Source organism: Streptomyces scopuliridis RB72 (genome assembly GCF_000718095.1).
GTDB classification, from domain to species: Bacteria; Actinomycetota; Actinomycetes; order Streptomycetales; family Streptomycetaceae; genus Streptomyces; species Streptomyces scopuliridis.
This window is the reverse complement of sequence record NZ_JOEI01000005.1, coordinates 114187-229529: the sequence shown is the minus strand read 5'-3', so window position 1 is coordinate 229529 and position 115343 is coordinate 114187. Positions and strand designations below refer to the sequence as shown.

The window sequence follows — 115343 nt, the reverse complement described above, 5'->3', positions numbered from 1 at the left end:
GGACCGGATCTTCGCCTCCCCGCAGGCGTACCGCTGCTGGATCGGCGGCGACAACTACGGCATGGGCCTCAACGCCGGCAACTACATCGGCGAGAAGCTCAAGGACAAGCCCGACGCGAAGGTCATCGAGCTGTCCGGGCCCGACAGCCTGGAGCTGACCCAGCAGCGCACCAAGGGCTTCGACGACGCCCTCAAGAACTACCCGAACATCAAGAAGGTCGCGCGCCAGGCCGCCGACTTCACCGTCGAGTCCGGCCAGGCCAAGATGGCCCAGCTGCTCCAGGCGCAGTCCAGCTTCGACGCCCTCTGGAACCACGACGACGACCAGGGCGTGGGCGCCCTGCGCGCCATCGACCAGGCGGGCCGGGACGGCTTCCTGATGGTCGGCGGGGCCGGTGCCAAGGCCGCGATGGACGCGATCAAGGCGGACAACGGGGTGCTCAAGGCCACCGTTCTCTACCCGCCGATCATGGCCGCGTCCGCCATCGACCTGGCCCGAGCACTCGGACAGAGCAAGGGCGTCAGCGGTCTGTCCGGGCTGGAGATCCCGGCGCAGGTCACGCTCTTCTCGGCGGTGGTCGACAAGACGAACATCGACGACTACCTGCCTCAGGGCTTCAGCTGACCGGTCCTGCCACGGCCGCCCCCACCAGCGAGAGACGAGGAGTACTCCGTATGACCCCCAGGGAAGCGTCGGAGAAAGAAGCCGGTGCACCACCGACACTCGGCATCGGCATGGTCGGATACGCGTTCATGGGCGCCGCGCACTCACAGGGGTGGCGCACGGCGGGGCACGTGTTCGATCTGCCGATGCGCCCCGTGCTCGCCGCGATCTGCGGCCGTGACGCGGACGCGGTCCGCGCGGCGGCGGACAGACACGGCTGGGCCGCGGCGGAGACCGACTGGCGGCGGCTCATCGCGCGCGACGACGTGCAGGTGGTGGATATCTGCACCCCCGGGGACAGCCACGCGGAGATCGCCATCGCCGCGCTGGAGGCGGGCAAACACGTCCTGTGCGAGAAGCCACTCGCCAACTCGGTGGCCGAGGCCGAGGCCATGGTCAGGGCCGCGGCCGACGCCAGGTCACGCGGTCAGCTGGCCATGGTCGGCTTCAACTACCGCAGGGTGCCCGCCATCTCGTACGCGAGGAAGCTGATCGCGGAGGGCAGGCTCGGCACCCTGCGGCACGTCCGGGTCACCTATCTCCAGGACTGGCTGGCCGATCCGGCGGCCCCGCTCACCTGGCGGCTCAAGCGCGAGCACGCGGGGTCCGGGGCGCTCGGCGACCTGGGAGCGCACATCGTCGACCTGGCGCAGTTCCTGACGGGGGAGCGGCTGGTCGGCGTCTCGGCGCTCGCGGAGACCTTCGTCAAGGAACGGCCCGTACTGAGCGGGGCGAGCGCCGGCCTTTCGGGGACGGCGGGCACCGAGACGGGCCCGGTGACCGTGGACGACGCGGCGCTGTTCACCGGACGGCTCGCCTCGGGCGCGCTGGCCTCCTTCGAGGCCACCCGGATGGCCTCGGGGCGCAAGAACGCGCTCCATCTGGAGATCAACGGCGAGCGCGGCTCGCTCGCCTTCGATCTGGAGCGCCTCAACGAGCTGTCGTTCCACGACCACACCGAGCCCGCACCCTCCTCCGGCTTCCGCCGGATCCTGGTCACGGAGCCGGAGCATCCCTATCTGGAGGCGTGGTGGCCGCCCGGCCACGCGCTCGGCTACGAGCACACCTTCGTCCACCAGGCCCGCGATCTGGTCGAGGCGGTCGCCGCCGGGACCGATCCGGTGCCGTCCTTCGCGGACGGGCTCCAGGTGCAGCGGGTGCTCGCCGCGGTGGAGGACAGCGCGGCGAAGAACGCCGTGTACACGCCCGTGCCGCAGCCTTAGGTCATCACATCGAGGAGGAGGTCCGAATGCCACGTCCGTTCACGCTGTTCACCGGCCAGTGGGCCGATCTGCCCCTGGAGGAGGTGTGCCGGCTCGCCCGTGACTTCGGTTACGACGGGCTGGAACTCGCCTGCTGGGGAGATCACTTCGAAGTCGACAAAGCACTCGCGGATCCGGGTTATCTGGACGGCCGCCACCAGCTGCTCGACAAGTACGGTCTCAAGTGCTGGGCCATCTCCAACCACTTGGTGAGCCAGGCCGTCTGCGACAGCATCATCGACGAACGCCACCAGGGCATCCTGCCGTCCCGGATCTTCGGCGACGGCGATCCCGAGGGCGTCAGGCAGCGCGCCGCCGCCGAGATCAAGGACACCGCGCGGGCCGCGGCGGCCTTCGGGGTCAATACGGTCATCGGCTTCACCGGCTCGTCCATCTGGCATCTGCTGGCGATGTTCCCGCCGGTGCCGCCCGGCATGATCGAGCGGGGGTACGAGGACTTCGCGGAGCGCTGGAACCCGATCCTCGACGTCTTCGACGCCGAGGGCGTGCGCTACGCCCACGAGGTGCACCCCGGCGAGATCGCGTACGACTACTGGACCACGCACCAGGCGCTGGAGGCGGTCGGCCACCGGGCCGCGTTCGGGCTGAACTTCGACCCGAGCCACTTCGTCTGGCAGGACCTGGACCCGGTCAACTTCCTCTATGACTTCCGGGACCGGATCTACCACGTGGACTGCAAGGAGGCCCGTAAGCGCCTCGACGGCCGCAACGGCCGGCTCGGCTCGCATCTGCCCTGGGGCGACCCGCGGCGCGGCTGGGACTTCGTCTCGGCGGGCCACGGCGATGTCCCGTGGGAGGACGTCTTCCGGATGCTGCGGTCGATCCAGTACGAGGGCCCCATCTCGGTCGAGTGGGAGGACGCGGGCATGGACCGGCTGGCCGGCGCCCCCGAGGCCCTCGCGGACCTGAAGCGCTTCGACTTCGACCCGCCGACCGCGTCCTTCGACGCGGCTTTCGGGGGCGGCGAGTAGCAGCCTCTTCCCGGATCGGGCTCCGGGGAGAAGGCGGACAGCCCGGTGGCGGAAAGCGCCGCCGGGCGGTCCGGCCTGCCCGGAAAGGGCTTTGTCCTGAGGGAGGAAAAAGGCAACTTCTCCTCTGCGCAAGGTCTTTCGGTCCCGGACGAACACAGCTACGGTCCACTGAGATGTACAGGACATAGGTACACGGCATAAGTACAGGACACAGGTGGTCTCCGGTGTGACGGCGCACGTCGGGGACAGAGCCACCTCCCCCCGGGGATCCGGTGCAGGACGAGCACCGCCCCCGGGAGGCGAGAGCGCTCCTCCGCGCTCCCTTGGCAACCCGCACGTACGAACAGCCCATTGTGGAGGACTTTCGTGCACAGAAAACGCCCCAGAGCCAGAACCTTCCTCGCACTCCTGACGGGCGCTCTGCTCGCAGGGTCGAGCCTCAGCGCCGTACCCGCCGCCGCGCACCCGGACGAGCCGGCCGCGGAGGAGAGCTTCCAGCAGGTGACCCTCGCGAAGGGCGCCGACGCGGTCGGCGAGCCCATGTCGCTCGCCGTGCTGCCCGACCGGCGGGTGCTGCACACCTCGCGTGACGGCACGCTGCGCATCACCGACGCCGGCGGCGACACCATGGTCTCCGGCACGCTGGATGTCTACAGCCATGACGAGGAGGGTCTCCAGGGCGTCGGGGTCGACCCCGACTTCGCCGAGAACCGGGCCATCTACCTCTTCTACGCGCCCAAGCTGGACACCCCGGCGGGCGACGCCCCGGAGAACGGCACGGCGGCCGACTTCGCCCCGTTCGACGGATACAACCGCCTCTCCCGGTTCACCCTGAACGAGGACGGCACGCTCGACAAGGCGAGCGAGAAGAAGGTCCTCGACGTCACCACCTCCCGCGGCACCTGCTGCCATGTGGGCGGCGACATCGCCTTCGACGCGGACGGCAACCTGTATCTGTCGACCGGCGACGACACCAACCCGTTCTCCTCCGACGGCTACACGCCGATCGACGAGCGGCCCGACCGCAACCCGGCGTTCGACGCCCAGCGTTCCTCCGGCAACACCAATGACCTGCGCGGCAAGGTGCTGCGTATCAAGGTCGCCGAGGACGGCTCTTACACCATCCCCGAGGGCAACCTCTTCGCCCCGGGAACCGAGAAGACCCGGCCCGAGATCTACGCCATGGGGTTCCGCAACCCCTTCCGTATCTCCGTCGACAAGAAGACGGGCATCGTCTACGTCGGTGACTACGGCCCCGACGCCGGCGCCGCGTCCCCGACCCGCGGTCCGGCCGGCCAGGTGGAGTTCGCCCGGGTCACCGAGGCGGGCAACTTCGGATGGCCGTACTGCACGGGTGACAACGACCCGTTCATCGACTACGACTTCGCCACCAAGGCGTCCGGCGCGGCCTTCGACTGCGACGCGCCCAAGAACACCTCGCCGCACAACACGGGTCTGACGGACCTGCCGCCGGCCCAGCCGGCCTGGATCCCGTACGACGGCGGCAGCCTGCCCGAGTTCGGCAGCGGCTCCGAGTCCCCGATGGCGGGACCGGTCTACCGCTACGACGCCGCGCTCGACTCCCCGGTCAAGTTCCCCGAGGCGTACGACGGGGACTTCTTCGCCGGTGAGTTCGGCCGCAAGTGGATCAAGCGGATCGAGCAGGGCGAGGACGGCACCGTCAGCAAGATCAACCCGTTCCCGTGGACCGGTACCCAGCCCATGGACATGGAGTTCGGCCCCGACGGCGCGCTCTATGTGCTCGACTACGGTCTGTCCTGGTTCGGCGGTGACGAGCACTCCGCGCTCTACCGGATCGAGAACTCCACCGGCGGCAAGTCACCGATCGCCGAGGCCGCCGCGACCAAGACGTCCGGCAAGTCCCCGCTGAAGGTCACCTTCTCCTCCGCGGGCACCCAGGACCCCGACGGCGACGCCCTCACCTACGCGTGGGACTTCGGCGACGGCGGCACCTCGACCGAGGCCAACCCCTCGTACACGTACAAGAAGAACGGCACCTACACCGCGCGGCTCACCGTCACCGACCCGACCGAGCGCACCGCGACCGCGTCCGTACGGATCGTCGTCGGCAACACCGCGCCCAAGGTGACGCTCGAACTCCCCAACGACGGGCACCTCTTCAACTTCGGGGACACCATCCCCTTCAAGGTGAAGGTCACCGACCCGGAGGACGGGACGATCGACTGCTCCAAGGTCGTCGTCCGCTACATCCTCGGCCACGACAGCCACGGCCACCCAATCACCTCGGCCAACGGCTGTGAGGGCACCATCACCGCGCCCGCCGACACCGAGCACGACCCCAACGCCAATATCTTCGGTGTGATCGACGCCGAGTACACCGACGGCGGAGGCGGCGGCCAGGCGGCGCTCACCACGCACGACCAGGCGCAGCTCCAGCCGCGCCACCGGCAGGCCGAGCACTTCAACAACTCCTCCGGCATCAAGATCTACGACAAGGCGCCCGCCAACGGCGGCAAGACCGTCGGCGACATCGACAACGGCGACTGGATCTCCTTCAAGCCCTACAACCTGACCGGATCCAAGACGCTCACCGCCCGGATCTCCTCCGGGGGCGCCGGCGGATTCCTTGAGGTACGGACCGGCTCGGCCAACGGCAACCTGCTCGGCTCCGCGCCGATCCCGGTCACCGGCGGCTGGGAGACCTTCCAGGACATCGACGTACCGCTGCGTTCCGTACCGAAGCAGACCACCGAACTGTTCCTGGTCTTCAAGGGCGGCGCCGGCGCGCTGTTCGACCTGGACGACTTCCAGCTCTCCACGGCCGTGCCCGGCAAGACCGAGAAGCGGGTGCTGGTCTTCTCCAAGACCGGCGGCTTCCGCCACGACTCGATCCCCGCGGGCATCGCCGCGCTCAAGGAGCTCGGCAAGACCACCGGGATCACCGTCGACGCCACCGAGACGGCCGGCCAGTTCACCACCAACAACCTGGCCCGGTACGACGCGGTGGTCTTCCTCTCCACCACCGGTGACGTCCTCAACGCCGACCAGCAGAAGGCGTTCGAGAACTATGTCGCCACCGGCGGCGGCTACATGGGCGTGCACGCCGCGGCCGACACCGAGTACGACTGGGCCTTCTACGGCGGTCTGGTGGGGGCCTACTTCGACTCCCACCCGCAGATCCAGCCGGCCACCGTACGCGTCGAGGACCACGACCACCCGTCGACCGCCCACCTGGACGACGAGTGGCAGCGCACCGACGAGTGGTACAACTACCGCACCAACCCCCGGGATCAGGCCCGCGTCCTCGCCACCCTGGACGAGACCACCTACCAGGGCGGCAACATGAAGGGCGACCACCCGATCGCCTGGTGCCAGACGTACGAGGGCGGCCGCTCCTTCTACACCGGCGGCGGCCACACCAAGGAGTCGTACGCGGACGACGCCTTCCGGCAGCACCTGCTCGGCGGACTGCGGTACGCGGCCGGCCAGGTGAAGGCGGACTGCAAGCCGAAGACCGGCTACCGGGATCTCTTCAACGGCAAGACGCTGGAGGGCTGGAAGCAGGCCGGACCGGGCAAGTTCAACGTCGTGGACGGAGAACTGCGCACCGAGGGCGGCATGGGTCTGCTGTGGTACCAGGCCAAGGAGCTGAAGTCCTACTCCCTGAAGCTGGACTGGAAGATGGACGGGGACGACAACTCCGGTGTCTTCGTGGGCTTCCCGGCCTCCGACGACCCGTGGTCCGCGGTCAACAAGGGGTACGAGATACAGATCGACGCCACCGACTCGGCCGACCGCACCACCGGCGCCGTCTACGGCTTCAAGTCGGCCGACATCAAGGCCAGGGACCAGGTTCTGCGGCCCCCGGGCCAGTGGAACAACTACGAGATCAAGGTCCAGGGTGAGCGTCTGCAGATCTTCCTCAACGGCGTGAAGATCAACGACTTCACCAACACCGACCCGGAGCGCAGTCTCAAGAACGGCTACATCGGCCTCCAGAACCACGGGGCCGACGACCAGGTGTCCTTCCGGGACATCCAGCTCAAGGAGCTGCCCGCCGCCTAGAGACCTCTCGTAGCCAGAGGCCTCTGGGACGGGGCGGCCCGTCAGCCGGCGGCGGGCGGGGAGGCGCCGTACCCCCCGCCCGCCGTCCACCAACCACCACACCACCGGCAGGGAGGCAGCCCCGTGACGACGACCAGTCCCGCGACGACGACCCGTACGGAATCGACTGCAGTACGCACCGGAGTCTGGTTCGTCGGAGCGCGCGGCTCCGTCGCCACGACGGCCGTCGCTGGATGCGCGGCGGTCACCGCCGGGCTCCATCCCGCGACGGGCATGGTCACCGAGACCCCGCCCTTCGCGGACACGGGCCTCCCCGCACTCTCCACGCTCGTCTTCGGCGGACACGACACGGCGAGCTGCCCGCTGCCCAAACGCGCCGAGGCGCTGACCGCGGCGGGCGTGCTGCCGCACGGACTGCCCACCGCGATCCACGCCGAACTGGCCGCCGCCGACCAGGAGATACGGGCCGGCGGCCCCCAGCCGGGCGACACCAGGAGCGACGAGGAACTCATCGACTCCTTCGCCGACGACCTCAGGGACTTCGCGCGCCGCACCGGCGTCGCCCGCACCGTCGTCGTCAATCTCTCCTCCACCGAACCCCAGCCCGCACCGGACGACCCACGGCTCCCCGCCAGCTCGCTCTACGCGGCGGCCGCGATCCGGGCCGGCTGCTCGTACGTCAACTTCACGCCCTCCACCGGGCTGCGCACCGAAGCCCTCACGGCGGCCGCCGAGGCCGGCGGACTTCCCCACGCCGGCCGCGACGGCAAGACAGGCCAGACGCTGCTCCGTTCCGTGCTCGCCCCCATGTTCGTCCAGCGCGCCCTGACCGTACGGGCCTGGTCGGGCACGAACCTGCTGGGCGGCGGGGACGGAGCGGCGCTGGCCGACCCGGCCGCCGCGGCGGCCAAGAACGCGGGCAAGGAACGCGTACTGGCCGACACGCTCGGCACGGCCCCCGAGGGCGAGGTCCATATCGACGACGTCCCGGCGCTCGGCGACTGGAAGACCGCCTGGGACCACATCGCCTTCGACGGCTTCCTCGGCTCGCGGATGATCCTCCAGACCATCTGGCAGGGGTGCGACTCGGCGCTCGCCGCGCCGCTCGTCCTCGACCTCGTCCGGCTGGTGGCCCGTGCGCACGAGGCCGGGCTGAGCGGGCCCCTGCCCGGACTCGGCTTCTACTTCAAGGATCCGGACGGCGGCCCCGCCGCGCTCGCCGAACAGTTCGAAGCGCTGCTCGCCTTCGCCGAGCGGCTGAAGGAGACCAGGTGAGCCTGCGCGGACGGATGCGGGCCTGGGCCGAACTGCTCCGCGTCTCGGCCCTGTTCACGGTCCCCGGCGACGCGCTGGCCGGGGCCGCGGCCCTCGGCGTACGTCCCAACCGCTCCACCGCGCTCGCCGTGGGCGCCTCGCTCTGCCTGTACGAGGCGGGCATGGCGCTCAACGACTGGGCGGACCGCGAGGAGGACGCGATCGACCGCCCGCACCGCCCCATCCCGTCGGGCCGCGTCTCCCCACCGGCTGCCCTCGCGGCGGCGGGCGTCCTGACGGCCGCGGGCCTCGCCCTCGCGGCCCGCGCGGGCCGTCCGGCCCTGGCGGTGGGCACGGCCCTGGCGGCCACCGTCTGGTCGTACGACCTGCACCTGAAGCACACGGCGGCGGGCCCGGCGGCGATGGGCGCGGCCAGGGCGCTGGACCTGCTGCTGGGCGCGACGGCGACTGCGGGCGGGGGCGGCGGTGCCGCCGGGCCCAAGCCGGCCGGCACGGGCGTCCGTTCACTGACCGCGGGCGCGGGTGATCGCGCCTCGTCGGCGCCGGACGCGCCGAGCCGTGCGGCCCGGGGGCTTGGCGGCGGTGTCGCCGCGTCCGGGACGTCGCGTACCGCCGGGCGGCCGAAGCCCCATGCCGGCGGTGTCACGGGGCGCACGTCTCCCGGTACGGGCGGTCGTGCGGTGGTGCCGGGCCGGGGGCCCGCGTACACCCCGTCGTCGGTGGCACCTCGTGGTACCGCCGGGCGTAGCGCGCCCAAGTCGCCACGTACAGGCGGCCGTTCGCTGACCGGCGGCGCGGGCCCCGGAGCCATGCGCGCCACCGGCCCCTGGGACAGCCTCCGTACCGCGCTGCCCTCGGCCACACTCCTCGGCGCGCATACCGTCGCCGTCACCACCGTCTCGCGCCGCGAGGCGCAGGGCGGTTCGACGGCCGCGCCGCTCGCCGCGCTCGTTGCCACCGGCGTGCTGGGCGCCGCGGCCGGGGGCGTGTCGCGCGGCGGTTGGGGCGACGCCCCGCGTCGTGCCACCGACGCGGGCCGGCGGACAGACCCCGCCTCCGCCGGCCTCGCCGGGGCGCTCGCCCTCGTCTACGCCGGGACCGCAGGGCGGCCCCTGCTGCACGCCGCCCTCAATCCGTCGCCGCCGCTCACCCAGCGCGCCGTCGGCGGCGGCATCCGGGCGATGATCCCGCTCCAGGCCGCGCTGGCCGCGCGCGGCGGGGCCGCCGGGGTCGCGCTCGGTGTCATGGGGCTCGTACCGCTGGCCCGCACGTTCGCACGGAAAGTGAGCCCCACATGAGTCTGCGTTTCGGTTACGGCACCAACGGGCTCACCGATCTGCGCCTCGACGACGCTCTCGGGCTGCTCGCCGATCTCGGCTACGACGGCGTCGGGCTGACCCTCGACCATATGCATCTCGACCCCATGGCCGCCGATCTCACCGCCCGTACCCAGCGGGTCGCCCGGCGGCTGGCGGAGCTGGGCCTCGGGGTCACCGTCGAGACCGGCGCACGTTACGTACTCGACCCGCGCCGCAAGCACGGCCCCACGCTGCTCGACCCGGACCCCGAGGACCGGGCAGCCCGAACTCGCCTGCTGGTCAAGGCCGTTCAGGTCGCCGCCGACCTCGGCGCGCACGCCGTCCACTGCTTCAGCGGCATCGTCCCGGGACCCACGGACACCGACACCGCGTGGAAGCGGCTCGAAGAGGCGATGGGCCCGGTCCTCGACGCGGCGGAGGCCGCCGACATCCCCCTCGCCGTCGAGCCCGAACCCGGCCATCTCGTCTCCGACATCGCCGGATTCCACCGGCTCAGACATCTGCTCGGCGACCCGGATCAGCTCGGGCTCACCCTCGACATCGGCCACTGCCAGTGCCTGGAACCCGCGTCGCCCGCCGACTGCGTCCGGGACGCCGCGCCCTGGCTGCGGCATGTGCAGATCGAGGACATGCGGCGCGGTGTTCATGAGCATCTCCCGTTCGGGGAGGGCGAGATCGACTTCCCGCCCGTGCTCGCCGCGCTGGCCGCGACCGGGTACGAGGGCCTGACCGTCGTGGAGTTGCCCCGCCACTCCCACGCCGGGCCCGAACTGGCCCGTACCTCCCTCGGCTTCCTCCGCGCCCAGGGGGTGTCCTGATGACCCCGACCCGCGAGGAACTGCTCCTCAGGCTCGACGCGCCCGCCCGATCCTGGCTCGGCGACGCCCTCGCCGAAGCCACCGCCGCCCATGACGACGACAACGTTGCCGCTTCCCCCTGGGAGTTGCGCTTCGCCGCCGCCGGCCGGCACTGCGGCCAGGAGCACGCCGACGCCGTACGTACCCTCCTGCTCCAGGAAGCCGGGGCCGGACTCGCCACCCTGACCCGGCTCTACCAGCGGGGCAGCGCCGCCGAGCGGCGCGCCGTCCTGCTCGCCCTGCCCCACCGCGTCACGGGACCCGGCGCGCTGCCGCTGGTCGAGGACGCCCTGCGGACCAATGACACCCGGCTGGTCGCCGCCGCCGTCGGTCCGTACGCCGCCGCCCATCTCGACCCCCACGCCTGGCGGCATGCCGTCCTCAAGTGCCTCTTCACCGGGGTGCCGGTCGACGCCGTCGACGGCCTGGAGAGGCGTGCCCACGGAGACACCGAACTGGCCAGGATGCTCGCCGACTTCGCGGCAGAGCGCACCGCCGCCGGCCGTCCCGTACCCGCCGACCTGCACCGTGCGTTGACCTTGACCGGCGAGGAGTCCTGATGCGCATCTTCGACCCCCACATCCATATGACCTCCCGCACCACGGACGACTACCGGGCGATGTACGACTCCGGCGTCCGCGCCCTGGTCGAGCCGTCCTTCTGGCTCGGCCAGCCCCGCACCTCACCCGAGAGCTTCTTCGACTACTTCGACGCGCTCCTCGGCTGGGAGCCCTTCCGCGCCGCCCAGTACGGCATCGCCCACCACTGCACACTCGCCCTCAACCCCAAGGAGGCGAACGACCCGCGCTGCACCCCCGTCCTGGACGAACTGCCGCGCTATCTGGTCAAGGACGGTGTCGTCGCCGTCGGCGAGATCGGTTACGACTCGATGACCCCGGCCGAGGACACCGCCCTGGCCGCGCAGCTGCAACTCGCCGCCGACCACGGGCTGCCCGCACTCGTCCACACGCCGCACCGCGACAAGCTGTCGGGGCTGCGCCGCACCATCGACGTCGTACGGGAGTCCGCGCTCGCCCCCGACCGGGTGCTGCTCGACCATCTCAACGAGACGACCGTCAAGGACGCGGCAGAGAGCGGCAGTTGGCTCGGCTTCTCGATCTATCCGGACACCAAGATGGACGAGGACCGGATGGTCGCCGTCCTCAAGGAGCACGGCACGGAGAAGGTGCTCGTCAACTCGGCGGCGGACTGGGGCAACAGCGACCCGCTCAAGACCCGCAAGGTCGGCGACGCGATGCTCGCCGCCGGGTTCGGCGCGGACGACGTCGATCAGGTCCTGTGGCGCAACCCCGTCGCCTTCTACGGGCTCAGCGGCCGGCTCCAGCTGGACGTCCCCGAGCCCGAGGCACTGCACGAGGGCAACTCCATTCTGCGCGGAGGGGAGTGAGTCCATGCGCTTCCGCCACCCCGACGGCTCCACCGTCCACCTCTCGTACTGCACCAACGTCCACCCCGCCGAGAACCTCGAAGGCGTACTGGCCCAACTGCGCGACCACTCCGAGCCGGTACGCAAACGCCTCGGCCGGGACCGGCTCGGCATCGGCCTCTGGCTCGCCAAGGACGCCGCCCAGGCGCTGATCAACGACCCGGCGGTGCTGCGCGGGCTCCGCGCCGAACTGGACCGGCGCGGCCTGGAGGTCGTCACGCTCAACGGCTTCCCGTACGAGGGCTTCGGCGCCGAAGAGGTCAAGTACCGTGTGTACAAGCCGGACTGGACCGACCCGGAGCGGCTCGCCCACACCAGCGACCTCGCCCGGCTGCTGGCCGCGCTGCTGCCTGACGATGTCACCGAGGGCTCCGTCTCCACGCTCCCGCTCGCCTGGCGCACCCCCTGGGACGCCGCCGCGGCCCGTACCGCGCACCAGGCGCTGTCCGCGCTCGCGGAGCGGCTGGACGCGCTGGAGGAGCTGACCGGCAAGTCCATCAGGATCGCGCTGGAACCGGAGCCCGGCTGCACCGTCGAGACCACCGCCGACGCGATCGGCCCGCTCACCGACATCGCCAGTGACCGGATCGGCATCTGTATCGACACCTGCCATCTCGCCACCTCCTTCGAGGACCCGGCCGGCGCGCTCGGCGCGCTGGAGGCGGCGCACATCGCCATCCCCAAGGCCCAGCTCTCCGCCGCCCTGCATGCCGAGCACCCGCATCTGCCGGAGGTACGGGACGCGCTCGCCTCCTTCGCCGAGCCCCGCTTCCTGCACCAGACCCGTACCCGCACGGCCGCCGGGCTGCGGGGCACGGACGATCTGGACGAGGCGCTGGCCGGCGATGTGCTGCCCGACGGAGCCCCCTGGCGCGCACACTTCCATGTCCCCCTGCACGCGCCGCCCGCCCCGCCGCTCACCTCCACCCTCCCGGTGCTCCGGGACACCCTGGCCCGGCTCGTCGGCGGACCGCACCCGCGCACCCGCCATCTGGAGGTCGAGACCTACACCTGGCAGGCGCTCCCGCCGGAGCTGCGTCCCCGTTCGCGCGGACAGCTCGCCGACGGGATCGCCGCCGAACTCACCCTGGCCCGCGACCTGTTGACCGACCTCGGCCTGAAGGAGCTGCCATGACCGAGACCCCGGCCGGGACCCCGGCGCCGACCCCGCTGCTGGTTCTCGATGTCGTCGGGCTCACGCCCCAGCTGCTGGCCCATATGCCGAACCTGCGCAAGCTGGCGGCGTCGGGCTCGCAGGCCCCGCTCTCCACGGTGCTGCCCGCCGTCACCTGCAGCGCGCAGTCCACCTTCCTCACCGGTACGCTCCCCGCCGAGCACGGCATCGTCGGCAACGGCTGGTACTTCCGGGAGCTCGGGGATGTGCTGCTCTGGCGCCAGCACAACGGCCTCGTCTCCGGCGACAAGCTCTGGGACGCCGCCCGCCGCGTGCACCCCGGCTATACGGTCGCCAACATCTGCTGGTGGTACGCGATGGGCGCGGACACCGACTACACGGTCACCCCGCGCCCCGTCTACTACGCGGACGGCCGCAAGGAACCCGACTGTTACACCCGTCCGCCCGCGCTGCACGACGAACTCACCGAGAAACTCGGCACGTTCCCCCTGTTCCACTTCTGGGGCCCCGGCGCCGACCTCGTCTCGTCGCAGTGGATCGTGGACGCCACCCGCCATATCGTCCGTACCCGGCGGCCCGATCTGGCGCTCTGCTATCTGCCGCATCTCGACTACGACCTCCAGCGCTACGGCCCCGACGACCCGCGCTCGCACCGGGCGGCGACCGAGCTCGACGCCGCCATGGCCCCGCTGCTGGACGACGCCAGGGCGGAGGGCCGTACGGTCGTCGCGCTCTCCGAGTACGGCATCACCCGCGTCTCGCGGCCCGTCGACATCAACCGGGCGCTGCGCAGGGCCGGGCTCCTGGAGGTGCACACCCAGGACGGCATGGAGTATCTCGACCCGATGGCCTCCCGCGCCTTCGCCGTCTCGGACCATCAGCTCGCCCATGTCTACGTACGCCGCCCCGAGGACCTTGACGCCACGCGCGAGGCCCTGAAAGATCTCCCCGGGATCGACGAACTCCTGGACGACGAGGGCAAGAAGGCGCACGGCCTGGACCATCCCCGCTCGGGTGAGCTGGTGGCCATCGCCGAGCCCGACGCGTGGTTCACGTACTACTACTGGCTCGACGACGACCGGGCTCCCGACTTCGCCCAGCTGGTCGAGATCCACCGCAAGCCGGGCTATGACCCCGTCGAACTGTTCATGGACCCCCTCGATCCGTACGTACGCCTCAAGGCGGCCAAGGCGATCGCCCGCAAGAAGCTCGGCATGCGCTACCGCCTCGCGGTCGTCCCGCTGGACGCCTCGCCCATCCGCGGCAGCCACGGCCGGCTGCCGCGGAGCGACGAGGAAGGTCCGCTCATCCTGTGCTCCACCCCCCGCGCTGTCGGTGACCGGGTCGCGGCCACCGACGTCAAATCCCTGCTCCTCCAGCTTGCCGGACTGCACTGAAAGAAGGAGTTCCGCAATGAGCCGCAAGAAGTCAGCCGACCCAGAGCTCGCCCAGAAGCTGAGCAGACGCAATATGCTCGGCGTCGCCGCGGGCGCGACCGCCGCCGCCGTCCTCGGCGCCTCGGCGACCCCCGCCGCCGCCCAGGGCACGGGAACCGGGAACGGCCACGGCCATGGACACGGCCAGCCCGTCCTGCCCCCCGGCCGGCTCGGCATCCAGCTCTACTCACTGCGTGACAAGGTCTCCACGATCGGCTTCGCCAAGGTCTTCGAGGAGCTTGAGCGCTTCGGCTACGACGAGGTCGAGTTCGCCGGATACACCCAGGGGTCCGCGGGCCCGATCACGCTGCCCCAGCTCAAGCGGCTGGCCAAGGACCACGGTCTCAAGGGCATCGGCAGCCATGTCAACTACTACGACAACAACAACCCCAACGCCTACAGCTTCGCCCAGAACCTCACCAAGGTCCTGGACGACGCCCAGGAACTGGGCCTGGACCACATCGGAACCGCCTCGGGCCCGTTCCGTTACGGATCGACCGTGGACGCCTGGAAGCGGGCCGCCGCGGACTTCAACGCCTATGGCGCCGCGGCCAAGCGGCGCGGCATGAAGTTCTACCAGCACAACCACGCGGAGGAGTTCTCCTTCGCCACCGACCAGCCGAACGTCCGGCTCTACGATGTCCTGCTGGCCGAGACCGATCCCAGCCTGGTCTATCTGGAGATGGACATCTACTGGGCGTTCGCGGGGCAGTTCCGCTTCAGCAAGACCCCCGAGGGCAAGCCCGCGCCCTTCGACCCGCTGCGCTATGTGCTCAAGCAGCCCCACCGTTACCCGCTCTTCCATGTGAAGGACGGCGTCGAGGACATCGCCGCCCGCGACGGCTACCGCATGGTGGACGTCGGTGACGGTGACATCGACTACAAGCACTTCATATCGGCGGTGAACAAGACCCGCGGCGGTCGCCGTGACCACCACTGGCAGGTGGAGCACGACCAGCCGGTGGACTCCATCCTCTTCGCCGAGAAGTCGTCCGCGCATCTGCACTCGCTGCGCGAACGCCGGTAGTTCACAGGAACGCATGTCGATGTGACCACACGACGAAGGCCCTCCCCACGGCTCGGTATGAGCCGCGGGGAGGGCCTTCCGTCTGTGACCGGTCACCCGCCGGCCGGCTGTGGAACGGGGGGAGCGCTCTTGTCCCGCGACTCTCCGGGATTGCGCAACAGCATGGCCATGGCCGCGGCTACGAGGGAGAGTCCACCGGCGAGGATGTACGCCCCGTCGTATCCCCAGGAGTTGACCGCCATCGCCCCGAGCCCGCCGCCGAACAGCCCGCTGATCAGCTTGCCGCTGTAGGCGAGACCGTAGTTGGTGGCGTTGTAGTTCTCCCCGAAGTAGTCCGGCGTGAGCGCCGCGAACAACGGGAAGAACGCGCCGCCGCCGAAACCGGAGATGAAGGCGAACACCAGGAACAGGATCTCGTTCTTCGTGTTGCCCGCCCACAGGACGCCGAACTGTGCCAGTCCCAGCACCGTGATCACGAAGATCAGTGTGATCTTGCGGCCCCACAGGTCCGACAGCCAGCCGACGACTCCCCGGCCGACGCCGTTGACGACGGACAGCACACCGGCCGAAGAGGCGGCGACGAGTGGTCCGAACCCGACGTCCTTGGCGAACGGCACCTGGAAGGAGATACCGAAGATGGACACACCGGCGGTGATCACCAGCAGTACCCAGATCAGCGGGAGCATGCCCGTCCTGATGGCCTCCATGGGCCGGTACTGCTTGGATGCCGGAGGGTTCTTGGCCAGGGCCGTCGCGCTCTTGCCGCTCGCCGCGATCTTCAGCGGGTCGACATCCGCCGGCCACCAGTTCTTCGGGGGATCCCTGAAGAACAGGGCGCAGACGGCGACGATGGCCAGGACATAGACGCCGATCAGGTCCAGCACCGTCTGGTAGTTACCGATGTTGAACGCGTAGTTGAAGATGAAGATGAACGGCACCGCGCCATAGGCGAATCCGCCGTTGACGAATCCCGTCTTTCCACCACGGCGTTCCGGGAACCACTTGCCCACCATATTGATACAGGTGGCGTAGATGAGACCGGCGCCGACACCTCCGAGCAGACCGAATCCGAGGACCGCGGCCGACACGTTGTTGAAGTGCGAGATGGAGAGGAACCCCACGAAGGAGAGAGCGGCGCCGATCAGCGTGGCGGCGCGAGCCGTCAGAATCCCCTTCTCCCGCAGCCAGCCTGCCGGGAAGGCCACACCCGCCTGGAAGAACACCCAGATACTGAGGATCCAGAAGGTGTTGCTCTGGGACCAGCCATGCGCGGCCGAGAGGACGCTTTCGGCTGATCCGAAGGCGTACTCGAAGACGCTGATGGCCATCATGGCCGCCCATGGCAGATACACCATGAACTTTCGGGAGTGACCCAGTATCTGTCGGTCGGTCTCGCCGATGCGGTAGATACGGCCACGTTCGTCTGTGATTTCGCGGTAGCCCGCGTCGGCCGTAGCCGACGCGGACCTACCGGAAAGAGGTTCTGCTGACATTAAGCGATTTCACGGCCAATCGGGTTGGGGTTTGGTTCGATTTTCTTCCCGTCCGGCCTTCCCGGCGCCTTGAGGAACAGCGCCAGCACGGCCGAGGCGATTCCGATGCTTCCGGCGATGATGAACGCGCCCTCGTAATCCCAGGCGGCCACCACGACGGCTCCCATACCGGAGCCGACCAGGCCGGATATGAGCTTGGAGCTGTAGACCATTCCGTAGTTGGAAGCGTTGTTGTTCTCCCCGAAGTAGTCCGCCGTCATCGCCGCGAACAGCGGGAAGATCGCGCCGCCGCCGAAGCCGGAGACCATCGAGCAGAAGAGGAAGAACGGCATGCTGCCCATGGATCCGGAGACGAGCACACCGAACTGCGCGCTGCCCAGGACCAGACAGACGAAGATCAGGGTGTTACGGCGTCCGTACCGGTCGGAGATCCAGCCGATGACACCGCGTCCCGTACCGTTCACGATCGCCTTGAGCGACATCGCGGTGGCCACGATCCCGCCCGCGAACCCCATGTCCTTGCCGAAGGGCACCTGGAACGCGATTCCGAAGATATTGATGCCGGCCGTGCAGAGCAGGCAGAACCACATCATCCACAGCACGGGTGTGCGCGCCGCTTCCTTCGGTGTGTACTGCTTCACCGCCGGCGGGTTCTTCGCCAGAGCGCGTCGGATCCTCGGGTCCTCCGACGTCTTCAGCGGGTCGGCGCCGGTGGGCCACCAGTACTTCGGCGGGTCCTTGAAGAACCAGCCGGCGACCGCGACCACGGCACAGCAGATGACACCGACGATCACCAGCACCGTCTGGTAGTTGCTCAGGTCCATGTACGAGGTGAAGAGGAAGACGAAGGGCACCGAGCCGTAGGCGAAACCGCCGTTGACGAGGCCGGTCTTGCCGCCCTTGCGCTCCGGATACCACTTGCCGACCATGTTCACACAGGTGGCATAGACCAGACCCGCGCCGATGCCGCTGAACATACCGAAGCCGATGTACGCCACGATCACATGTGGCGCGTAGGCCAGTGAGAGATAGCCGAGGAGCGTACCCAGCGCGCCGAGCATCATGGCGTACCGGGCGGGCAGCTTGCCGCTCTCACGGAGCTGCCCCGCGGGGAAGGCCACGGCCGCCTGGAAGAATATCCAGACGCCCATCAGCCAGAATATGTGCCCGCTGTTCCATAGATGGGCCTCGTGCAGAGTGTCCTCCGCCGAGGTGAACGCGTACTCCGACGAACTGATGCCCATCATCCCGATCCACGGGAAGAGCACCATCGTCCATCGTGGACGGCCCATGATGTCCCGGTCGGTCTCGCCGATCCGGTACACACGGCCGTTACCATCCGTCACCTCCTTGAAGGGGACGGTGCTGGAGAGCTGAGTGGTAGTCATGCGGTGTAGACACCCCTTGCATCGAAAGAACTGGCCAGCGCCCCCTGTCCGAACTTTCGTGCCACCCGACTTGGTCAGGTCATCGACTTCCTCCCAACGGGGTTAACGCCGCCTTGTTCTGACGGTGCGTCATGAATGTCCTCCGAGCGGCGGCCGGGAACCCCGCGGCTCGTGTCCACACGGCCATGCCGCTTCCGGGGTGCAGCCCCCGGACCGGCCGGTGGAAGTCTGGTGAGTGGGTCACAGCAGCCCCGCCGCCCGTGCCCACGCGTACTTCGCGCCGAGCGCCGCGACCGGCTTCTCGGTGGTGTACGGATAGGCCACCACTCCGCGCTCGAAGAGGTACCGACACGCCTCCTCGACCTCGATGTCGCCCGCGAGGGACGCCACCACCGGCTTCTGGACGCCCTTGGCCCGGAACTCCGCGACGACCCGGGCCGTCAGTTCCGCGAAGGCCATCGGCGGGGTGACGATCGTGTGCCAGTAGCCCAGCACCAGCGCGTGAATCCGCGGGTCCTCAAGGCCGAGCCTGATCGTCGCCTCGTACGTGGCCGGCGGCTCGCCCCCGGTGATGTCCACCGGATTGCCCGCCGCGCCGAAGGGCGGGATGAACGCGCGGAACGCCCTGTCCAGGTCCGGCGGGATCTCCATCAGCGACATGCCGTTGTCGACGACGGCGTCGGAGAGCAGTACGCCCGAGCCGCCCGCGCCCGTGATGATGACGACGTTGTCGCCCCGCGGAGTGGGGAGCACGGGCAGCGCCCGCGCGTACTCCAGCATCTCGTTCAGGCCCGGCGCCCGGATGACGCCCGCCTGCCGCAGCACATCGTCGTATACGGCGTCGTCACCGGCGAGCGCGCCGGTGTGCGAGCCCGCCGCCCTGGCGCCGGCCGCCGTACGCCCGGCCTTGAGGACCACGACCGGCTTCTTCGGTACGGTCGCGCGCGCCGCCGCCACGAAGGCCCGGCCGTCCTTGAGGTCCTCCAGATGCATGGCGACGCACTCGGTGTTGGGGTCCTCGCCGAACCAGGTCAGCAGATCGTCCTCGTCGAGGTCCGACTTGTTGCCGAGGCCGACGATCGCCGAGACACCCGTCCCGGTACTTCTGGCGAAGCCGAGGATCGCCATCCCGATGCCGCCGGACTGCGAGGTCAGCGCCACGCCGCCGCGGACGTCGTACGGGGTGCAGAAGGTGGCGCAGAGGTCCTGCCAGGTGGAGTAGTAGCCGTAGATGTTCGGCCCCAGCAGCCGTACGCCGTACTCCTCGCCGATCGCCACGATCCGCGCCTGGAGCGCGTGTTCGCCCGTCTCGGCGAAGCCGGAGGGGATCAGGACGGCGTTCGGGATGCCCCGGCGGCCGACTTCTTCGAGGGCCGCGGGGACGGAGGCCGCGGGAATCGCGAAGACCGCCACATCGGGCTGGCCCGGAACGTCCATCACGCTCTTGTACGCCTTGCGGCCGAGTATGTCATCGGCCTTGGGGTTCACCGGATGGATCTCTCCCGGAAACCCCCCGTCGATCAGGTTCCGCATGACCGAGTTGCCGATCTTTCCCGGCTCGCCGGAGGCCCCGATCACCGCGACCGAGGCCGGCTTCATCAGCCGCCGCATCGAGACGAGGATCTCCTCGCGGGTGTACGTACGACGCCTGGCCGGCGCCTCCGTGGCGAGCAGGATCCGCACGTCCGCGGCCATCACCCCGCTCGCCGAGGCGAACACCGGATTGAGGTCGACCTCGGCGATCTCCGGGAAGTCGGCCGCGAGCCGCGACACCTTGACCACCAGATCGGCGAGCGCGTCCCGGTCGACGGCCGCGCCGCCGCGCACCCCGCGCAGGATCTCCGCCGCGCGGATCCCGTCGAGCATCGACAGCGCGTCGTCCCTGGACGCCGGCGCGAGCCGGAACGTGACGTCCTTGAGGACCTCCACCAGGATGCCGCCGAGACCGAACGCCACGATCGGGCCGAAGGTGGGGTCGGTGACCGTACCGACGAGCACTTCGGTGCCGGACGGAACCATCTGCTGCACCTGCACACCGAGGATCCGCGCTTGCGGGTCGTACGCCCGCGCGTTGGTGACGATCCCGGTGAACGCCCCGCGCACCTCCGCGGTCGAGCGCAGACCGGTCCGTACGCCGCCCGCCTCCGTCTTGTGCGTGATCTGCGGCGAGACGATCTTCAACGCGACCGGGAAACCGATCCGGTCGGCGAGGGCCACCGCCTCGTCGGCGCACTCGGCGAGACCCTCCGCCGGGGTGGGGATGGCGTACGCGTCGGTGATGGTCTTGCCCTCGGGCGCGGTCAGGGCCGTACGTCCCTCGGCCAGCGCGGCGTCCAGGACGGCGCGTACGGCTTTCTGATGCTCCTCAGTGGTGTCCACCGCTAGATGACTCCGTTCGTTTTGAGCAGTCGCAGTTCCTCGTCGCCGAGCCCGAGTTCGCCGGCGTACACCTCCTCGTTGTGCTCACCGAGCAGAGGTGAGGTGACCACGTCAACGGGAGAGTCGGAGAGCTTCAGCGGGTTGCCGACCGTGGTGAACGAGCCGCGCTGGGGGTGCGGGACCTCGACGACCATCTCGTTGGCCGCCAGGGAGGCGTCCTCGATGATCTCCTTGGTGGAGAGGATCGGGCCGCACGGGATGTTGCGGGCGTTGAGCTTCTCCAGCACCTCCCACTTGGGCAGTGTGCTCGTCCACTCCTCGATGAGCTGGAACATCTTGCCGAGCTTGGGCAGCCGGGCCTCCGGGGTCGACCACTCGGGGTCGTCCGCCAGCTCGGGCCGGCCCATCAGCTCGGTGACGGGCCGCCAGCCGACCGGCTGGACGATCACATACACATAGTCGTTGGGGCCGCCCGGCGCGCATCTGACGGCCCAGCCGGGCTGTCCGCCGCCGCTCGCGTTGCCGCTGCGCGGCACGTCGTCGCCGAAGTCCTCGTTGGGGTACTCGGCGAGCGGCCCGTACGCCAGCCGCTGCTGATCGCGGAGCTTGACCCGGCAGAGGTTGAGCACGGCGTGCTGCATCGCGACATTGACACGCTGGCCGCGTCCGGTGTGTTCACGCTGGAAGAGTGCGGCGAGTATGCCGGCGACGGCGTGGATGCCGGTGCCGGAGTCGCCTATCTGCGCGCCGGTGGCGAGCGGGGGCCCGTCCTCGAAGCCGGTCGTGGACATCGAGCCGCCCATGGCCTGCGCGACGACCTCGTACGCCTTGAAGTTGGTGTACGGGCCCTCGCCGAAGCCCTTGATGGAGGCGTAGACGATCCGCGGGTTGATCTCCCGGATGCGTTCCCAGGTGAACCCCATCCGGTCCACGGCGCCGGGGCCGAAGTTCTCGACCATGACATCGGAGCGGCGGATCAGCTCGGTGAGGATCTCCTTGCCGCGCTCGGTCTTGGTGTTGAGGGTGATGGACCGCTTGTTGCAGTTGAGCATCGTGAAGTACAGCGAGTCGACATCGGGGATGTCGCGCAGCTGCTTACGGGTGATGTCGCCGGTCGGAGCCTCCAGCTTCAGCACGTCCGCGCCGAGCCAGCCGAGCAACTGGGTCGCGGAGGGGCCGGACTGAACATGCGTCATGTCCAGTACCCGCACGCCGGACAGCGCCTTGGCGGACGCGGTTGTCTGGGGGGTCTCAAGAGCCTGGGGCATGGAGGGGCTCCTCTACTTGTACCTGGTCTGGTCCATGGGTACGGGGGCGTGCGCTTCGGTCCGGCATGAGGAGGCCCCTGTCCCTTCGCATAGGGGAGGGCTGTCGCCCTCGCGGTACATTGCATACAGTCGACGAATACTGTATGAAGCTTGTTATCCCGCATCCAGCGGATGGTGTCCAGGGGGCGTGCGGCACTTTCGTCAAAAAGGGAGCCGGCATGGATCTGTACGAGCACCAAGCAAGGGAACTGTTCGCGGACCATGGCATCGCGGTGCCGGAGGCCGAGGTGGTGGAGCTGGCGCGGGAGGCCCGGTTCGCCGCCGACCGGCTCGGTGGCCGGGTGGTCGTCAAGGCGCAGGTGAAGACCGGAGGTCGGGGCAAAGCGGGCGGAGTGAAGCTCGCGATCGACCCGGCCGCAGCCGAACTGACAGCCCGTCAGATCCTCGGCATGGATATCAAGGGCCACACCGTCAGGAAGGTGATGCTCGCTCAACCAGTGGAAATCGAAGCGGAGTTCTACGTCTCCTACGTCCTCGACCGGGCCGCGGGAACCTTCCTCGCGATCGCCTCCGCCGAGGGCGGCATGGAGATCGAGGAGATCGCGGCGAGCCGCCCGGAGGCGGTGGCGCGGGTCGCCGTCGACCCCGCGGAAGGGGTCACGGAAGCAAAGGCGGCGGAGATCGCGAAAGCCGCCCAGCTGCCGCCCGAGACCGTCCCCGTACTCCAGGCGCTCTGGCAGGTGGTGGTCCGGGAGGATGCCCTTCTGGTCGAAGTCAACCCATTGGTCCGTACCGAAGAAGGGCTGATTCTCGCCCTCGACGGCAAAATTACTCTTGACGACAACGCACGCTTCCGGCAAGCGCGTTGGGGCGACCGTGTGAGCGAGGAGCACGGCGACCCGCTGGAAGCGGCCGCGGCGGCCAAGGGGCTCAACTACGTGAAGCTCGACGGCGAGGTCGGCATCATCGGCAACGGCGCGGGCCTCGTCATGTCCACCCTCGACGTGGTCGCCGGCTGCGGCGCCCGCCCCGCCAACTTCCTCGACATCGGGGGAGGGGCGTCCGCCCAGGTGATGGCGGACGGGCTCGCCGTCATCCTCTCCGACCCGGCGGTCAAGTCCGTCTTCGTGAACGTCTTCGGCGGCATCACGGCGTGCGACGCCGTCGCCGAGGGCATCGTCCAGGCCCTGGAGTCGGTGCGGCTGACCAAGCCGCTCGTGGTGCGCCTCGACGGCAACAACGCGGCACGTGGCCGCGCGATCCTCGCGGACCGCGCGCATCCACTCGTGGAACAGGCCACCACCATGGACGGCGCGGCCAGGCAGGCCGCCGTACTCGCGAACGTCGGATAGACGTCGGACAAGAGGAGCGACAGACCATGGCGATCTTCCTCACCAAGGAGAGCAAGGTCCTCGTCCAGGGCATGACCGGCGCCGAGGGCATGAAACACACCCGGCGGATGCTCGCCGCCGGGACCGGCATCGTCGGCGGTGTCAACCCGCGCAAGGCGGGCCGCACCGTCGACTTCGACGTCCCCCACGGCCCTGAGGGCCGGGGAGGTGCCCCCGGAGCCGTGCGCGTCTTCGGCTCGGTGAGCGAGGGCATGGCGGCGACGGGCGCGGACGTCACCGTCGTCTTCGTACCGCCGCCGTTCGCCAAGGCCGCGGTCATCGAGGCCGCGGACGCGGGGATCGGGCTCGCGGTCGTGATCACCGAGGGCATCCCCGTCCATGACGCCGTCGCCTTCCAGGCGTACGCCAGAGAGCGGGGCACGCGAATCGTCGGCCCCAACTGTCCCGGACTGATCAGCCCCGGGCAGTCCAACGCCGGCATCATCCCGGCGGACATCGCCGCCAAGCCCGGCCGGATCGGACTCGTCTCCAAGTCCGGCACCCTGACCTACCAGCTCATGTACGAGCTGCGGGAGACCGGCTTCTCCTCGGCCGTCGGCATCGGCGGCGATCCCGTCGTGGGCACCACCCATATCGACTGCCTCGCCGCCTTCGAGAACGACCCCGAAACAGAACTGATCGTTCTCATCGGGGAGATCGGCGGCGACGCGGAGGAACGCGCGGCGGCCTACATAGCGGAGCGCGTCACCAAGCCGGTCATCGGCTACATCGCCGGATTCACCGCGCCTGAAGGCAAGACGATGGGGCACGCCGGCGCGATCGTCTCCGGTTCCTCCGGCACCGCGGAGGCCAAGAAGAAAGCCCTGGAGGCGGTCGGCGTGCGGGTCGGCTCAACCCCCTCGGAGACCGCGCGGCTGGTACTCGACCGTCTCGCGGCGTCACGTGACGTCACTCATAATTAAGGGAGTGTGTGCCTCCCCCCATCCGGTTCACGATTCACTACGGACGAGAGCCGAGCCATGCAACTCCCGCCCCTCTAGAGCGGAGACCCTCAATGGCACCCACCCTCACAACGACCCAACTGATACTCAAGCCGGGCACAGCCTGGTCGGACGCCTGGGACCGCTGCCTCGCCGTGGCACCCGAGGCGTTCCAGGACGACCGTGTGCGTAACCTCTGGGCCGCGTCCTGGAAGTCCGACGGCCGCGCGGTGCCCGCCACCAGCCCGGTCGACGGGGGCCCCATCGCCGGCCCGCCCCGGCTGGACGCCGAAACCGCCCAGCAGGCGGTGCGCGCCTCCCTGGACGCACACCGCGTCTGGCGCGATGTCCCGCTGTCCGAACGCAAGGCCCGCGTCGCGGCCACGCTCGACGCGCTCACCGAACACCGCGAACTGCTCGCCCTCCTCCTCGTCTGGGAGATCGGCAAGCCGTGGCGGCTCGCCCAGGCCGACGTCGACCGTGCGATCGACGGCGTGCGCTGGTACGTGGACGGTGTCGAACCGATGCTGGCGGACCGGACCCCGCTGGCGGGCCCCGTCTCCAACATCGCCAGCTGGAACTATCCGATGTCCGTCCTGATCCACGCGATGCTGGTGCAGGCCCTGGCCGGCAACGCGGTGATCGCCAAGGCGCCGACCGACGGGGGAGTGGCATGTCTGACCCTGGCCTGCGCGCTCGCCGTCCGTGAGGGCATCCCCCTCACCCTGGTCAGCGGCAGCGGCGGCGAACTCTCCGAGGCGCTCGTGCGCGCGCCCGAGATCGGCTGTGTCTCCTTCGTCGGAGGCCGCGACACCGGCGCCAGAATCGCCACGGCAGTCGCTGACCTGGGCAAACGGCATATCCTCGAACAGGAGGGCCTGAACACCTGGGGCATCTGGAACTTCAGCGACTGGTCCTCACTGACCGCGGTCATCCCCAAACTCTTCGACTACGGCAAGCAGCGCTGCACGGCGTACCCACGCTTCGTGGTCCAGCGCTCGCTCTTCGCGGACTTCCTGGCCGCCTATCTCCCCGCCGTACGCTCCATCCGCCTGGGCCACCCCCTCGCGGTCGAGCACCCCGGCGACCCGCTGCCGGAACTGGACTTCGGGCCGCTCATCAACGCGGCCAAGGCCAAGGAACTGAACGACCAGGTGTCCGAGGCGATCAGCCGCGGCGCCGTCCCGCTGCACCAGGGAGCACTGGACGAGGGACTGTTCCTGCCCGGCCAGGACACCAGCGCCTACCTCCCGCCCGTCACCCTGCTCAACCCGCCCCCGTCCTCCCCGCTGCACCACGCGGAACCCTTCGGCCCGGTCGACACGATCGTCCTGGTCGATACGGAGGCGGAACTGCTGGCCGCGATGAACGCCTCGAACGGCGCCCTCGTCGCGACCCTCTCCACCGACGACCCGGCCACCTACGCCCGGCTCTCCCCCCAGATCCGCGCCTTCAAGACCGGCCACGGCAAACCCCGCTCCCGCGGGGACCGCGACGAGCTCTTCGGCGGCTTCGGCCACTCCTGGCGCGGCGCTTTCGTCGGCGGCGAACTCCTCGTACGAGCCGTGACGGACGGCCCCCCGGGAGAGCGCCCGCCGGGCAACTTCCCGGACTACCACCTGATGCCATAACCCCTCCACCGCCGAGCGCTCCCCGCCACCCGTACGGGGAGCGCTCGGCACGGTCTGTGCCGGGGCGGCGACGTTCCGTACCAGGCGCCTTGCGCGAGGGCTCCGGGACCTCGAAGCCGGCCGGCCACGGACCCCTGACCACCGGATATACGGGTGAGAGCCACCTCGTTCCCCTGGTATCGTTGTCCCTGTCGCCGCGGGGACACACCGCGGTTCGACCACTCGTCCGGGTGGCGGAATGGCAGACGCGCTAGCTTGAGGTGCTAGTGCCCTTTATCGGGCGTGGGGGTTCAAGTCCCCCCTCGGACACGTTGGGTAGTTCACGTAGTTACCCTGTTTGGCTTCACAGAACTCCCAGCACGGATTCGTCCGGGCTGGGAGTTCTTCGTTGTGCTCGGGATCTTGTTGTTGGAGATGATCGGCCGCACCCCTGGGGGGGGGCGGTCACACGACCCACCGGTCAAACCCTAGGTCGTGCGTGGTCAGCTCTGACCGCCCTGACCGGCGCTACCGATCGGACCGACCTTCACCGGGGAGCCCGACCCGTCCGAGGCGGGCAGCGTCGGGGAGCCCGGCCACTCAAGCGAGAACGACTTCGTCTGGGCCGCCGCCGCGCGGGCGCGGCGGTCGAACTCTGCCCCCAGGTCCTGGGTATCGGCTGGGTTCTTCACATCGCACCAGGACCGCCGTCGAGGAAGGCCGGGAGTTCGACCAGACGCGTGGCCACCTCACCGGTGAGCCTCCGCGCGATCGGCCAACAGGACGCTGATCGAGTGCGACGTCGCCGTATTCCGGCAGCCCGCGGTGACGGCGCGGGAACTCGCGGGCTCCCGCGCCGTCAAGGGTCACCTCCAGTCCACCGGTTGCCCGGCCCGCTCATCGCTTTGCGGCAGGCGGCTCAGAGCAAGCCCCAGAAGCATCACCGCGTACGCACACAGCACAGCGATCCCGGCCCACCACGGAAGTGGGAAGTATCCGGCGGAGGGTGCGTAGTGGGCGACGACCTGTGGGTATTCGATGAGGGTCTGCTGGGCGGCGAAACCGGCGGCCGGAGTGACCCGCAGCAGCCACTGCGACAGGCCGTCAGCCAGCAGTGGGAAGGAGGTCACCACGTACGGGACCGCGATCGTCAGGACGGCGACGAGGGTCGCGAGCCAGGCGCGCCGAAGCAGGGCGCCGAGCGCGAGCGCGAGCACGGCGGCGAGGGCGAGCACGGCGGCCGTACCGACGACGACCCGCACTCCGGTGAGCGCGGACACCCCGATGACGGGGATCCCGTTGCCCTTCAGGATCGCCACGCTGACCGGGATCACGATGCCCACGGCGAGGAGGCCGGTCACGAACGTGACGGCTCCGACGACGACCGACTTCGCCGCGAGCACCCGGCGGGTGACCGGCGCGCCGCGTGCGGGCTCGCGGCCGTACTCGGAGGTGACGAACCGCACGGCGACCACAAGCACGATGAGCAGCCCGACGGTCAGGCCGCCGAGGGTACGTTCCAGTGAGCGGCCGCCGCCCTCGGTACCTCCCGGCCCGATGTCGCCGGTGCCGGTGACGGTGATCGTGCCGCTCTCCTCCACCGCCCCGGATGCCTTGTGGTACTTCTCCCAATCAGTCCGGTTCATCTCGCCGACGGCGTCTCCGCTCCAGCCCTCCGCGGAGGGCGCGCCCTTGAGAACGACGTTGTCGAAGGCACCACTGGCCTGCGTGAAGCGCACCTGTTCCGTGGCGCCGCCGAGGCCGACGGGCCGCAGCGTCAGGTCGCCGGGAGATGTGGCGAACAGGCCGACCTGCACCGTCCTGGGCAGCCCGGACAACCGCGCCGTGCTGACCTTCGCCCACCGCTCGCCGTCGGCGGACTCGTAGCCGGTGATGGTGTCGCCCGACCGCGTCAGCCGCAGCCAGCGCGGCGACTTGGCCGAGACCCCACCGTCGCTGCCTGCGGTGTCATGGCGGTAGTCGTGCTGCATCCGCACGCCGTGGCTGCCGGTGAGCATCAGCGCCGCGTAGGAGGATCCCTGGCGGATACCGTCCTTGATGATGATCCCGGCCTTCGCCCACGGCGCCAGGCCTGGGACGATCTGGTCATGGTCCGGCGGCGGGTAGGTGATCGTGCCCGTCATGGACGTCATCCGGACCGTGATGCTGCCGTTCTCACCCAGATCGCGATGCAGGAAGTAGAACTGGTCGTTGACGAGGGAGCCGTCCGGTCCGGTTGGTTCGGCCGGGCACGGGCCGTCGCAGGACGATTGGTTGCCGAACGCGTAGAGCAGGCCGAAGGTGACGACGGCCAGAGCCGCCGCCGCCATGGCGATCAGCCGTCCCGGACGTCGGAATCTGGTCCACTCCCGCCGGAGTGGTTCATTGGTTGTGAGCATGGATCCGGTTCTACGGATGGGGCCATAACGCGGTCCGAACCGACCCTGTCATGTCGCTGTTAGGTGCGGCGGTCCATCCTGGGTCCGGCCGGACCTGAGCGGGAAGAAGGAACATGGGCAAACTGCGGAGCGGGACCATCGGACGACGATTCACGATCTTGTACGCTGCGGGGTTCCTCGGGTCCGGAGTGCTGTTGCTCGCCCTGACCTACCTGATGTCCGGTACGCGGGTGACCAGCATCGCTCCTGAACAGCCCCGGCCCGGCCAGTCGGGTCTCGCCGCCGCCGAGCAGCAGATCCGGGATCTGGAGAGGCAACTCTCGGACGTGCATGGGCAGCAGGACCACCAGCTGCTGGTCGGCTCGCTGATCGCGCTGGTGGTGATGGTGGGCGTCTCACTCCTGCTCGGCCGGGTCCTCGCCGGCCGAGTCCTGCGCCCGCTGCGGCTGATCACCGCGGCGACACGGCGGATCTCCGCGGAGAACCTGCACCAGCGGCTCGCCGTGGCCGGACCCGTCGACGAGGTCAAGGAACTCGCCGACACGGTCGACGGTCTTCTGGAACGCCTCGAAGCCTCGTTCGCCGCGCAGCGCCGGTTTGTCGGCAACGCTTCGCACGAACTGCGTACGCCGCTGGCGACGATGCGGGCGTCGCTGGACGTTGCCGTCGCCAAACCGGAGCCCGCGGCGCAGACCGTCGCGCTCGCCGGCCGGTTGCGGACCGAACTCGACCGGGTGGATCACCTGCTGGACGGTTTCCTCGTCCTCGCACGGGCGCAGTACGGCACCCTCGCAGACCGCACCCCCGTGTCGCTCGGCGAGCTGGCGCGGCAGGCGCTGACCGCCCGGGCCGCCGACATCGCCGCGAAGACGCTGACCGTCGACGACGAAGTGCGGCCGAACGCCTGGACGCGGGGTAGTCCGGCGCTGCTGTCCCGGATGGTGGAGAACATGGTCGACAACGCGATCGTGCACAACCAGGAGAGCGGCTGGATCCGGATCTCCACCGAACACGACCACACCGAGGCACGCCTCGTCGTCGAGACCGGCGGGCGCGTCCTCGACCAGGGCCAGGTAGACCGGCTGACGCAGCCGTTCGAGCGGCTCGGCGCCGACCGGACGGGGTCGGAGGGGAGTTCCGGCCTGGGGCTGTCGATCGTCGCGGCGATCGTCGCGGCGCACGGCGGCCGCCTCGCCCTCCTGGCCCGGCCGGAGGGCGGCCTGTGCGTTGCGGCGGCGCTGCCGTCGGCGGCCGGTTCGGAAGGGGTGACACGGTGAGGGTTCTGGTCGTGGAGGACGCGCGGTCGCTCGCCGAGGTCGTCGCCGAGGGACTACGGGATCAGGGGATGGCCGTCGACGTCGCGCACGACGGTCTGGCCGCCGCCGCCAAGCTCGACCTGAACACGTACGACGTGGTGGTCCTCGACCGCGACCTGCCCGGCATCCACGGCGACACGCTCTGCCAGATGATCACCGAGCGGGACGATCGCGCGATGGTGCTGATGCTGACCGCGGCCGGGGCACCCGGCGACCGGGTCAGCGGTCTCACCCTCGGCGCCGACGACTACCTCGCCAAGCCCTTCCACTTCCCGGAGCTGATCCTGCGCATCCGGTCCCTGGCCCGCCGCAGGCCGGCCGCCCGGGCCCGCACGCTGCGCGCCGCCGGCCTGGAACTCGACCCGGTACGCCGGACCGCCCTCCGCGACGGCCGTCCGCTGGAGCTGTCCGTCAAGGAGTTCGCCGTCCTGGAGGCGCTGCTGCGCGCCGGCCCAGGCTTCCTGAGCGCCGAGGACCTCCTGGAACAAGTGTGGGACGAGAACGCCGACCCGTTCACCAACACCGTGACCGTCACCATCGGCCGGTTGCGCCGCAAGCTGGGCAGCCCGCCGGTCATCACGACGACGCCCGGGGTGGGCTACCGCATCGCCGACGCTCCGACCGTCTGACAGGGCGTGGGGCACCGCGCAAGGAGCGATGGACTTCGGGTGATCGTCGGCTTCCGGTTCAACTACGACCGCCCCGACGGTGAGTGTCACCGGGCCAACGGCGCGGGAGCGGCCGGCTGCTGCAACTACGACATGCGCGAGGACGGCAAGATCCAGTTCCGGGTGGTCACCCGGAACGGCGCGACCGGGCCGAAGGTGCACGAGAGCGGCTGGACTCCCTGGCTCGCGATCGGTTGACCGGACGCGCGTCCTCGGCGCGGATCGTCCTGCGACGGGGACGCGGTCCCGCACTGACCAGCGGTCGGCCAGGTCCGCCACGAGCGCCCGACACGCCTCGGCGAAGGTCACGCCCTGTTCCACCTCCGGCTGTGTCAGGCCGATCTCGATGATCTCGCTCACCGAACCGGGCGGCGGCTCCCCCCCCAGCAGGTGGCTTCCGACCGGCTCAGGTGCAATCGGTCGCCGCTCCCTGGCGACGATCGAACCGGGGCGGGTGATGAGCTGAACCGCTGGGGTCCGGCCCTGGGTGACCTGCGACTTGCTGAGGGCGCAGGCTACTTCGATGTACCGCTGGTGCCACTCAGTCATGCTCGCGCGACTCCGACAACGCGGCGAGGTCCCCCTCGGCCCTGGGGGCCGGGGAGGTACCCCGGGTGCGGGCGTCGCGGGCCCGCGAAGATCGGCCGGACAGGGCCTAGCAGTTGCCGTTCGACACCTGCAGCCCCTTGCCGGCGCCTGCCGTCCGGCTCACGATGTCGGGCACGCAGCCGGCCCCGTCGAGGCTGTAGGAGTAAGGAATACTGACAGTGGTGTTGGACTGCGGGTCGGGCCCGGCGGGGTTGTTCTCGCCACTGGGGCTGGACCAGGTCACGTTGTCGAACGTGTTGCCGCTGACCTGCCAGTACCCGGCCGCGTCGGTGTAGAAGGTGCCCAGGACGTCCTTGGAGTCCTTGAAGTAGTTGTTGTCCACCTTGGCCCGGGCCCCGGCACGGGAGTTGATGCCGGACTCGTTGAGCTTCACGTAGTAGTTGTTGTAGATGTGGGCTATGCCACCACGCAGCAAGGGCGTGCGGGAGTCGATGTTCTCGTACAGGTTGTGGTGGTACGTGATGAAGCCGTTCGAGAGCTCGCTCTCACTGGACCCGACGAGACCCCCACGGCCGGAGTTGCGCAGGATGCTGTAGGAGAGGGTGACGTACTGGGTGTTGTCCTTCATGTCGAAGAGGCCGTCGAACCCTTCCGACTCCCCACCCGACGCCTCCAGGGTGGTGTGATCGACCCAGACGTTGCGGACGTTCCGCTCCATGCCGATGGCGTCACCCCCGTTCGACGTGGGCGAGCCGGACTTCTTGACGTTCCGAACAGTCACGTTCTGGATGATGATGTTGCTGGACTCGCGGATGTGGATGCCCAGTTGATCGAAGACGGCTCCGCTGCCGACGCCTAAGATCGTGACGTTGCTGATCTGCTTGAGCTCGATCACGCCGGCGGCGGTGTTGCAGCTGTCGCCCGACACCTTGGCGGTGTTGCCGTGGTTGATGGTCCCCTCGACCTCGATGGTGATCGGCGTGCTGCTACTGGCCCGGCCGCACAGGGCCTGATGGATCGCGGTCCCTGTAGTGGCCCGCACGGTCTGCCCGCCCGCCCCGCCGGTGGTCCCACCGTTCTGGGTCGCGTAGCCGGTGGCGCTACCGGATGCGGCCGATGCCGAGGGCATCGACACAACCGCACCGGTCGCGGCCGCGAGGGCCGCCGTGGCCAGCGCCGCATAGAGTCGCAGTGCGACTGGTTTCTTCATGTCCGTCTCTCCTTATTCGTCGTCGAGTACCGAGTTGCAGCATGGCGTGAACATGTCAGTTCTTCGGGGGAAGCCGTCGCCGTTGAAACAGTGCTCCATGGCGTGTCGGCGTCCTGGGTGCGGCCCCGCGTCGGATCGGTGGCAGCTCATATGTGAAGTCGCGGCAAATCGCCGTGACTTCACCTTCACCGGAACGAGGATCACAAAGAGGGAAAGCGCTTTCTGCTGGTGAGGATAGGGTGGCTTCTGCTGGCCTGGCAAGGTCTCGGAAAGAGAACAAGGTCGAGCTGTGCTTCACCCCGGCCAACGCCTCCTGGGCCAAACCGATCGAGGCCCACTTCGGACCGCTACGGCGGTCCGTTACGGCAGTTCACCCTGGCGCATTCGAACCACCGAAGCCACCCCGTACAGTCACCGCTGCCGCTCTGGCGCTGGTGTATCAAGCCCTTCAGCTTTGCGCTCTCTTGACTTGATGGACAGGTGCCAGGGGTGCCGTATCACACCGTGGAACGTCACTGCCTGGCACAACGCGGCCTGCCACGCGGCACGCGAAACCAGCAGGCTGAACGCAGGATGGAGACCATGACGGCAACCGATCGGTCACGCCCCCTTGTCGGCTGACGCTGCCCCGCGCTGATCGAGCCGATGGAAGGACGACGAGAGACATGGCAGCTCTGCGCAAGAAGATCGCGACGGCGACGATGGTGGGAATCTCCGTAACCATGTCCGCCGCCGCATGCTCGGCGACGGATCCGGAGGGGCAGGGGGCGGCGCCCGAACGGAGCGGTGGTGTCACCGACTCCAGATCGTCGTTGAGCGAAGGCCCAACGTACGAGAACGGTGACTACAGCGCGGCAGGGGAGTACGGGAGTGGTCCATCGAGTATCAGGGTGTCCTTGACTCTCGACGACGATGCGATCACTTCGGTCGAGGTGACCCCGCAGGCGACGGATCCGACGTCGCGTGACTTTCAGGAGCGTTTCGCCGATGCGGTCCCGCGTCTTGTCGTTGGCAAGGTCATCGATGAGGTGAGGCTGGACCACGTCGCGGGTTCGAGTCTTACGCCCGACGGGTTCAATGCCGCACTCCGGCGGATCGAGGCGGAGGCGGCCGGCTGACGCACTATCTCCGCCCATGAGTGGAACCCGTCTTTTGTCCCCGGACAGTGAGATCGAGAGAGTGGGCATGTCTACCGAACTTCCCGAGTCAACTGTTTCTCCCCCCACCAGGGCCCCGTTCACCACGTCCCGACGGACATTCATCGCGACGACCACCCTGGCCGGTGGTGCCGTGGTGGCCGGCGGCCTGTTCGTGGGACCGAACGCTCTCGGTGATGAGTCCGCTGCCGAACCACCCAGTGGCCGTGTGTCGTTGACGGTCAACGGTGTGCGGCACACCGTCATGGTCGACAACCGGACCTCGTTGCTGGATCTGCTGCGTGAGCACCTGGACCTTACGGGATCAAAGAAGGGCTGCAACGCCGGCGCGTGCGGCGCCTGTACGGTCCTGGTCGACGGGCAGCGGGTCAACTCCTGCCTCACGCTGGCAGTACGGCTGGACGGGGCCGAGGTCACCACGATCGAGGGGCTCGCCGACGGCGAGGACCTGCACGCGTTGCAGCAGGCCTTCATCGACCAGGACGCCTTCCAGTGTGGGTTCTGCACGTCAGGGCAGATCATGTCCGGCGTCGGTTGCATCAAGGAAGGCCACACCGGCTCCGCCGAGGAGATCCGGGAGTGGATGAGCGGCAACATCTGCCGCTGCGGCTGCTACACCAAGATCGTCCGCGCGGTCGACCACGCCGCACGCGGGAAATGAGGGCCCACCGTCATGCATCCCTTCTCCTACACCAAGGTCTCCACCACCCGCGAAGCCCTCAACGCGGGCCGCAGCGGAGGGCGTTACATCGCCGGCGGCACCACGCTCGTCGACCTGATGCGTGAGACCGTCGAACGTCCGGACACCCTCGTCGACATCAGCGGTCTGCCGCTGCGCGGGATCACGGTCACCGGGCGCGGCGGCCTGCGCATCGGTGCCCTGGTGCGGATGGCCGAGGCCGCCGCCGACTCCAAGGTGCGCACCACCTTCCCGGTGATCTCGCAGGCGCTGGAGCTGAGCGCCTCGGCGCAGCTGCGGAATATGGCGACCATCGGCGGCAACATCATGCAGCGCACTCGCTGCGCGTACTTCCGTGATGTGACGGCCGCCTGCAACAAGCGTGAGCCCGGCTCGGGGTGCGCCGCGCTGAAGGGCGTCAACCGTACCCACGCGATCCTCGGCACCTCCGGTGACTGTGTGGCCACGCATCCCTCCGATGCCGCGGTGGCCTTCGCGGCGCTGGAGGCGCGAGTCCATGTGCTGGGCTCGGACGGGCGGGAGCGGAGTATCGGCTTCGCGGACTTCCTGCTGCGACCCGGCAGCACCCCACACCGCGAACAGGCCATCCACAGAGGCGAGTTGATTACCGCGGTGGAGATTCCGGTCCACCCTCGCCCCCTCGTGTCCGGGTACCTGAAGGTGCGTGACCGGCAGTCGTACGAGTTCGCCCTCACCTCCGCCGCCGTAGCCCTGCATGTCCGCGGCGGCGTTATCCGCGAGGCGAGGGTCGCCGCCGGCGGTGTCGGTACCGTGCCGTGGAAGCTGTCCGCCGTCGAGCGCCACCTCATCGGTGAACGCCCCTCCGAGGCCCTGTGGACGGCGGCCGCCGCGCGGGCGGCTGACGGCGCCCGCCCGCTGGAACACAACCGGTTCAAGGTCGACCTGCTCAAACGTACCGTCGAGCGCCAGCTGCGCATCGTAGGAGGAAGCCGATGAGCCCCCAGCCGCAAGCCAGCGTTGGCGCCCCGCTGTCCCGCGTCGACGGACGCCTGAAAGTGACCGGCGGGGCCGACTACGCCGCCGACCACCACCCCGAGGGTGTGGTCCACGCCGTCATCGTCGACAGTGGCATCGGCCGCGGACGGATCTCCGGCATCGACACCGGCGCCGCCGAGGCGCAGCCCGGAGTCATCAGGGTCATCACCCACCGCAACGCCCCCACACTGCCGTACCGCGACAACGCGGGCTCGAACAACCCGGCGGGCGGGCGACGCCTGCGGGTCTTCCAGGACGACCAGATCCTCTTCCACGGACAGCCGGTCGCGGTCGCGGTCGCCACTACGCTGGAGGCCGCTCAGCACGCGGCGAGCCTGGTCAAGGTCGTCTATGACGCCCAGCCGCCGTCGACCGACCTGAGTGACCCTGACGTCCCGACGAACACCCCCACGACCTACGCGCGCGGCGACGCACAGGCGGCCCTGGACTCCGCGGCCGTACGCATGGAGATGACGTACCGGCTCGCCCGCAACCATCACAACCCGATGGAGCCGCACGCCACCGTCGCTCGCTGGGACGGCGACCGGCTCACAGTGTGGGACAAGACCCAGTGGGTGATCGGCGGCACCCAGACGGAACTCGCCGCCGTGTTCGGGATCCCGCTGGAGTCCGTACGGGTCATCTCGCCGTTCGTCGGCGGCGCCTTCGGCAGCGGTCTGCGGACCTGGCCGCACACCACGATCGCCGCCCTCGCCGCCCGCGAGACGCGGCGGCCGGTCAAACTCGTACTGAGCCGCAGGCAGCAGTACTTCGGGACGGGCTTCCGGCCCGCGTGCGAGTACCAGCTGAGCCTGGGCAGCGACCGCAGCGGGCGCGTGAGTGCCATGGTCCACGACATGCGGACCGAGACCTCGACGTACGAGCCGTTCGGCGAGCGCGGGATCCTGCCGCTGGGGCAGGTGCTCTACGACACACCCAACGTCAGCCAGACGTACCGGACGGCGCGGCTGGACGTGAACACCCCGGTTGCCATGCGCGGCCCCGGCTTCGCCACCGCCGCCTACGCCATCGAGTCGGCGATGGACGAACTCTCCTACGAACTCGGCATCGACCCCATCGAACTGCGCGTGCGCAATGAACCGGAGGCGGACCCGTCGAACGGCAACGCGTTCTCCACACGCAGGCTGCGTGAGTGCTACACCACCGGCGCCCGCGAGTTCGGCTGGGACCGGCGCGACCCGAAGCCCCGCGCCACCCGCGACGGCGACTGGCTGATCGGCACCGGCGTGGCCACCGGCGTCTACCACACCCTGCGAAATCCTGCCCAGGCCAGGGTCCGGCTCGACGCCGACGGCAGCGCGCTGGTCGAGTCCGCCACCAGCGACATGGGACCGGGCACCTACACCTCCATGACTCAGGTCGCCGCCGACGCCCTCGGCCTGCCCATGCGCAGGGTGACCTTCCGGCTCGGCGACTCCCTCATGCCCAACGCCCCCCTGCACGGTGGCTCCCTGACCATGGCCAGCGTCGGATCCGCCGTCCTGAACGGCGCCGACCAGCTACGACAACAGGCGATCCGACTCGCCGTCGAGGATGAACGATCGCCGCTGTACGGCGCCGACGCCGGCACCGTGGTCGTGCGGAACGGCCGGCTGCACGTGCCGGACAACCCGTCCCGCGGGGAGACCTATCAGCAGCTCCTGGCCCGCAACGACCGCGCCGGTCTGGAGGTTCTCGGCACCTACACCCCGGTGCAGAACCGGTTCACCATCGAGGCCTACGCCGCGGTGTTCGCCGAGGTCGCCGTCGACGCCCGGCTCGGTCTGGTCCGGGTACGGCGGATGCTCGGCGTCTACGACGCCGGCCGGATCATCAGCCCGAAGCTTGCCGAGAGCCAGGCCATCGGCGGCATGGTCGGCGGCATCGGACAGGCACTGCTGGAACACACCGTCACCGACCACCGCGACGGCCGCATCGTCAACGCCAACCTCGCCGACTACCTCGTCCCCGTCAACGCCGACATCATCGACCTCAAAGCGATCTACCTCCAGGGCGAGGACATGGACGCCGACCCGCTCGGCGTCAAGGGCCTGGGCGAAGTCGTCCTGGTCGGCGTGGCACCGGCCATCGCCAACGCCGTCTTCCACGCCACGGGGCACCGCGTACGCGAACTTCCCATCACCGCCGACGCCCTGCTCTGAGCAGCCGGGTAATCCCCTTGAACCGTCCGGCGGCCCGCGATGCCACCGCCCGACGCCTGCCTCCCCGTCCGACGGAGGTGATCGCATGATTCACACCGGCCGCGACGCAGACCCCGGCACGTTCAGGTGTGGCAGCCGCCCGGCGTTCACCTTCGACGCCATCGGAACGCGCTGGAGCATCGAGACGGACACCCCCCTCGACACCGATCTGTGCCGTCAGCTGCGCCGCCGCATCGACGACTTCGACGCTGTGTACTCCCGGTTCCGGCCCGACTCGCTCATCTCACGCATCGCCGCAGCCCCCGTTGGTGGCCGTTTCACCTTCCCGGAGGACAGTTGTCTCCTCTTCGAGCTCTACGACCGGCTCGCCGTCCTCACCGAAGGGGCCGTCGACCCACTCGTCGGCCGTGACCTCGAACTCCTCGGCTACGACAGGACCTACACCCTCACGCCGGCACCCGCTCCCGTCCGGGCACGGCACGCCCGCGTTCGGCCCTCATGGAGCACTGACGTCATCCGGGATGGTGCCCTGCTCACCACCCACCGACCTCTCGTGATCGACGTCGGTGCCGCGGGCAAGGGCCACTTGGTCGACCTCGTTGCCGCGCTGCTGCGCGATGCCGCCATCAGCCGGTTCGTCGTCGACGCCGGCGGCGACCTGCGCCATGACGGCGAGGAAACCCTGCGGGTCGGTCTGGAGCATCCGTTGGACCCCACCCGCGTGATCGGCATCGCGCATCTGCACCAGCAGGCTCTGTGCGCCTCCGCCACCAACAGGCGCGCATGGGGAACCGACCTGCATCACATCCTCGACGGCCGCACCGGCCTTCCGGCCGGCGAAACCCTCGCCACCTGGGTCATCGCCGACGACGCGGCCGTCGCCGACGCCCTGGCGACCGCCCTGTTCTTCACCGCACCCCACCAGCTCGCCACCGCGTATCACTTCACCTATGTCCGCGTCGGATCGGACGGCCGTGTCGACACGTCCCCGGACTTCGTCGGAGAGCTCTTCGGCTGACCGGCGGACCTTGCAGGTCAGCCGACGCAAGGGGCAGGGGCGAGTCAGTCGCAGCCGCCCTCACAGCAGTCCACCAGCCGAACGCCGCGGAGCGGTGTTACGTGGTGCGACAGAGCACTCCACGTGCCCCGGGGCCCGTTAGCCGAGGCCGTCGAGCCAGTTCACCACCTCCGCCTCGGCATCGTCCATGTCATCTCGCGATATCGTCAACGCATTACTTATCACCGTGGAGTCGGAAAGCGTGTCGGTGATGGTTTCAACGGTTCCCGACAGACGGTTTCCGCCATGGGTGCTGAACAGCATGATGTTCTTTCCGCTGAAGTCATGTTCCTCAAGGAACGTGTACATCGGCATCGGCAGGTCGTACCACCAGATCGGGTAGCCGATGAACACGGTGTCATATTCTTCAAGGTTCGGGATCAGAGCTTTGAGTTTCGGCCTTTCGTTTGCCTCCTGTTGTTCGAGTGCGAGATTTTCGAGCGTTTCGTGATCAAGGGGCAGCTCTTCTGCTGTCTCGATGCGGAACACCTCGGCGCCAGTGCGCTCTTCAATGATCTGTGCGACGTACTGAGTATTTCCGAGAACTTTTCCGTCAACTACGTGCGTGCTGTTCTCCTCGTCGTCGGACATGTTGTTCGGGTCATCGGTTTCTGGTACCGAAAAATAGGCGATCAAAATGCGTGAGTCGTCCAGTGGAGGGAGAAGTTTCGAAGGTGTCGAATTGCTGGAGGTGTTCCCTGCCCCTCCTGTCGAACAGCCCGCGACGGCTGCCCCCGCCAATGTGGCGGTGGCCAGTGCAAGAAATTTGCGGCGTTTTGTGGTTTCCATCTCGGTGAACTCCGTATGCTCGGGGTGTGGAAGGTCTCGTTTTTTCTGGGGCCACGTGGCTACATGGTGAGTCGTTCCTGATGTATTCGCCGTGCGGAGACTCCCATTCGTCGCAGCAGGCGCTGGTTGGCCAATACGGCGGGGTTCGGGCCCACGATGAAGAATGCGCCCTTCGCGATTTCCTCTGCGGACAGTGTGCTGGCAAGATCTTCGCGGCGGAACCGGCCAATACTGGTGGTGACCTGCAAACGGTCACCGGACGCCGCCTGGTACTCCAGGAGCGCGTCACGGTAATAGGCATCTTCTGGGCTACGCACGGCCCACAGCAGGTGAATCTTTCGCGTGGTGTGGTGGGCTGCTGTCAGGCTGAGCAGTGGCGCCACGCCCGCGCCCATCCCGAGGAGGACGAGCGGAGCTTCATGGTCTCGATCCTGGATGATCGATTCGAAGCGGCCGAATGGCCCCTCCAGGCGCACGCGGGTTCCCACCTCGACATTGCCGACGCGGCGAGTGAAGTCTCCGTGCTGACGAATCGTGAAGGTCAAGGTTTCCGGGTTTTCGTCGGTCACCGAGAAGGGATGCCATTCTCTGCTCACAGAAGGGGATCCCTCGAAACTGAGGAAGAAGAAGTCGCCCGGCTGCAAGGTTGCCGCTTTGCCATCGAGGTCCACCGACATCTTGCGCGTCGCCCCACCGAGCGCTTCATTGCTTATGACGGTACCCATCGGATAGGTGTCGGGCGCGATCCACTTCTTCCATGCGTAGATGCCCAATACCATGACTGTGTACAAATCAAAGAGAACCATGAACGCAAAGTGCTGGTTCACTCTCACGAGCAGGTGAACGTGCAGCCAGATCATCGCCACGATCACCAGATTGAGTCGATGAATCCACACGGAGAGCCGGCGACGGAAGACAACCTCCAGAAGTCGCTTGGCCGCCAGTAGCAGTCTCGATCTGTCGACCAACCACCCGCTCATGAAGAACACCGAGAAACACAGCACTGCGAGCGCCCCGTAGAACCCCCAATCCCCCAGGTCTCGCGCCAGACGGCTCGGCGAGTAGCCGTAATCACGGTGCACATAGGCCGCGACGATCGCCAGCACGCCGAGCATCCCATGCAGGCCATAAATGGACGGCAGCCCCACGAAACGGTCCAGCCAGGACGGTCTCACACTGAGCACGATGGACAGCAGCCACCATGTATAGGCAATCAGACCGAGGAAGATGTAGAACTTCAGGGGGCCAGGTTCAGTGGCCAGGAAGTCGTAGGTGAGCACCAACGGGAGCGGAAACACAACCGCGAGGCTCCAGAACAGCAGCTTACGTAGCATCGCTAGAACTCCACCCGGGCTATCCGGTTCAGTGCGCTCGACCGGTGCCCGTCCTCAGGCGTTCTGCCTTCGCTCGCCGAGGAAACTCCTCGCCGCCCCGTGTCCCGCACGTTCTGCAGGTTGACGTAGATGAGTGCCGCCATGGCCAACAAGGCACCAGAAATCAGGACGATCCCCTTGTATTTCGGCTTCACGCGCAAGCCCCTGTCAGTGAGGACTGGTCGCCTGCCCAGCCGGCGGGCATTTCGTCGCCGGCCGACTTCGAGGTCTTACTCATGGAGTGTTCTTCCTGTTGTGTCGCGTGTATTGCCTGGCTGTACGTCGGTTGTGAGGTCGATGACCGTCCTCAAGTCATGGCGTAGGCGAGGGACCTTCGTCCGGTGGTCCATGGCGCCGCTCGCAGAACCAGCCGTGCGGGGTCGGTCAGTTCGCGCTCAGACGCGCCTCGGCACTCGGGTACGCGCGCAGTCTCAGCCACTGCGCCGGACACTGTTCCGTACTCCTTCGGCGACGACCGGGTCGTCGACGTCCCCTTCGCAGCGCGAAGCAGCATGCGTGAGCCAGTCGCGCGCCGCGGGCACACAGTGAGGTCGTCATCGCGTACCAGCGCGCCGACGGCGCGGCAGAGCGAGTGCCGCACACCACGGGGAGGTATACGGGGGAGCATGTTGCCCGCGGTCCGCAGTTCGGAGAGTTCACGAGGACGGACGCCGGTCATCAGTGAGGGGACGACCGGGGGATCGGCGCGGGTGCTGAACAGATCAGCAGCGGAACACCTGAAGTGACGTGAGTGAGTGGGGAGCCGAGGATCTCGCCGCGAGGTGCGACACCGTGAGGCCGCCGGGGGGCAGCGCGGTGAACTCGTCTCCCCTGACACCGCCGGCGCAGGGCCTGGTGTCGGGCTCCGGGGCGGAGCGGTGGCGGTCACGGCCCCCCAGCCAGGAGGCTGGGTCCACGATCTGCTCGCCGTCGCCACAGGTGGCGAACTCGTCCCCGAGGTCGGCGGTGACCACGCTCGTGGACCACTCCATTGGTGCCGGGGCAGGGCTGTAGATGGCGTGCCCGGTCGCGCCGGGCACCATCACGCCGATGAACTGAAGGGCCACCAGGAGAGCGGCCAGAGCGAGCACGAATCGGGTTGTCTTGTCGCGCGGCATGAGCCTCCTTCCGGCCTTTCCCATTCAGTTCGACTTTCGTCCCGGGGGCGCGGAAAGAAGGCCCTCCACCTTTGCGGCGCCCTGGAAATCCCCGGTGGCCGAAGGCTGTACGCCCGTTGAGTGGCCGTATCGGCCTCGCTCGTTCCTCCTGCGACCGACGGCGGGCCTGCCACGAACAGCGCGCCAACCACGACCGCGCGGATCTTCCGCGTTCCCGACTCACCTTGCTGGAAGGACTCGCCATGTGGCAGGCCGTGTTGTGCCAGGGAGCGCTGATCGACGGAGTGACAGGGCCCCCAACATTTCGCCCGAGCTGATCACTTCTCTGCTATAGGCGGGACCATCTGTCGGAGGCTTGGCCCACGAGCCGTAGAGCACCGCGGGTGCGGGCGAGGCACGTTGGTGCCGGCCCCGGAAGCGAGTCGGCGGACGACCAGTTCGATCGGTATTCCACGTATGAGCATGAGATCACCCGCTGGGGATCAGGCTGGGGCTGTCATATGGAAGGCCGTGCTGTGCCAGGGACTGGTGTTCCGTGCTGTGGCAGGGCTCCCCACGCACCTGGATCTTCTCCTCCCAGGATGGAATTCTCCTCTCTGCGGGCCCGCGAGATGGTGGACCGGGCGGCAGGATCGATCGGAAGGGCGCGGTCAGCCGGCTGAGCACGCGTCATGAACCTGCCGGGAAGACGCTGTGCTCCTGGGGCATCCGCACCCTCGGGGGCTGTGTGCCGTAACGCCGAGCAGACCGAATTGTCGCGTCAAGACCGTTGCCGCGCCGAGCGCCGTCGACGTCACGAGCCTGTTGGGTGACCGCTGGGCGGCATGGAGGACCCGGGCCACCTTCCAGGACATGTTCGCAGCCAGGCAGGCCGGCAAGCCCGCGCACCCAAGACCGCGGTGCGCATCCGAAGGAGAAAGGACGACAGCCATGTCGGCACTGAGCAGCAACTGGGACCGCCGATCCGTACTACGTGCCTCCGCAGGCGTCTCCGTACCCGCGGCGCTGACCGGACTCACCTTCAGCGGCCACTCCGCCTACGCCGGCGAGGCCGGGTCCGGCGCGCGTCCCACAACGGAGAAGCTGCCGAAGCAGCCGTCTGCCAAGGGACCGGCCGAGCGGTTCACCGGTGACGTCTGGGTCGACAACATCACGGCTGGTGTGGAGCTCTCGCGGCTGCGCGCCAGCATGGTGCGTTTCTCGCCCTGTGCCCGCACCGCCTGGCACCGGCACGTCCTCGGGCAGACCCTGCACGTCACAGAGGGCATCGGGCTCGTCCGGGCACGCGGCGGCAAGTTGATCGTCATGCGCCCGGGCGACACCATCTATACGCCGCCCGGGGAGTGGCACTGGCATGGTGCCACCCGCGAGCACTTCATGATCCACCTTGCCATGGTGGACACCGATGGTGAGGGGGACGGCGCGACCGAATGGGGCGACCTCGTCACCGACGAAGAATACGACCGCAGGTAGTACACCCCCTTCGGTATCTGGCCCTGAGGTCTCGCGCCTCAGGGCTGCCGTGCTGCCATGGCGCGGGCACGGCGACACAGCAGCGGTAGAGAACGAGCGCGGCCTTCCAGTACTCGCCGCTGAAACCAGAACAACTGGGGCCACCGAGGCTCTCGGAGACGTGCGCAACGACGTCATCGAGCACCACGCGGTCCCCGGCTGCCTCGCCTGCCATACTGAACCGCATGGCACGCGAGCAGCGCAACGTCGGCGGCAGCGGGCTGGGGATCTTCCTGCGAACCCGCCGGGCCCAGGTGGCTCCCGAGGATGTCGGTCTTGTGCCGGGCGCCGGGCTGCGCCGAACTCCTGGGCTGCGCCGTGAGGAGCTGGCCACCCTGGCCGGTATCAGCATCGACTATTACGCGCGCCTGGAACGCGGCCAGGAGGCCAACCCCAGTCCATCCGTTGTCGACGCCCTCGCCCGGGCCCTCCGGCTGGACGCGCACGACCATGACCACCTGCGCGAACTTGCCGTGCGTGCCGGTAGGAGGGCGGAGCCCGAACCGTCGGCCTCGGCCGACCGGACGGTACGGCCCGACATCGAGCTGATGCTGGAGAGGCTGCGCCCCAACCCCGCATACGTGATAAGCCCCACGATGGACATTCTCGCCACCAACCCTGGCGGGCTCCGGCTGTTCGCGGGGATGGAGGAGCGCCCGCCCGAGGAACGCAATGCCTTGCGTTATCTCTTCCTCGACCCGCATGCGCCGAAGCTGTTCGCGGACTGGGACGAGCAGGTCCGCACCTGTGTCGGCCGTATGCGCGTACTGGCCGGTACCGAACCCGACACCGCCGGCCTTGCCGAGCTCATCGACGGACTCCTGCTCGAAAGCCCGGAGTTCGCACGTCGATGGAAGCACTACGACGTGCAGCCGCACCCCGGCGGTGACAAGTCCTTCCACCATCCGCAGGTCGGTGACCTCACCCTCGGGTACCAGTCCATGCAACTGGAAGGCACCCCCGGCCACCGCCTCGTTGTGTTCTACGCCGAACCCGGCACCCCCGAGCACGACAAGATCGTCCTCCTCGACGCAACGGTCACCGAGCCCGCTTCGAAAGCCACCGGGAAGAAGCGCAGCTGACGACGGACGACAGTCCCCTCCGAAGGCGGACGTGGGGATGCCGGCCGCCGCTGTTGGAGGTACGGGTGGGGTCAGGGCTCGATGAGGACCTTCAGCGCATCACGGTCGGCCATCGCGCGGTAGGCGTCCGGGGTGTCGTTCAGGTCGACGGTCCGGTCGAAGACCCGGCCGGGTTCGATCTTCCCCTCAAGGATGTCGGGCAGCAGTTCCTCCATGTAGGCGCGGGCCGGGGCCACACCGCCCGTGAGGGTGACGTTCTTCGCGAAGTCCGTGAAGCCGAAGGGGATCTCGCCGTACTGCGGCACGCCGACCCGGCTGATCGCACCGCCGGGGCGGACCACGCCCAAGCCCATCTCGAACGCCGACAGCGCGCCGACGCACTCCAGTACGGCATGGGTACCCAGGCCTCCGGTCAGCTCCCGCACGCGGGCGATGCCTTCCTCGCCGCGCTCGGGAACGATGTCGGTGGCGCCGAAGTCGCGGCCCAGGTCGGTACGGTCCTTGTGGCGTCCCATCAGGATGATCCGCTCGGCTCCGAGCCGCTTGGCAGCCAGTACCGCGGACAGTCCGACCGCGCCGTCACCGATCACCGTCACGGTCGTGCGCGGGCTGACCCCTGCCTTCACCGCGCTGTGGTGCCCGGTGCAGAGTACGTCGGAAAGGCTGAGCAGCGACGGCAGGAGTGCGGAGTCCTCGGCCACCGGTAGCTTGACCAGCGTGCCCTGGGCCTGCGGCACCCGTACGGCCTCGCCCTGACCGCCGTCCACCCCGTTCGGGCCCCACTGGCCGCCGTGCGGGCAGGCCGTATGCAGACCTTCCTCGCAGAAGACGCAGGTGTTGTCCGCCCAGAGGAAGGGGGCGACCACCAGGTCACCGGCCTTCACACCGGAAACTTCGGAGCCGGTTTCCTCGACGATGCCGAGGAACTCGTGCCCCATGCGCCTGCCCTGGTCCGAGGCCGGCATGGAGGCGTACGGCCACAGGTCGCTGCCGCAGACACAGGCGAGCACCACCCGGACGATCGCGTCGGTGGGGTTCTGGATCCGAGGGTCAGGGACGTTCTCCACGCGGACGTCACCGGCGCCGTACATCACTGTTGCTCGCATGAGACTCTTCCGATCTTCCTTGAAATGAAACGAGATTGATGGAGAGGCGGAGTCTTGGTCCGGGGGATCGGGATGACGTACTCACCCTGGGCCAGTTGATGTGCTTCACGGTGACCGCTCCTTCGTTTCTTCGGACGCTCGCCCACAGCCATCGGCGCTGCCCGCCCGCCCGTGCTCGCCCACTCGCAGGCTCCTGCGCCTTGCGATCGTCCGCGGCGCTTTACGGAGGTGAGCTCAGACTCCTCGCCCCTTGCGGATTCCTTGACGTGAGGACCATCCGCAACATGCCTTGAAGCCTCCCCGCTCCGTACGCCGCGTGGTAGGCCGCGTCGTACCGGGGAGCGGTGTTCCGTGCTGTGACAGGGCACCCCACGCACCTGCCTCGCAGGTCACATGCCCGGCATACTGGACAGTATGAGACGTGAGCAGCAGCCCGTCGGCGGCAGCACCGAGCTGGGGCGCTACCTGCGGGCCCGCCGGGCCCAGGTGACTCCCAAGGACGTCGGCCTTGCGGCGGGCGGCGGGCTGCGACGTACGCCCGGGCTGCGCCGTGAGGAACTGGCCACCCTGGCCGGTATCAGCATCGACTACTACGCACGCCTGGAACGCGGCAAAGAGACCAACCCCAGCCCGTCCGTCGTCGACGCCCTCGCCCGGGCCCTGCGGCTGGAGACCCACGAGCATGAGCACCTGCGCAGCCTCGCCGTCCACGCCGCCCGGACGGCGCCCGAACCGCCCATCGCGGCCGGCGGAACCTTGCGGCCCGGCGTCAGTCTGATACTGGACAGCCTGCGACCGGGCCCCGCCTACATAGCCAGCCGCACCAACGACCTGCTCGCCTGGAACCCCGCCGGGCTGCGACTGTTCACCGGCATCGAGGACTGGCCGGTAAAGCGGCGGAACATCGCGCGCTACGCCTTTCTCCACCCCGCCGCCCGCGAGCTCTTCGACGACTGGGAGCACACACTGCTCGGCTGCATCGCCCGACTGCGGGCCCTGGCCGGCACCGACCCTGACGCCCCCGACCTCACTCACCTCGTCGGCGAACTCCTCCTCAAGAGCCCGGACTTCGCGCGCCTCTGGGAGCGCTACGACGTCAAGGCGCACGCGTACGGTCGCAAGACCTACCATCACCCCGACGTCGGCACCTTCACCCTCAACTACCAGGGCATGCAACTGGAAGGCACCCCTGGTCACCGCCTGGTCAGCTATTACGCCGAGCCCGGTACCCCCTCCCATGACGCGCTCGTCCTCCTCGATATGACCACGTACGAGCCGTCCGAGGACGAAGCCGAGCCGCAGCGCGGACAGTCGACGCCCCCGCCGGACGAGGCTTCGTCGTCCACCTCCAGGCGCCGTACGCCGGGGCAAGAGCGGTGAGCGAACGACGGACGCCCGCGTGACACGCCGCCGTCGGAGCGTTTTGCAGATGCCGCGCTCGCGCTGCCCGGGGTCGACGGCGTGGTCGTCAACAGCGGCACCAACGTGCTCGAAGAGGACGCATCCATCACCCTGCCTCGGCCGGAAGCAGATCAGCTGAGCACGCGGCCGCGTAACAACCCGGGAAGTCGCCGGGCGGATCGATGAGCACAGCCAGACTGGTGATGCAGGCGAAGTAGGGAGAGGAGACGCTAGGTGCGAAATACGGCGACCCGGTTCGCGAGGCAGCCACTATCGAGTACGCGGTCGAGGTGCTCGGGGTCACGGACATCGTCGTCTGCGGCCACTCGCACCGCGGCGCCGTCGGCGCGCTGATGCGCGGCGAGGACCTGACCGTAGTCGGCGGCCCGGGCGGGTGGTGCCCCAGATGGTGCGACGGCGGGTCCAGGTCATGAGGTCCGGGCTCAGGGTTTAACCAGGCCCGTGCCCTAACAGTCAGTCAGGTCCACGATGAGATCGCAGTGGGGATCGTCCGGTGCGGGCTGGTGGCGCTCTGTTTCCTCGATGAGGGAAGGGAGCGAGGCGGTCAGCGCGGTGAGTGTGTCGGTGAGGTGGATGTCGACGCCGATGAGGCCGGAGCAGTCCGGATGCTGTACGTACAGGCGCATCAGGCTGTCGTCTTTCATCAGAAAGCCGATCAGGAAGGGGTTCTCGTCGTCGCCGGGGTCGGACAGAGCACGCAGGACGCTGAGGGCCTGGTCCTCCTCGGGCTCGGGGGCGGGGGTGATCTCCTCCGGGTGAAGGCGGATGAGAGTCATCCCGAGGACCTCGCTGATGTCGTCACTGCTGTAGAGCTGGGTCCCGGACAGTACGGTGCGCAGGATGCCGGGGATGTGGGCGGGGGCCACGGTGTCATGGGGGATCTCGTAGAGGAACGTCTCGCTGCTCTCGCCGTCCCCGGCGCGGATGGCGATCCGTACGGCGTCGGAGGCGGGCAGGACGCCACGCAGGCGGCAGCCTTCGGCAATGGGGGCGTTGAGGTAGTACAGCAGCAGGCGGCTGATGGCGGCCTGCTGCTGGCGGTCTTCGGGGTGTGTCACTTATTCATCCAAGCAGGGCACTTGTTGTGCGGCTGGTTGCGGCAGAACGCGTTGACTACGCCGATCTTCTGCCCTCTGCCGGCGTCATACTTCTTGTCCTTGGTGTAACGGGAGTACTGCACGATGACGACGAAGTGCACTGTCTGGGGCCTGTTGCCGGTCTTGACGGCGACGCCATCGTATTCCAGGCGCCCGTGATGGTCGTTGCGGTCGACCTTGCCCTTAACGGCGGCGTCAATGATTTTGCAGACACGGATGTTGTGCCGGTGAGTGAAATGGTTCCACCCGAGATGGGCGTTTCCAACCCTGGTGACGATGTGGCGTCCCTCGGGGTCGGTGGCCTTGCAGTGGGCGGTCTTGTTCCAGTCCGGCCCAGGTGCGGCCTGAGCGGTGTGAACGGACCCGGACAGCAGCGTCGCGGTGAATAGGCCGGTGGCGGCCAGCGCGGTGATCTTCTTCATGGGCTGAGGTTGGCATAGAGACGCTGGGGCGCCTAGGCCGGTTATTAGTTCGGGGTTTCGGTCGTTCGGGCACGGTCGCGCTCCCTTTCTGCCTCAAGCCGTCCCCGGAGGTGATCGCCGAGGTGACCAGCTTCCTCGCCGGCTACTGGATCCTGCGAGCACCGGAACCTGACGACCAGGAACCGGTCGAAGGGCAGGCCGAACTCGGCTATTGGCTTCTGCGGCGCTACTGGCGTCAAGGACTCGCGAGCGAGGGATCTCGTGAGCTGGTCCGGTACGGGTTCGAAGACCTCGGGCTGACCCGGATCTTCGCCATGACAGCGGCGGCCAACAACGCCTCCCGGGCGACGATGGCCGCCGGCCGGTTGCAGTGCGTCCGTACATTCCATGCGGACCCCGGTGACTGGCCTCCGGGCACCGATCTGCGCGCAGTCGAGTATGCGATCACCCGAGAGCAGTGGAATGCCCAGAACTCCAGCAGACCGTGAGGCCCCTGACCCCGGAGGGCACGCCCACCCGGGCGTCGTCGCGGTGGGCTCGGCCGTTCCCGCGTTCACCTCGTGCCTACGCACGACCTGGGACTTGTCCGGCCGATCGCTCGACGGTGCGAGCTCGCACGATGGTGGAGTTCACCGAGATGTCCCAGCCGATCTCACCCTGCGGCGTCAGCGGCGGTCCGGATCTGCTGCGGCGGCTTCGTCTGCCTGGTCTTGCGCCAGGACTCCAGCCGACCTGGACCGCCCGGACCGGCGCGGGCCCATACGAACTGAAGGACGTAGCCGGCGGTGTGCTCTTCGGCCTCCTGGACAGCGGAGTGCTCAACGCCCGGCGAGACCGCGGGGAACGGCGAAATCGGTGAGGGTCGCGGTGCCCGGCGCGAGTTCGGCCCATCTGCCCGGCAGTGCCAGGACCGCGATGGCGGAGGTCGGAAACTTCCCCCGCGCCTGTGCCATCGCCTCGTCGTCCCCGTGCCCGGCCAGCGACAGTACGGCGTCCTGCACTCCGGGCTGGTGGCCGATCAGCAGCACGGTCCGCTGCCCCTCGGGGACGTCATGCAGCACGCCGAGCAGCCCGGCCGCGCTCGCCTCGTACACACGCGGGTCGTAGAAGACCATTGGCCAGGCGTCGAGTTCCGGCGCGACCAGCGCCCATGTCTCCCGCGTACGGCGGGCGGTGGAGCAGATGACAAGGTCGGGCACGCACCCCGCCGCGCGCAGCCACCGGCCGGCCGCCGGGGCGTCCCGGCGGCCCCGGGCCGCGAGCGGCCGGTCATGATCGGGCACGTCCGGCCAGGCGGACTTGGCGTGACGCAGGACGATCAGCCGGGCATGAGCGGGATTCGGCATGGCGCTCATCCGCCTCGCGCGCCGCTCGGCACGTACGCACGGCCGATCCCGCGGATCAAGTCCAGGCCGAGGAGCCGGTCCAGGTGGGCGAAGGTCTCGAACTCCGCTCCGTCGGCCGGCTCTTCGGCCGTCTCGGCAGTGTCCCGCCCCGGCGCGGGGCCTTCCAGCATCCTGACCAAACCTCTGTTCCTCCTCTCACCGCCCACCGCACGGCTCATTCCAGACATCCGGTGAGCTGCAGATAGCTGTGTCGCGCCTGCTCAACCAGTTGGTCTGCCTCCGCGCGCTGCCCGTAACCGGTCACCCGAGGTGCCGAGCCGTGCGACAACCGGGCCAGCACCCCCGCCCAGGCGCTGGGGCCGGCGTGTCGGCGGCCGAGATCCGGGACGTCCACCAGGTCGGCGAAGGGCTCGGCTTCGGCTACACACACCAGTTCGTCACGGTCCCGATCCGCTTCGCTCAGATGGAGCAGGGCCACCGGCCGCGCCGCCACCTCATCCCCGGGCAGGGCCGGCTCCTGCATCAGGACCAGAGCCTCGACGGGCCGGCCGTCCACACCGAGCGTGTCCAGGACGTTCCCCTTGCCCACAGGCCAGCCACCGAGACGCCCGGGCGGCTCGGGCACACTGTGTACCGCACCCCGGCTTCCGATGGCGGACCCCGTGGTCGATTCAACTGTGACGCTGATACGAGGCATCGCTCTACCTCCCGTAGTGCCGGACGGCTACATCAGGTAGAGGCCATCAGCACCCGCTCGGTGCGGTTACGGCGAGCCCCATCGCCGGGCCCTTCCAGTGTCCCGCACCCCCATATGGACGACAACCGGCACCCCTCTGAGCTCGGCAGATGAGTGCCCCCGGCCCCCGGGGGCCTTGCGCGTGGCGGCAATCCCCGGATCCCGCGCGGCGGTGGCCTCGTCACACTCGGCGGCGGAACAGGGCGGCGGGGCCGATCAGGTTTCGCCCATTCCGAACCAGTCGTGGATGGGCCGCACCTCGACCGCTACGACATGGAAATCAACGACGCGTTCGGCGATCGCACGCGCCCGTTCCAGGCTTGTGCAGTCGATCACGAAGTAGGCCGTCAGCTGTTCCGTTGCCTCAGTGTGTTCCGTTGCTTCCGTGAGCGGCCCGTCCGTCGTCGTCGATCCTTCCCTGGACCACCGGATAGTCGTCGTGTCCTTCGGGTGGGCCAACCCGGCTCCGTTCAGCATCTCGCCGGTGCCCGCCACGTCTCGGTGGAGCGCTTCGTGTCTGCGGAACACCTCGGCGCGGTCTGCTTCGGACATCGCTACGGTCGCAGCGGGATCGGCGTGCATCAGCACCATGTACTTCATGCCACCACTCTGGCACCGAACCCGGTGAACCTATGTGAGAACCGGTCGATCGCGTTCGTCATCGTCCTGCTGGCGGCTCATCAGATTGTGTGAACTCATGGTTGGCTCTCGGGCGCGCCCGGATCGGAGAGCCCATACGCTCCATTGCGTCGCCCAACGCTCGCCGATCCGGAGGGGAACGAGCTTCGCGTCCTCGCAGCCCAGCGGCTCAAACCATCACCCCTCTGACAAGGCGCCGCCTCTCGCCGTATTCGGGCTCACCGCCGACATCAGGATGAGCGCGGCGGTCGCTGGAGTCCCTGAAGGAGCAGTTCGACCAATCGGCGGGGGTCATAGCGGGGGTCGCTGTCACGTCCGATGCAGAGGTTGCCGATGCCGCGCATCAGTTCGTAGGCGTGCGTACCGGGCCTGATTTCCCCGGTGTTGACCGCGGCGTCGAGCAATTGCGCGCAGACGGGCACCAGTCGGTCGAGGAAGTAGGTGTGCAGCGCGTCGAAGCCGCTGCTGTCCGATTGCATCGCGTTGGCGAGTCCGTGCTTCGTGACCAGGAAATCGACGAAGAGGTCGACCCACTGACGTAGAGCGGCGAGCGGGGAGTCGGCGCCGGCCAGCAGGATCGGGCCGGCCTCGGCGCATGCTTCGACCTGGTGGCGGTAGACGGCGACGACGAGATCCGCCCGAGTCGGGAAGTGGCGGTAGATCGTTCCCAGCCCGACGCCCGCTCTGGCCGCGATCTCACGGATCGGCGCATCGACGCCGGAGGTGACGAACACCGCGGCGGCGGCGTCGAGCAGCGTCTGCTGGTTGCGCAGCGCGTCGGCCCGTTTGCTCCGGGCCGGCACCTCCCCCGAGTGGCTTGCAGTGGGCACCGCGCTCTCCTTCCGGCGGCCGTTGACAAAGCGGAACACTGTTCCGTATGTTAATCGGAACAACGTTCCGCTTTTAGCTTAGCTGAAGCCGGACACTCCTGACCGCCTCGCCCCCCGCCGCCGACCGAATAAGACCGGCAGCAGAGGCCATCGAACGGACATACACGTCATGAGCGAATCGACCTACGCGGCCGACCCCTTCGGCTCGCCCACTCCCGTCCTCTCGGTCAGCCCGGTGGTGCTGTCAGCACCCGGCCGGGCCGTGGACCTGGAGATACGGGTCTCCGCGCCCGTGACCGGGAGCGAGCTGCCGGTCATCCTCCTCTCGCACGGCCAGGGCTACTCGAACCACCTCTCCTCACTCAACGGTTACGCCCCCCTCGCCAACTACTGGGCGGCGCACGGCTTCGTCGTGATCCAGCCCACCCATCTGAGTTCGAGGACGCTGAGCCTGGATCCCGATACCCCCGGGGCGCCTCTGTACTGGCGATCCCGGGCCGAGGACATGCGGCGCATCCTCGACCAGCTCGATGTGATCGAGGCCGCGGTCCCGCAGCTCCTCGGGCGCCTGGACCGAAGCAAGGTCGCCGTGGCCGGCCACTCGATGGGCGGTCACACCGCGAGCCTGCTGCTGGGCGCCCGGCTCACCGATCCGCACGACGGAACGGAAGTGAACCTGGCCGAGCCCCGGATCAAGGCGGGCGTACTGCTCGCCGCGCCCGGCAGAGGCGGCGATGCCCTCAGTGAGATCGCGGCCGAGAATTATTCCTTCCTCCTGACCACGGACTTCTCCGAGATGACGACGCCCACGCTCGTGGTCGCAGGCGACAAGGACGCCTCCGCCCACCTGACGGTTCGGGGCCCGGACTGGCACGCCGATCCGTACGTCCTCTCCCCGGGCCCCAAGTCCCTGCTCACCCTGTTCGACGCGGAGCACGGACTCGGCGGGGTCTCCGGATACGACGTCGCCGAGACCACGGACGAGAACCCCGAGCGGGTGTCCGCGGTCCAGCGGCTCACCTGGGCCTACCTCCGCACCGAGCTCTACCCCGGGGATCCCGCTTGGCAGGCGGCGTGTGACGCGCTGGCGGCCGGACCCGACCCGCTCGGGCGGGTCGAATCCAAGTAACGTTCACCGGCGGGAATCGCTGGGTCCGCGGTCGGGTGCCTTGATGACCATACGGGTCATGGTGGTGGCGCTGCCGAGATAGCGGGCGGGGTCGCAGAGCTGGCCGATGCGCTCGGCGCCGAGCCGGCTCACCAGGTCCGCGTGGTCGAGGAGTTGGGTTTCCAGGCTGGTGCCGGTCTCGATGGCGGTGCGGCAGGCTTCGTAGACGACGTCGTGGGCCCGCTGCCTGCCCAGAACGGGTGCGATGTCCATCATGACGGCTTCGGCGACGATGAGTCCGCCGGTGATGTGCGTGTTCTGACGCATCCTGTCCACGTTCACCTCCAGACCGGAGAGCATGAACTCCGCCTGGTGCAGCGAGCTGGACAGCAGCAGGAAGGCTTCGGGTACGGCGGCCCACTCCAAGTGCCAGGGGCCGGTGGCGCGTTCGAAGTCCTGCATCATCGCGTCCAGCAGGGACGAGGACTTGTCGCGCAGCAGCTTGGCGGCGGCGAACATCAGCTCACTGGAGATGGGATTGCGCTTCTGCGGCATGGTCGAGCTGGCGCCGCGTCCGGGGACGAAGGGTTCCGCGAGTTCGCCGAACTCGGAGGAGCACATCATCATCACGTCCCAGGCGATCTTGCCGAGCGAGCCGCCGATCGCGGCGAACAGTGAGACCAGTTCCACGAGGCCGTCGCGCGCGACATGCCAGGTGATCGCGGGGTCCCGCAAGCCCAGTTCGGCCGCGAGGGCCGCACGGGCCCGAAGGCCCTCGGGACCTTCGCCCAGGGAGGCGAGGGTTCCGGCGGCGCCGCCGAACTGGACCATCAGAGCGCGCTCGCGGGCCTGTTCCAGACGCTCGGCGTGCCGGTCCAGGGCGGAGAGCCAGACGGCGCAGCGGTAGCCGAAGGTCACGGGGAGGGCGTGCTGGAGGTGGGTGCGGCCGGCGGTGACGGTGTCGACGTGCTCCTCCGCGAGTCGCTGGAGGGCGCGGCGTACACGATCGAGCTGATCCCCCAGGAGGGCCACGCCCTGTTTGCACTGGAGCATCACGGCGGTGTCCATGATGTCCTGGGTGGTGGCGCCCCAGTGGAGGTAGCCACCGGCGTCGCCGCACTGGTCCGCGACCTGCTTGATGATGGGCAGGACCGGGTAGCCGACGATTTCCGTCTCGGCCCGCAGCCGGTCCAGGTCCAGGCCGTCGAAGTCGGCCCCTGAGGTGATCCGGTCCGCGGCCTCGGTGGGGATGATGCCGACCGAGGCCTGGGCGCGGGCGAGCGCGGTCTCGGTGTCGATGATGCGTCGGACGTACGCGGCGTCGCTGAAGATCTCGCGCATGGCAGGGGTGCCGAACATGTCGCGGAACAGGAAGGAGTCGAAGACGGTGCTGCTCATGCTCTGTCTCACTTCTCGGAGGGGGAGTGGGGCGCGGTCGCGACGGCGTCCGCGGGTACGGAGGTGTCCTCCGGCGCACCGCGACGCGGGGTGTGCTCCGACGCCGGCCGGTCGGCCGGTTCGTCGGTCTCGGGCCGGGCCAGGAACGCGTTGGGGTCGGCCAGGGCGCGGTTGACCTTGTCGACGTCCATTTCCTTGCACCACTTGGCCAGGACGAACGTGGCGACGACGTTGCCGAAGGTGTTGCAGAAGGCGGTGGCCATGGACATGAACCGGTAGACGCCGAAGAGGATGGCCACGCCCTCGACGGGCAGATAGCCGGTGGCCGCCACGGTGGAGGCGAAGACCACGAAGGTGCCGCCGGAGACGGTGGCCGCGCCCTTGGACGTGAGCAGCATGATCAGCAGAAGGCCGAGCTGCTCGGGGATGCCCATCGGGATGCCGTAGACGTTGGCCACGAACAGGGTGCAGATGGACATGTAGAGGGATGTGCCGTCGAGGTTGAAGGCATAGCCGGTGGGCACGACCAGGCCGACGGTCTGTTTCGAGCATCCGATACGGGTGAGCTTCTTCAGCAGCCCGGGGAGCGCCGCTTCGGAGGACGCGGTACCGAGGACGAGGGTCATCTCCACGCGGACGTACTGCAGGATGCGCAGGATGTTGAAGCCGGCCAGCATGCAGACCAGCCCCAGGACGCCGAAGACGAAGACGCCGATGACCAGCCAGTACTCCAGGACGAGTTCGGTCAGGGCGAAGAGCATGTCGCTGCCGTTGGTGCCGACCGAGTAGGCGACGGCGCCGAAGGTGCCGAGGGGCGCGAGCTTCATGACGACGTTGACGAAACCGAAGAACGCCTCGGAGACGACTTCCAGGCCGGAGTTGATCCTGTCCTGCATTTGCGGCTTGAGCGAGAGCAGGCCGACGCCGAACAGGACGGCCAGGACCACGACTTGGAGCAGTTGGCCGGAGGAGAAGGCCCCGGCGAAGTTGTCCGGGACGATGTCCTTGAGGAAGGCGGTGAACCCGTGTTCGCCCGCCTCGGCCTTCGGCGCCTGCGCCGAAGCGGCGCCCGCGTCGAGCTCGGCGCCCTTGCCCACGCCGAACAGGTTCGCGGCCACCAGGCCGAGGAGCAGCGCGACGGTGGAGACGACCTCGAAGTAGACCAGGGCCAGGAACCCGACGCGGCCTGCCTTCTTCAGATCGCCCGCGGAGGCGATGCCCATGACGATCGTGAAGAAGACCAGAGGGGCGACTCCGGCCTTGACCAGCGCCAGGAACAGATCTCCGACGATCTTCAGCTCGGCCGCGAAGCCGGGGAAGACCACGCCGGCGATGATCCCGAGCGCCATGGCCGCGACCACCTGCGCTCCGAGCCCCCGGTACCAGCGCTTGCGTGCCGCGGGCGGGGACGCGGCGTCCAGTAGCTGCTCCTGCGACCTCATGCGTAGCACATCCTTGTCTAGACATGGTTTGTGTCTAGACAAGGAGACGGCTGGGGATACACGCATGTCAAGAGGTGTGCACGCGGTAATCGCCGGAGACGGTCGAGTGGCGAGGCGTAACGGAGCGTAGCGACAGGGGGAGGGTCTACCTGCGGCTGAGAATCGTCTCGTGGACGAAGTGGTCACCCGCGTGTGTGCTGACGGCGACCTCGAAGAGGGTCCCCAGAGCGTCGTAGTACCGGCGGACGAACTCCAGCCCCGGGCTCCCCGGCTCCACCCCCAGGTGCGCCGCAGCCTCCGCCGGCATCCTCACGGCCCGCACCCGTTGGACGACGCGCTCCACGGCGCGGTCCGTACGGGCTTCGACCAGGTCCGAGATCAACCGCGTGTTCTCACCCAGATCCGAGGCGATGGCCTTGGCGTCCTCGGGCCGCAGATACACCTTCGCCCAGGAGACGGCTCCCTCCGGGCGCTCCGGGTCCCGTCGCAGCGAGGTCACGCACACCTGCTGGGAGCCTTCCGCCAGTCCGGTGACCGCGGACAGGGCGGCGTCCACCGTCACCGGCTCCACCGTCAGAACGTGCCGTACAGCGGCTTCGCCGTACTGGGTCAGCTCTTCGATGCTGCCCAGCTTCGTCGTGAACCGGGTGAAAGGCGTCGTACGCTCCACGCGCGTGCCGATGCCCTTGTGCCGCGAGATCAGTCCGCCCAGCTCCACCCGACGCAGCGCCCGCCGCAACGTTTCCCGCGAGACGCCGTACTCCACCGCCAACTCCGGCTCGGTGGGCAGCAGTTCGCCGACGGCCCACCGCCCGGCGGCGATTCTCCCCATGAGGTCGTCGGCGATCACCACGTACCGCGGCTCACCCACGGGGAACTCCTCGCCTGCTGAAGGACGCCAACAGTGAAATCCTAGATCAGTGCCGAACGAACCCGGCCGGACCCGGTCGGCACTCACGGCCGCTCGGCGGCCGCAGGGGCCCGCGGACTGTGCGTATCAGGAGGTGACGCGGGCGAGGAAGCCGCGGATGTAGCCGGTGATCTCCTCCAGATGGCTCTCCAGGGCGAAGTGCCCGGACTCCAGGAGGTGGATCTCCGCGTCCGGCAGGTCGCGCTGGAAGGCGTGGGCTCCGTCGGGGCCGAAGATCTCGTCGTTGGCCCCCCACACGGCCAGCAGCGGCACCTGGCTGTCGCGGAAATACTGCTGCAACTGGGGGTATTGAGCGACGTTGGCCGGATAGTCGCGGAACAGCGCGAGCTGGATGGCGTCGTTGCCCGCGCGGTCGAGGAGCGACTGGTCGATGGTCCAGGTGTCCGGGCTGACGAGGCTCGGATCCGCGACCCCGTTCAGGTACTGCCAGCGGGTCAGTTCGAGGGTCAGGGCTCCGCGGAGAGGGGCTTCGTTCTCGGGCGTCGGGTTCTCGGCGTAGGCGAACAGCCCGTCCCAGAATGCCTTGACGAACCCGTCGGTGTAGGCGTTGCCGTTCTGCGTGATGATCGCGGTGACGCTCTGCGGAGACCGCGTGGCGAGCCGCCAGGCGATGGGCGCTCCGTAGTCGTGCACGTACACCGCGAACCGGTTGACACCGAGCTGCTCCAGCAGACCCGCGGTCACGTCGGTGAGGGCGTCGAAGGTGTAGTCGAACTCGTCGACCGCGGGCATGGCCGACTGCCCGAATCCGATCATGTCGGGCGCGATGACGTGGTGGGTGCCGGCGAGAGCCGGAATCAGGTTCCGGAACATGTGCGAGCTCGTCGGGAAGCCGTGCAGCAGCACGAGCGCCGGTGCCTGCGGGTCTCCGGCCTCCCGGTAGAAGACATCCCTGCCGTTGACGGTGGCGGTGCGGTGATGCACAACGTTGCTCATGCCAGCCTCCAAGATCGCTTTGAACGGTGAGTCACAGTCCAGCACGGATCGACACACGACGAGCTCCGAAAGGTCGCAGGTCGCAGGTTGCAGGTCGCAGGTCACAGGTCGAGAAGAACGTCGGTGGTGGGGATGCTGCAGCACGGCAGCGCTTCACCCGAGGCGGGATCCTCCAGGGGCTGCGTTGTGTACTGGACCCGGCCCGCGAGGAGGGGTGTGGTGCAGGTGTGGCACACCCCGGTACGGCAGGACCAGCGGGTGGGGATGTCGCATGCCTCCGCCAGCTCCAGCAGTGTGGCGTACTGGTCCGACCAGCAAGTGGACAGTCCGCTGCGGGCGAAGGTGACGGAGGGCCCTGTGCCCTGGGGGCCGGGCGGCTGGTGGGGACGTCCGGTGCCTTGAGATGTGACACCGGGGTTGATGGCCGTCAGCGCCCCGAAGACTTCGGTGTGGATGTGCGAGCCGCTCAGCCCCGCCGGCTGGAGAGCGGATGTCACGTCCGACATGAAGCCCGTGGGGCCGCACAGGTAGGCGTGCGCGTCGGCGGGGATACCGAGCTTCCGGATGTCTTCGCTGGTCATGCGCCCGTGAGTGACGCACGGCTCCCCGGTGACCGCGAGATCCGGAGCGGTGTAGTCCGGGGCTGTGTAGTAGATGAAGGCGTGGGTGTGGGGCAGCCGCGCGAGCAGCTGCCGGGCTTCCTCCGCGAAGGCGTGCTGCCCGGGGTCGCGCGCGGTGTGCACCCACCACACGGCGCGCGAGCGGTGCTCGCGGGCCAGCTGGTGCAGCATCGCCAGAACGGGGGTGACACCGATGCCCGCCGAGAACAGCGCTACGGGCGTATGGCTATCGGCCAGCACGAACGCCCCGCGTGGGGCGGCCGCTTCGATGACGTCGCCTCGGTTCAGCTGAGTGTGGAGGTAGGTGCTGACCACGCCGCGGTCCTCGCGTTTGACACTGATCCGGTACTCGGTCGCACTGGGAGCCGAGGACAGTGAATACGAACGCACGAGACCGGGTTGTCCCTCTCCGGGGATCCGTACGCTCAGGTACTGGCCGGGCATGGCCGGGGGCAGCGGCTGGGAGTCCGCGGACCTCAGGTAGAACGACGAGACGACCGGGGTCTCGTGGACGATCTGGTTCACGCGCAGTTGCTTGAAGCCCCTCCACCCCGGCGCGGCGGGTGCGGGGCCGGGCGGCCGATCGAGCCGGCGGCTCATGTCCTGGAAGGACTGCTGCCATCCGGGGCTGAGTGCCTCGATGTTCAGGGCGGTACGCAGCTTGGCCGGATCGGCCCCCGGGAGATAGAGAAGAGCATCGGTATCGGCGACGGTGAGCGCCCCCTTGCCGGTGCGGGTCCGTGTGATCCGGTCTCCCGCCCTGACCCGGCCCTCGGTGATGACACGGAGGTAGAAGCCGGGGCGGTGGTGGGCGACCAGCAGGGAGGCCATGCGCGGTTCGTTCAGCCGCATGCCGACCCGGTAACAGGTGACACGCGGCTGGGTGACCTCGAATTCGGCCTCGCCGATCACATACCGGTCGCCGATGCACACCTCGTCGTCCGCCAGCCCGTCGACGGTGAAGTTCTCCCCGAACCGGCCGAAGTCGAGATCGTCACGCTCCAGAACCTCGCGCCAGTACGCGTACGACTGTGACTGGTAGACAAGGACGGCCCGCTGCTCCCCGCCGTGGCCCTGGAGGTCGCCCTGGCCGTCTCCGTCGATGTTGAGGCGGCGCACCATCCGAGGGCCGTCGACGGGATACTTCCACGCTCCCGTGTGTACCGTCCTGCCCTGCCAGGGCACGTCCTTCGGCAGTCCCACGTTGACTGACAGCAGGGTCGCCATCTCATCCTCCCGGTGCGGCGCCGCCGCACGGTGAAGCTGGTCTCCTGACGCGGCCCCGGAGCCGTCCCGGCCTCCGCGCCGGCCGCCTGACCGGGTCCGTACCCCGCCACGAGAGGCAAAGAAACCCGCCAAAAGGTACAAAGGTTATGTGAGCAAGAACTCTGAAATGCCTCGCAACGTGGACGAATGGGCCGACCGGATCCGGAAGGTCTCCTCGGCGGACGACCCCCAGGCCGCCCGCAAGCTGGCCGGCGACATCTACCGTGCCGCGCAGGAGGACCTCGACGCCCAGCGTGCCCGGGCCGAGCTCGAACGCGAGGAATAGCCTGCCCGGCCTGTCCGCCCTTGGCTGTGGCGAGGGCGCCGCGGCCCGGGGTGCGGGGTGCGTTCGGGCTGCGCACACCGCGTGGTCGCGGCTTCTCCTCCCGCGCGACATCCCGCGCGATCGGCTGCTGATCATGATGCGATGAGGAAATGAATGAATCGCTGGAAAGCCGATCAAATGGCGCGTATGACGTGGTCGTGCTGGGCGCGGGCCCGGTCGGACAGAACGTCGCCGACCACGCCCGTGCCGCCGGTCTCACCGTCGCCGTGGTGGAGCGTGAACTCGTCGGTGGTGAATGCTCCTACTGGGCCTGCGTCCCCAGTAAGGCGCTGCTGCGGCCGGTAGTCGCCGTCGCCGACGCTCAGCGAGTGGATGGCGCCCGGCAAGCGGTCACCGGCCGGCTCGATACCGCCCAGGTCTTCGCCCGCCGCGACCGCTACGTCACCGATTGGGACGACACCGGACAGGCCGAGTGGGTCAAGTCCATCGGCGCCGACCTCTTCCGCGGCCACGGCCGGATCGACGGCCCCCGCCGGGTCATCGTCACCCGGGACGACGGCGCGCGCCACACCCTCACGGCCCGGCACGCCGTGGCCATCGCCACCGGCAGCCGCCCGGTGCTGCCCGACATCCCGGGCATCAACGAAGCTCGCCCCTGGACGAACCGGCACGGCACCGACTCCAGCACCGTCCCCGCCCGGCTCGCCATTGTCGGCGGCGGCGGGGTCGGCGTCGAGATGGCCACCCTCTGGCAGGGCCTCGGCTCCCAGGTCACCCTGCTCGCCCGCCGCTCCCTGCTGCCCCGGATGGAACCCTTCGCGGGCGAGTTCATCGCACGCGGTCTGACCCAGGCAGGCGCGGATGTACGGATCGGAGTCCGGGTGACGGCCCTGCGCCGCCCCGACCCCGCCGGACCGGTCACCCTCACCCTCGATGACGGTGGCGAACTGGAGGCCGACGACGTCATGTTCGCCACCGGCCGCGCACCTCACACCGACGACCTCGGCCTGGACACGGTCGGCCTCACCCCTGGTTCCTGGCTGGACGTGGATACGACCTGTCTCGTCCGCGGAGTCGAAGGCGATTGGCTGTACGCCCTCGGCGATGTCAACCACCGCGCTCTCCTCACCCACCAAGGCAAGTACCAGGCCCGGACGGCGGGCGACGCGATCGGTGCCCGTGCCGCCGGCCTCCCGCTGGACGACGCCCCCTGGGGCGATCACGCCACGACCGCTGACCAGCACGCCGTGCCGCAGGTCTTCTTCACCGACCCCGAGGCGGGCGCGGTGGGCCTGTCCGCCGAGGAAGCGGCCCGGGCCGGTCGCCGCACCAAGGTCGTCGACCTTGACCTCAGCGCCGCCCAGGGCGCCAACCTCTACGCCGACGGCTACCAGGGCCACGCCCGGATGGTGGTCGACCTCGACCGGGAGATCCTGCTCGGGGTGACCTTCGTCGGCTACGGAATCAGCGAACTGCTGCACTCCGCGACGATCGCCGTCGCCGGCGAGGTCCCTCTCAAGCGGCTGCGGCACGCGGTCGCCTGCTTCCCGACCGTCAGCGAGATCTGGCTCTTCCTTCTTGCCGCCTACCACCGGAAGTGAGGGCTTTATTGAAAATGATTTCCATATCATCTAGCCTTGTCGTGGTCACGACGGATCTGACGAGGGGCGATGAGATCAATTACGCGGTCTTTGCGTGTGGTGGGGGTGCTGGCGCTGGCTGCGGCCGGGCTTGTGTCCGTGGGAGGGGTCGATAGCGGCGGAACGGCCGCCGGCGCCGTTTCGGTGGCGTACGGGGCGGATCCGGCAGTGGATCCCGCGCCGAACGACGTGGTCGACGAGCGCATCGTCATCGACAGCGGTCATGTCGACGCGATCGCGCCGCGGCTGGTGGAAGGGAAGTTCCGCACGCTGTTCAGGGACAGCAGAACGAGCAACGCCGTCTGGCATGAACCGACTTCGGTGATCATGCACCTCACATCCAAGAGCAAGGAGACGATCCCGGACCCGGCGGGCGGGCTGGCCTTCATCGGTAACCCGGGCGACGTCTACCACTCGATTCCACAGACGCAGAACCCTGAGGTGCTGTGGGCCGGCTGGAACACCGAGGCGTTCCAAGCGGCCGACATCCAGGGGGAGTTCGAACTCTCGCTGGACGAGGTGGAAGGGCCAGGGAGTCTGCTGGTCTTCGGCTGGTCGCCGTTCGGTGAGCCTCTGATGCGGTTCGACACCCGTGATGGCCTTCCTGACACCTATCACGTGCCGGCGCGCACCCATGAGCACGCTAACTGGGCCTTCACCGAGGAGGGCGTGTACCGGATGACGTTCACCTTCAAGGCCAGGCTGGCCTCGGGCGAGGACGTCTCCGACAGCCAGGTCTTCAGGCTCGACCGGTGGCGGCTCGACCAACGGCGGTGCGACCGACGGTGGTTCCGCGGACGGTGGGACGACGGACGGCGGTGCGACTGATGGCGGCGCGAGTGGTGGTGTGACTGGCGGCGGTACGGATGGTGGCTCGACCGGTGGCGGCTCGACCAACGGCGGTGCGACCGACGGTGGTTCCGCGGACGGTGGGACGACGGACGGCGGTGCGACTGATGGCGGCGCCAGCGGTGGTGCGACCGACGGCGGAACGGACGGTGGCGCGACCGATGGTGGTTCCACGGACGGTGGTTCCACCGGCGGCGCCACGACCCATGGCGGTACGGGCGGAGCCACCTCGCCCGGCGGCGGCCTGGCCGAAACCGGCGCGGGCGTAGCGATGCCGCTCGGTGTGGGAGGCGCGGTCCTCGTCGCCGCGGGCGCCGGTGCCGCCGTATACCTGCGTCGTCGCGTGCCGCGTACGCACACGCCGGCCACGCCGGCCGTCCAGGACCCCGCGGGCTCCTGACCCGCGCCCGGCGGTCTCGCCCGGCCGGTGAATCACAACGTATGCGACCTGCCCACGGCTGTCGCTGGAGAAGGAGTGGTCAAACCCATGGCATCACCCAGGAGTTCACGGTGGGCCGCAGCCGGAGCCATCGGTTCCGTGGCCCTCGCCGCGGGTCTCTCACCGGCTGCTTTCGCCGACACCGGCGACAACGGTGCGCAGGTGCCCCCGGCCCGGACGGCGAACGTCGTCCTGTCCCTGGAGAACGAGAAGCTGGCGCTGGATCTGGACCACGGGACGGGCGCCATCGACGCCTCGCAAGGCGTGCCCGCGGCGGATCTTGAGGTCGGCCCCGACACCAGGACCACTGTCCCCGCGGGGGACGACTACACGTTTCTCGGCAAGCCCGGCAGCCCCGTATGGGTCCTCGACGGTCGTACGTCCGGCACGCCGGCACCGCGGTGGGACACCACCGCCGTCCCCACCGAGCAGCTCGCGGAAAGCAACGTCGATTGGGCGCTCACGGGTATCGAAGGACCCGGTGACATAGCGGTGTTCGAACCGACGGAGGCAGCCACGCCGGGCGACGAGGCACCCGGCCCGGAGGTGTTGTTCGACAGCACCGATGGGCTCCCGGACGCTCACGCGCTGCCTGCCGCCGACAGCGGTGAGGTGGTGTGGGCGTTCACCGAGCCGGGGGAGTACCGCCTCACCTCGCGGGCGGCCGCGCGGCTCGTAACGGGCGAGGACGTGACCGCCACCACCGAGTGGACGGTGCGGGTCGCGGAGGATATCCAGCAGCCCCCCGCCCTCCCTGCCCTTCCCGTGCCCGCGTCGTCCCCGGCCGGTGACGACGGCCAGGGGACCGGCGACGGCGAGGCGAGCGCCCGTACCGGACCCGCCCGCGCTCCGGCCCCTGCCGTCAAGGCCGCCACCGACTCCGGTGTCCTCAGCCAGAAGGTGGTCATCGACGACGGACACGTGGACGCGATCGCCGGAAAGATGGTGGGAGGCAAACTGCGGACCCTTTTCAAGGACAGCCGCAACCCGGCCGACATCAGCTGGCGCGAGCCGTCCTCCGTCGTTCTGCATGTCAGACCGGCGGCGAAGGAGAAGGTGCCCGCCAACAGTGCCTACTCCTTCCTCGGCAAGGCCGGCAGCGACTTCTGGCTGATCCCGCAGGTGCAGAAGCAGGGCGTCGTCTGGGCCGGCTGGAACACCGAGTCCCTGGACGGCGGAGACCTCAAGAGCCCGCTGGACATGAAGCTCACCAAGGTCACCGGACCGGGCTCACTGGCCATCTGGGAGACCGCCGGCCTGGGCGGGGCGCAGGTCCTCTACAACAGCAGGGACGGTCTGCCCGACACCCAGGAGGTCAATCTGGGCGTGCACGCGCACGGCAACTGGGGCTTCAGCAAGCAGGGTACGTACAAGGTGACCTTCCAGCTCAGCGGCCGGCTTCCGTCCGGCAAGACCTCCAGCGACACACGGACGTACACCTTCGCGGTCGGTGACGTCGACCCGGACGCGGTCACCCCGGGAGGCGGCAGCGACGACGGCGGCTCGACCGGTGGCACAGGCACGACGGGCGGCGCGGGTTCGGCCGGCGACTCGACCAGTGGCTCGACCGGGGGACCGGGAACCACCGGCGGCACCGGCGGTGGTACAGCTTCCGGCGGATCCCCGACGACCGGCGGCGGCAATGCCGGAGGGAGCCTCGCGCACACGGGCGGCGGTGCGGCTGTGCCGCTCGCTCTGGGGGCGGGTGTTCTGGTCCTCGGCGGTACGGCGGCCGTTGTTGTCAGCCGTGCCAACCGGCGCCGCGCCGTGACCGCCACCGCGGGCGGCGAAGCCGTCCAGTCCTGAACGGATCCCTGCGGTCCGCCCGGAGCCGCGGGCCGCTCCTGCCCTCGGGCCGGCGACGGGAATCCCACCATTCCCTGCGCCGACCCCCTGCCTGTTGGGAGTTCTCTCACATGCGCGTGCCCAGACTCGTCCTGCGGACACTGGCCGCCACCGCCACCGCCGTCGTCGGGATCGCCGTGACCGGCTGTGAGGGCCATGCCCGCCCGCCCGCCGACGCCGAGAATCCGAACGCCGCGCTGCGCGTGGTGACCACCACGGAAATCCTCGCCGACCTGGTCCGCGAGGTCGGCGGCGACCGTGTCCAGGTCGACTCGATCGTGCCGCCCGGCGGCGACCCGCACTCCTACGAGCCCACCCCCGCCGACGCGAAGGCGGTCTCCAAGGCCGATGTCACCTTCACCAATCACCTGCTCCTCGAAGAGCACGCGCTGATCAAGACGGTCGACTCCAACGCCCGTGAGAACACCCCGAATGTCTCCCTCGCCGAGGCGTCGGAGACCTACGGTGCGCATGTGATCCCGTTGGTCGAGGACGTCGGCCTCGATGTGCTCTGGCTCGGACTGCGGGTACGCGGTGAGGGCGAAGCGCGCGGAGCGACCCGTTCCTCGGACGTCCTGCTGTCGGCCACCGAGGTGCGCGGTCCCGGTGAGCTGGTGGCCTATCTGACGGAGTCGCTGGGGCAGCCGAACGTCTACTTCAACTCGGCCGACGGCTTCTCGGCGAAGGACACCACCAGCCTGCCCCCGGCCGCGCACACCCATCTGAACTGGGCCTTCACCAAGCCCGGTGTGTACAGGCTGACCCTGGAGGCGAAGCTGAAGAACCCCGGCGGCGGCACACCGCAACCGGTCGGCAAGGGCACGTACACCTTCGCCGTCGGTGTCGACCCGCACACCGTGGCCGGCCCCGATGACACGATCCTGGGCGACGGACACACCGACCTGACGGTCAACCTCGACTCGGGGAAGATGTCCGCCTTCACCGACCTGCGCACCAAGGGCAAGAGGCAGGAGGAGATTCCCCCGGGCGACGTCGTCATCGACGTACCCAACCGGGCACTGGAGACGGTCCCCGGCGAAAAGCGGTTCTCCTTCCTCGGCACACCCGGTGCGAAGATCCACCAGCTGCCGCAGGCCGTGCTCGGCAGGCATGTGCACGGCGAGATCGACCCGCATCTGTGGCAGGACGTACGGAACGCCAAATCCTATGCGCAGTTGATCCGCGACACCCTCAAGAAGCGGGACCCCAAGGGCGCCCGGACCTACGACGACAACAGCCGTGCCTACGAACGGGAACTCGACGAGGCCGACACGTACGTACGGGACCGGATCGCCGGGATTCCTTCCGACAGGCGGCAGTTGATCACCACCCACGACGCGTTCGGGTACCTCGCCGACGCCTACGGCCTGACGGTCGCCGGCTTCGTCGTACCCAACCCCGCGCAGGAACCCAGCGCGGACGACGTGGAGAAGCTGTCGACGACCATCAGGAACCTCAAGGTCCCCGCCGTGTTCATGGAACCCAATCTGGTGCAGCGCGCGACCGTGCTCAACCAGGTCGCCGAGGACCAGCACGTCAAGGTCTGCATGCTCTACGGCGATGCCTTCGACCAGCACACCCGGCACTACACCGACATGATGCGGCACAACGCCGACGAACTCCGCTCCTGCCTCGGAGGCACGAAGAAGTGAAGACCAGACGGGCGCGCGCAAGCGCCGGGACCGCGTGCGGGGCCCTCCTGTTGGCGCTGACTCCGGCGCTGACCCCGACGCTGTCGGCGACGGCCGCGGAATCCCCGCCCCCGGGCGCCGAGTCCGACGCCGTGCCGGAGACCGGCACGGGCCGTACGGTCATCGGTGACGGCCACGTCGACATCGGCGCGCGCTTCGACCACGGCACCTGGACCGTGCAGATACGTGACGACACCACCAGGCCCGCGACCTGGCGCAACACCACGGACGTGGTCCTGCGGGTCGGCGACACCGCCAAGATCGACGTACCGGAGAGCAAGGAGTTCGGCTTCCTGGGCACCCCCGGGGACCCGGTGTGGCTGCTGCCGCAGGTACAGCAGGACGGTGTGTTGTGGCCGGGCTGGAACAGTCAGGAACCCGAGGTCGCCTCCACCGTCGACCGGGAGGTGAACTGGCAGCTCACCGGAGTCGAAGGACCCGGAGACTTCGTCCTGTTCCTCAACGGCAGCTTCGGCACACCGAAGATCCTCTTCGACGGGAGGAAGAAGCTGCCGCAGGAGACCGGGATCGAGGTGAACAGTCACGTCCACGGAAACTGGGCGTTCACCGAGCCCGGGACGTATCTCCTCGATGTACGGATGACGGCCAGGACCAAGGACGGCAAGAGCCACGACAGCACTCGCACGCTCCAGTTCTCCGTCGGCCCACAGGACCCGAGCCGGGCCTTCGCCGCGAAGCCCGCCGGCGAAGGCTCGCACGCGGCCTCGGACACACCGGGCAAGGGGAGGCCGGAGGAGAAGCCGGAGCCGCCGAAGTCCTCGGGCACGGATGAATCTTCCGCCCCCCTGTGGTGGGGCGTCGGAGCCGCCGTGGCCGCCGCCACGGTCGGCGCCGTCCTGGTGTGGCGCCGGGGCAGGTCCGGCCGGCGGCACACCGCCTCGTCCCCGGCCAACGACGCGCGCCCGGAGGGGGATCAGCGGTGACGGACCACAACACCATGACAGGGACCCCGGCACTGGACGTACGGTCCGTCACGGTGGAACTGGGCGGCCGGCTCGCTCTGGACAGTGTCGACCTCACCGTACGGACCGGCGAACTGGTCGGGCTGATCGGCCCGAACGGCGCCGGGAAGACCACACTGCTCCGCGCTGTCCTCGGCCTGCTCACCCCGCGTACCGGCACCATCCACCTCGACGGCGGACCCGCCGGGAAGGGCCGCGGCACCGTGGGCTATGTGCCCCAACGCCACGAGTTCGCCTGGGACTTCCCCCTGTCGGTGGAGCGGGCCGTCCTGACGGGACGTACGCACAGGATCGGCTGGCTGCGCCGGGCCGGCGCGGCGGATCGTGAAGCGGTCGGGGAGGCCCTGGACCGCGTCGCCATGACTGATCTGCGACACCGACCGATCGGTGAACTCTCCGGAGGCCAGCGCCAGCGCGTGCTGGTTGCCCGGGCACTCGCGCTGCGGCCGAAACTGCTGCTGCTCGACGAGCCGTTCACCGGTCTCGACGTGCCCACGCGGGAGCTTCTGACCGCCCTATTCCTGCAACTGCGCAAGGAGGACAAGGCGGTGTTGATGACCACGCACGATCTGCCCGCCGCAGCGGACACGGCCGGCCGGCTGTGTCTGATCAACAAGACCGTGATCGCCGACGGACCGCCCGAGACACTTCGGGACCCGGCCGTGTGGCTGCGCGCGTTCGGTGTGACCGGATCCGATCAGCTGCTGACCTCTCTGGGGGTGACCCGATGAGCGGGATCACACACTTCCTCACCGGCCCGTGGGAGCACCTGTTCATGCAGCGTGCCTTCGGGGTCGCGGTCATGTGCGGCATCGTCTCCGGCGTCGTCGGCGCCCATGTCGTGTTGCGGGGGATGGCCTTCATCGGCGACGCCGTCTCGCACTCCGTCTTCCCCGGCGTGGCGATCGCCTTCGTCTTCCAGTTCAACCTGGTGCTCGGCGGCGCCGTCGCCGGACTGCTCACCGCCCTCGCGGTCGCGGTGTTCTCGCAGAACCGGCGGCTGAAGGAGGACACCGTCATCGGTGTGTTCTTCGCCGCCGCGTTCGGTCTGGGCATCGTCATCCTCAGCACCGCCCCCGGCTACAGCGGGTCCCTCGAATCGTTCCTGTTCGGGCAGATCCTCGGCATCAGCGACGGTGATGTCCTCACGGTCGCCGTGATGGGGCTGATCCTGCTGCTCGTCGCCGCGGCGGTCCACAAGGAGCTGGTGACCGTCAGCCTCGACCGCGAGACGGCGAAGGCCGCCGGCCTGCCTGTGTTCGCCCTGGACATCGTGTTGTACGCGCTCGTCACCGTCACCGTGGTCATCTCTCTGCAGGCCGTCGGCAACATCCTCGTGCTCGCACTGCTGATCACCCCCGCGGCGTGCGCGCGGCTGCTGACCGACCGTATCGGCGTCATGATGACCCTCGCCCCCGCCATCGGCGCCGGGTCCGCGGTCATCGGTCTCTATCTCTCCTACGCGTACAACCTGGCGGCCGGCGGTCTCATCGTGCTCGTCGTCACGGGTGTGTTCATCCTGTGCTGGCTCCTCGCACCCCGCCACGGCCTCCTCACGGCCGGACGCCACCGCCGGAAGCCGGGCCGGGAGCGCGGACAGGCGACGGCCGGACCTGGGCGGTCCGCGCAGACGGAAGAAGCGGCGCTGGTCGAGCGGACCCCGACGAGGTGAGTGTGGTGCACCGGTTCGTCCGTGGGTTGAGTGATGCCGCGTTGACACTGGGCACGGTGATGGTGCTGTTCGCCGTCCACCTGCTGTGGTGGACCAACCACGCCGCCCGGGCGCAGGCACAGGACGAGGTTCAGCGCCTCGAACAGCAGTGGTCCCACCCCGAGCCCGCGGCCCCCGGCCCCGCCGGGGAACCGTACGAAGCCGGCCCCGGCGGCGAAGGACAGCCGCGCCGGGCGGGCGACCGGGCGGGCGACGTGCCCTCGCCCGGCGTGCCCGCCGATGTCGCCGGACAGCGTGCGCCGGCCCGGTCACGGTCGTTCGCGATCCTGCGCATCCCCCGGTTGAACCTCACCGTGCCCGTCGCGGAAGGCGTGGACAAACACCGGGTTCTCGACCGGGGGTTCGTCGGCCACTATCCCGGCGCGGCGCTGCCCGGCCAGATCGGCAACGTCGCGCTGGCCGCACACCGCAACACCCACGGCGAGCCGTTCCGGCATCTCGACCGGGTACGCCCCGGAGACACCGTGACCCTCACGACCGCCGACGGCGACTTCCGGTACCGCGTCGACTCCGTACTGCCGCGCACATCACCCGACGACAGCGACACGATCCAGCCCGTCCCCACCACCGCGTACGGCGCCGGGAGGACGAAGGCCGGCGGGACGAAGAAGGCCGGCTACGACAGGCCGGGCCGGTACATCACGCTGACCACGTGCACCCCGGAATACACCTCCCGATACCGGCTGGTCGTCTGGGGCCGTCTCCTGGAGAGCTGACACGCACGGACACCCCCTGCGGCGAGGTCATGCGCACGGCGGGTCAGAGGCCCGGTCCGCGGCTGGATCGTCCTCGGGACTCATCACTCTTCCTTGGAGAGGTGTTGGTCCCGGCCTGCCTGGTACACACGGCCGTGATCGGAGACGACCGCGGTCATGGTGATCGACGGCTCGCGCCGTCCGGTCTCGGCCAACGCCGGCTCCAGCACCGTGGCGAGCAGGCGCCTGAGGTCAGCGGTCGCCTCCGCGTCCGCGTCGACCAGGCGACGCAGCCTGTTCCGCCACTCGGCGACCATGTCCTCCGAGATGGTGGTGTCGCCCGTACGTTCGGCGTCCAACAGCGCCGTCCGGGCTTCCAGCAGCTCGCCCTCGATCACCTCGGGGCGATCCGGATGGACGCGACGCCACAGCGACGCCAGCCCGGTTGTCACCTTCTCCCACCCGTCGGTGACCAACAGTGTTACCGCGGTCGAGGCCGCAGTGGACGCCAACGCCACTAACTCCGCATCCACCCGGAACCCCCTCCGTCCGAACTGTGTCGCGGCAACGCTAGACCATGAGCTGTGCCGCTGGGGGTAGTTCGTCCGGAGGGGGCCGTTCTGATGTGATATGGGCTCAGGCTCAGCCGACGGTGAAGTGGTACGCCACCGGTGCCGAGTTCAGGGTCGTGCCGTTCGTGAGCTTGCCGGTGGCCTGGAAGGTGAGGGTGTAGTCGCCCTTTGCCTCGAACGCCCAGTTGGTGTGGTGATGAGCGCCCGCCGAGACGTTCACGGAGTCGGGCAGGCCGTCACCGCTGTCGAACCGCTTGGTCGGGGTGCCCTGGCTCACGTCGTACAGGCTCACGTCGGCGGGGCCGCTCACCGCGGTCAGCTTCAGATGTACGGAGTCGCCCTGAAACGCGCCGGCCGGCAGCTCGTGCGCGGCCCAACCGGCGTGCAGCAGAGCGGGGTTGCTGGTCTGGGGCAGGATCCAGACAGGCGCGCCGGGGGAGCCGAGGAATGAGAACGCGGGGTTGCTGGGCACCGTGGCCCCGGCTTCGGGCTTGACGCGCAGGGTCACCTCGGCCGGGTCGCGCTCGACGCCGGTTCCCGTGGTCTCGTCGTGCAGGCCGAGTCTGAGGACGCCGCCTTCGTAGGCGATGTCGACGACATCGACGTGCCCCTGGGACAGGGTGATCAGGGCGGCCTGTGCGGGAGCGGCGGCCAGTCCGAGGGCTGCTATGACGGCCCCGGAGTAGAGAGCGGCGCGGGTCAGAGTGGCGGACATCGAACCTCCAGTTGGAAGAAGTGGTCGTGTACACGCTATATGAAGTGAAAATCATATTCAATAACGTGTGTTGGGCTCAGCGGTCGCCGGTGAAGAATCCCAGGTACGCCTCGGCCGTCTCGCGCGGTGTCTCCTGGGCGGGGTGATGGCCCGAGTCGAGCAGAACCTCGCGCACGTCGGTGGCGACCTCGCGCATCTGCCGCGCCGGGTCGCCGCCCATGGCGTACCTTCCGCCGACCGCGAGGACAGGCATCGGCAGCGGGGTGCGGGCGGCGGCGCGGTTGAGTTCGGCGTCCTCAAGGCTGGCGCGGTAGATGGACAGCATCGCCCGCAGGCGGCCGGGCATCGTGTAGCACCGGACGTACTCGTCGAGGAAGTCGGAGGAGAGCGCGTCGACGTGGTGGGCCTCCTGGGACATCCAGTGGTCGATGAACGGCCGCTCGCGCCCCGTGATGAGCATCTCGGGGATGTCCGGCTTGAAGAAGAAGCCGATGTGGTAGATCCACGCCCCGGCGGCCACGCGCTCCGCGTCGAGGTGGGTCATCTCCTCCCAGCCGAAGCCCGCCAGGAATGCCTCCTGGTAGACCAACTGCCGCACCTGATCAGGGTGGCGGGCCGCGAGCTGATAGGCGACCGCGGCGCCCCAGTCCTCGCCGACGACACGGTACGAGTCGAAGCCGAGCCCGCTCATCAGCTCGGCGATGTCTTCCGCGAGCGTCACCGTGTCGAAGCCCGCGGCGGCCGGCTCGGAATCGCCGAGCCCACGCAGGTCGGGCGTGATCACCGTGTGATGGGGCGTCAGACACGGAACGACGTCCCGCCAGTGGTAGCTGGTCTTCGGCGCGCCGTGGAGCAGCACCACGGGGTCTCCCTGGCCCCCCACGCGGTAGTGGAGCCGGGTGCCGTTCACGGACATACGGGCCGAGGTCAGCGGGCGGCCGAGGTGGTCGTGCACGTGCATGTGTGTCGTCCTTGCTCTGCTCGAAGCGGTCACTTCCCGTTACTCGCTCACCGTAGGGAAGTGTGCTCTGTACAGGAAGAACGCACTCTTTGGTGAGAGGGGAACCTCGTGGTGACCGCGCAGATCAGGCGTCATCCGGGCGACGCGGATGTGACGACGCGGATGTGACGCTCCGACCGGTCGCCACGCTCTCAGGCCGCCGCGCCCTCAAGCCTCCGCGCCCTCCGGAGCGAGGTCGGTGGTCGACCGGATGTCCTCGGGGCTCAGTTCGAGGTCCTGCGCGTCGACGTTCTCCCGCAGGTGGGCGATGCCGGTGGTGCCGGGAATGGGCATGACCGCGGGCGAGCGGGCGAGCGGCCAGGCGAGCGCGACCTGAGAGTAATGAGCTGGGCGACTTCCTGCGCTCGCGCCGCGCCGCCCTCGACCCGCGCCGCCCTCGACCCGCGCCGGGCGGGCCTGCCGGACGACGGGCGCCTGCGCCGGGTACCGGGGCTGCGCCGGGAGGGGCCGGCCCAGCTCGCGCATGTGAGCACCGACTATGTCGTACGGCTGGAGCAGGGCCGGACCCGCCGGGTGTCGCGCCCGGTCCTCGACGCGCTCGCGGACGCACTGGAACTCGCCCCGGACGAGCGCGCGTACCTCTTCGCCGTGGCCGAGGTCGCCCAGCCCGCCCCCGCGCGGCAGCCGGCCGGGCAGCAGGTCGACCAGCAGCTACGGCAACTGCTCGACGGCATGCACGACATCCCGGCGATGGTCCTGAACCGCCGCCAGGACGTGCTGGCCTGGAACCCGGCGGTGGCCGCCCTGCTGACCGACTTCGGAGGCGGGCCGCCACCCCGACGACCAGGTCCTGGCCGCGCTGGTGGGCGAACTGAGCGTACGGGACCCGGACTTCAGGACCAGGTGGGGGAGTCATCTGGTGCGTGGGCCCCGACAGCTCACCAAGACGTACCACCATCCGGTGGTGGGCCCCGTCACGGTGGACGTCCAGCAGTTGTCCGTCGCGACTCAGCCTGAACAGCTCCTCGTGGCGTACACGGCGCCGCCCGACTCCCCGTCCCGGGAAGCGCTGCGCTTCCTGCTTCAGTGGTCCGCCCGTACCGCGGACGCGCCTTAGGGGCACGGGTGAGGTTCCGCGAGCGACTGGACGCTTCATCGCCGTAAGTCATCGTGGTGCTACGCTCCGCGTCTTCATATAGGACTTACGCATAAGGCGTGGTCGAGGGGGTAACGATCTTGCGGGGCACATTGGGGTTACGGTGGCGTGAAGACTGGCCGCTCCAAGGCGAGGCGCCCGACCTGGCCGTGCACGACCTGCCGCATGCCGCCAGCGGTACGGAGTGGTGGTGGTTCCATGCCCAACTGCACGATGGACAGCGGGAGTTCGGGCTCTCCTTCCAGTTCATGCGCCATCAGGCGCCGAACGTGGACGGGGGCGTGCTGAGGTCTCATTCGCTCTACTGGTTTCGCAGTGACGCGACGACGCGAACCCGCGGCGGCGAGACCTGGCTGGACGACACATCGAGGGAACTGAGCCGGCTGCTCACTCTTTCGGATGATTTCATGGACCCGCGGATACGCGAGGCGTGGAGCGAAGCGCTGGCACGTCAACTACCCGGCCCCGACCGGCTGTTGCCCCGTCCCGTGCGCGTCGGCGAGCACGGGCTCGACCTGGATTTCGGCGGCGTCGGCACGTTGCGCAAGGACGCGGACGGCACCTATGTCGTCGAGGCCGACGGTGAACACAGCGGATTCTCCCTGCGGATGTCGGCACTGAAGCCCGCCGCACAACAGTCCGCCGGCGGTGCGAAGCTCGGAGGGCTGTACTCCTTCATCGTCCCGCGGCTGGAGGTGGAGGGGACATACCGCCAAGGCGAACTCACCACCACGGTCAGTGGGGAGGGCTGGTACGAGCACGCCCTCGGTGACGCGTGGTACCGCCCCACGGAAGCCCAGGACGCCACCGATCTCGGCTGGACCTATTGCGGGCTCCGGCTCGACAACGGGTGGGACATCGCCGCCATTTCCATGACGCGGACCGACATCACCACCGGGCACGCCACCGCGGCCGGAGACGGCGCGGTGCTGTGCCCGCCGAAGGGCGGACGCGTCGAGGCCGCGTTCGAGCTGCGCGGCGGGCGGCCCTGGACGTCGCTCGCCACCTTGAACACGTACAACACCGAGTACGACCTGTTGATCCCCGAGCACGACGCGTGCCTGCGTGTGCGGGCGTGGTTCCCCGAGCAGGAGATCCGATCGCTGATCTTCACCACGGGGATCCTGGAGGCCCATGTGAGCGTCGAGGGCACCATGGGCGGGCGTCCGGTGAACGGCCACGGGATCGTCGAGGTGTTCACGTCCAACCGGATCGGCGACTTCGAGCGGTACATCACCCGTACCCGCGACATCACCCGTCAGGAACTCGACCGCCTCTACCCCGGCGAGCCCCGGCGCGCCGAACTGCTCGGGGTGGCAGGGTCCGAGGACTGCCCCGAGCGGCTGGACGAACTGGTGGCCGCCGATCTGCACTCCTCGCTGGTACGCCCACTGCGCCATGCCGCGGCGGGCCTGGGGAAGAGCTGGCGTGCCTACGTCGCGGCCGCGGCCATCGAGCTGTTCGGGGTCAGCAGCGAGCCCTACCGGCCACTGCTGGGTGCCACGGAAATCCTCCACACCGGAAACCTGATCATCGACGATGTGGAGGACAGGTCCCCGGTGCGGCGGGGCCGGCCCGCCGTCCACACGGTGTTCGGCGACGCGGTGGCCATCAACGCCGGGACCGCCGCCTACTTCGTCTTCGACCGGGTCCTGCGGGACATCCTGCCCGACGACGACCGGCTCCGACTGCGCGTCTACCAGGTCTACTTGCAGGTCCTGCGGGCCGGCCACGCGGGCCAGGGCATCGACATCGCCAGCCACCGCGCCGCCATGGACACCGCCGTGGCCACGGGGGATCCCGCGCCGGTACTGCGCCGCGTCCGCACGGCGCACCGGCTCAAGACAGGGGTACCTGTACGCGGCCTGGGACAGATGGGCGCGGTGATCGCACGAGCCACCGAGGAACAGATCAGCGCTCTGGGCGACTACTGCGAGGCGATCGGCCTGGCGTACCAGATCAGCGACGATGTGATGGACCTGCGAGGCGTCACCGCCCCCACCGGTTCCGGCGAGCGCGTGATGACCAAGCACACCGCCGAGGATCTGCGCGCCGGCAAGGTCACCATGCCGCTGGCCCACGCCGTGGGACTGCTGCCCGGGTCACGCATGCGTGAGGTGTGGCACGCCGTGCGCGACGGTGCGGCCGACCACGCGACAGCGGTCGAGATCGCACTGATGCTGGAGGAACACGGTGCGGTCCAGGCGTGCATGGACGAGGCGCGTCAGGTGGTCGACCGGGCGTGGAAGCCGCTCCAGGAGGTGGCGCCCTGCACCTACCACTCCATCATGTTCGGCGCTCTGGGCGCTTACGCGGCCCGCCGCGAGCGCGAATGATCCCCGCGCGCATCGCCACGCATCCGATCCCCCGCCAAGCATCCGATACCTCCACGCATCCGATACCCCACGTATCCGATCCCCCCACGCTCAGGAACCGTGACCGAATGCCTCCTTCCGCCCCCACGCTCCACGTCGGCGACCTGCACAAATCCTATGGCGACCACCACGTCCTGCGCGGAGTCGAACTCGAAGTCCCGCCGGGCCGTTTGGTCGGCGTCGTGGGCGAGAACGGCTCCGGCAAGAGCACGCTGCTGCGGATCCTCGCCGGCCGGCTCACCCCCGATCGCGGGACCGTCAGCTTTCCCGGCAGCCTGGGCTACTGTCCTCAACACACCGTGCTCAACCCCGCTTTCACCGTCGACCAGCATCTCCGGTTCTTCCAGGTCGCGTACGGTCTGCCGGACCTGGAACGAGCGCACGAGTTGCTGGACATCCTGAACTTCGCCGCGTACCGCCGCCATCGCGTCGCCACCCTCAGCGGTGGCACCCGGCAGAAACTCAATCTCACCCTCGCCCTCATGCACGACCCGCCACTGCTTCTGCTGGACGAGCCCTATCAAGGCTTCGACTGGGACACCTACGAACGCTTCTGGGACCTCGCCGCCACTCTGCGCGACCAGGGGCGCTCCGTCCTTGTCATCTCCCACATCGCCTTCGACACCGCCCGCTTCGACCAACTGTGGCGGCTGGACGGCGGGCTCCTGGCCACCGGTGCCAACACCGCCGGTGCCGACATCACCGGCGTGCGGACGGCGGACTGATATGCGACTCGCCTGGACCCGCTACTCGACCGCCACCGGCTACGCGCTCCTCGAACATCTGCGCAACCGACTGGCGTTGGTGCTCGTCGTGTTCTTCGTCCCCATCTGGATCACCCTGGTCTACCTGGTGATCAACGACGCCGAAGTGACGTTCTTCCTGCGCGCCTCCGGCCGGAACATCACCGTGGACGGAAACGATGTCACCAAGATCTCCGGTGCCATTAACGCCGTCACACTGATCGTCGGTTTCATGATGTTCATCGTCACCTACCGCTCCGCCGAGTTCGACGAGCGACTGGCCATGGCCGGCTACCCCCGCGGCCATCTCCTCGCGGCGAAACTCACCTCACTGATCACCGCGGCCGCGCTCATCTGCGCCTACGCCACCGCCATCATCTGCTGCTACTGGGTGCCCGCCCGGCCCGCGCTGCTGTGGCTGGCCCTCTTCGGCGCGGCACTGGCCTTCGGCGGCATCGGCGTGATGCTCGGCGCACTGCTGCGCGGCGAGCTGGAAGGCATGTTCCTGATCATCATGCTCAGCATCATCGACATGGGACTGCAAAACCCCGTGGCCAACCCCGCCTCCGACAACGGCATCGTCCGCTTTCTGCCCTCGTACGGCACGATGCAGTCCGGCGTCACCGCCGGCTTCCTCCACACCACCCCCGCCCTCCACCTGCTCCTGGGCCCGCTCTGGTTCCTCGCGACCGTCACCATCGCGGGCATCACCTTCCGGCTGCGCACCCGCGACCGCAGACGCCACATACCGTTCCTGGGCGCCCTGTAGAACGGACAGGTTGCTCCGTCTGCTGCGCGGCATCCCCCTTTCTCCGCATGGGGATGTGCCCCCTCGCACGGTCACACTCGGGCTGTCAGATCCCGAAGGGCGCCGCGTAGCGGACGGTTCCGCTCGGCAGCGGGTGGGTCTTGTCCAGGGTCATGGCCATCATGGCCTCGTCCGGGACATCGATGGTCAGGCCGATGTGGTGCGTGGAGGCGCGGGTGAAGCCGAACCGCGGGTAGTACGTGGGGTGTCCGAGGACGGTGACGTAGTACTCGTCCATGTCCTTGGCCGCCTTGAGGGCGGCGCGGATGGCAGCCGAGCCGGCGCCGGTCCTCTGGTGACCGGGCCGTACGGCGACGGGGCCCAGGCACAGGGCCGGGGTTTCGTCGATGTGGCAGCGGGTCAGCAGCGCGTGGCCGATGACCTCGCCGTCCTCGTCGGCGCTGACGATGGACAGGCCGTCGATCCAGGAGGAGTCGGCGCGCAGGGCGTCGATGAGGTCGGCCTCCAACGGCGTCTCGAACGCTTCGAGGCTGATGTCACGGATGGTGGGGATGTCCGCGCTGGTCTCGGCGCGAGTGATCCAGTGATGGCGTGCAGGCATGACGGGATGAAGTTCCGTTCCATGGTGGGTTCGTGAAGGGATCGCCGGATCAACACGAACAGACGGAACGTACCACGCTGCCCGAAACACCGACAGTTACTGACTGTGGGTACGGAACCACTCGGCGGCCCGTTCCAGGCCCTCGCGCAGCGGGACCGGTTCGATCTCGGGGAAGAGCGGGCGCGACCGGGTGTTCTCCGCGTGGGAGCGCCGGACGTGTGTCCGTCCTCGACGAACTGGTCTCCTTCTGCCGGGTGTTGCTCGCCGGGGGCTACGGCACCACGGCCGACCGGCTCGCCGGCATGGTCCATCTCCTGCTGGACGAACCCGGGCGGTACGAGCGGCTGCGAGACAAGCCGGACACGATCCCCAGGGCCGTCGAGGAGCTGCTGCGCTACGCCCGGACCAATGTCCGGGCGAGCCTGCGCGTCGCCGGCATTTCGAATCGGCCGCGGACGGACCCGCTCACGCGCACGCGCCCGCTCCGACGCACCGGCCGCGGACGGACCCGCGATGGACGTGGTGGCCGTGTGCCCGGTGGAGGCGATCGGGTTCGTACGAACCCGGCCGGCCACACCGCATCCGGCACCACCTCCCGACTCCTGAGCGGTGCCGGGGCGCGGGCCCGTTGTGCGTGTCGGCGACTGGACGGGGGACGGTCCAGTGAGGACAGTCGGCTGCCTCATTGGACCGTCGTCTCCCGCGCCGTCAGTCTGACCGCTATAACGTGCTGTCGCATCCCGGGACACAGCGTGGTGTCCTTCCGTCCGGTCAGTAACGGCTACGCGAATGAGGGCGAATGAGGTGTGTGATGAGTCGAGCTGTCCGGCCCCGGACACGGGGGTGGCTGTTGGATGTACGCGGCCGGACAGCACCTCCAGCGAAACCCGAACCAGCCCGATACGCATGTCGGGTCAGCACGTCGCAGTCCAGTGTCAGCGGGCCCGCGCGCGGGGATCGACGGTCTTGCGCGCGGCCTCGTGGTGGCCGACGGCGCCGGACTCCCAAGGGCGCACTCCGGCCGCGTGCCGGTGTCCGCCGGCGGGCAGCCCGTGCGCACCGCGGGCCGTGGACCAGCCTGGTACTGGTAGTCCCAGGAAAACAGGACCACTGGCCGACCACACCGTCCGGCCGGAACCTGGAGGCATGACAACAACACTGATCACCGGAGCGAACAAGGGCCTCGGTTTCGAGACCGCCCGCCGGCTCATCGCCGCGGGCCACACCGTCTACGTGGGCAGCCGGGACCCGGAGCGCGGGCGCCGCGCCGCCGAGCAGCTGGGCGCGCGGATGGTCGTCATCGATGTCACCGACGACGCGTCCGTCGCCGCCGCGGCGCGCACCATCGAGGCCGACGGCGGACTGGACGTGCTGGTCAACAACGCCGGCATCGAAGGGAACGCGGTCGGCGCCGTGGAAGTGACCGCCGATATGCTGCGGCCGCTGTTCGACACGAACGTCTTCGGCGTGGTGCGTGTCACCCACGCGTTCCTGCCGCTTCTACGGCGGTCGGCCGCGCCGGTCGTGGTCAACGTCAGCAGCGGCCTGGCCTCGAAGACCCTGGTCTCGGCGGTGGGCACGCCGACGTACGCGTACCCGGGGGTCGCCTACCCGGCGTCGAAGGCCGCGCTCAACATGGTCACCGTGCAGTACGCGAAGGCGCTCCCGGACATGCGGATCAACGCGGTGGAGCCCGGTTACACCGCGACGGACCTGAACGCGCACAGTGGCACGCAGACCGTCGAGGAGGGCGCCGAGATCATCGTCCGTATGGCGCAGGTGGGCCCCGACGGTCCTACCGGGGGCTACTTCGACGTCAAGGGCTCCCTGCCCTGGTAGTCGCTGCCCCGGCCGCCCTGGCCTGATCCCACCGCGTCCGCACGAGCGAGCCGGCCGACGGCGCGCGATTTGGGATGCTGGAGGCATGTCCACCCTTCCGCTCGTGACCTTCGGTCACAGCACGGCGGACCACCTGGAGCTGACCGCCCTGCTGCGGGCCGCGCACATCGCCTCCGTGGTCGACATCCGTACCGCCCCGGGCAGCCGCCACAACCCCGATGCCGGCCGCGAACGCCTCCAGCGGTGGCTGCCCGCCGCCGGAATCGCCTACCGCTGGGAGCGCCGGCTCGGCGGCTTCCGACCCGTACGGTCCGACTCGCCCGACACCATCTGGCGCAACGCCTCGTTCCGCGGTTACGCCGGCTACACCCGCGATCCGGCCTTCCTGGCGGCGGTCGACCAGCTGCTCCAGGACGCCCGGACGACGGCGACCGCGATCATGTGCGGCGAAGCGCTGTGGTGGCGCTGCCATCGCCGGATCATCGCCGACTTCGCTGTTCTCGCCCGCCACTACCCGGTGCTCCATCTGATGCACGACGGCCGGATGGTCCGGCACACCGCCACCCCGGGCGTCCGGCTGCGCGAGGACGGACTGCTGGTCTACGACGACACCGCGGCGGCCGGGAGGCGCCCGTAAGCCGTACGCCGGGCGAGGCATCAGCCGTACGCCGGGCCGGAAGCCGGCCGTACGTCGGGCCGTACGTCGGAGTTGCGCCGATCGGGTGGCTTCCGGCCGCGCGTCTGCGCCGGCCGGCCGATGCGGCGTGATGATCGCTGACGGTCGGGCTCGTCGCGTCCCCGTGCGCCGGGCGGCCGGGAGGCAACCGTGCGGATCCTGCTTGTCTCAAGCGCGTTCAACAGTCTGACCCAGCGGGTCTTCGTCGAACTGCGCGACCGCGGCCACCTGGTCGGGGTCCAACTGGCCCTGAATGACGACGCGTTACGGGAGGCCGTGCGACGGCACGCGCCCGAACTGATCCTGGCTCCCATGCTGACGAGCGCGATCCCCGCCGACGTGTGGTCCGCGCATACCTGTCTCATCGTCCACCCGGGGCCGGTCGGCGACCGCGGGCCCTCCTCGCTGGACTGGGCCCTCCACGAAGGCGCGCGCCAGTGGGGTGTGACCGTCCTGCAGGCTGACGCGGTGATGGACGGCGGTGATGTCTGGGCCACCGTGTCCTGCGCGGTGCCCGCGGGCGTCACCAAGAGCGGCCTCTACCGGGGCGAGGTCTCCGACGCCGCGCTGGAGGCCGTGCTGCTCGCCGTCGACCGGGTCGCTTCCGGCGATTACGTACCGCGGCGACAGGCGGATCTGCCGGCCGCCGGGCGCACCCGGCCGTACTTCGAGCAGGGCCTGCGGCGTATCGACTGGCAACGGGACGGTACGGCAGCGGTGCTACGGGCGTTGCGCGCCGCCGACTCGCAGCCCGGGGTCGCCGGCGAACTCCGCGGCGCCGAGTGGTTCCTGCATGGTGGCAGCCCCGAGTACCGGCTGCGCGGACGCCCCGGCGATCTGCTCGCCACCCGCGCCGGCGCCGTCTGCCGGGCGACCGCCGACGGCGCGGTGTGGATTCCCGAACTGCGCGCCCGCAAGCGCCCCGGCGGGCAGACCGGCATCAAGCTCCCCGCCGTACTCGCCCTCGGCGCGCTGCTGCCGAAACTGCCGGAACTGCCGGAGCCGCCGACGCGGTCGGGGGGTGACACAGAGGTGGACGGTGACTCCTGGACGGACATCCGCTACCGGGAGGACGAGTCGGTCGGCGTGCTGGACTTCGCCTTTCCCGGCGGCGCGATGAGCACCGACCACTGCCGGCGCCTGCTCGCCGCCTATCGCGCCGCCTGTGCGCGCCCCACCTCGGTGCTGGTGCTCGGCGGCGGCCGGGACTTCTTCTCGAACGGCATCCACCTCCATGTGATCGAGGCCGCCGCCGACCCGGCCGAGGAATCCTGGGCCAATATCCAGGCGATGGACGACCTGGTCGCGGCGGTCCTGACGACGACGGACCGGATCACCGTCGCGGCGCTCGGCGGCAACGCGGCGGCCGGGGGTGTGATGCTGGCGCTCGCCGCCGACCAGGTGTGGTGCCGCTCGGGCGTGGTGCTCAACCCGCACTACCGGCTGATGGGCCTGTACGGCTCGGAGTACTGGACGTACACCCTGCCGCGCCGGGTGGGGACGGACGCCGCCCGGCGGCTGACCCAGGAGGCGCTGCCGGTGAGCGCGACGGCCGCGCGGAGACTGGGGCTGGTCGACCGGATCGTCCACTGCGGGCCCGAGGACTTCGGCGGACAGGTGCGGATGCTGGCGGCGCGGGTGGCGGAGTCGCCCGTCGCCCAGCGGCGGACCCGGCCGGAGAACGACCGGTACCGGTCCGTCACACCGCTCTCCGCCTACCGCGAGGCGGAACTCGCCCGGATGCGTGACATCTTCTTCGACCCGCAGGCGCCGTACCACGCGCTGCGCCGGGCGTTCGTACGCAAGTCACGGCCGACCGCCAACCCCGAGCAGTTCAGCGCCCTGCCCGGAGCGCCGACGCCGCGTTCATAAGCGCCGGTTATCGAGCGATAGAGACAAAGGGACTGGTGAAGATTGTATACAGCATCCAGAGTGGAGGGATGGATCCGGTTCGCAGCCGACATCGGCGGCAACGACAACTCGTCTTCGCCGGAGCGATCCTCGCCTGTGGCGCGGCCGGTGTGCGGGCGCCCGCCAGGACGGAGCCGGCGAGTGCCGGCCGTCACGCGTCAGGCGCCCTGCCGACCATCCGGAAGAACCGGCGTACGTCGTCGACCAGCAGGTCCGGCTGTTCCATGGCCGGGAAGTGCCCGCCCCGGTCGTACTCCGTCCACTGCACGATGGTGTTCGTCCGGCCCGCGATATGCCGCAGCGGGATGAAGTTGTCCCGCGGGAAGTCGGCCAGCGCGGTCGGCGCCGTTGACGGTTCGGGCCGGGTGCCCCAGTAGTCGGAGTGTGCCCGCTCGTAGTAGATACGGGCCGACGAGCCGGCCGTGCCGGTCAGCCAGTACAGCATCACGTTCGTGAGCATCTGGTCGCGGTCGACGGCATCCTCCGGGCGGTCCCGGGAGTCGGTCCACTCCTTGAACTTCTCCGCGATCCAGGCCAGTTGGCCCACCGGCGAGTCGGTCAGACCGTACGCCAGCGTCTGCGGCCGGGTGGACTGGATGTCGGCGTATCCCTGGCGGTCCCGAGTCCACTCCTGGACACGTGCCCAGGAGGCCAGCGTGCGCTCGCGCTCATCCGGGGGCAGCGCGTCCAGTTCGTCCGCGCCGGGTTCCCGCGTAGGCGCCGCGTTCGGCAGCAGGTTCAGATGGACGCCGATGACCCGGTCGGGCCGGGTCCGGCCGATCTCCCGGGAAATGGCCGCTCCCCAGTCACCGCCCTGCACTCCGTACCGTTCGTAGCCGAGGCGCCGCATCAGCTCGGCGAACGCGGCTGCCACCCGCCGGAACTCCCAGCCCGTTTCCCTCGTCGGGCCGGACAGCCCGAACCCGGGGATGCTCGGCAGCACCAGGTGGAACGCATCGGAAGGGTCGCCGCCGTACGCGCGCGGGTCGGTGAGCGGGCCGACGACCTGGGCGAACTCGACGATCGAGCCCGGCCAGCCGTGCGTCATCATCAGCGGGGTCGCGTCCGGTTCCGGTGACAGGACATGGGCGAAGTGGATGTTCGCACCGTCGATGGTGGTGGTGAACTGCGGCCATGCGTTCAGTTCGGCTTCGGCGGCCCGCCAGTCGTACTCGTGCCGCCAGTACTGTGCGAGTTCCTTGAGGTAGTCGAGTGGGATGCCGTAGGCCCACCCCACCCCTGGCAGTTCGTCCGGCCAGCGGGTGCGATCGAGGCGCTCGCGCAGATCGTCCAGATCGCTCTGGGGGATGTCGAGGTGGAAGGGGCGGATGTTCTCATGTGCCAACGTCGTCATGGACGCGAATGGTATGTCCGGCTGCCCACGGCCATGTCGACGGCGCTCCGTCGGCACCCCGGCCGACTCCTCAGGCGAACCGCGCGAGCGGCGCCTCACGCTGGAAGAACGTCTTGGCGCGGAGCGCCGCCCGCTCGTCGGCGGCTGAGGGCCGCGAGCCGCTCGCCGACCGGGGGAAGGGGAATCGGTGAGTTCCTCGCTGCCAACTCCCTTGCCCCGGAGGATATTCCGACGGGTGATCGACCCGATACTTCCTGGTGGACGGCGGGTCGCTTCCGTACTATGACCGGGGTGTCCGACGATGTGCGAGGGGGAGCGTTGTGGATGCTCTGGCCGTGGCCACCGAGGTAACGCCGTACATCACGGCGGCGGTTACCGCCTACGGTACGGCCGTGCTGACCAGGACCACCGACACGGCCGCTGATGCGACGGTGTCGCTGGGACGCCGGATCGTGCAGCGTCTGTGGCATCGTGAGGAGAGCCGCGAGGCCATCGAGGGCGCGGTCTCCAATCTGGCCGAGGTGCCGGACGACGAGGACTTCCAGGCTCTGCTGCGCGCGCACATCAAGCGGGCTCTGCTCGACGACCCCGCCCTTGCCACGGAGATCGCCCGCCTTCTTCCCGCTGCCGGTGTGTCCTTCACCGCCTCCGGTGCGGGGGCCGTGGCGGTGCGGAACAACTCCGGGATCATCAGCACGGGCAGCGGGGCTGACATCCAGCGATGACCGAGACGCCCGGTGTCGCGGCCTCCGGGGCCCGCGCGGCAGCGGCGGCCACCAACTACGGCATCATCAGCACCGGCGACGGCGCCACGATCGACAGTCGTACGGTGCATCTGCCCGCGGAGGCGTTCACGGCGCCGGCCGAGGTGGTGGCGGCCGGGGGACTGACCAACCTCCCCGCGCCCCACAGCCCTGTCTTCGTCGGTCGCCGGGCGGACATGGCCGAACTCTCCGCGGCGATGAGCGACGGACCCCCGACGACGCCGGCCGTCGTGCACGGCCTGGGCGGCATGGGCAAGAGCACGCTCGCCCTCCACTTCGCCCATCACCACCGTTCCCGCTACAACCCCATCTGGTGGATCCCGGCGGAGACACCCAGCAGCATCACCCACGCACTCGCCGATCTCGCCGCGCGGCTCAACCCCTACGCGCACCTCACCACCGGCAACAGCGCCGAGGGCGCGGCCTGGGCGCTCAACTGGCTCCAGACACACGAGGGCTGGCTGCTGGTCTTCGACAACGCCGAGTCACCCGGCGACCTGGAATCCGTCATCGGCCCGCTCACCACCGGGCGGCATCTGATCACCAGCCGCCGTTCGACCGGCTGGCACCGGCTCGCGAAGCCACTGGCTCTGCGTACGCTGCCCTCCGAGGCAGCGGTGGACATGCTCACACGCATTATCGAGGCGGACGACATCGAGGAATCAGACGCATCCTCCGCAGCCGTACTGGAGCGGATCGCCGCCGAACTGGGCCATCTGCCACTGGCCATGGAGCAGGCCGCCGCCTACATGCAGTACACCGCCCTCACCCCGGAGGCGTATCTCGAACGTCTACGCCGGTACCCCGCCCGGATGTTCGCCGCCTCGGCGCCCACCGGAGCGGTGGGAGAGAGCGACAACCACCGTACGATCGCCCGCATTTGGCAGCTCTCCCTACGGGCCATCACCGCGGAGGCACCCCTCGCGGGCGAGATCCTGCGTACCTTCGCCTGGTTCTCCTCCGAACCGGTTCCGCGGGATGTGGCCCACGCTCTGCACGCGGACCCCATCATGGTCGACGAAGCCCTCGCGCTGCTGCACACGTACAGCATGATCACGCTCACCCGGCGGACGTTCACCATTCACCGCCTGGTGCGGACCGTCACCCGCACCCCGGACCCGGCCGACCCCCACCGCGCGGCCGACGCGATCGTCCGCGCTCAACAGCAGGCCGAGCAGGTGCTGCGGCGCTCACTCCCCGACGACCCGCTTTCCAACGTGGCGGGCTGGGCCCGCTGGCGGAGCTTGCTGCCGCACATCCACGCGCTGACCGACCTGATCAGCCCCGAGCAGGACACCGAGGACACGGCCGCCATCTGCCTCCCGACCTCGGTCTTCCTCCAGCGCGAGGGCCACTTCGACCTGGCCGTCGGCTACGCCGAGCGGGCCGTGACCGCCTTCGGCGAGCTCCGGGGCCCCGACGATCCCATCACCTTCGCCGCCCGCAGCTTTCTCGCCAGCGCCCTCCGCGCCGCCGGCGACCTGGAGCGGGCCGTACCCCTGCATCTGCGCAACCTCGCCGACTGCGAGCGCGTCCTGGGCCCGGACCACCCGGACACCCTGGTGGCCCGTAGCAACCTCGCCTATCTGCACGCCCTGAAGGGCGACGTACGCGACGCCCTCGAACTGCACCGACGCAACCTCGCCGACTACGCACGCACGCTCGGCCCCGACCACCCGCACACCCTCAACGCGCGGGCCAATCTGGCGAGTTCATATCGGTCGGCCGGTGATCTGGCGCGGGCCGTCGAGCTGCACGATCAGTCATTGACAGATCACGAACGGGTCCTTGGCCCTACTCATCCCGAGACCCTCACTGCCCGCAGCAACCTCGCCTACGCCCTGCAACTGGCAGGTGAGTTCGACCGCGCCGGCGCACTCCACGAGCGCGTCCTCGCCGACCGAGAGCGTGTTTTCGGACCCAGCCATCCCCACACTGAACTCGCCCGCCGGCTGCTCACGGGAGCACAGGAGGCCCAGCAGGCACGTTCCGGTCCGGGGGCGGACTGACGGCCGTCCTCACAGAGCCCCCGACCGTTGGTACGTACGGCCTCCCCGGCGTGGCAGCGCGCCGGGGGAGTCGTCCGAGTCGGCAAGGGTCTCCAGCGCCAGACAGAGGTCGGCGCGGACGGTGGCGGACGACAGGTCCACGTCCAGCAGTCGGCCGATCTCCTCCAGCCACCGCCGGAGCGTCGTACGGTGCAGCCCGAGTTCCTCGGCGGCCGGGGCGACGCTGCCGAGATGGTTGAGCCAGACGCGCAGGGCGATCCGTTGTGGTGTGTCGAGCGGTTCGGTCAGCGCGGTGGCCCAGCGGCGCGCCTGCGCGGCATCAACGAGTTCGGTGGGGAGCACGGCGGCCGGGTCCGCGTCGGCGGACCCGGCGGACTCCACCGGCCCGGCGGCCGGGGCACGCAGTGCGAGGGAGAGCCGTGCCAGGGCGAGAGGTGTGTCCAGGCCTCCCAGCCGCTCGCCGGCCGTCCGCAGCCGTGAGCGCGCGGTGCCGCGGGAGATTCCCAGCATCTGGGCCGTGGCCCCGACCGATCCGGTGCGCAGCCATCCTTCCAGCGCCTGGCGCTGAGGCGGTGCGAGGGGGCCCAGCAGGGACGATGCCCATGTGGCGAGCCGGTCGGGCGGGATGATCCGCAGCAGCGCACGGTCGCCGAGCCCGGCCGCGGGGACCAGCCGGCGGCCCACCGCCGCCCCGGCGCGTGCCTGCCCGGCCTCGGTGAAGGCCGCGGCGAGCATGTCGAGCGGCGCGGGGTCCGCGACCCCGCCGAGCAGCCCGTGCCGCTCCGCCGAGCGGGCGATCAGCCGGAGGACTCGTCCGTCGTCCCGGGTGGCGTCATGGAGAGCCACGACGACGAGTTCACCGTCCAGGAGGGTGATGAGCGTAGGCGCGCCCTGCCGGGTACCGGTGGGCAGCAGCGCGCGCCACACCGCCTGGTACGCGGCCTGCGGATCCGCGCCGCCGGAGAGCCGGTAGACGGTGGCGTGCGAGGTCGGGCCGCCGATGACCTCTGCCGCGAGCCCGGTCTCCCCCCGCAGCAGCAGGCGCGTCACCACGGCGTGCAGCCGCATCTCCGCGCTCGTGAGCTCTTCGGCGCGGCGGGCACGTACTTCCAGCAGTCCCGCCGTGGTCCGGGTCACCAGCTCGACCCGGCGGGCGGAGACATCCGGGCCGGCGTGGACCACGAGCGCCGCTCCCACCACCTGCCGCACCGTCGTGTCGGAGCCGCCGTCGGAGTCCCCGGACCGCGCCGCCGCGCCGCCGGCTCCTGCCGCCGCGCTGGTACCCGCCGCGGCCGCGCGGTCGGGGGAGCTGTAGACGGCGCCCGTGGTCGGGTCCACCAGGACCGCCCATCCGGAGACCGCTGCGGCGGTCTCCGCGATCAGCGCGGCGCCCGAGCGCGCCGCCGCCTCGATCAGCCGGCGGGTCACCAGCCCGTCATGGTCCATCCGTAAAGCTTCGGCGAGACGCGGGCGGCGCGCATGCCGACGGGGGCCCCGGGCCGTGGTCAGCCGTGGTCAGGTGGTCAGGGGATACGGGCGACGCCTCCCCAGCCGCCCCGCTCCGCGACCGAGGTGGTGGTGGCGTCGGGGTGCCAGTGCGGCCAGGACACCACCCCCGGTTCGACCAGCTCCAGCCCGTCGAAGAACCTCGCGATCTGCTCGGACGTGCGGAGGATGTACGGGACGGCCCCGGACGCGTTGTACGTCTCCTGCGCCGCCGCGTGTCCCTCGTCCGCCGCCGCCGCGTGGCTCAGGGCCAGACAGCTGCCGGACGGCAGCCGGTCCACGAGCCGCTTCACCAGAGCGAGGGCCTCGTCGAAATCGACGATATGGCCGAGCACGTCCGAGATGACCAGCGCGACCGGCCGCGACATGTCGAGGGTCTCCGCCGCGCCGTCGAGCACCGCGTCCGTGTCGCGCATGTCCGCCTCGATATAGGCGGTGGCGCCCTCGGCGGTGGAGGTGAGCAGCGCGTGCACATGCAGCAGGACCAGCGGGTCGTGGTCCACGTAGACGACGCGCGCGCCGGGGGCGATGCGCTGAGCGACCTCGTGCGTGTTGTTCACGGTCGGCAGCCCGGCGCCGAGATCGAGGAACTGCGTCATCCCCGCCTCCGCCGCGAGATAGGTGACGGAGCGCCGCAGGAAGCCGCGCGACTCCCGCGCGAACGTCTCGATCAGGGGAAAGACCTCGCGGTAGGCGTCCCCGGCCTCCTGGTCGGCCGCGAAATGATCCTTGCCGCCCAGCCAGTAGTTCCAGATGCGCGCGGAGTGCGGAACGGAGGTGTCGATACGACGCGGAGTCTCATCCGGCACGGTAGATCCCTTCGGTCACTGGTCAGGTACGGGAGCGGTCAGGTACAGGGACGGTCGGGCGAGGCGTTCAGGTAAGGGGCACGGGGTACGGAAGCGGGGTCGACGGATGCGGAGCGGCGGCGCACGCCTGGTCGATGAGCGTCCGGTACGCCGTCACGGTCTCGGTGTCGCTCCAGACGTCGGCCGGTCCGACAGGGCTCTCCCGGACCACATGGTCCGGAATCTCGGGCACATCCACCCGGTACAGGGTCAGACCGGCCACGCCGGTCAGCGGATGCGGTGGATCGGTCAGCCGTGCGACCTGAAGGATGACGTCCGGGCGGGCGGCGTCCTCACGCAGCGCGGCGAGTTGCTCCTCCATGATGTTCCCGTCGCCCACGCGCGTACGCAGCGCCGCCTCCGTCATCAGCGACCAGATCCGCGTCCCCCGCTCCGTCAACCGGGCCCGGCGCTCGGTCAGCGACTCGACGCGTCTGGCGCGGTCGGCCGGTGAACGGCCCGTGCCGAGGGCGTCCTCCACCGCCAGGGCGTACGCGGGCGTACGCAGCAGCGGAGGCACCAGGGCCGGGTGCCAGACACGGACCATGCGGGCCGCGGATTCCACGTTCATCAGGTCGAGGGCCCAGGGGTCCATCACGTCACGCCACGGATGCCACCAGCCCGGCAGATTGGCGGTGGCCAGTTCGCTGAGGAACTGCCTGATCTCCTCCTGGCCGGCCCCGTAACGCTCCAGCAGCGTCCGGACCTGGCCCGCGTCGAGCGCCGTCTCGGCCCGTTCGATTCTCATGACCGTCGTACGGTGCGCGCCCAGCGCGGCCGCCGCCTGGGTCAGCGACAGACCGGCGCCCACGCGCAGCGCCAGGAGCCGGGCGGCCAGGACCGCGTGGTGCACCGTGGGGCCGGACCTCGGTCTCATGATCTGCCCCCTCTCCGGGGTGCTCCTGGACCCTGCGGGTGTGCGACACCGTGCGCACCTTGCTCACCGTGCACATTCCGCACGTTGCATATCGGGCACGGTGCTCCGACAGTGATGAGTATGTCCCCATCTGCCCCAGTCGCATCCTCTCCCCTCTCCCCCCTGCCCGTACCGCGGCCGGTCCTGGGCCACCCTCACCGCGGACGACCGCTGATCCCCCTCCCCTGAATCCCCGACAGGAGCCACCCGTGTCCGCTCTGTCTCGCTCTGTATCCGGTGCCGGTGCGAGTTTCCCCGGCCCCGCCCATGCCGTCGACCCCGCCCGCGCCACCTGCCGCCCCGCCCGTACCCCCGCTTCCGGCGCGGCCCGGCTGTCCATCACCGTCACCGAGACCCGCCGGCTCGTGATCGAGGACCCGGGACTGCTGATGCACCGCGCGTGGCAGATTGCCCGGAGCGATCCCGAGGCCGCGGCGGAACTGGGCTACGGAGAGCCGTACATCATGGACGAGAGGCAGGCGTTCACGCTGGTGCTCGCGGACTGCGGCGGCGCCGAACTGGGCGAGCGCGCCGAGCAGCTGGGCCTGCGCGTCGTATCCGCCGCCACGGTGGCGACCTGCACCGACTCGGGCAGCCTCGTCTACGAGGACGAGCAGATCTTCGAATAGAGCCGACCCGACGAGGGTGACGTCTGCGCTCCGACGGTGCGTGTCATGGCCGGAGCGGACGACGGGCATTGTCTGATGGCTGTTGTGGCGTGCAGCGAGAAGATCCGGGGTCTGTCCGTGGCTTTTCTCCGGATCCTCGGCGTCGCCGTCGCCTACTACGCGGGCGCGCGCATCGGCACGATGGAGGGCGTGGTGCGGGTCCAGGGCGCGGACGTCTCACCGCTCTGGCCGTCCACCGGCATCGCCGTGACCTGTCTGTTCCTGATGGGCGCCGGGATCTGGCCGGGGATCACGCTGGGCGCCCTCTTCCATCTCGTGACGCTCGATCCGTTGACTGCCGTCTCGCCCGGGGTCCTGGCGGGCTGCACCCTCGCACCGCTCTGCTCCTATCTGCTGCTGCGGCGGGTGGGCTTCCGTATCGAGCTGGACCGGCTGCGGGACGGGGTGGCGCTGGTGTTCCTGGGCGCCCTGGCCGGGATGCTGATCAGCGCGACGGTGGGTACGGGCATGCTGGTGATCAACGGCAAGCTCCCGGTGGGATTCTGGCCCACCTGGCTGGCGTGGTGGGCGGGCGACGCCATGGGGGTGCTGCTGGTCACGCCCTTCCTGCTGCTCGTCTGCCGTATCAGGCTTCCCCTGCGGACCGACCGCTGGGTGGAGGGGACGGCCGTGGTGGTGGCCGCCGTCGTCATCACCCCGCTGGCCATCCAGATGTCCCTCACCCTGATTTTCCTGTTCTTCCCGGTACTGATCTGGGCGGCGCTGCGCTTCCAGCTCGCCGGGAGCGCGCCGTACGCGCTGTTCGTCTCCGTCATGGCGATCCTGGAGGCGTCCAAGAGCGATGGCGCCTTCGCCCACCACAGCCTCACGGAGCGGCTGGTCAGCCTTCAGGTGCTCAACGGGTCCGTGGCACTGACCTCGTTGCTGGTGGCGGCGGTCGTCACCGAGCAGAAGAACATCCGGCTGAAGATCGAGCAGGCGTGCGATGCGCTGGCGGAGGTGGTGGAGCGGCTGGCGCCGGCGGAGATGGCGAGATTCAGGCCGCTGGAGGGAGCGGAGGGAGAGGAGGAGCGCGGATGACCGAATCGGCCCCCCGCGCGCCGGGCCGGAGTGTTTGACTCTTCCCATGCCCACGACTCTTGGTGTGTCCCGACCTGACCAGGCTGCCTACATGTTGCGAACCGCGGCCGACGGCGCGGGCCGTGCGTACAAGCGGGAGCTGATCGATCTGCTGGACGTACGACCGGGCCAGACCGCGCTGGACGTGGGATGCGGACCGGGCACCGATCTGCCGGCGCTGGCGGAGCGCGTCGGCCCGAGTGGGGCGGTGCTCGGCGTTGACCGTGACCCGGCGATGCTCGCCGAGGCCCGGCGGCGTACGGACGCCCTCCCCATGGTCGAGATCCGCGAGGGCGACGCCATCGCCCTCCCCGTCGAACCGGGCACAGTGGACCGGGCCAAGATCGACCGGGTCCTGATGCATGTCGCCGAGCCCGCCGAGGTCCTGGCCCAACTCCATCTGGTCACCCGGCCGGGCGCGCTGATCGGCCTGGTCGAACCCGACTGGGACACCCTGGTCGTCGACGCGGAGGATCTCGACACGAGCCGCGCCTTCACGCGCTACACCACCGCGCACGCGGTCCGGAACGCGACGATCGGCCGCAGCCTCGCCCGCCTCGCGGTACGGGCGGGTTTCACCGTGGAGACCGTGCTCGCCACGACCCCGGTCTTCCGTGACTTCCAGGACGCCGATCACACACTGGGGCTGGGCCGCAATACGCAGCGGGCGATCAAGGACGGCCACATCGACGCGACGCGCGGCCACCGCTGGTTCGCCGGCCTCTCCGAGGGACCGTTCTTCGCTTCCTTCACCCTGATCAGCGTGGTCTGCCGAAAGCCTGAGCGATGATCAGGCGGCGGGGACATGCGGTGAGCCGTTGTTGACGGTGCCGGTGGTCATGGTCCAGTTCCAGGACGGTCCGGAGGGCGGCGCCAGGTCGGATCGAACGGGGTCCGGCGGAACCACCCAACGGCCCAGGACACACTGCTCGATGGCGGGGGAGTGGGCGGTCGGGTACGTTCGGCGCAGAGGGTGAACCGAAAACGGGGCATACCCGGCACTCGGTCATCGGTCATGGGTCATGGGTCATCGGCCATCGGTGTGCTGTGTGCGGTGTGCTGTCAGCGCGCGGTCAGTGTGCGCGGTCAGTGGTCACTGAAGGCGCCGGCGTCACGTTCCGACGCGGTTCCCACCTCGAAACCACCCACCGCGCACGGAGTTCGGACCTGTGCCGACGCCGTCGCACGGACACGGCAGGCGCCCCCACGCCGGCGGTCTCGTTCCAGGAGGGAAGCGCATGACCGACAACACACCGCCCGGCCCGGAAGGCGGGCCGTTCGGCGGGGAGTGTCCGGCGGGCCTCTTCGCGCGGCGCTCGTTCCTGCGGACCACCGTCGCGGCCGGCCTCGCCGGAACGGCGAGCGTCAGCCTGCTGGACGGTGCCACGGCTCCGGCCCATGGAGCCGGGCTCGACGCCGGGAAGGCGGCGGAGCGCGCCAAGCCGATTCCGTTCCACGGCGAGCACCAGGCCGGTATCGCCACCCTCCCGCAGCGGGACGCGACCTTCGTGTCGTTCGACGTGACCGCGTCCGGCCGTGAGGCGCTCACCGATCTCTTCCGTACGCTCACCACGCGGGCCCGCTTCCTCACCCAGGGCGGCACACCGCCGAAGACATCGCCGGACGCACCGCCGTCCGACACCGGCATCCTGGGCCCCGAGGTCGTACCGGACGATCTCACCGTCACCCTGGCCCTCGGCGCGAGCTTCTTCGACGACCGCTTCGGACTGGCCGCGCGCAAGCCCGTACAACTCGTCACCATGACGCCCTTCGCCCACGACGACCTCGATCCCGCGCTCTCCCAGGGCGATCTGATGCTCCAGGTGTGCGCCACCAACCGCGACACCACGGTGTACGCGCTGCTCGACCTCCTCGCCCACACGAGCGGCGCGATGAAACCGCGCTGGCGCATCGACGGCACGCGCAATCCGCCGCGCCCCGTCGGCGTCCCGCGCGACTGGTTCGGCTTCAAGGACGGGATCTCCAACCCGGACGTCACCAACGCCACGCAGCTGAACCAGGAGGTCTGGGTACAGCCGCGCACCGACGAGCCGGCGTGGGCCGCGGGCGGCACCTATCAGGTGCTGCGCATCGTCCACTTCCGTATCGAGAAGTGGCAGCAGGTGCCCCTCGCCGAGCAGGAGCGGATCTTCGGCCGCCGCAAGGTCAGCGGCGCTCCCATGTACGCCCAGGACCCCAACGCCTCGGACCTGTTCGATCCCATCTACACCAACGATCCGCAGGGTCTGATCACCCCGCTGGACAGCCATGTCCGCCTGGCCAATCCCCAGACTCCGGAGACCGCGGCGACCAGCACCATTCTGCGGCGCAGCTACGACTACGACCGCAGCCCGGACGTGCGCGGCGGACTCGACCTGGGGCACGCGTTCTGCTGCTTCCAGCGCGAACTCAACACCTACATCGCCATGCAGACCCGTCTGGAGGGTGAGGCGCTGGTGCCCTACATCAGCCCACGAGGCGGGGGTTACTTCTTCGCCGTCCCCGGCGTGCGGGACGACAAGGACTACTACGCCCGTGAACTGCTCGCCTGACCCCCGACCTCTGAGCCCAGAAACCCTGGAGGCGCCATGCGTTCCGCCCGCCACACCCGAGCCCATCCCGTCGGCCGGACGTATATCGGCCGGCCGTACATGAGGGTGCTCCGGCCGGTCCTGGGCGCGGGCGCAGCGCTCCTGTTGATGTCCTGTTCCCCGGCCGGGACGGCGGCACACAGCCCGGCCGCGGCTGCCTCCGCCACCGGACAACCGGACGCCGGGCACCACGTGTACGTGACCAACCAACTCGACAACACCGTTTCCGTGATCGACGCCAGCACCCACAAGGTCGTGGCGACCGTGCCGGCCGGGACCGGACCCGAAGGCATCGCCGTCACCCCGGACGGCAGGCGCGCCTATGTCGCCGGCAGCGAATCGGCCAAGGTCTCGGCGCTCGACACCCGGACCAAGAAGATCGTCGCGACCGTCCCCGTCGGGAAGAAGCCCACCGGTGTCGCGCTGAGCCCGGACGGCTCCACCCTCTACGTCACCAACGGGGGCTCCAACAACGTCTCCGTACTGGACACCCGGACCAACCGCGTGACGGCGACCGTCCCGGTCGGAGTCTCCCCGGTGGCCGTGACCGTCAGCCACGACGGCGGGACGGCCTATGTCGCCAACTCCGGTTCGGCCAGCGTCTCCCGTATCGACACCCGTACCCACCGGGCCGTCGGGACCCTCCCGGCGGGCCGCTCACCCGTGGGTGTCGCCGTCACGCCGGACGGTCAGTTCGTCTATGTCGCCAATGAGACGACGGCCCGCGTCTCGGTCATCTCGACCCGCACCGGCAAGGTCACGGCCACCGTGCCGGTCGGCGAGGGAGTCTTCGGCGTGACCCTCGCACCGGACGGAAAGAAGGCGTACGTCGCTGTCCTCGGCCCGGGCAACGTCAAGGTCATCGACACCGGCAGCCACCGTGTCACGGGCACCGTCAATGTGGGCCCGCCAGGAACGGACCCGTTCAACATCGCGGTGACCTCGCACGCGGTCTATGTGACGGACCAGGGAGCGGGCACGCTCACGGTGATCGATCCCAAGACCCTCAAGGTCACGGCCACCCTGGCGCTCGGCAACAGTCCGTACGGCGTGGCGGTGGCCTCGTCCGGCTCCGCGACCGGCGCCGGGCCCGAGGCCGGCTCCGTCTCCCTGACCCGGACCGGCGGCCGGTAGCGGCAGCCGGGGCCGCATCGGCGAACGGCCCTGGCATAACCTCGATGTCGGTGAGAGGCATCGGCATCGGCATCCCTGACGCGCTGGCCGCGTCCGACAGCGAGCGGAGCGACGCGTCCGGCCGCGCCTGGATCGCCGCGCTGCCCGGACTGGTCGCGGACTCCCTGGACCGCTGGACGCTACGGCCCGACGGCCCCGCCGGACAGGGCATGGCCGGGCTCGTACTGCCGGTGACCCGTGCGGACGGCACGCCCGCCGCGCTGAAACTCCAGCCGGTCAGCGAGGACAACGCCCATGCGGCGACCGGCCTGCGCGTGTGGAACGGCGACGGCGTGGTCCGCCTGTTCGACCATGTCCCCGACACCGGCGCCATGCTGCTGGAACGGCTGGACGCGACCCGGCCGCTGTCGTCGATGGCCGATGACACCGCCGCCATGCGCGTGCTGGCCGATCTGCCGGCGCGGCTGGTCGCGGTCCCCGCCCTCCGGGCGGACGGCGCTGTGTGTCAGACAGGGCCTCGGCCGCGTACTGCAGAACGCGTTGGGGGACATCGAGGACGGCGAAACCGCGCTGGAACCGGCCCAGGTCGCCATCGCCACCACCCTGCTGCGCCACCGGGCGAACAGCCGGTGGCCCGTCCGACCCCGGGCCCTCCCCGGCGCCATCGGCCGCCCCAGTAGGCTCAGTCCATGCCAACCAACCACACATCCTGGGGTACACCTGTGCCTCTTCCCTCTCATACCGGCAGCCGGCGCATTCCCTGGGAGAGCCTGCCCCGACCGGTGAAGGCCGGGATCGAGAACGTACTCCAGGGCACGGTCACCGCGGCCACCAGCCAGCAGGGCGGATTCTCCGACGGCCTCGCGGTCCGGCTGGAACTGTCCGACGGCCGAAGGGCGTTCGCCAAGGCCGTCGATACGGTCGCCGCGACCGCCGTGGGCGCGTTCCACCGCAGGGAGGGCGCGGTGGCGGCCGCGCTGCCGCCCGGGGTGTCCGTGCCGCGGCTCCTGGGCACCTACGACGACGGCGAATGGGTGGCGCTCGTCTTCGAGGACATCGACGGAACGCTTCCCGCGCAGCCGTGGCGCGAGAGCGAACTGGAGCGGGTCCTCGACGCCCTCACCGGTCTGGCCGAACGGCTCACCCCGGCGCCCCGTCTGCCCGTGGTCCTCCCGGCGCCACGACTGGGCGGCTGGGAACGGCTGACGAACCATCCCCGCGCGCTGGCGAAACTGGCCGAGATCGCGCCCCGGGCCGCCCGCGAACTGGACATGCATCTGTCGCTGGAGGCGCGGCTCGGTGAGGCGACCGCGGGAGACACCCTCACACATGGCGACCTGTACCCGTTCAATGTCCTGCTCACCGACGACCGTGTCGTCGTCGTGGACTGGCCGCACGCCTGGATCGGGCCGGCACACGCCGACGTGGTGATGCTGCTCGGCAGCGTGGCGCTCTCCGGGATCAATCCGGAACCGTACGCGGCACGCCATCCGTTGCTGACCGGCGTCGACCCCGAGGCGGTGGACGTGCTCATCTCCGCGCAGGCGGGGTTTCTTCTCGCCGCGGCCTGTTCCATGGACTCCACGGGGGACCCGCGGCTGGAGGGCATGATGACCGGACTCGGACTGGCGTCCCTGCGCTGGCTGTCCGCCCGCGGAGAGAACCGGCGCGGAGAGAACCGGCGCGGATAGAACCGGCGCGACGGGGACAGCCGTCGGATAGTGGTTCAGTGCGACCAGTGGCCGAGCGCGACGTACGCGACGGTACGTACGGGTGCACGGACGTACGCGACGGCGGGAGGAATCGATGACGCCGCCTGCCGCATCGGAGCCGGGCACCCTCACCACGGCCGTACCGGCACGGCTCGACCGGCTGCCCTGGTCGCGCTGGCACTGGTTGATCGTCGTCGGTCTCGGCACGGTCTGGATTCTCGACGGCCTCGAAGTCACGATCGTCGGCAATATCGCCGGGCGTCTGTCCGAGCCGGGCAGCGGTCTGGCGATTACATCGGCGCAGGTCACGGGCGTATCCGCCGCTCTGTACGTGGCGGGCGCGTGCGCGGGCGCGCTGTTCTTCGGCCGGCTCACCGACCGCTACGGCCGCAAGAGGCTGTTCATGGTGACCCTCGCGGTCTACCTCGGCGCGACCGCGATGACCGCGCTGTCCTTCGACGTCTGGTGGTTCTTCGTCTTCCGCTTCCTCACCGGATTCGGTATCGGCGGCGAGTACGCGGCCATCAACTCGGCCATCGACGAGCTGATCCCGTCCGCGTACCGGGGACGTGTCGACCTGATCATCAACGGCAGCTACTGGCTGGGCGCCGTGGGCGGTTCACTGCTCTCCATTCTCATGCTGAACACCGAACTCTTCCCCGAGAACCTGGGGTGGCGCCTCGCCTTCGGGCTCGGCTTCGTCCTCGGCCTGGTCATCCTCCTCGTACGACGGCACGTACCGGAGAGCCCCCGCTGGCAGCTCATCCACGGGTACGGCGAGGAGGCGGAGAAGCTGGTCGATTCCGTCGAACGGAGCATCGAGGCGGAGAAACACGGGAAACTCCCGCCGCCCGCCGGTGAGATCACGATCCATGAGCGCAAGAGCATCGGCTTCGGCCTCATCGCCAGGACGGTCTTCCGCCGGTACCCCAAGCGGGCGGTGCTGAGCCTGTCGCTCTTCATCGGGCAGGCGTTCCTCTACAACGCGATCACCTTCGGGTTCGGCGCGATCCTGACGACGTTCTTCGGCGTCGGGACCGGACACACGGGCTACTACTTCGCGGTCATCGCCGCCGGCAACTTCGTCGGCCCGCTGCTGCTCGGCAGGCTCTTCGACACCGTCGGCCGCCGGATCATGATCTCCGGCACCTATCTGCTGTCGGGCGTTCTGCTCTTCGCCACCGCCTGGCTCTTCGACCGCGGCTCCCTGACGGCCACGACACTCACCGCGTGCTGGTGCGTGGTGCTCTTCTTCGCGTCGGCGGGCGCCAGCAGCGCGTATCTCACGGTCTCCGAGATCTTCCCGATGGAGACTCGCGCCATGGCGATCGCGTTCTTCTACGCGCTCGGGACGGCGGCGGGTGGCATCAGCGGCCCGCTGGTTTTCGCGGACCTCACGGCGTCCGGGGTGGTCGGGGACACGGCGCTCGCCTTCCGGATCGGCGCCGGACTCATGTGCGCGGCGGGACTGGTGGCGGCGTTCCTCGCGGTACGGGCCGAGGGCCGGTCGCTGGAGGACATCGCGACGCCCCTGTCGACGGTGAAGTGACCGGGGGCGTGAGGGGCGAGGCGGACAGGGCGCATGCGTGTCGTCACCGGTCAGGCGGCTCGTTCCCGTACCACCTCGGCCGGATCCTTGTCGTCGCGCACTCCGCGGAACCGGGGGTGGCGCAGCAGCCCGTCCCGCGTCCATTCCGTGAACTCGATCTCGGCGACGAGCCGGGGGCGCGCCCAGTGCGGGGCGCGTTCACGGACCGGGGTGGCGAACGGCGAGTGTTCCAGGGCCAGTTCATCGAGCCGGTGGCGCAGATCCCGCAGGGTTCGCTGGTCGTACCCCGTACCGGCCTTGCCCGCGTAGCGCAGCTGACCGCCCTCGTAGTACCCGAGGAGCAGCGCCCCGAAGCCGATACGCGAGCCGGACGGTTCCGTGAAGCCGCCGATGACGAACTCCTGCGCGCGCAGGCATTTGAGCTTCAGCCAGTCGGGGGACCGTCGGGGCTGGTAGCGGCCGGCGGCCCGTTTGGCGATCAGCCCCTCCCAGCCGCGAGCGCACGCCTCGTCCAGCAACTCCTGCCCGCCGTGGTTGCGGTGTGTGATGAACCGCAGCGGGGGCCGGTGGACCAGGGCTCTGCGGAGCAGGGATTTACGTGAGCGCAGGGGGAGCGCGGTCACATCGGTGCCGTCGAGCCGCAGGAGATCGAAGAGACAGTAGGTGACGGCGACGCCGGTGGCACGGGCCCGACGGGCGTCGGAGATCCCCAGCCGCCTCTGGAGCAGGGCGAAGTCGGTACGGCCGTCCGCGAAGGCGACGATCTCGCCGTCCACGGTGAAGTCGGCGCGATCCTGCGCGGCGAGGGCGTCCACGATCTCCGGGTAGGTGCTGTTCAGCCGTACGCCATTGCGCGACAGCAGGCGTACGCCGCGCGCGTCCCGCACCGCGAGTACCCGGACCCCGTCGAGCTTGCGCTCGAAGATCCACGCGTCGTCGAACTCCCGGCGGTCGCTCAGGGTGGCGAGCATCGGCCGGGACGCCAGCTCGACGCCCGGCCGCGCGTCGGTCAGCCGCCGGCGTTCCGCGGCCGGCAGCGTCTCCAGGAGGCCGGTCATCACCGCTCGCCTCCGGTCGGCTCCGACCACGATTTCAGTACGCCGTCCACTTCGAGCCGGAAGTCGAAGTGGGTGGTGCTCGCGTCATGGATCTGGACGACGAACGACGGCTCGTCCCCGGGGCGGTCGCCCTCACCGGAAGGTTCGTCCGTGCGGTCGAAGTGCCGCTTGTCGCGGTAGCGCGCCAACCGGTCCGCGTCATCCACGTCGTCCATGTCATCCATGGCGTCCTGCTTCCATGACGGCTTCGCTCCGGCAGGTCTCCAGGCCCTGCCCGCCGCGCGCGCCCCTGAGTCCGAGCATCGGGGAGCGGTTCCCCATCGGCAACCGCGCTCACGCCCCGGCGAGGCGCCCGTACCGGGGGATAGGGCCGGACGGCACCCGCATGGGTCTCTTGGCCCCTGTCGGGGTGGATGGTCCGCGTGGTGCGGTGGAAGCGGGCTTCGGGAGAGGAGGCGGGCATGCGTTTCGCCGACCGAACGACCGCCGGGATACAGCTCGCCGGGGAAGTGGCGCGGCTGCACCTCGACGACCCTGTGGTGCTGGGGCTGCCGCGTGGCGGGATCCCCGTGGCGTACCAGGTCGCGCGGGTGCTCGATGCGCCGCTCGACGTCATCGCCGTCCGCAAGCTCGGAGTGCCCTCCAGGCCCGAGCTCGGGTTCGGCGCCATCGGCGAGGGCGGGGTCCGCATCCTGAACGACGATGTGGTCCGGGCCGCCCGGCTCGGGCCGCGCGAGCGCGGCGCGGTGGAGCTGACCGAGCGGACCGCGCTGGACGGGCGCCTTCGTGCCTACCGCGCGGAGCGACCGCCCACCGCGCTCACCGGGCGCACGGTGGTGATCGTCGACGACGGCATCGCCACCGGATCCACCGCGTCCGCCGCCTGCGAGGTGGCGCGGGCACGCGGTGCGGCCCGGGTGGTGCTCGCCGTGCCCGTGGCTCCGCCCGGAGCGGTGGCGGAACTGAGCGGGGAGGCCGACGAGGTGGTGTGCCTGTACTCGCCGGACTACTTCGGTTCGGTCGGCCAGTGGTACACGGACTTCTCCCAGACCAGCGACGCCGAGGTGGTCGAGCTGCTCAATGACCGCCTGGCCCCTTCCGGGGGCGCCACGAGGAGCGCCATGGCGGGTACGGAGGCCGGAGGCGGCCGCACGGATGACGTTCAGCCCGTCGGAGCGACCGTCGAGCGGGAAGTCGAGATGACCATCGACGACCGCGGGCTGCCCGGAAATCTGACACTGCCGGACGGCGCGCCGGGCGTGGTGGTCTTCGCCCATGGCAGCGGCAGCAGCCGGCACAGCCCCCGTAACCGGTCCGTGGCCGAGCGGCTCAACCGGGCGGGCCTCGGCACCCTGCTGTTCGACCTGCTCACCCCCGAGGAGGAACGCGACAGGGCCAATGTCTTCGACATCCCGCTGCTGGCCCGGCGGCTCACCCTGGTCACCGCATGGCTGGGAGCCGAACACGCCCTGCCGGTCTGCTACTTCGGTGCCAGTACGGGCGCGGCGGCCGCGCTCCTGTCCGCCGCCGAGCCGCACGCGGACATCAAGGCCGTGGTCTGCCGCGGCGGCCGTCCCGACCTGGCCGGAGACGCGCTCGCCGACGTACGGGCACCCACCCTGCTCATCGTGGGCGGCGCCGATACGCAGGTGCTCGACCTGAACCGCCGGGCCGCCGAGCGTATGCACTGCGAGCACCGTCTCGACGTGGTGCCCGGGGCGACCCATCTCTTCGAGGAGCCGGGCGCTCTCGAAGCCGTGGCGGATCTGGCCCGTGCATGGCTCACGGAACATCTGTCCCCGAGTGCGCAGCGTGCGCGGCATTGAGGCCGGACCATGCGGACGCCGGATCCACGGAACCCCAGGAACCACCGGAAGCGCGGGCCGGGACACGCGCGAGCCGCCAGGAAGCACAATCCGCTGCGCCGGCCGGCCGACCGGCTGCGGGTTCTCGTCAACGTGCTCCTGATCGTCGTACTGATCATCGGCCTGCCGCTCGCGGGATGGGCGGCGGGCAGCTTCACCTATGACCATTACCAAGGGATCACACACTCCCAGAACGTGGGGAAGCACCAGGTCACGGCCCATCTGACCGCGAACGCGCGCCATGTCGTACCGGGCGCCGTCCCGGGAGGCGCGGTGGGCAGCGCGCCGGTCACCTGGACCGACGCGAGCGGGACACACACCGGCAGGACCGTCGTCGTCGAGGGCCAGAAGAAGGGGTCGTCCATCCGGATCTGGGTGGACCGGTCGGACCGGATCACCCTGCCCCCGGAGAACTCGTCCGTGGGCGTCATCACGGGAGTGACCGCCGGGATCGTGGCCGCGAGCACGGCGGCCGTACTCGTGAGCGGCGCGCGGGTGGGGTTCCACCGGTCGCTCGACCGCCGGCTCGACGCGCAGTGGGAGAAGGAATGGGCCCAGGTCGAGCCCAAGTGGTCGCACCGGAGCGAGCGTTGAGACGCCGGCGCGCAGAGCCCCCGGTGCCCACAGGCCGGGGCGTACGAGGAACACCACCGACCCGCGGGAGAGCCGCCATGACGGACAGGACCACCGGCAGGACGAGGGACACGACGCCGGACAGGGCACCGGACAACGGTTTCCGGCCCGGGAACCCGGCCCCGCACCGCGCGGACCTGGGCCGGCGGGTCTTGGCACGGCGGCAGGAACTGGGGCTGACGCGCGAGGACGTGGCCGTACGGGCGGGCTCGGCACCCGGCTACATCCAGTATCTGGAGGAGCACTCGGCGTCGCCGGGAATCGGTTTCCTGCTGCGCCTCGCCGACGCGCTGGAGACCACCGTCACGGAGCTGACCGGCGCCACGACGGATCTCCCGCCCGGAATCGGCGCGGCCGGATACCACCCCGAGCTGATCACGCTGAGCACCGAGGAGTCCCGGACGCTGCTGTCCACCCACGGGGTGGGGAGAGTAGCGGTGAAGCGGGACGGCGAGCCCGCGATCTTTCCGGTGAACTACACGGTCGACGGTGATCTGGTGGCGTACAGGACCGCTCCGGACGCCGGGCCGGCGGCGGCCGCAGGCCATGAGGTCGCCTTCGAGGCGGACCATATCGACGAGGCGTTCAGCCAGGGCTGGAGCGTTCTCGTCGTCGGCCCGGCACAGTCGGTCACCGACCCCGAGCGGGTGCGGCGGCTGGAGGAACTGGCGCACACCACCGCCTGGGCCGGCGGCGACCGCGGCCTGTGGATCGTCATCACCCCCACGCAGGTCACCGGGCGCCGGATCCAGGTGCGCCACGGCCACCGGCCTTCCGTCTGAGCCATCCTTCCCCGCAGCGCTTACGGTGGAAGTGCGGCTGGTCAGCGGTCCGAGCCCGGCCGCGACGGAGGGACCGTGGGCGACGACGGGAACAGATGGGGCGAGGGTGCCCCCAGACGGCTGGACGTCCTCCCGGAGGAGTTGCAGGCACAGCTCGACGCTGTCCGGCACGGGACGCCGCAATCGATGCAGAGCCTGCTCGAAGCCGTGCTCTCGGTCGGGCGTGAGCTGGATCTGTCACAGGTGCTGCGGCACATCGTGGAGGCCGCGGTGGTGCTCGTGGACGCGGAGTACGGCGCGCTCGGCGTCATCGGCGAGGGGATGACGCTCTCCCGCTTCCTGCCCGTCGGCCTCACACCGGACGAGATGGACGCCATCGGCCGGCTGCCCGAGGGCCATGGAATCCTCGGCGAGCTCATCCGTCACCCCGAGTCCCTGAGGCTCTCGGAGATCTCGGACCATCCCGAGTCGTACGGGTTTCCGGCCAGCCATCCGCCCATGCACTCGTTCCTCGGCGTGCCGATCAGAGTGCGGGACACCGTGTTCGGCAACCTCTATCTCACCGAGAAGAGGGGCGGCAAGGACTTCGACGACGAGGACGAGACCGTCCTGTCCACCCTCGCCATGGCCGCCGGGGTCGCCATCGAGAACGCGCGGCTGTACGAGAAGGCCCGGGACCGGCAGCGCTGGCTGGAGGCCAACGCGGAGATCGTCGCCAGTCTGCTGTCCGGGGCGGACGAGACACAGGTACTCCCGCTGATCGTCGGTCACGCGCGCCGTATCCTCTCCGTCGATCTGGGGGCGCTGGCGCTGCCCGACGAGGGCGGGGACGTCCTGCGGATCGCGTTCGCCACCGGAGTCGACGCCGACGCGCACAACGGACTGGTGCTGCCCCGGAAGGGCTCGTTCGTGGGAGCCGCTCTGCACGCCGGGAAGCCACTGATCAGCCTCGACGTCGAGACCGATCCGAGGATCACCGCGGGCCCCCCGCGGTGGGACGGTCTGGGGCCCGCCGTAGCGGTGCCGATGGTCGCCCGCGACGATGTGCGCGGCGTACTGCTGCTGGCCCGCCTCCGCGGGAAGGCCCCGTTCACCGAGGCCGAGACGGCACCGCTGCTGGCCTTCGCCGGACAGGCGGCGCTCGCCATGGAACTCGCCGGGCGACGGCGCTCCGCCGAACAGCTCACCCTGCTGGAGGATCGTGACCGGATCGCCCGTGATCTGCACGATCTGGCCATTCAGCGGCTCTTCGCCACCGGCATGACCCTGCAGAGCACCCTGCGGTTCGTGGACCATCCGGCGGCGCGCGAGCGGCTGCTGCGCGCCGTGGACGATCTCGACGAGACCATCAAGATCATCCGCTCGACGATCTTCGGTCTCCGCGCCCATGACACGGGACGTACCCGGCAGGGGCTGCGGGTCCGCGCCACCGTGGCGGTCGAACAGGCCGTACGCTCCCTCGGCTTCACGCCGTCGCTGCGCATGGAGGGGCTCATCGACACGGATGTGCCGTCGGCGGTCGCCGACCACGTCGTCGCCGTCCTGGGCGAGGCGCTGAGCAATGTCGCACGTCACGCGCGCGCCACGGGCGCGGAGGTGTCCCTCGTCGTCCGCGATCACCGGCTGACCCTGACCGTCTCGGACAACGGGGTCGGTATCGCGCCGGACAGTCCCCGGAGCGGCCTGGACAACCTCGCCGGGAGAGCGGAGACCCTGGGCGGCCGGATGACGGTCGAAGCCACTGGTCGTGGCACGGGTGGCCGTGGCGGTACGCGCCTCGTATGGACCGTGCCCGTCGACCCCTGCTGAGCGGGGCGGCTCAGTGGCTCATGCGGCCGTGGCCCGGACCGGCGGAGTGCGGGGCGGCCTGGGTGGCGAGGACGGCGGCCTGGATACGCCGTTCGACACCGAGCTTGGCCAGCAGCCGCGAGATATGGTTCTTGACCGTCTTCTCGGAGAGATAGAGCCGCTCGCCGATCTGCCGGTTGGTCAGCCCCTCGCCGATCAGCCCGAGGATCTCGCGCTCGCGAGGGGACAGCCCGGACAGCGCGTCGGGCTCCCGCCGCTCCTCCTCGGCGTCCTCACCGCGCAGACTGCTCATCAGCCGGGCCGTCGTGGCCGGGTCGAGCATGGACCGGCCCGAGGCGACCGTACGCACGGCGTCCACCAGATCCGACCCCTTGATCTCCTTCAGCACATAGCCCGCCGCCCCGGCCATGATCGCGTCGAGCAGCGCGTCGTCGTCATCGAACGACGTGAGCATCAGACAGGCCAGACCGGGCATCCGCGACCGCAGCTCCCGGCAGACCGTGATCCCGTCACCGTCCGGCAGCCGTACGTCGAGAACGGCGACGTCCGGCCGGAGCGCCGGGCCCCTGGCCAGGGCGTGATCGATCGAGCCCGCGTCGCCGACCACCTCGATATCCGGCTCCGCGTCGAGCAGATCCTGCACCCCGCGCCGGACGACCTCGTGATCGTCGAGCAGGAACACCCGGATCGGCTTGCCAGCCGAGAAGTCCCGTGCCTCGTCCATGCCCATCCTCCGCGCCGTCGTGGGGCCCGCGTCCCCTCCATCGTGGCGCCACTCCTCCATCGTGGCGCGGGCTCCGGTGGGCGTACCAGGGCCGAACGGGGCCCGCGCATGGGCCGTCCAGGTCCCTCGGGGCTCGCTCCCCGGCCCCGACCGGCCCCGGACGCGTGAGTCCGGGCATCGCGCCCGCCCGTCAGGCGCCGGCGTCACGGTCTTCCGGGTCGCGGTCTTCTTCGGGGAGCGACGCGGGGAGCGCCATGGTGAACACGGTGCGTCCGGGGGCGCTCTCCACGCCGACCGTGCCGCCGTGCGCGGAGACCACCGCGTACACGATGGCGAGCCCCAGCCCCGTGCTGCCCGCCGCCCGCGAGCGGCTGATGTCCGCGCGGACGAAACGGCCGAAGATCTCTTGCTGGAGCTCTTCGGGGATGCCGGGGCCGTCGTCCGCCACGCTCAGCCGGATGCCGTCCTCGTCGGCCGCCAGCCGTACGGTGACCCGCGTACCGGCCGGCGTGTGCGAGCGGGCGTTGGCGAGGAGGTTGCCGACGGCCTGGTGCAGACGGTGCTCGTCGCCCGTCATGGTCACGGCCTCCTCCGGCAGATCGAGCAGCCACCGGTGGCCGGGTCCCGCGGCCCGCGCGTCGTCCGTGGCATCGAGCACCAGCCGCGTGAGGTCCACGGGCCCGCGGTCCAGGGCCCGGCCGGCGTCGATACGGGCCAGCAGCAGCAGATCGTCCACCAGACGGCTCATACGCTCCGACTCGGACTGGATACGGTCCAGCGCCCGCCGGACCTCGCCCGGTACGGGGCCCGTGTGCCGGAGCGCGAGCTCCACGTGCCCCCGGATGTTGGCCACGGGCGTACGCAGTTCATGGCTGGCGTCCGCGGCGAAGTGGCGCAGACGTTCCTCACTGGCCTGCCGTCGCTCCAGGGCGTTGCCGACATGGCCGAGCATGCGGTTGAGCGCGGTTCCGACCTGGCCCACCTCCGTGCGCGGGTCCGTGACCGGCACCGGGTCCGGCATGGCGACCTCACCGCTGGCCAGGGGGCGCTCGGCCACGTTCGCCGCGGTGCTCGTCACCCGGCGCAGCGGGCGCAGCGACAGCCGTACCCACAGCGCCGCCAGGGTTCCGGTGACGATCAGGGCCGCGCCGAAGACCGCCGACTCCACCCACTCCAGCCGGTGCACGACCTCCTCGACGGGGCGCAGCGGCAGTCCGGTGATCAGCACATCGCCGTCGTCGCCCTTGACGGCGGCGAGCCGGTAGGCCCCCAGCGCGGACAGCCGGAGCGTATGACCCTCCCCGTCGACGGGGAGCGCGGCGAGCGCCCGCCGGTCGTCCGCGGTGAGCCGTACCTTCGAGTCGCCCTCGGCCCTGACGACGGCCGCCTGCGTGGTCGTACCCCGCAGCAGCCGGGCTCCGAATGTGCCCTTGGACTGGCCGCGGGTGTCGGGGCGGTTGTCGCCGTCCGGAGTGGCCTCGTGTTCCAGACTCGCCGCGAACTTCCCCTCGGAGGCGGAAAGCTGCTGGTCGATACGGCGGACGAGGAAGCCTTCGAGCGCGAAGGCCGTGGTGACTCCCACCATCAGGCAGGCGAGGGCGAGGAGCACGACGAGCCCGGCGGTCAGCTGGCCGCGCAGGGTGCGTGGCCACAGGGAGCGCGGCGAATGGCCACGCGGCGGAGCCGCCATCAGGACTCCGGCTTGAGTACGTAGCCCACGCCGCGCACGGTATGGATCATCCCGGGGCGCCCCGCGTCGATCTTCTTGCGCAGATAGCTGATGTACAGCTCGACGACATGCGCGCGGCCACCGAAGTCGTAGGACCAGACCCGGTCGAGGATCTGCGCCTTCGACAGCACCCTGCGGGGGTTGCGCATCAGGAACCTGAGCAGTTCGAACTCCGTACGGGACAGCTCGACGAGATCACCGCCACGCGTGACCTCCCTGGCCTCCTCGTCCATCACCAGATCTCCGACGACCAGCAGCCGGTCACCGTCCGTCTCGCGCGCCATGCCGGCCCGCCGCAGCAGCCCGCGCAGCCGGGCCAGCACCTCCTCCAGGCTGAAGGGCTTGGTCACGTAGTCGTCGCCGCCCGCGCTGATCCCGGCGATCCGGTCCTCGACGGAGTCGCGCGCGGTCAGGAACAGCACACACACGTGCTCCAGTTCCGCGCGCAGCCCGCGCAGCACCCCCAGACCGTCCGTGTCGGGCAGCATCCAATCCAGGATGACGGCGTGCGGACGGAACGCGCGGGCGGTGGCGACGGCCGACGCGCCGTCGGACGCGGTGCGCACCTCCCAGCCCTCGGCCGACAGCACGCCGGAGAGGACCTCGGTGAGATCCGGCTCGTCATCGACGACGAGGACCCGCACCGGGCCGCCGTCACTGCCGTACAGACGGGGCGGGGGGCTGTGATTGTCCATGGTCCGTACAGCATCCCCCGCGACCCGGGGCGTGTGGTTCAGGGCTCGCTCTGAGTTTCCTCTGAATACGCCCGGTGCGACGGCGCTCAGAAGATCCTCAGAGGTTGGGTTGCCAGGCTGGGCGGCCATGAGTTGCCAGGCCGGGCGGCCACCGCCGAACCGACGCCGGGCTCCACCGGCGGAAAGTAGGGCCCATGACCAGCGCGACCCACGCGCGCCGCACCACGGACCGCGCGCTGCTGCCGCGACGGCCGCGTTCGGCCGTCCCCGCGGTGACGCTGGGAGTGATCTGGGCCGGTGCCGCCGGTGTCCTCGTCCTGTGGTGGAGCGATACGGCGTCCGTCGTGGGCGCGGGCGAGTGGCTGACCGGCGCGGGCCGGATCACCGGACTCCTGGCGGGGTACGCCTGCGCCGTGCTGGTGGCCCTGATGGCGCGGATACCGCTCCTGGACCACAGCATCGGCTCCGACCGGCTCGCGCGCTGGCACGCCATGGGCGGCCGGTACACCCTCTCGCTGGTGCTCGCCCACACCCTGCTGATCATCTGGGGCTACTCCCTCACCGCGCACACCGGTGTGGTGGACCAGACGACCACACTCCTGCGCGCCTACCCGGACATGCTCAAGGCCACCGCCGCCTTCCTGCTGCTGGTGGGCACCGCGATCGTCTCGGCGCGGGCCGCGCGGCGCAGGATGCGCTACGAGACCTGGCACTACCTGCACTTCGCCACGTATCTGGCCGTCTTCCTGGCCTTCTTCCACCAGCTCAGCAACGGCGCCGACTTCGTCGCCGACCGGCCGGCCCAGGCGGCCTGGTACACGCTGTACCTCGGAGTCGCCGCGCTCATCGGCTGGTACCGCTTCCTTGTCCCGGTACGTCGGGCGCTGCGCCACCGGCTGCGCGTCGCCGACCTCCGGTACGAGGCGCCGGGCATCGTATCCGTCCATCTCACCGGCGAGCATCTGGACGAACTGGGCGCGCGGCCGGGGCAGTTCTTCCGCTGGCGCTTCCTGGCGCCGGGCCTGTGGTGGACCGCCAACCCGTACTCACTCTCCGCGCCACCGCTCGCCGGCCATCTGCGGATCACCGTGAAGGAGGCGGGCGGGCACAGCGCGGCGCTGGCGCGGCTGCGGCCGGGGACCCGGGTGTGGGCCGAGGGGCCGTACGGTTCCTTCACCGCGGCCCGGAGTACATCGTGGAAGGTGCTGTTGCTGGCGGGCGGTGTCGGGATCACACCGTTGAGAGCGCTGTTCGAGACGCTTCCCGGCGAGGTGACGCTGATCTACCGGGCCCGCCGCCCCGAGGACCTCGCCCTGCGCGCCGAACTCGACGCGATAGCGGCGGCCCGCGGCGCTGTCGTGCACTACGTCGTCGACGAACCGGCCGCGTACTCCTCGCCGCTGACGGCCCGCGCGCTGAGCCGGCTGGTGCCGGACCTCGCCGCGCACGAGGTGTTTCTCTGCGGCCCGCCCGGCATGACCGGGGCCGCCACCCGCGCGCTGCGGGGCGCCGGGGTGCCGCGCCGTCATATCCATCACGAGTCGTTCGAGTTCTGAGGAGACCCACCGTGCGACGAGCCGTCCTGACCGCCGCGTCGACCTGCTCCCTGGTCGTCCTGCTGCTCGCGCTCAAGCCGCACCACACCGCCGTGACCTCCGCGCTCGGGGGCGGTACGCCGCCGACCGGCACGGCCCCGTCGCCGACATGGTCCGCGCCCCCGGCGAGCGGCGGGCATCCGGTCGGCGGCACGTACACCGGTGACCCCGTCGACACCCGGTACGGGACGGTGCAGGTCGCCGCGACCGTCCAGGGCGGGAAGCTCACCGCGGTCAAGGTCCTCCAGGTACCGTCCGGATCCGGCCGCGACCAGCAGATCACCGCCTACGCGGTGCCACGACTGACGCAAGAGGCGCTCACCACCCACAGCGCGCACATCGACGCGGTCTCGGGCGCCAGTTACACCAGCCAGGGCTACATCCAGTCACTGCAGAGCGCACTCGACAAGGCCGGTGTCTGATGGTGTCCGATACAGGCTCGGGCAGGGGTACAGATCCGGGTACGGGTACGGGCAGACGGCCGGGTCATGGCGCCTGGCGCCATGTCGAGCACGCGATGGGCACCGTCTTCTCGTTCGACATACGCGACCCGCGCACACCCGCCATCGAGGCCGCGCTGCGCGAGGCGGTGCGCTGGCTGCACCACGTCGACGAGGTGTACTCCACGTACCGGCCCGAGAGCATCATCTGCCGTCTCTCGCGCGGCGAGATCGGACTCGACGAGTGCTCCCCGGAGGTACGCGAGGTCCTCAACCTCTGCAAGCGGGCCGTACGGCACACCGGCGGCTGGTTCAGCCATCTCGCGGGCGGCGTCCTCGACCCGTCCGGGCTGGTCAAGGGGTGGTCCGTCGAACGCGCCTCGCGGATCCTGCGCGAGGCGGGCGCGCACAACACCTGTGTCAACGGCGGCGGGGACCTGCAACTCGGGGGCGAGGCGGCGCCGGGCGCCCCGTGGCGCATCGGGATCGCGGACCCCCTGCACCCCGGCGAGTTCTCTACGGTCGTCACCGGCCGCGACCTGGCCATCGCCACCTCGGGTGAGACGGAACGCGGAGCCCATATCCTCAACCCCCACCACGGCACACCGGCGGACGGCCCGGCGTCCATCACGGTGGTCGGCGCCCGGCTCACCATGACCGACGCGTACGCGACCGCGGCCTTCGCCATGGGGGAGGCGGCGCGGGACTGGCTCGAATCCCTCGACGGCTACGAAGGATTCGCGGTGACACGGGACGGCGGGTCGTGGTGCACCAGCGGATTCCCGGGCGAAACGCCGCCGGGTACGCGCGCGGACGTATCCCGGCACTGAGGCCGCCGCCGGGCCGCTCGTCCGACGTCGTGCCGCCCGCCGCTCCGGTCCCTCTCCGTGTTCAGAGCCCGGCTCCCGCTTGAGGTGATGCCGACGCGGGGGCACCCGGCCCCACCAGAGCGCATTCGACGTCGACGACCCCCTCGACGGCCCGCACCATCCTGGCCGCCACCGGCACCAGAGCGGTGTCGCCCACGCGGCCCCTGAGCGTGACGACGCCGTCGGCCACGCTGACCCGCACGTCTTCGCCGGCCACCAGGAACAGGCGCTCGACCACCTCCGTACGTACCTCCTGAGCGAGATCCTCGTCCGACCGCAGGAACACCTTCAGCAGGTCGCACCGGCTGACGACCCCCCGGAGCATGCCCTCGCCGTCGACCACCGGCAGCCGCTTCAGCCTCCCCCGGGCCATGGTCCGCGCCGCCCGGGCCAGAGGGGCGTCCTCCCGGACCGTGACAACGGGGACACTCATCAAGTCCTCGGCGGTCAGCGCCCCGGCCTTCCGCAGATCATCGAGACGGCGCAGCTGCTCCAGGCGGCTCGGGTCCGCGTCCCGGAACTCCTCCTTGGGCAGCAGATCGGCTTCCGAGACCACCCCGACCACACGGCCGTCGCCCGCCAGCACGGGCACGGCGCTCACTTTCCACCGCGCCATGGTCGCGACGATCTCCTTGAACCCGGCTCGCGGGCTCACCGCGACGACGGGGCGCGTCATCACCTCGCTCACGGTGTGCGGCGTGTGGTGCATGGTCCCTCCGGTCCCTCCTGCGCTCAGGGCGCGTGGTGTCCTCCCATGTCAAGCGTGAGCCCGCCGGACGCGACGCCCCAGGGGCTGACCGGCCCTGCCTCCCGTCCGAGTGGCCCGAAGCCCGCAGTGGGACCCGGACTCTCCAGCGGGACCCGAGGCTTGCGGTCAGCGTCGGGTGGCCGCCTTGCGCAGGCCGTACGCGGCGGCGCCGAGCGCGAGCACCACCGCTCCCCACAGGACCGAGGCCGTCGGCAGGGCGAAGGCCAGGACCAGGCAGCCGGCCATGCCCACGACCGGCACGATCCTGGCGGGGCGGCCCTCGGCCGGGGTGAGCGTCCAGGCGGAGGCGTTGGCGATGGCGTAGTAGGCCAGCACGCCGAAGGACGAGAAACCGATCGCGCCGCGCAGATCGGCGGTGGCGGCCAGGACGGCGACGACCGCGCCGACCGCGAGTTCGGCGCGGTGCGGCACCTGGAAGCGCGGATGGACGGCGGCCAGGGCGTGTGGCAGATGCCGGTCTCGGGCCATGGCCAGCGTGGTACGGGAGACACCGAGGATCAGCGCGAGCAGCGAGCCGAGCGCCGCCACCGCGGCCCCGGTCCGCACCACCGGCACCAGCCCGGGGACCCCGGCGGCCCGGACCGCCTCGTCCAGCGGCGCGGTGGCCCCGGCCAGGCCGTCGGGCCCGAGCACCGAAAGGACCGCGAGGGCGACGCCCGCGTAGACGGCCAGCGTGATGCCCAGGGCGAGCGGGATCGCGCGGGGGATCGTCCGGGCCGGGTCGCGTACCTCCTCGCCGAGGGTGGCGATGCGCGCATAGCCCGCGAACGCGAAGAACAGCAGCCCCGCCGCCCGCAGCACCCCGCCGACGGTGGTGTCCGCCCCGATGTCCAGCCGCGCGGACTCGGCCGTGCCACCGGTCAGACAGGCCGTGACCACGGCGGCCAGGACCGCCAGGACGACCGCGACGATGCCCCGCGTCAGCCACGCGGACTTCCGTACGCCTGCGTAGTTCACCGCCGTCAGGGCCACCACGGCAGCCACCGCCACCGCGTGCGCCCGGCCGGGCCACACGTACGCGCCCACCGTCAGCGCCATCGCCGCGCAGGAGGCGGTCTTGCCGACCACGAAGCCCCAGCCGGCCAGATAGCCCCAGAAGTCACCGAGGCGCTCGCGGCCGTAGACGTACGTGCCGCCGGATTGCGGGTAGCGGGCGGCCAGCCGCGCGGAGGAGGTGGCATTGAAGTACGCGACCACCGCGGCCACCGCCAGGCTGAGCAGCAGCCCGGACCCGGCCGCCGCCGCGGCCGGTGCGAGCGCGGCGAAGATCCCCGCGCCGATCATCGCTCCGAGCCCGATCACCACGGCGTCGAACACGCCGAGATGCCGCTTCAGCTCGCCCGCTCCGGGGGACCCCGCCGACGTACCCATCGCTCGCTCCTTGACCCTGACCCTGACCCCGGCCGGACGACGGTTCCTCCACCGGTTGTTGGCCGCACGCACGATATCCGCACGGGTGTTCGCGATCGGGCCGTGGCGCGGCCGAGGTGGCTGGTAGACATGGACCATGACGTACCGCCCAGCGCGCTCAGCGCGAACAGCAGCGGGCGGGACTCCCCGGCCCGCTCCCGCTCCCCCGCGCGCTCGCCGTCCCGTTCCCCGTCGCGCTCCGCGACAGCCGTGGCGGCCAGGGCCTGTTCGCGCTCTCGACCGACGAAGTACGGCACCGGCGGGGGGATCTGATACGCGCGGTCGGAGTTCATCGACGCCGCGCGGGGGACGCTGAGCCTGCCGGGCGGACAGCTTCCGAGCGCCCGCACCGCCGCCCCGCCGTCCGGTGTCGTCTCGTAGGCCCGCCCCGCAGGCCCGGCGGCTCCGCGCCGGTCGTCGGCACCCCGTCGTCGGTAGAATGGCCCGCATGGGCCATGGGATAGAGAGCAGGAACGACGCCAGCACTCGCGAGCGCCTCGACGCCGCGGGCCCCGCCGACGTCGCCTCCACCCTCCAGGCGCTGGCGACCCCCTCGCGGCTGTATATCCTCGCCCGTCTCCAGGAGGGCCCCTGCGCGGTCGGTGAGCTGGCCGAAGCGGTCGGGATGGAGCAGTCAGCCTGCTCCCACCAGCTCCGCCTGCTGCGCAATCTCGGCCTGGTCACCGGCGAGCGCCGGGGGCGCTCCATCATCTACGCCCTGTACGACCACCACGTCGCCGAGCTTCTCGACCAGGCGCTGTTCCACGTCGAACACCTGCGCCTCGGACTGCGCGACCTCGCGCTCGCCGACGGCGTCCCACAGGAAGCGGAACGGGCGACCGCGGCGGCTCCGGCCCGGTCCGCCACCGCCGAACGCTGACGCCGACGGCGCCTCCGACGCGGAGAATGCCGTCCGTTCTCCGACTGGAGCGGGCTGAAGCCGCCGAGCGGGAAGAACGAGGCGAACGCGATGTTCTCGGCGGCGCACCGGTCGACGAGATCGTCGTCCTGCCCGGCGGCGAGGTCGTAGAGGTTCTGCACGGTGACGACGGGCGCGATGGTCTGCGCCTCGGTCTGGACGGGAAGACGGGCCGACAGCGGCGCCGTCTCGCCCTCAGGGGTGTGCCGGTCAGTCCGCCCGGCCGCGGTAGAGCGCGAACCGGTCCTGCCCGCAAAGGTGGCGAACATGTTCGTGGCGACCAAGTTCGCAATCCCCGGGTCGCGTCCGGGCTCGCGGTGACCGGACCGGGTGCGCGAGGGGGTGAGCAGGCCCTGCTGCTCGTCATGGCGCGGCGCGGCGCCCGTGGTGCGAGGCCCGGGCGGGTTACCGGCCCCCGGAGACTCTGAGCACCGTCCCCGTCGTGTACGAGGCGTCGTCCGACAGCAGCCAGGCGACCGCCGCGGCGATCTCGGTGGGCTCCCCGGGGCGGCCGAGCGGGATCCCGGCGGCGGCCCTCGCCGGACGGTCGGGATCCCCCATGGCGGCGTGCATCTCGGTGTTGATGATGCCGGGCGCGACCGCGTTGACCCTGATGCCGTCCGGGCCGAGCTCCTTGGACAGACCGACGGTCAGGGCGTCGGTGGCCGCCTTGGCCGCCGCGTAGTGGACATACTCGCCGGGGGCGCCGAGGGTGGCCGCCGTCGAGGAGATATTGACGATGGCGCCGGAGCCGCGCGCCGCCATGTCCCGGGCGGCGCGGCGGCAGCACAGCAGATAGCCCAGCAGGTTCACCTCGATCACCCGTCGCAGGTCGGCGGTCCTCGCATCGGCGAGTCTGCCGAGCGGGCCCGTCACACCGGCGTTGTTGACCAGCCCCGTCACCGGTCCGAGTTCGGCCGCGGCGGTGTCGAACAGCCGCTCCACGTCCGCCTCTTCGGCGGTGTCCACCCGTACGGTGACACAGCGCGCCCCCGCCGCGCGGACGGCCGCCGCCGTCTCCTCGGCCGCCGCGCCGTTGCTGACGTACCCAAGAGCCAGATCATGACCGTCGGCCGCCAGCCGGACGCACGTCGCGGCGCCGATACCCCGGCTGCCGCCTGTGACAATGGTGACCGGACGTGCCACGAGCTGCCTCCTGCTGAGTGAGGGAAGCGCCCGAAGCGCCCCCCGCGGGATTCACCGACCTGGCAGCAAGTCGTACCTCACCCTCGCCGTACGCACACATCCGGGGCGTTCCCCCGCGACCGGGGCTGAGGCGCCGGCGCCCTCACTCGGACGCCGGCGCCTCACTCACTCCGCCACCCGGAACGGAGTTCACTCACTCCGCGTTCTCACTCCGTTCCCGCCGGGCGCGGATCCGCTCCGCCGTCCAGGCCACGGTGAGCACCACGGACGAGCAGAAGAAAAGTCTCTGCCCGTCCTTCGCGCCATAGGCGATCGACGCGACGATGCCGAGGACGAACACCACGGCTCCCGCGCCGAACAGCGCCGTCGATTCCTTGCCTGCTCTGCTCACTGCCTTCTCCGGTGGTGTGAGGGGACTTCGGTGGCCGGGACTTCGGACGGTCGGGACCTCAAGGGCGGCACGCTCACCGTCTCCACCACCCCTTGCGGTGGTTCGGCGCGTACTTCCTGTGCCGCCCGCTGCCGGGACGGTGCCGCAGCAGCGCCCGGGAAGGCGTCCACCGGATTCCCGCTCCGGCTCTGACACCCCAGCCTACGGAGAAGCCGATCGCGCCGACCCCGGCCCCATAGATACCGGCTCTGCCGACCGAACCCCAGGACGCCCTGCGGTTTCCGGCCTTCTTCGCCGCCGCGCCCGCGAGACCGCCCGCGATGACGCCGCACGCCGCTGCCGCCGCGCCCGCCGTGAGCAGTCCACAGGCGAAGCCCGCGCTGAACGCCGCGATTCCGACGCGATGGCGCTTGACGAAGCGGCCCACCCGGCTCCGCTTGAACGACTTCCACTTCTTCTTGAACCAGCCCCACTTGCCGTCCAGATCGAAGCGGTTGAGCGGATCCGCGCTGACGTAGTCGTAGGCGTTGGAGTTTCCGCCGTGGACCGGGTCGACGCTGAGGAAGCGGCCGGTGAGCGGGT

The 115343-nt window shown here is 69.8% G+C and carries 102 protein-coding genes, 1 tRNA gene, 7 pseudogenes and 1 riboswitch (2 of these 111 only partly in view); of the genes and pseudogenes, 66 read left to right on the top strand and 44 right to left on the bottom strand.

The window, feature by feature from the left end:
- The 12 genes from IF11_RS0106435 to IF11_RS0106380 form a co-directional block, all read left to right on the top strand.
- Nucleotides 1-625: the 3' portion of a substrate-binding domain-containing protein gene (locus IF11_RS0106435; protein WP_030350457.1), read on the top strand. The gene continues 413 nt to the left of window position 1, outside the view; 625 of the gene's 1038 nt are visible here — the last part of the coding sequence; its start codon lies off the left edge, out of view; its stop codon occupies nucleotides 623-625.
- A 50-nt stretch (nucleotides 626-675) separates the two neighbouring features.
- On the top strand, nucleotides 676-1887 hold the full coding sequence (locus IF11_RS0106430; protein ID WP_030350456.1) for a Gfo/Idh/MocA family protein: 1212 nt from the start codon (nucleotides 676-678) through the stop codon (nucleotides 1885-1887).
- 26 nt (nucleotides 1888-1913) lie between these two features.
- Nucleotides 1914-2918, top strand: a complete 1005-nt coding sequence (locus tag IF11_RS0106425) for a sugar phosphate isomerase/epimerase family protein (protein ID WP_030350455.1) — start codon at nucleotides 1914-1916, stop codon at nucleotides 2916-2918.
- 366 nt (nucleotides 2919-3284) lie between these two features.
- Nucleotides 3285-6965 carry a ThuA domain-containing protein gene (locus tag IF11_RS0106420; RefSeq protein WP_030350454.1) on the top strand — a complete coding sequence of 1227 codons (3681 nt, stop codon included), beginning with the start codon at nucleotides 3285-3287 and terminating at the stop codon, nucleotides 6963-6965.
- Between the two features lie 123 nt (nucleotides 6966-7088).
- On the top strand, nucleotides 7089-8240 hold the full coding sequence (locus tag IF11_RS0106415) for an inositol-3-phosphate synthase (RefSeq protein ID WP_037727121.1): 1152 nt from the start codon (nucleotides 7089-7091) through the stop codon (nucleotides 8238-8240).
- Nucleotides 8237-9538 (top strand): UbiA family prenyltransferase, encoded by a 1302-nt coding sequence (locus tag IF11_RS0106410; protein WP_425315185.1) that lies wholly within the window; start codon nucleotides 8237-8239, stop codon nucleotides 9536-9538. The genes IF11_RS0106415 and IF11_RS0106410 overlap by 4 nt, the downstream gene beginning before the upstream one ends.
- Nucleotides 9535-10377: a sugar phosphate isomerase/epimerase family protein gene (locus tag IF11_RS0106405; RefSeq protein ID WP_030350451.1), complete on the top strand. Its 843-nt coding sequence runs from the start codon at nucleotides 9535-9537 to the stop codon at nucleotides 10375-10377. Before IF11_RS0106410 ends, IF11_RS0106405 begins: the two co-directional genes overlap by 4 nt.
- Nucleotides 10377-10976, top strand: coding sequence for an EboA domain-containing protein (locus IF11_RS0106400; RefSeq protein WP_030350450.1), 600 nt, complete (start codon nucleotides 10377-10379; stop codon nucleotides 10974-10976). The genes IF11_RS0106405 and IF11_RS0106400 overlap by 1 nt, the downstream gene beginning before the upstream one ends.
- A complete protein-coding gene (locus IF11_RS0106395) occupies nucleotides 10976-11824 on the top strand; it encodes a TatD family hydrolase (RefSeq protein ID WP_030350449.1) in 849 nt (282 codons plus the stop codon). Before IF11_RS0106400 ends, IF11_RS0106395 begins: the two co-directional genes overlap by 1 nt.
- A gap of 4 nt (nucleotides 11825-11828) precedes the next feature.
- Complete coding sequence (gene eboE, locus IF11_RS0106390; RefSeq protein WP_030350448.1) at nucleotides 11829-12998, top strand: metabolite traffic protein EboE; 1170 nt, start codon at nucleotides 11829-11831, stop codon at nucleotides 12996-12998.
- Nucleotides 12995-14395, top strand: coding sequence for an alkaline phosphatase family protein (locus IF11_RS0106385; RefSeq protein WP_030350447.1), 1401 nt, complete (start codon nucleotides 12995-12997; stop codon nucleotides 14393-14395). Before eboE ends, IF11_RS0106385 begins: the two co-directional genes overlap by 4 nt.
- Before the next feature lie 16 nt (nucleotides 14396-14411).
- Nucleotides 14412-15461 carry a sugar phosphate isomerase/epimerase family protein gene (locus IF11_RS0106380; RefSeq protein ID WP_030350446.1) on the top strand — a complete coding sequence of 350 codons (1050 nt, stop codon included), beginning with the start codon at nucleotides 14412-14414 and terminating at the stop codon, nucleotides 15459-15461.
- 92 nt (nucleotides 15462-15553) lie between these two features.
- On the opposite strand, the gene IF11_RS0106375 is transcribed toward IF11_RS0106380, so the two are convergent.
- From IF11_RS0106375 to frc, 4 genes are all read right to left on the bottom strand, one after another.
- Complete coding sequence (locus tag IF11_RS0106375; protein WP_030350445.1) at nucleotides 15554-16954, bottom strand: OFA family MFS transporter; 1401 nt, start codon at nucleotides 16952-16954, stop codon at nucleotides 15554-15556.
- A complete protein-coding gene (locus IF11_RS0106370; RefSeq protein WP_030350444.1) occupies nucleotides 16954-18342 on the bottom strand; it encodes an OFA family MFS transporter in 1389 nt (462 codons plus the stop codon). The genes IF11_RS0106375 and IF11_RS0106370 overlap by 1 nt, the downstream gene beginning before the upstream one ends.
- A gap of 240 nt (nucleotides 18343-18582) precedes the next feature.
- The gene (locus IF11_RS0106365; RefSeq protein WP_030350443.1) at nucleotides 18583-20721 is read right to left on the bottom strand and encodes an acetate--CoA ligase family protein; all 2139 of its coding nucleotides are present in this window, start codon (nucleotides 20719-20721) and stop codon (nucleotides 18583-18585) included.
- Nucleotides 20722-20723: 2 nt separating this feature from the next.
- A complete protein-coding gene (frc, locus tag IF11_RS0106360; protein WP_051745570.1) occupies nucleotides 20724-21989 on the bottom strand; it encodes a formyl-CoA transferase in 1266 nt (421 codons plus the stop codon).
- 218 nt (nucleotides 21990-22207) lie between these two features.
- Here frc and sucC point away from each other — a divergent pair, with 218 nt between their 5' ends.
- The 4 genes from sucC (at nucleotide 22208) to IF11_RS0106340 (ending at nucleotide 26261) form a co-directional block, all read left to right on the top strand.
- On the top strand, nucleotides 22208-23341 hold the full coding sequence (sucC, locus tag IF11_RS0106355; RefSeq protein ID WP_030350441.1) for an ADP-forming succinate--CoA ligase subunit beta: 1134 nt from the start codon (nucleotides 22208-22210) through the stop codon (nucleotides 23339-23341).
- A gap of 26 nt (nucleotides 23342-23367) precedes the next feature.
- Nucleotides 23368-24303 (top strand): succinate--CoA ligase subunit alpha, encoded by a 936-nt coding sequence (gene sucD / locus IF11_RS0106350; RefSeq protein ID WP_030350440.1) that lies wholly within the window; start codon nucleotides 23368-23370, stop codon nucleotides 24301-24303.
- Between the two features lie 92 nt (nucleotides 24304-24395).
- Nucleotides 24396-25952, top strand: a complete 1557-nt coding sequence (locus IF11_RS0106345) for an aldehyde dehydrogenase family protein (RefSeq protein ID WP_030350439.1) — start codon at nucleotides 24396-24398, stop codon at nucleotides 25950-25952.
- A 224-nt stretch (nucleotides 25953-26176) separates the two neighbouring features.
- A tRNA-Leu gene (locus IF11_RS0106340) sits at nucleotides 26177-26261 on the top strand.
- Between the two features lie 173 nt (nucleotides 26262-26434).
- Here the strand turns inward: IF11_RS0106340 and IF11_RS41925 are convergent.
- Both IF11_RS41925 and IF11_RS0106330 read right to left on the bottom strand, forming a co-directional pair.
- A pseudogene (locus tag IF11_RS41925) lies at nucleotides 26435-26554 on the bottom strand (DUF4232 domain-containing protein); the annotation flags it as partial.
- A 243-nt stretch (nucleotides 26555-26797) separates the two neighbouring features.
- A complete protein-coding gene (locus IF11_RS0106330) occupies nucleotides 26798-28330 on the bottom strand; it encodes a DUF1349 domain-containing protein (RefSeq protein ID WP_030350437.1) in 1533 nt (510 codons plus the stop codon).
- A gap of 158 nt (nucleotides 28331-28488) precedes the next feature.
- Here IF11_RS0106330 and IF11_RS0106325 point away from each other — a divergent pair, with 158 nt between their 5' ends.
- The 3 genes from IF11_RS0106325 to IF11_RS0106315 are packed head-to-tail and all read left to right on the top strand — an operon-like array spanning nucleotide 28489 to nucleotide 30512.
- Nucleotides 28489-29607 carry a sensor histidine kinase gene (locus IF11_RS0106325; protein ID WP_240627629.1) on the top strand — a complete coding sequence of 373 codons (1119 nt, stop codon included), beginning with the start codon at nucleotides 28489-28491 and terminating at the stop codon, nucleotides 29605-29607.
- Nucleotides 29604-30275: a response regulator transcription factor gene (locus IF11_RS0106320; RefSeq protein WP_030350435.1), complete on the top strand. Its 672-nt coding sequence runs from the start codon at nucleotides 29604-29606 to the stop codon at nucleotides 30273-30275. The genes IF11_RS0106325 and IF11_RS0106320 overlap by 4 nt, the downstream gene beginning before the upstream one ends.
- 39 nt (nucleotides 30276-30314) lie before the next feature.
- Nucleotides 30315-30512, top strand: coding sequence for a hypothetical protein (locus tag IF11_RS0106315; RefSeq protein ID WP_030350434.1), 198 nt, complete (start codon nucleotides 30315-30317; stop codon nucleotides 30510-30512).
- A 375-nt stretch (nucleotides 30513-30887) separates the two neighbouring features.
- On the opposite strand, the pseudogene IF11_RS0106310 reads toward IF11_RS0106315, so the two are convergent.
- A pseudogene (locus tag IF11_RS0106310) lies at nucleotides 30888-32073 on the bottom strand (pectate lyase family protein); the annotation flags it as partial.
- 269 nt (nucleotides 32074-32342) lie between these two features.
- Here IF11_RS0106310 and IF11_RS41920 point away from each other — a divergent pair.
- The 6 genes and pseudogenes from IF11_RS41920 to IF11_RS0106285 form a co-directional block, all read left to right on the top strand.
- Nucleotides 32343-32487, top strand: a pseudogene (locus tag IF11_RS41920) (IS630 family transposase); the annotation flags it as partial.
- Between the two features lie 251 nt (nucleotides 32488-32738).
- Complete coding sequence (locus IF11_RS36415) at nucleotides 32739-33191, top strand: FMN-binding protein (protein ID WP_030350432.1); 453 nt, start codon at nucleotides 32739-32741, stop codon at nucleotides 33189-33191.
- A 67-nt stretch (nucleotides 33192-33258) separates the two neighbouring features.
- Entirely contained in the window at nucleotides 33259-33891 is a 633-nt protein-coding gene (locus tag IF11_RS0106300) for a (2Fe-2S)-binding protein (protein WP_030350431.1), read from the top strand.
- A gap of 12 nt (nucleotides 33892-33903) precedes the next feature.
- On the top strand, nucleotides 33904-34887 hold the full coding sequence (locus tag IF11_RS0106295; protein ID WP_030350430.1) for an FAD binding domain-containing protein: 984 nt from the start codon (nucleotides 33904-33906) through the stop codon (nucleotides 34885-34887).
- On the top strand, nucleotides 34884-37088 hold the full coding sequence (locus IF11_RS0106290; protein ID WP_030350429.1) for a xanthine dehydrogenase family protein molybdopterin-binding subunit: 2205 nt from the start codon (nucleotides 34884-34886) through the stop codon (nucleotides 37086-37088). Before IF11_RS0106295 ends, IF11_RS0106290 begins: the two co-directional genes overlap by 4 nt.
- A gap of 85 nt (nucleotides 37089-37173) precedes the next feature.
- The gene (locus tag IF11_RS0106285; protein ID WP_051745569.1) at nucleotides 37174-38106 is read left to right on the top strand and encodes an FAD:protein FMN transferase; all 933 of its coding nucleotides are present in this window, start codon (nucleotides 37174-37176) and stop codon (nucleotides 38104-38106) included.
- Between the two features lie 138 nt (nucleotides 38107-38244).
- On the opposite strand, the gene IF11_RS0106280 is transcribed toward IF11_RS0106285, so the two are convergent.
- From IF11_RS0106280 to IF11_RS0106270, 4 genes are all read right to left on the bottom strand, one after another.
- A complete protein-coding gene (locus IF11_RS0106280) occupies nucleotides 38245-38934 on the bottom strand; it encodes a flavodoxin (RefSeq protein ID WP_030350427.1) in 690 nt (229 codons plus the stop codon).
- Nucleotides 38935-38993: 59 nt separating this feature from the next.
- Nucleotides 38994-40268, bottom strand: coding sequence for an FAD-binding oxidoreductase (locus tag IF11_RS0106275; protein ID WP_030350426.1), 1275 nt, complete (start codon nucleotides 40266-40268; stop codon nucleotides 38994-38996).
- Between the two features lie 2 nt (nucleotides 40269-40270).
- Nucleotides 40271-40462 carry a hypothetical protein gene (locus IF11_RS40755; RefSeq protein ID WP_133243230.1) on the bottom strand — a complete coding sequence of 64 codons (192 nt, stop codon included), beginning with the start codon at nucleotides 40460-40462 and terminating at the stop codon, nucleotides 40271-40273.
- Between the two features lie 567 nt (nucleotides 40463-41029).
- Nucleotides 41030-41425 carry a hypothetical protein gene (locus IF11_RS0106270; protein ID WP_051745568.1) on the bottom strand — a complete coding sequence of 132 codons (396 nt, stop codon included), beginning with the start codon at nucleotides 41423-41425 and terminating at the stop codon, nucleotides 41030-41032.
- A 930-nt stretch (nucleotides 41426-42355) separates the two neighbouring features.
- On the opposite strand from IF11_RS0106270, the gene IF11_RS0106265 reads away from it, so the two are divergent.
- Nucleotides 42356-42898 (top strand): (R)-mandelonitrile lyase, encoded by a 543-nt coding sequence (locus IF11_RS0106265; RefSeq protein ID WP_078490500.1) that lies wholly within the window; start codon nucleotides 42356-42358, stop codon nucleotides 42896-42898.
- A gap of 224 nt (nucleotides 42899-43122) precedes the next feature.
- On the top strand, nucleotides 43123-44019 hold the full coding sequence (locus tag IF11_RS0106260) for a helix-turn-helix transcriptional regulator (protein WP_030350423.1): 897 nt from the start codon (nucleotides 43123-43125) through the stop codon (nucleotides 44017-44019).
- A gap of 71 nt (nucleotides 44020-44090) precedes the next feature.
- On the opposite strand, the gene IF11_RS0106255 is transcribed toward IF11_RS0106260, so the two are convergent.
- Nucleotides 44091-45125, bottom strand: a complete 1035-nt coding sequence (locus IF11_RS0106255; protein WP_030350422.1) for a zinc-binding dehydrogenase — start codon at nucleotides 45123-45125, stop codon at nucleotides 44091-44093.
- A 414-nt stretch (nucleotides 45126-45539) separates the two neighbouring features.
- Between IF11_RS0106255 and IF11_RS0106250 the strand changes: the two genes are divergently transcribed.
- Both IF11_RS0106250 and IF11_RS38545 read left to right on the top strand, forming a co-directional pair.
- A complete protein-coding gene (locus IF11_RS0106250; RefSeq protein ID WP_051745652.1) occupies nucleotides 45540-46505 on the top strand; it encodes a helix-turn-helix transcriptional regulator in 966 nt (321 codons plus the stop codon).
- 272 nt (nucleotides 46506-46777) lie between these two features.
- Nucleotides 46778-46942 (top strand): annotated as a pseudogene (locus IF11_RS38545) (carbonic anhydrase); the annotation flags it as partial.
- A 51-nt stretch (nucleotides 46943-46993) separates the two neighbouring features.
- On the opposite strand, the gene IF11_RS0106245 reads toward IF11_RS38545, so the two are convergent.
- Entirely contained in the window at nucleotides 46994-47605 is a 612-nt protein-coding gene (locus tag IF11_RS0106245) for a hypothetical protein (RefSeq protein WP_030350420.1), read from the bottom strand.
- Complete coding sequence (locus IF11_RS0106240) at nucleotides 47602-48066, bottom strand: hypothetical protein (RefSeq protein ID WP_051745567.1); 465 nt, start codon at nucleotides 48064-48066, stop codon at nucleotides 47602-47604. The genes IF11_RS0106245 and IF11_RS0106240 overlap by 4 nt, the downstream gene beginning before the upstream one ends.
- A gap of 122 nt (nucleotides 48067-48188) precedes the next feature.
- On the opposite strand from IF11_RS0106240, the gene IF11_RS0106235 reads away from it, so the two are divergent.
- Nucleotides 48189-48554: a GNAT family N-acetyltransferase gene (locus IF11_RS0106235; protein WP_240627628.1), complete on the top strand. Its 366-nt coding sequence runs from the start codon at nucleotides 48189-48191 to the stop codon at nucleotides 48552-48554.
- A gap of 330 nt (nucleotides 48555-48884) precedes the next feature.
- On the opposite strand, the gene IF11_RS0106230 is transcribed toward IF11_RS0106235, so the two are convergent.
- From IF11_RS0106230 to IF11_RS0106210, 5 genes are all read right to left on the bottom strand, one after another.
- On the bottom strand, nucleotides 48885-49412 hold the full coding sequence (locus IF11_RS0106230; RefSeq protein ID WP_106979115.1) for a SixA phosphatase family protein: 528 nt from the start codon (nucleotides 49410-49412) through the stop codon (nucleotides 48885-48887).
- A 5-nt stretch (nucleotides 49413-49417) separates the two neighbouring features.
- Complete coding sequence (locus IF11_RS40750) at nucleotides 49418-49591, bottom strand: hypothetical protein (RefSeq protein ID WP_169746433.1); 174 nt, start codon at nucleotides 49589-49591, stop codon at nucleotides 49418-49420.
- Between the two features lie 35 nt (nucleotides 49592-49626).
- Nucleotides 49627-50037, bottom strand: a complete 411-nt coding sequence (locus IF11_RS0106220; protein ID WP_157848414.1) for an inorganic diphosphatase — start codon at nucleotides 50035-50037, stop codon at nucleotides 49627-49629.
- Nucleotides 50038-50139: 102 nt separating this feature from the next.
- Nucleotides 50140-50204: riboswitch (Fluoride riboswitch) on the bottom strand.
- 160 nt (nucleotides 50205-50364) lie between these two features.
- The gene (locus tag IF11_RS0106215; RefSeq protein WP_030350415.1) at nucleotides 50365-50748 is read right to left on the bottom strand and encodes a YciI family protein; all 384 of its coding nucleotides are present in this window, start codon (nucleotides 50746-50748) and stop codon (nucleotides 50365-50367) included.
- Between the two features lie 269 nt (nucleotides 50749-51017).
- Nucleotides 51018-51617: a TetR/AcrR family transcriptional regulator gene (locus IF11_RS0106210; RefSeq protein WP_030350414.1), complete on the bottom strand. Its 600-nt coding sequence runs from the start codon at nucleotides 51615-51617 to the stop codon at nucleotides 51018-51020.
- Nucleotides 51618-51786: 169 nt separating this feature from the next.
- Here IF11_RS0106210 and IF11_RS0106205 point away from each other — a divergent pair, with 169 nt between their 5' ends.
- The gene (locus IF11_RS0106205; protein WP_030350413.1) at nucleotides 51787-52746 is read left to right on the top strand and encodes an alpha/beta hydrolase family protein; all 960 of its coding nucleotides are present in this window, start codon (nucleotides 51787-51789) and stop codon (nucleotides 52744-52746) included.
- A 3-nt stretch (nucleotides 52747-52749) separates the two neighbouring features.
- Here the strand turns inward: IF11_RS0106205 and IF11_RS0106200 are convergent, their stop codons facing one another.
- The 5 genes from IF11_RS0106200 to IF11_RS0106180 form a co-directional block, all read right to left on the bottom strand.
- On the bottom strand, nucleotides 52750-54123 hold the full coding sequence (locus IF11_RS0106200) for a class-II fumarase/aspartase family protein (RefSeq protein WP_030350412.1): 1374 nt from the start codon (nucleotides 54121-54123) through the stop codon (nucleotides 52750-52752).
- An 8-nt stretch (nucleotides 54124-54131) separates the two neighbouring features.
- Nucleotides 54132-55565, bottom strand: coding sequence for a cation:dicarboxylate symporter family transporter (locus tag IF11_RS0106195; protein ID WP_051745563.1), 1434 nt, complete (start codon nucleotides 55563-55565; stop codon nucleotides 54132-54134).
- Nucleotides 55566-55710: 145 nt separating this feature from the next.
- A complete protein-coding gene (locus IF11_RS0106190; RefSeq protein ID WP_030350410.1) occupies nucleotides 55711-56436 on the bottom strand; it encodes a GntR family transcriptional regulator in 726 nt (241 codons plus the stop codon).
- Between the two features lie 126 nt (nucleotides 56437-56562).
- Nucleotides 56563-57432, bottom strand: coding sequence for an alpha/beta fold hydrolase (locus IF11_RS0106185; RefSeq protein ID WP_030350409.1), 870 nt, complete (start codon nucleotides 57430-57432; stop codon nucleotides 56563-56565).
- Between the two features lie 101 nt (nucleotides 57433-57533).
- Nucleotides 57534-59279, bottom strand: a complete 1746-nt coding sequence (locus IF11_RS0106180; RefSeq protein ID WP_030350408.1) for an MOSC and FAD-binding oxidoreductase domain-containing protein — start codon at nucleotides 59277-59279, stop codon at nucleotides 57534-57536.
- A 148-nt stretch (nucleotides 59280-59427) separates the two neighbouring features.
- Between IF11_RS0106180 and IF11_RS40745 the strand changes: the two genes are divergently transcribed.
- From IF11_RS40745 to IF11_RS0106130, 10 genes are all read left to right on the top strand, one after another.
- The gene (locus IF11_RS40745; protein WP_157848413.1) at nucleotides 59428-59604 is read left to right on the top strand and encodes a hypothetical protein; all 177 of its coding nucleotides are present in this window, start codon (nucleotides 59428-59430) and stop codon (nucleotides 59602-59604) included.
- A gap of 149 nt (nucleotides 59605-59753) precedes the next feature.
- Nucleotides 59754-61205, top strand: coding sequence for a dihydrolipoyl dehydrogenase family protein (locus IF11_RS0106170; RefSeq protein ID WP_037727119.1), 1452 nt, complete (start codon nucleotides 59754-59756; stop codon nucleotides 61203-61205).
- A gap of 99 nt (nucleotides 61206-61304) precedes the next feature.
- Nucleotides 61305-62072, top strand: coding sequence for a choice-of-anchor M domain-containing protein (locus tag IF11_RS0106165; protein WP_157848412.1), 768 nt, complete (start codon nucleotides 61305-61307; stop codon nucleotides 62070-62072).
- Between the two features lie 19 nt (nucleotides 62073-62091).
- A complete protein-coding gene (locus IF11_RS0106160) occupies nucleotides 62092-62493 on the top strand; it encodes a hypothetical protein (RefSeq protein WP_051745559.1) in 402 nt (133 codons plus the stop codon).
- Nucleotides 62494-62580: 87 nt separating this feature from the next.
- Nucleotides 62581-64338, top strand: a complete 1758-nt coding sequence (locus IF11_RS0106155) for a TIGR03773 family transporter-associated surface protein (RefSeq protein ID WP_078490497.1) — start codon at nucleotides 62581-62583, stop codon at nucleotides 64336-64338.
- Between the two features lie 110 nt (nucleotides 64339-64448).
- Nucleotides 64449-66029: an anchored repeat ABC transporter, substrate-binding protein gene (locus tag IF11_RS0106150; protein WP_051745557.1), complete on the top strand. Its 1581-nt coding sequence runs from the start codon at nucleotides 64449-64451 to the stop codon at nucleotides 66027-66029.
- Nucleotides 66026-67012, top strand: a complete 987-nt coding sequence (locus IF11_RS0106145; RefSeq protein ID WP_078490496.1) for a TIGR03773 family transporter-associated surface protein — start codon at nucleotides 66026-66028, stop codon at nucleotides 67010-67012. The genes IF11_RS0106150 and IF11_RS0106145 overlap by 4 nt, the downstream gene beginning before the upstream one ends.
- Before the next feature lie 14 nt (nucleotides 67013-67026).
- Complete coding sequence (locus IF11_RS0106140; RefSeq protein WP_030350401.1) at nucleotides 67027-67782, top strand: anchored repeat-type ABC transporter ATP-binding subunit; 756 nt, start codon at nucleotides 67027-67029, stop codon at nucleotides 67780-67782.
- Entirely contained in the window at nucleotides 67779-68723 is a 945-nt protein-coding gene (locus IF11_RS0106135) for an anchored repeat-type ABC transporter permease subunit (protein ID WP_030350400.1), read from the top strand. The genes IF11_RS0106140 and IF11_RS0106135 overlap by 4 nt, the downstream gene beginning before the upstream one ends.
- A complete protein-coding gene (locus IF11_RS0106130; protein ID WP_030350399.1) occupies nucleotides 68720-69499 on the top strand; it encodes a class E sortase in 780 nt (259 codons plus the stop codon). Before IF11_RS0106135 ends, IF11_RS0106130 begins: the two co-directional genes overlap by 4 nt.
- 83 nt (nucleotides 69500-69582) lie before the next feature.
- Here the strand turns inward: IF11_RS0106130 and IF11_RS0106125 are convergent, their stop codons facing one another.
- The 4 genes from IF11_RS0106125 to IF11_RS41910 all read right to left on the bottom strand — a co-directional run bounded on the left by IF11_RS0106125 (nucleotide 69583) and on the right by IF11_RS41910 (nucleotide 72059).
- Complete coding sequence (locus tag IF11_RS0106125) at nucleotides 69583-69930, bottom strand: hypothetical protein (protein WP_133243261.1); 348 nt, start codon at nucleotides 69928-69930, stop codon at nucleotides 69583-69585.
- A gap of 190 nt (nucleotides 69931-70120) precedes the next feature.
- A complete protein-coding gene (locus IF11_RS0106120) occupies nucleotides 70121-70765 on the bottom strand; it encodes a choice-of-anchor M domain-containing protein (protein WP_030350397.1) in 645 nt (214 codons plus the stop codon).
- A gap of 76 nt (nucleotides 70766-70841) precedes the next feature.
- Nucleotides 70842-71726, bottom strand: a complete 885-nt coding sequence (locus IF11_RS0106115) for an alpha/beta fold hydrolase (protein ID WP_030350396.1) — start codon at nucleotides 71724-71726, stop codon at nucleotides 70842-70844.
- Nucleotides 71727-71933: 207 nt separating this feature from the next.
- The gene (locus tag IF11_RS41910; RefSeq protein ID WP_342342616.1) at nucleotides 71934-72059 is read right to left on the bottom strand and encodes a hypothetical protein; all 126 of its coding nucleotides are present in this window, start codon (nucleotides 72057-72059) and stop codon (nucleotides 71934-71936) included.
- A 48-nt stretch (nucleotides 72060-72107) separates the two neighbouring features.
- On the opposite strand from IF11_RS41910, the pseudogene IF11_RS36410 reads away from it, so the two are divergent.
- From IF11_RS36410 to IF11_RS0106090, 4 genes and pseudogenes are all read left to right on the top strand, one after another.
- Nucleotides 72108-72843: pseudogene (locus IF11_RS36410) on the top strand (helix-turn-helix transcriptional regulator).
- A 119-nt stretch (nucleotides 72844-72962) separates the two neighbouring features.
- The gene (locus tag IF11_RS0106100; protein ID WP_169746434.1) at nucleotides 72963-75218 is read left to right on the top strand and encodes a polyprenyl synthetase family protein; all 2256 of its coding nucleotides are present in this window, start codon (nucleotides 72963-72965) and stop codon (nucleotides 75216-75218) included.
- 107 nt (nucleotides 75219-75325) lie between these two features.
- Nucleotides 75326-75982, top strand: coding sequence for an ABC transporter ATP-binding protein (locus IF11_RS0106095; protein ID WP_030350394.1), 657 nt, complete (start codon nucleotides 75326-75328; stop codon nucleotides 75980-75982).
- A gap of 1 nt (nucleotide 75983) precedes the next feature.
- Nucleotides 75984-76769, top strand: coding sequence for a hypothetical protein (locus tag IF11_RS0106090; RefSeq protein WP_030350393.1), 786 nt, complete (start codon nucleotides 75984-75986; stop codon nucleotides 76767-76769).
- A gap of 85 nt (nucleotides 76770-76854) precedes the next feature.
- Here IF11_RS0106090 and IF11_RS0106085 read toward each other — a convergent pair whose 3' ends face one another.
- Nucleotides 76855-77370 (bottom strand): GNAT family N-acetyltransferase, encoded by a 516-nt coding sequence (locus tag IF11_RS0106085; protein WP_030350392.1) that lies wholly within the window; start codon nucleotides 77368-77370, stop codon nucleotides 76855-76857.
- A 1146-nt stretch (nucleotides 77371-78516) separates the two neighbouring features.
- Here IF11_RS0106085 and IF11_RS0106075 point away from each other — a divergent pair.
- The 3 genes from IF11_RS0106075 (at nucleotide 78517) to IF11_RS0106065 (ending at nucleotide 81757) form a co-directional block, all read left to right on the top strand.
- Complete coding sequence (locus IF11_RS0106075) at nucleotides 78517-79209, top strand: SDR family oxidoreductase (protein WP_030350390.1); 693 nt, start codon at nucleotides 78517-78519, stop codon at nucleotides 79207-79209.
- A gap of 85 nt (nucleotides 79210-79294) precedes the next feature.
- Nucleotides 79295-79846, top strand: coding sequence for a DUF488 domain-containing protein (locus tag IF11_RS0106070; protein WP_030350389.1), 552 nt, complete (start codon nucleotides 79295-79297; stop codon nucleotides 79844-79846).
- A gap of 189 nt (nucleotides 79847-80035) precedes the next feature.
- A complete protein-coding gene (locus tag IF11_RS0106065; RefSeq protein ID WP_030350388.1) occupies nucleotides 80036-81757 on the top strand; it encodes an enoyl-CoA hydratase-related protein in 1722 nt (573 codons plus the stop codon).
- Between the two features lie 190 nt (nucleotides 81758-81947).
- Here IF11_RS0106065 and IF11_RS0106060 read toward each other — a convergent pair whose 3' ends face one another.
- A complete protein-coding gene (locus IF11_RS0106060) occupies nucleotides 81948-83150 on the bottom strand; it encodes an epoxide hydrolase family protein (protein WP_030350387.1) in 1203 nt (400 codons plus the stop codon).
- A gap of 335 nt (nucleotides 83151-83485) precedes the next feature.
- Between IF11_RS0106060 and IF11_RS0106055 the strand changes: the two genes are divergently transcribed.
- Both IF11_RS0106055 and fxsT read left to right on the top strand, forming a co-directional pair.
- On the top strand, nucleotides 83486-83875 hold the full coding sequence (locus tag IF11_RS0106055; protein WP_240627624.1) for a hypothetical protein: 390 nt from the start codon (nucleotides 83486-83488) through the stop codon (nucleotides 83873-83875).
- Nucleotides 83872-85923, top strand: a complete 2052-nt coding sequence (fxsT, locus tag IF11_RS0106050; protein WP_030350385.1) for an FxSxx-COOH system tetratricopeptide repeat protein — start codon at nucleotides 83872-83874, stop codon at nucleotides 85921-85923. Before IF11_RS0106055 ends, fxsT begins: the two co-directional genes overlap by 4 nt.
- 9 nt (nucleotides 85924-85932) lie before the next feature.
- Here the strand turns inward: fxsT and IF11_RS0106045 are convergent, their stop codons facing one another.
- The 3 genes from IF11_RS0106045 to IF11_RS0106035 all read right to left on the bottom strand — a co-directional run bounded on the left by IF11_RS0106045 (nucleotide 85933) and on the right by IF11_RS0106035 (nucleotide 89157).
- A complete protein-coding gene (locus IF11_RS0106045; protein ID WP_078490495.1) occupies nucleotides 85933-87369 on the bottom strand; it encodes a helix-turn-helix domain-containing protein in 1437 nt (478 codons plus the stop codon).
- A gap of 77 nt (nucleotides 87370-87446) precedes the next feature.
- Nucleotides 87447-88238, bottom strand: coding sequence for an SAM-dependent methyltransferase (locus IF11_RS0106040; protein ID WP_030350383.1), 792 nt, complete (start codon nucleotides 88236-88238; stop codon nucleotides 87447-87449).
- 67 nt (nucleotides 88239-88305) lie between these two features.
- Entirely contained in the window at nucleotides 88306-89157 is an 852-nt protein-coding gene (locus tag IF11_RS0106035) for a helix-turn-helix domain-containing protein (protein WP_030350382.1), read from the bottom strand.
- 245 nt (nucleotides 89158-89402) lie between these two features.
- On the opposite strand from IF11_RS0106035, the gene IF11_RS0106030 reads away from it, so the two are divergent.
- The 8 genes from IF11_RS0106030 (at nucleotide 89403) to IF11_RS0105995 (ending at nucleotide 97927) form a co-directional block, all read left to right on the top strand.
- Entirely contained in the window at nucleotides 89403-89822 is a 420-nt protein-coding gene (locus tag IF11_RS0106030; protein WP_030350381.1) for a hypothetical protein, read from the top strand.
- Nucleotides 89823-89867: 45 nt separating this feature from the next.
- Nucleotides 89868-90902: an MASE1 domain-containing protein gene (locus IF11_RS0106025; protein ID WP_078490494.1), complete on the top strand. Its 1035-nt coding sequence runs from the start codon at nucleotides 89868-89870 to the stop codon at nucleotides 90900-90902.
- Between the two features lie 91 nt (nucleotides 90903-90993).
- A complete protein-coding gene (locus IF11_RS0106020; RefSeq protein WP_106979112.1) occupies nucleotides 90994-91731 on the top strand; it encodes a methyltransferase domain-containing protein in 738 nt (245 codons plus the stop codon).
- A gap of 448 nt (nucleotides 91732-92179) precedes the next feature.
- Complete coding sequence (locus IF11_RS0106015) at nucleotides 92180-93493, top strand: Dyp-type peroxidase (protein ID WP_051745552.1); 1314 nt, start codon at nucleotides 92180-92182, stop codon at nucleotides 93491-93493.
- Nucleotides 93494-93529: 36 nt separating this feature from the next.
- Nucleotides 93530-94666 (top strand): YVTN family beta-propeller repeat protein, encoded by a 1137-nt coding sequence (locus tag IF11_RS36405; protein ID WP_051745550.1) that lies wholly within the window; start codon nucleotides 93530-93532, stop codon nucleotides 94664-94666.
- Between the two features lie 50 nt (nucleotides 94667-94716).
- Entirely contained in the window at nucleotides 94717-95346 is a 630-nt protein-coding gene (locus IF11_RS0106005) for an aminoglycoside phosphotransferase family protein (protein WP_244888225.1), read from the top strand.
- Between the two features lie 42 nt (nucleotides 95347-95388).
- Nucleotides 95389-96357, top strand: a complete 969-nt coding sequence (locus IF11_RS0106000; protein WP_240627622.1) for an aminoglycoside phosphotransferase family protein — start codon at nucleotides 95389-95391, stop codon at nucleotides 96355-96357.
- A gap of 115 nt (nucleotides 96358-96472) precedes the next feature.
- Nucleotides 96473-97927, top strand: a complete 1455-nt coding sequence (locus IF11_RS0105995; RefSeq protein ID WP_030350374.1) for an MFS transporter — start codon at nucleotides 96473-96475, stop codon at nucleotides 97925-97927.
- Between the two features lie 50 nt (nucleotides 97928-97977).
- On the opposite strand, the gene ligD is transcribed toward IF11_RS0105995, so the two are convergent.
- Together ligD and IF11_RS0105985 are read right to left on the bottom strand one after the other, a co-directional pair.
- The gene (gene ligD / locus IF11_RS0105990; RefSeq protein WP_030350373.1) at nucleotides 97978-98985 is read right to left on the bottom strand and encodes a non-homologous end-joining DNA ligase; all 1008 of its coding nucleotides are present in this window, start codon (nucleotides 98983-98985) and stop codon (nucleotides 97978-97980) included.
- 11 nt (nucleotides 98986-98996) lie between these two features.
- Nucleotides 98997-99191 (bottom strand): annotated as a pseudogene (locus tag IF11_RS0105985) (DNA polymerase ligase N-terminal domain-containing protein); the annotation flags it as partial.
- Between the two features lie 255 nt (nucleotides 99192-99446).
- Here IF11_RS0105985 and IF11_RS0105980 point away from each other — a divergent pair.
- The 4 genes from IF11_RS0105980 to IF11_RS0105965 all read left to right on the top strand — a co-directional run bounded on the left by IF11_RS0105980 (nucleotide 99447) and on the right by IF11_RS0105965 (nucleotide 104074).
- Nucleotides 99447-100811: a phosphoribosyltransferase family protein gene (locus IF11_RS0105980; protein WP_030350371.1), complete on the top strand. Its 1365-nt coding sequence runs from the start codon at nucleotides 99447-99449 to the stop codon at nucleotides 100809-100811.
- 9 nt (nucleotides 100812-100820) lie between these two features.
- Nucleotides 100821-101444, top strand: coding sequence for an Rv1733c family protein (locus tag IF11_RS37680; RefSeq protein ID WP_030350370.1), 624 nt, complete (start codon nucleotides 100821-100823; stop codon nucleotides 101442-101444).
- 77 nt (nucleotides 101445-101521) lie between these two features.
- Entirely contained in the window at nucleotides 101522-102265 is a 744-nt protein-coding gene (locus tag IF11_RS0105970) for a helix-turn-helix domain-containing protein (protein WP_078490493.1), read from the top strand.
- Nucleotides 102266-102340: 75 nt separating this feature from the next.
- On the top strand, nucleotides 102341-104074 hold the full coding sequence (locus tag IF11_RS0105965; RefSeq protein ID WP_030350368.1) for a sensor histidine kinase: 1734 nt from the start codon (nucleotides 102341-102343) through the stop codon (nucleotides 104072-104074).
- Between the two features lie 10 nt (nucleotides 104075-104084).
- On the opposite strand, the gene IF11_RS0105960 is transcribed toward IF11_RS0105965, so the two are convergent.
- The 3 genes from IF11_RS0105960 to IF11_RS0105950 form a co-directional block, all read right to left on the bottom strand.
- Nucleotides 104085-104798 (bottom strand): response regulator, encoded by a 714-nt coding sequence (locus IF11_RS0105960; protein WP_037727111.1) that lies wholly within the window; start codon nucleotides 104796-104798, stop codon nucleotides 104085-104087.
- Between the two features lie 190 nt (nucleotides 104799-104988).
- Nucleotides 104989-106488, bottom strand: a complete 1500-nt coding sequence (locus IF11_RS0105955) for a sensor histidine kinase (RefSeq protein WP_051745546.1) — start codon at nucleotides 106486-106488, stop codon at nucleotides 104989-104991.
- Nucleotides 106488-107222, bottom strand: a complete 735-nt coding sequence (locus IF11_RS0105950) for a response regulator transcription factor (protein WP_030350365.1) — start codon at nucleotides 107220-107222, stop codon at nucleotides 106488-106490. The genes IF11_RS0105955 and IF11_RS0105950 overlap by 1 nt, the downstream gene beginning before the upstream one ends.
- A gap of 194 nt (nucleotides 107223-107416) precedes the next feature.
- Here IF11_RS0105950 and IF11_RS0105945 point away from each other — a divergent pair, with 194 nt between their 5' ends.
- The 3 genes from IF11_RS0105945 (at nucleotide 107417) to IF11_RS0105935 (ending at nucleotide 110087) form a co-directional block, all read left to right on the top strand.
- Complete coding sequence (locus IF11_RS0105945; protein ID WP_030350364.1) at nucleotides 107417-108778, top strand: ferredoxin reductase family protein; 1362 nt, start codon at nucleotides 107417-107419, stop codon at nucleotides 108776-108778.
- Between the two features lie 11 nt (nucleotides 108779-108789).
- Nucleotides 108790-109239, top strand: coding sequence for an FMN-binding protein (locus IF11_RS0105940; RefSeq protein WP_030350363.1), 450 nt, complete (start codon nucleotides 108790-108792; stop codon nucleotides 109237-109239).
- A 95-nt stretch (nucleotides 109240-109334) separates the two neighbouring features.
- Nucleotides 109335-110087, top strand: a complete 753-nt coding sequence (locus IF11_RS0105935; protein ID WP_051745544.1) for an FAD:protein FMN transferase — start codon at nucleotides 109335-109337, stop codon at nucleotides 110085-110087.
- A gap of 61 nt (nucleotides 110088-110148) precedes the next feature.
- Here the strand turns inward: IF11_RS0105935 and IF11_RS0105930 are convergent, their stop codons facing one another.
- Both IF11_RS0105930 and IF11_RS0105925 read right to left on the bottom strand, forming a co-directional pair.
- Nucleotides 110149-110835, bottom strand: a complete 687-nt coding sequence (locus IF11_RS0105930; RefSeq protein ID WP_030350361.1) for a CBS domain-containing protein — start codon at nucleotides 110833-110835, stop codon at nucleotides 110149-110151.
- 165 nt (nucleotides 110836-111000) lie between these two features.
- Nucleotides 111001-112266 carry an APC family permease gene (locus tag IF11_RS0105925; protein ID WP_030350360.1) on the bottom strand — a complete coding sequence of 422 codons (1266 nt, stop codon included), beginning with the start codon at nucleotides 112264-112266 and terminating at the stop codon, nucleotides 111001-111003.
- A gap of 487 nt (nucleotides 112267-112753) precedes the next feature.
- Between IF11_RS0105925 and IF11_RS0105920 the strand changes: the two genes are divergently transcribed.
- Nucleotides 112754-113185, top strand: a complete 432-nt coding sequence (locus tag IF11_RS0105920; protein ID WP_078490492.1) for an ArsR/SmtB family transcription factor — start codon at nucleotides 112754-112756, stop codon at nucleotides 113183-113185.
- Nucleotides 113186-113226: 41 nt separating this feature from the next.
- On the opposite strand, the pseudogene IF11_RS41905 reads toward IF11_RS0105920, so the two are convergent.
- The 4 genes and pseudogenes from IF11_RS41905 to IF11_RS0105905 all read right to left on the bottom strand — a co-directional run.
- Nucleotides 113227-113376: pseudogene (locus IF11_RS41905) on the bottom strand (oxidoreductase); the annotation flags it as partial.
- Nucleotides 113377-113629: 253 nt separating this feature from the next.
- On the bottom strand, nucleotides 113630-114370 hold the full coding sequence (locus IF11_RS0105915) for an SDR family oxidoreductase (RefSeq protein ID WP_030350358.1): 741 nt from the start codon (nucleotides 114368-114370) through the stop codon (nucleotides 113630-113632).
- Nucleotides 114371-114563: 193 nt separating this feature from the next.
- Nucleotides 114564-114761 carry a hypothetical protein gene (locus IF11_RS0105910; protein ID WP_030350357.1) on the bottom strand — a complete coding sequence of 66 codons (198 nt, stop codon included), beginning with the start codon at nucleotides 114759-114761 and terminating at the stop codon, nucleotides 114564-114566.
- A gap of 73 nt (nucleotides 114762-114834) precedes the next feature.
- Nucleotides 114835-115343, bottom strand: partial view of a DNRLRE domain-containing protein gene (locus IF11_RS0105905; protein WP_037727192.1) — the 3' end only. 5725 nt of this gene lie beyond the right edge of the window; only the last 509 of its 6234 coding nucleotides appear in the window; its start codon lies beyond the right edge, outside the window — the gene reads right to left on this strand; its stop codon occupies nucleotides 114835-114837.

Bases quoted from the DNA above. Each gene is read 5' to 3' on its own strand.
- IF11_RS0106430 (WP_030350456.1), top strand. From the start codon at position 676: ATGACCCCCAGGGAAGCGTCGGAGAAAGAAGCCGGTGCACCACCGACA.
- IF11_RS0106425 (WP_030350455.1), top strand. From the start codon at position 1,914: ATGCCACGTCCGTTCACGCTGTTCACCGGCCAGTGGGCCGATCTGCCC.
- IF11_RS0106405 (WP_030350451.1), top strand. From the start codon at position 9,535: ATGAGTCTGCGTTTCGGTTACGGCACCAACGGGCTCACCGATCTGCGC.
- IF11_RS0106400 (WP_030350450.1), top strand. From the start codon at position 10,377: ATGACCCCGACCCGCGAGGAACTGCTCCTCAGGCTCGACGCGCCCGCC.
- IF11_RS0106395 (WP_030350449.1), top strand. From the start codon at position 10,976: ATGCGCATCTTCGACCCCCACATCCATATGACCTCCCGCACCACGGAC.
- eboE (WP_030350448.1), top strand. From the start codon at position 11,829: ATGCGCTTCCGCCACCCCGACGGCTCCACCGTCCACCTCTCGTACTGC.
- IF11_RS0106385 (WP_030350447.1), top strand. From the start codon at position 12,995: ATGACCGAGACCCCGGCCGGGACCCCGGCGCCGACCCCGCTGCTGGTT.
- IF11_RS0106380 (WP_030350446.1), top strand. From the start codon at position 14,412: ATGAGCCGCAAGAAGTCAGCCGACCCAGAGCTCGCCCAGAAGCTGAGC.
- IF11_RS0106375 (WP_030350445.1), bottom strand. From the start codon at position 16,954: ATGTCAGCAGAACCTCTTTCCGGTAGGTCCGCGTCGGCTACGGCCGAC.
- IF11_RS0106370 (WP_030350444.1), bottom strand. From the start codon at position 18,342: ATGACTACCACTCAGCTCTCCAGCACCGTCCCCTTCAAGGAGGTGACG.
- frc (WP_051745570.1), bottom strand. From the start codon at position 21,989: ATGCCCCAGGCTCTTGAGACCCCCCAGACAACCGCGTCCGCCAAGGCG.
- sucC (WP_030350441.1), top strand. From the start codon at position 22,208: ATGGATCTGTACGAGCACCAAGCAAGGGAACTGTTCGCGGACCATGGC.
- sucD (WP_030350440.1), top strand. From the start codon at position 23,368: ATGGCGATCTTCCTCACCAAGGAGAGCAAGGTCCTCGTCCAGGGCATG.
- IF11_RS0106345 (WP_030350439.1), top strand. From the start codon at position 24,396: ATGGCACCCACCCTCACAACGACCCAACTGATACTCAAGCCGGGCACA.
- IF11_RS0106330 (WP_030350437.1), bottom strand. From the start codon at position 28,330: ATGCTCACAACCAATGAACCACTCCGGCGGGAGTGGACCAGATTCCGA.
- IF11_RS36415 (WP_030350432.1), top strand. From the start codon at position 32,739: ATGGCAGCTCTGCGCAAGAAGATCGCGACGGCGACGATGGTGGGAATC.
- IF11_RS0106300 (WP_030350431.1), top strand. From the start codon at position 33,259: ATGTCTACCGAACTTCCCGAGTCAACTGTTTCTCCCCCCACCAGGGCC.
- IF11_RS0106295 (WP_030350430.1), top strand. From the start codon at position 33,904: ATGCATCCCTTCTCCTACACCAAGGTCTCCACCACCCGCGAAGCCCTC.
- IF11_RS0106290 (WP_030350429.1), top strand. From the start codon at position 34,884: ATGAGCCCCCAGCCGCAAGCCAGCGTTGGCGCCCCGCTGTCCCGCGTC.
- IF11_RS0106285 (WP_051745569.1), top strand. From the start codon at position 37,174: ATGATTCACACCGGCCGCGACGCAGACCCCGGCACGTTCAGGTGTGGC.
- IF11_RS0106280 (WP_030350427.1), bottom strand. From the start codon at position 38,934: ATGGAAACCACAAAACGCCGCAAATTTCTTGCACTGGCCACCGCCACA.
- IF11_RS0106275 (WP_030350426.1), bottom strand. From the start codon at position 40,268: ATGCTACGTAAGCTGCTGTTCTGGAGCCTCGCGGTTGTGTTTCCGCTC.
- IF11_RS0106270 (WP_051745568.1), bottom strand. From the start codon at position 41,425: ATGCCGCGCGACAAGACAACCCGATTCGTGCTCGCTCTGGCCGCTCTC.
- IF11_RS0106265 (WP_078490500.1), top strand. From the start codon at position 42,356: ATGTCGGCACTGAGCAGCAACTGGGACCGCCGATCCGTACTACGTGCC.
- IF11_RS0106260 (WP_030350423.1), top strand. From the start codon at position 43,123: ATGGCACGCGAGCAGCGCAACGTCGGCGGCAGCGGGCTGGGGATCTTC.
- IF11_RS0106255 (WP_030350422.1), bottom strand. From the start codon at position 45,125: ATGCGAGCAACAGTGATGTACGGCGCCGGTGACGTCCGCGTGGAGAAC.
- IF11_RS0106250 (WP_051745652.1), top strand. From the start codon at position 45,540: ATGAGACGTGAGCAGCAGCCCGTCGGCGGCAGCACCGAGCTGGGGCGC.
- IF11_RS0106240 (WP_051745567.1), bottom strand. From the start codon at position 48,066: ATGAAGAAGATCACCGCGCTGGCCGCCACCGGCCTATTCACCGCGACG.
- IF11_RS0106230 (WP_106979115.1), bottom strand. From the start codon at position 49,412: ATGCCGAATCCCGCTCATGCCCGGCTGATCGTCCTGCGTCACGCCAAG.
- IF11_RS0106215 (WP_030350415.1), bottom strand. From the start codon at position 50,748: ATGAAGTACATGGTGCTGATGCACGCCGATCCCGCTGCGACCGTAGCG.
- IF11_RS0106205 (WP_030350413.1), top strand. From the start codon at position 51,787: ATGAGCGAATCGACCTACGCGGCCGACCCCTTCGGCTCGCCCACTCCC.
- IF11_RS0106200 (WP_030350412.1), bottom strand. From the start codon at position 54,123: ATGAGCAGCACCGTCTTCGACTCCTTCCTGTTCCGCGACATGTTCGGC.
- IF11_RS0106195 (WP_051745563.1), bottom strand. From the start codon at position 55,565: ATGAGGTCGCAGGAGCAGCTACTGGACGCCGCGTCCCCGCCCGCGGCA.
- IF11_RS0106185 (WP_030350409.1), bottom strand. From the start codon at position 57,432: ATGAGCAACGTTGTGCATCACCGCACCGCCACCGTCAACGGCAGGGAT.
- IF11_RS0106180 (WP_030350408.1), bottom strand. From the start codon at position 59,279: ATGGCGACCCTGCTGTCAGTCAACGTGGGACTGCCGAAGGACGTGCCC.
- IF11_RS0106170 (WP_037727119.1), top strand. From the start codon at position 59,754: ATGAATGAATCGCTGGAAAGCCGATCAAATGGCGCGTATGACGTGGTC.
- IF11_RS0106155 (WP_078490497.1), top strand. From the start codon at position 62,581: ATGGCATCACCCAGGAGTTCACGGTGGGCCGCAGCCGGAGCCATCGGT.
- IF11_RS0106150 (WP_051745557.1), top strand. From the start codon at position 64,449: ATGCGCGTGCCCAGACTCGTCCTGCGGACACTGGCCGCCACCGCCACC.
- IF11_RS0106140 (WP_030350401.1), top strand. From the start codon at position 67,027: ATGACAGGGACCCCGGCACTGGACGTACGGTCCGTCACGGTGGAACTG.
- IF11_RS0106135 (WP_030350400.1), top strand. From the start codon at position 67,779: ATGAGCGGGATCACACACTTCCTCACCGGCCCGTGGGAGCACCTGTTC.
- IF11_RS0106120 (WP_030350397.1), bottom strand. From the start codon at position 70,765: ATGTCCGCCACTCTGACCCGCGCCGCTCTCTACTCCGGGGCCGTCATA.
- IF11_RS0106115 (WP_030350396.1), bottom strand. From the start codon at position 71,726: ATGCACGTGCACGACCACCTCGGCCGCCCGCTGACCTCGGCCCGTATG.
- IF11_RS41910 (WP_342342616.1), bottom strand. From the start codon at position 72,059: ATGCCCATTCCCGGCACCACCGGCATCGCCCACCTGCGGGAGAACGTC.
- IF11_RS0106095 (WP_030350394.1), top strand. From the start codon at position 75,326: ATGCCTCCTTCCGCCCCCACGCTCCACGTCGGCGACCTGCACAAATCC.
- IF11_RS0106090 (WP_030350393.1), top strand. From the start codon at position 75,984: ATGCGACTCGCCTGGACCCGCTACTCGACCGCCACCGGCTACGCGCTC.
- IF11_RS0106085 (WP_030350392.1), bottom strand. From the start codon at position 77,370: ATGCCTGCACGCCATCACTGGATCACTCGCGCCGAGACCAGCGCGGAC.
- IF11_RS0106075 (WP_030350390.1), top strand. From the start codon at position 78,517: ATGACAACAACACTGATCACCGGAGCGAACAAGGGCCTCGGTTTCGAG.
- IF11_RS0106070 (WP_030350389.1), top strand. From the start codon at position 79,295: ATGTCCACCCTTCCGCTCGTGACCTTCGGTCACAGCACGGCGGACCAC.
- IF11_RS0106060 (WP_030350387.1), bottom strand. From the start codon at position 83,150: ATGACGACGTTGGCACATGAGAACATCCGCCCCTTCCACCTCGACATC.
- fxsT (WP_030350385.1), top strand. From the start codon at position 83,872: ATGACCGAGACGCCCGGTGTCGCGGCCTCCGGGGCCCGCGCGGCAGCG.
- IF11_RS0106045 (WP_078490495.1), bottom strand. From the start codon at position 87,369: ATGGACCATGACGGGCTGGTGACCCGCCGGCTGATCGAGGCGGCGGCG.
- IF11_RS0106025 (WP_078490494.1), top strand. From the start codon at position 89,868: ATGGCCGGAGCGGACGACGGGCATTGTCTGATGGCTGTTGTGGCGTGC.
- IF11_RS0106020 (WP_106979112.1), top strand. From the start codon at position 90,994: ATGTTGCGAACCGCGGCCGACGGCGCGGGCCGTGCGTACAAGCGGGAG.
- IF11_RS0106015 (WP_051745552.1), top strand. From the start codon at position 92,180: ATGACCGACAACACACCGCCCGGCCCGGAAGGCGGGCCGTTCGGCGGG.
- IF11_RS36405 (WP_051745550.1), top strand. From the start codon at position 93,530: ATGCGTTCCGCCCGCCACACCCGAGCCCATCCCGTCGGCCGGACGTAT.
- IF11_RS0105995 (WP_030350374.1), top strand. From the start codon at position 96,473: ATGACGCCGCCTGCCGCATCGGAGCCGGGCACCCTCACCACGGCCGTA.
- ligD (WP_030350373.1), bottom strand. From the start codon at position 98,985: ATGACCGGCCTCCTGGAGACGCTGCCGGCCGCGGAACGCCGGCGGCTG.
- IF11_RS0105980 (WP_030350371.1), top strand. From the start codon at position 99,447: ATGCGTTTCGCCGACCGAACGACCGCCGGGATACAGCTCGCCGGGGAA.
- IF11_RS37680 (WP_030350370.1), top strand. From the start codon at position 100,821: ATGCGGACGCCGGATCCACGGAACCCCAGGAACCACCGGAAGCGCGGG.
- IF11_RS0105970 (WP_078490493.1), top strand. From the start codon at position 101,522: ATGACGGACAGGACCACCGGCAGGACGAGGGACACGACGCCGGACAGG.
- IF11_RS0105960 (WP_037727111.1), bottom strand. From the start codon at position 104,798: ATGGACGAGGCACGGGACTTCTCGGCTGGCAAGCCGATCCGGGTGTTC.
- IF11_RS0105955 (WP_051745546.1), bottom strand. From the start codon at position 106,488: ATGGCGGCTCCGCCGCGTGGCCATTCGCCGCGCTCCCTGTGGCCACGC.
- IF11_RS0105950 (WP_030350365.1), bottom strand. From the start codon at position 107,222: ATGGACAATCACAGCCCCCCGCCCCGTCTGTACGGCAGTGACGGCGGC.
- IF11_RS0105945 (WP_030350364.1), top strand. From the start codon at position 107,417: ATGACCAGCGCGACCCACGCGCGCCGCACCACGGACCGCGCGCTGCTG.
- IF11_RS0105935 (WP_051745544.1), top strand. From the start codon at position 109,335: ATGGGCACCGTCTTCTCGTTCGACATACGCGACCCGCGCACACCCGCC.
- IF11_RS0105930 (WP_030350361.1), bottom strand. From the start codon at position 110,835: ATGCACCACACGCCGCACACCGTGAGCGAGGTGATGACGCGCCCCGTC.
- IF11_RS0105925 (WP_030350360.1), bottom strand. From the start codon at position 112,266: ATGGGTACGTCGGCGGGGTCCCCCGGAGCGGGCGAGCTGAAGCGGCAT.
- IF11_RS0105920 (WP_078490492.1), top strand. From the start codon at position 112,754: ATGGGCCATGGGATAGAGAGCAGGAACGACGCCAGCACTCGCGAGCGC.